The organism is Pseudomonas mandelii, from assembly GCF_900106065.1.
Lineage (GTDB): Bacteria > Pseudomonadota > Gammaproteobacteria > Pseudomonadales > Pseudomonadaceae > Aquipseudomonas > Aquipseudomonas mandelii.
In genome coordinates this window covers 4,212,646-4,325,839 of record NZ_LT629796.1, presented here as the reverse complement: position 1 = coordinate 4,325,839, position 113,194 = coordinate 4,212,646, and the positions used below count along the sequence as shown (strand labels likewise).

Annotated in this window: 113 protein-coding genes, 1 pseudogene and 1 riboswitch (2 of these 115 running past the window's edge); of the genes and pseudogenes, 28 read left to right on the top strand and 86 right to left on the bottom strand. The window is 59.7% G+C overall.

Annotation, left to right across the window (positions count from 1 at the left end):
• From cobT to cobO, 8 genes are all read right to left on the bottom strand, one after another.
• Positions 1-417, bottom strand: partial view of a nicotinate-nucleotide--dimethylbenzimidazole phosphoribosyltransferase gene (cobT, locus tag BLU63_RS20060; protein ID WP_077749792.1) — the 5' portion only. 639 nt of this gene lie to the left of the window's left edge; 417 of the gene's 1,056 nt are visible here — the first part of the coding sequence; its start codon is at positions 415-417; its stop codon lies off the left edge, out of view.
• The gene (cobU, locus tag BLU63_RS20055) at positions 414-935 is read right to left on the bottom strand and encodes a bifunctional adenosylcobinamide kinase/adenosylcobinamide-phosphate guanylyltransferase (protein ID WP_083376021.1); all 522 of its coding nucleotides are present in this window, start codon (positions 933-935) and stop codon (positions 414-416) included. Before cobU ends, cobT begins: the two co-directional genes overlap by 4 nt.
• A gap of 118 nt (positions 936-1,053) precedes the next feature.
• Positions 1,054-2,505, bottom strand: coding sequence for a cobyric acid synthase (locus tag BLU63_RS20050; RefSeq protein ID WP_083376020.1), 1,452 nt, complete (start codon positions 2,503-2,505; stop codon positions 1,054-1,056).
• Positions 2,502-3,494, bottom strand: coding sequence for a threonine-phosphate decarboxylase CobD (cobD, locus tag BLU63_RS20045; protein ID WP_083376019.1), 993 nt, complete (start codon positions 3,492-3,494; stop codon positions 2,502-2,504). Before cobD ends, BLU63_RS20050 begins: the two co-directional genes overlap by 4 nt.
• On the bottom strand, positions 3,487-4,395 hold the full coding sequence (gene cbiB / locus BLU63_RS20040) for an adenosylcobinamide-phosphate synthase CbiB (protein ID WP_010456786.1): 909 nt from the start codon (positions 4,393-4,395) through the stop codon (positions 3,487-3,489). Before cbiB ends, cobD begins: the two co-directional genes overlap by 8 nt.
• Positions 4,392-5,042: a 5,6-dimethylbenzimidazole synthase gene (gene bluB / locus BLU63_RS20035; RefSeq protein WP_083376018.1), complete on the bottom strand. Its 651-nt coding sequence runs from the start codon at positions 5,040-5,042 to the stop codon at positions 4,392-4,394. The genes cbiB and bluB overlap by 4 nt, the downstream gene beginning before the upstream one ends.
• A complete protein-coding gene (locus BLU63_RS20030) occupies positions 5,039-6,436 on the bottom strand; it encodes a cobyrinate a,c-diamide synthase (RefSeq protein WP_077749788.1) in 1,398 nt (465 codons plus the stop codon). The genes bluB and BLU63_RS20030 overlap by 4 nt, the downstream gene beginning before the upstream one ends.
• Before the next feature lie 10 nt (positions 6,437-6,446).
• Entirely contained in the window at positions 6,447-7,058 is a 612-nt protein-coding gene (gene cobO, locus BLU63_RS20025; RefSeq protein ID WP_077749787.1) for a cob(I)yrinic acid a,c-diamide adenosyltransferase, read from the bottom strand.
• Between the two features lie 80 nt (positions 7,059-7,138).
• A riboswitch (cobalamin riboswitch) is annotated at positions 7,139-7,371 on the bottom strand.
• A gap of 155 nt (positions 7,372-7,526) precedes the next feature.
• Here cobO and BLU63_RS20020 point away from each other — a divergent pair.
• Positions 7,527-8,111 carry a hypothetical protein gene (locus tag BLU63_RS20020; RefSeq protein WP_077749786.1) on the top strand — a complete coding sequence of 195 codons (585 nt, stop codon included), beginning with the start codon at positions 7,527-7,529 and terminating at the stop codon, positions 8,109-8,111.
• 67 nt (positions 8,112-8,178) lie between these two features.
• Positions 8,179-9,492 carry a PQQ-dependent sugar dehydrogenase gene (locus BLU63_RS20015; protein ID WP_083376017.1) on the top strand — a complete coding sequence of 438 codons (1,314 nt, stop codon included), beginning with the start codon at positions 8,179-8,181 and terminating at the stop codon, positions 9,490-9,492.
• A gap of 102 nt (positions 9,493-9,594) precedes the next feature.
• Here BLU63_RS20015 and BLU63_RS20010 read toward each other — a convergent pair whose 3' ends face one another.
• The 6 genes from BLU63_RS20010 to BLU63_RS19985 all read right to left on the bottom strand — a co-directional run bounded on the left by BLU63_RS20010 (position 9,595) and on the right by BLU63_RS19985 (position 14,973).
• Complete coding sequence (locus tag BLU63_RS20010; protein WP_077749784.1) at positions 9,595-10,248, bottom strand: O-methyltransferase; 654 nt, start codon at positions 10,246-10,248, stop codon at positions 9,595-9,597.
• A 22-nt stretch (positions 10,249-10,270) separates the two neighbouring features.
• On the bottom strand, positions 10,271-10,807 hold the full coding sequence (locus tag BLU63_RS20005; RefSeq protein ID WP_010456801.1) for a C40 family peptidase: 537 nt from the start codon (positions 10,805-10,807) through the stop codon (positions 10,271-10,273).
• 219 nt (positions 10,808-11,026) lie between these two features.
• The gene (locus BLU63_RS20000; protein ID WP_010456802.1) at positions 11,027-11,653 is read right to left on the bottom strand and encodes a C40 family peptidase; all 627 of its coding nucleotides are present in this window, start codon (positions 11,651-11,653) and stop codon (positions 11,027-11,029) included.
• A 214-nt stretch (positions 11,654-11,867) separates the two neighbouring features.
• Positions 11,868-12,572, bottom strand: a complete 705-nt coding sequence (hda, locus tag BLU63_RS19995) for a DnaA regulatory inactivator Hda (RefSeq protein WP_010456804.1) — start codon at positions 12,570-12,572, stop codon at positions 11,868-11,870.
• Between the two features lie 230 nt (positions 12,573-12,802).
• Positions 12,803-13,876, bottom strand: a complete 1,074-nt coding sequence (locus tag BLU63_RS19990) for an AI-2E family transporter (protein ID WP_010456806.1) — start codon at positions 13,874-13,876, stop codon at positions 12,803-12,805.
• Between the two features lie 38 nt (positions 13,877-13,914).
• Positions 13,915-14,973, bottom strand: coding sequence for a DUF2066 domain-containing protein (locus tag BLU63_RS19985; RefSeq protein ID WP_083376016.1), 1,059 nt, complete (start codon positions 14,971-14,973; stop codon positions 13,915-13,917).
• A gap of 384 nt (positions 14,974-15,357) precedes the next feature.
• Here BLU63_RS19985 and purM point away from each other — a divergent pair, with 384 nt between their 5' ends.
• From purM to BLU63_RS19970, 3 genes are read left to right on the top strand one after another with little or no spacing between them, the layout of a single operon-like run.
• Complete coding sequence (gene purM / locus BLU63_RS19980) at positions 15,358-16,416, top strand: phosphoribosylformylglycinamidine cyclo-ligase (RefSeq protein ID WP_010456810.1); 1,059 nt, start codon at positions 15,358-15,360, stop codon at positions 16,414-16,416.
• The gene (gene purN, locus BLU63_RS19975; protein WP_010456811.1) at positions 16,416-17,066 is read left to right on the top strand and encodes a phosphoribosylglycinamide formyltransferase; all 651 of its coding nucleotides are present in this window, start codon (positions 16,416-16,418) and stop codon (positions 17,064-17,066) included. The genes purM and purN overlap by 1 nt, the downstream gene beginning before the upstream one ends.
• Positions 17,067-17,074: 8 nt before the next feature.
• The gene (locus BLU63_RS19970; RefSeq protein ID WP_077749780.1) at positions 17,075-17,788 is read left to right on the top strand and encodes a DUF3108 domain-containing protein; all 714 of its coding nucleotides are present in this window, start codon (positions 17,075-17,077) and stop codon (positions 17,786-17,788) included.
• A 64-nt stretch (positions 17,789-17,852) separates the two neighbouring features.
• On the opposite strand, the gene BLU63_RS19965 is transcribed toward BLU63_RS19970, so the two are convergent.
• From BLU63_RS19965 to BLU63_RS19955, 3 genes are all read right to left on the bottom strand, one after another.
• Positions 17,853-19,031, bottom strand: a complete 1,179-nt coding sequence (locus BLU63_RS19965) for a trans-sulfuration enzyme family protein (protein ID WP_083376015.1) — start codon at positions 19,029-19,031, stop codon at positions 17,853-17,855.
• Positions 19,028-20,404, bottom strand: coding sequence for a pyridoxal-phosphate dependent enzyme (locus tag BLU63_RS19960; protein ID WP_077749778.1), 1,377 nt, complete (start codon positions 20,402-20,404; stop codon positions 19,028-19,030). Before BLU63_RS19960 ends, BLU63_RS19965 begins: the two co-directional genes overlap by 4 nt.
• Positions 20,405-20,553: 149 nt before the next feature.
• Positions 20,554-21,564 (bottom strand): amidohydrolase family protein, encoded by a 1,011-nt coding sequence (locus tag BLU63_RS19955; protein WP_083376014.1) that lies wholly within the window; start codon positions 21,562-21,564, stop codon positions 20,554-20,556.
• Positions 21,565-21,706: 142 nt separating this feature from the next.
• Between BLU63_RS19955 and BLU63_RS19950 the strand changes: the two genes are divergently transcribed.
• Together BLU63_RS19950 and BLU63_RS19945 are read left to right on the top strand one after the other, a co-directional pair.
• Positions 21,707-22,123, top strand: coding sequence for an OsmC family protein (locus tag BLU63_RS19950; protein WP_083376013.1), 417 nt, complete (start codon positions 21,707-21,709; stop codon positions 22,121-22,123).
• A 61-nt stretch (positions 22,124-22,184) separates the two neighbouring features.
• A complete protein-coding gene (locus tag BLU63_RS19945; RefSeq protein ID WP_083376012.1) occupies positions 22,185-23,045 on the top strand; it encodes a pirin family protein in 861 nt (286 codons plus the stop codon).
• Between the two features lie 135 nt (positions 23,046-23,180).
• On the opposite strand, the gene BLU63_RS19940 is transcribed toward BLU63_RS19945, so the two are convergent.
• The 4 genes from BLU63_RS19940 to BLU63_RS19925 form a co-directional block, all read right to left on the bottom strand.
• Entirely contained in the window at positions 23,181-23,909 is a 729-nt protein-coding gene (locus BLU63_RS19940) for a dienelactone hydrolase family protein (RefSeq protein WP_010456825.1), read from the bottom strand.
• A 67-nt stretch (positions 23,910-23,976) separates the two neighbouring features.
• Positions 23,977-25,881 (bottom strand): molecular chaperone HtpG, encoded by a 1,905-nt coding sequence (gene htpG / locus BLU63_RS19935; protein WP_083377278.1) that lies wholly within the window; start codon positions 25,879-25,881, stop codon positions 23,977-23,979.
• Between the two features lie 81 nt (positions 25,882-25,962).
• Positions 25,963-26,415: a PaaI family thioesterase gene (locus BLU63_RS19930; protein WP_010456830.1), complete on the bottom strand. Its 453-nt coding sequence runs from the start codon at positions 26,413-26,415 to the stop codon at positions 25,963-25,965.
• Positions 26,412-26,888, bottom strand: coding sequence for a PaaI family thioesterase (locus BLU63_RS19925; protein ID WP_077749774.1), 477 nt, complete (start codon positions 26,886-26,888; stop codon positions 26,412-26,414). The genes BLU63_RS19930 and BLU63_RS19925 overlap by 4 nt, the downstream gene beginning before the upstream one ends.
• 157 nt (positions 26,889-27,045) lie before the next feature.
• Here BLU63_RS19925 and BLU63_RS19920 point away from each other — a divergent pair, with 157 nt between their 5' ends.
• Complete coding sequence (locus BLU63_RS19920; RefSeq protein ID WP_083376011.1) at positions 27,046-27,303, top strand: hypothetical protein; 258 nt, start codon at positions 27,046-27,048, stop codon at positions 27,301-27,303.
• 68 nt (positions 27,304-27,371) lie between these two features.
• On the opposite strand, the gene BLU63_RS19915 is transcribed toward BLU63_RS19920, so the two are convergent.
• Positions 27,372-27,773 carry an MAPEG family protein gene (locus BLU63_RS19915; protein WP_083376010.1) on the bottom strand — a complete coding sequence of 134 codons (402 nt, stop codon included), beginning with the start codon at positions 27,771-27,773 and terminating at the stop codon, positions 27,372-27,374.
• Positions 27,773-28,510: a DUF599 domain-containing protein gene (locus BLU63_RS19910; protein WP_010456838.1), complete on the bottom strand. Its 738-nt coding sequence runs from the start codon at positions 28,508-28,510 to the stop codon at positions 27,773-27,775. Before BLU63_RS19910 ends, BLU63_RS19915 begins: the two co-directional genes overlap by 1 nt.
• 228 nt (positions 28,511-28,738) lie before the next feature.
• Between BLU63_RS19910 and BLU63_RS19905 the strand changes: the two genes are divergently transcribed.
• Complete coding sequence (locus tag BLU63_RS19905; RefSeq protein WP_083376009.1) at positions 28,739-30,046, top strand: NHL repeat-containing protein; 1,308 nt, start codon at positions 28,739-28,741, stop codon at positions 30,044-30,046.
• A gap of 87 nt (positions 30,047-30,133) precedes the next feature.
• On the opposite strand, the gene brnQ is transcribed toward BLU63_RS19905, so the two are convergent.
• From brnQ to sdhC, 10 genes are all read right to left on the bottom strand, one after another.
• Positions 30,134-31,447: a branched-chain amino acid transport system II carrier protein gene (brnQ, locus tag BLU63_RS19900; protein ID WP_010456842.1), complete on the bottom strand. Its 1,314-nt coding sequence runs from the start codon at positions 31,445-31,447 to the stop codon at positions 30,134-30,136.
• A 464-nt stretch (positions 31,448-31,911) separates the two neighbouring features.
• Entirely contained in the window at positions 31,912-32,793 is an 882-nt protein-coding gene (gene sucD / locus BLU63_RS19895; protein WP_008148605.1) for a succinate--CoA ligase subunit alpha, read from the bottom strand.
• On the bottom strand, positions 32,793-33,959 hold the full coding sequence (gene sucC, locus BLU63_RS19890; RefSeq protein ID WP_008148602.1) for an ADP-forming succinate--CoA ligase subunit beta: 1,167 nt from the start codon (positions 33,957-33,959) through the stop codon (positions 32,793-32,795). The genes sucD and sucC overlap by 1 nt, the downstream gene beginning before the upstream one ends.
• 196 nt (positions 33,960-34,155) lie before the next feature.
• Positions 34,156-35,592, bottom strand: a complete 1,437-nt coding sequence (gene lpdA, locus BLU63_RS19885) for a dihydrolipoyl dehydrogenase (RefSeq protein ID WP_077749772.1) — start codon at positions 35,590-35,592, stop codon at positions 34,156-34,158.
• Between the two features lie 107 nt (positions 35,593-35,699).
• On the bottom strand, positions 35,700-36,920 hold the full coding sequence (gene odhB / locus BLU63_RS19880) for a 2-oxoglutarate dehydrogenase complex dihydrolipoyllysine-residue succinyltransferase (RefSeq protein WP_010456848.1): 1,221 nt from the start codon (positions 36,918-36,920) through the stop codon (positions 35,700-35,702).
• Positions 36,921-36,962: 42 nt separating this feature from the next.
• A complete protein-coding gene (locus BLU63_RS19875) occupies positions 36,963-39,794 on the bottom strand; it encodes a 2-oxoglutarate dehydrogenase E1 component (RefSeq protein ID WP_077749771.1) in 2,832 nt (943 codons plus the stop codon).
• A gap of 259 nt (positions 39,795-40,053) precedes the next feature.
• Positions 40,054-40,758 carry a succinate dehydrogenase iron-sulfur subunit gene (locus BLU63_RS19870; protein WP_010456852.1) on the bottom strand — a complete coding sequence of 235 codons (705 nt, stop codon included), beginning with the start codon at positions 40,756-40,758 and terminating at the stop codon, positions 40,054-40,056.
• An 11-nt stretch (positions 40,759-40,769) separates the two neighbouring features.
• The gene (sdhA, locus tag BLU63_RS19865) at positions 40,770-42,545 is read right to left on the bottom strand and encodes a succinate dehydrogenase flavoprotein subunit (protein WP_008032662.1); all 1,776 of its coding nucleotides are present in this window, start codon (positions 42,543-42,545) and stop codon (positions 40,770-40,772) included.
• Between the two features lie 3 nt (positions 42,546-42,548).
• On the bottom strand, positions 42,549-42,917 hold the full coding sequence (gene sdhD / locus BLU63_RS19860; protein WP_007945134.1) for a succinate dehydrogenase, hydrophobic membrane anchor protein: 369 nt from the start codon (positions 42,915-42,917) through the stop codon (positions 42,549-42,551).
• Entirely contained in the window at positions 42,911-43,285 is a 375-nt protein-coding gene (sdhC, locus tag BLU63_RS19855) for a succinate dehydrogenase, cytochrome b556 subunit (protein WP_010456855.1), read from the bottom strand. Before sdhC ends, sdhD begins: the two co-directional genes overlap by 7 nt.
• Before the next feature lie 363 nt (positions 43,286-43,648).
• On the opposite strand from sdhC, the gene gltA reads away from it, so the two are divergent.
• Entirely contained in the window at positions 43,649-44,938 is a 1,290-nt protein-coding gene (gene gltA / locus BLU63_RS19850; RefSeq protein ID WP_010456856.1) for a citrate synthase, read from the top strand.
• A gap of 260 nt (positions 44,939-45,198) precedes the next feature.
• On the opposite strand, the gene BLU63_RS19845 is transcribed toward gltA, so the two are convergent.
• The 4 genes from BLU63_RS19845 to BLU63_RS19825 form a co-directional block, all read right to left on the bottom strand.
• Entirely contained in the window at positions 45,199-45,498 is a 300-nt protein-coding gene (locus BLU63_RS19845) for a hypothetical protein (protein ID WP_156877435.1), read from the bottom strand.
• Between the two features lie 721 nt (positions 45,499-46,219).
• The gene (locus tag BLU63_RS19835; protein WP_010456858.1) at positions 46,220-47,878 is read right to left on the bottom strand and encodes a cation acetate symporter; all 1,659 of its coding nucleotides are present in this window, start codon (positions 47,876-47,878) and stop codon (positions 46,220-46,222) included.
• Entirely contained in the window at positions 47,875-48,186 is a 312-nt protein-coding gene (locus BLU63_RS19830; protein ID WP_010456859.1) for a DUF485 domain-containing protein, read from the bottom strand. The genes BLU63_RS19835 and BLU63_RS19830 overlap by 4 nt, the downstream gene beginning before the upstream one ends.
• A 271-nt stretch (positions 48,187-48,457) precedes the next feature.
• Positions 48,458-49,309: a glycine betaine ABC transporter substrate-binding protein gene (locus BLU63_RS19825; RefSeq protein ID WP_083376007.1), complete on the bottom strand. Its 852-nt coding sequence runs from the start codon at positions 49,307-49,309 to the stop codon at positions 48,458-48,460.
• Between the two features lie 299 nt (positions 49,310-49,608).
• Between BLU63_RS19825 and BLU63_RS19815 the strand changes: the two genes are divergently transcribed.
• Positions 49,609-51,204, top strand: a complete 1,596-nt coding sequence (locus BLU63_RS19815) for a glycoside hydrolase family 17 protein (protein ID WP_083376006.1) — start codon at positions 49,609-49,611, stop codon at positions 51,202-51,204.
• 120 nt (positions 51,205-51,324) lie between these two features.
• Here BLU63_RS19815 and BLU63_RS19810 read toward each other — a convergent pair whose 3' ends face one another.
• Entirely contained in the window at positions 51,325-51,693 is a 369-nt protein-coding gene (locus BLU63_RS19810) for a hypothetical protein (protein ID WP_083376005.1), read from the bottom strand.
• A gap of 224 nt (positions 51,694-51,917) precedes the next feature.
• On the opposite strand from BLU63_RS19810, the gene BLU63_RS19805 reads away from it, so the two are divergent.
• Together BLU63_RS19805 and BLU63_RS19800 are read left to right on the top strand one after the other, a co-directional pair.
• The gene (locus BLU63_RS19805) at positions 51,918-53,216 is read left to right on the top strand and encodes a serine/threonine protein kinase (RefSeq protein WP_077748649.1); all 1,299 of its coding nucleotides are present in this window, start codon (positions 51,918-51,920) and stop codon (positions 53,214-53,216) included.
• Positions 53,209-53,997, top strand: a complete 789-nt coding sequence (locus tag BLU63_RS19800) for an MlaA family lipoprotein (RefSeq protein ID WP_010456868.1) — start codon at positions 53,209-53,211, stop codon at positions 53,995-53,997. The genes BLU63_RS19805 and BLU63_RS19800 overlap by 8 nt, the downstream gene beginning before the upstream one ends.
• 189 nt (positions 53,998-54,186) lie before the next feature.
• Here the strand turns inward: BLU63_RS19800 and BLU63_RS19795 are convergent, their stop codons facing one another.
• A complete protein-coding gene (locus BLU63_RS19795) occupies positions 54,187-55,101 on the bottom strand; it encodes a DUF808 domain-containing protein (RefSeq protein ID WP_010456870.1) in 915 nt (304 codons plus the stop codon).
• Positions 55,102-55,235: 134 nt separating this feature from the next.
• Between BLU63_RS19795 and BLU63_RS19790 the strand changes: the two genes are divergently transcribed.
• Positions 55,236-55,844, top strand: a complete 609-nt coding sequence (locus BLU63_RS19790) for a TetR/AcrR family transcriptional regulator (RefSeq protein WP_083376004.1) — start codon at positions 55,236-55,238, stop codon at positions 55,842-55,844.
• Positions 55,845-55,945: 101 nt separating this feature from the next.
• Here BLU63_RS19790 and BLU63_RS19785 read toward each other — a convergent pair whose 3' ends face one another.
• Both BLU63_RS19785 and BLU63_RS19780 read right to left on the bottom strand, forming a co-directional pair.
• A complete protein-coding gene (locus tag BLU63_RS19785; protein ID WP_010456874.1) occupies positions 55,946-56,404 on the bottom strand; it encodes an REP-associated tyrosine transposase in 459 nt (152 codons plus the stop codon).
• Between the two features lie 209 nt (positions 56,405-56,613).
• Complete coding sequence (locus tag BLU63_RS19780; protein ID WP_083376003.1) at positions 56,614-57,054, bottom strand: GlcG/HbpS family heme-binding protein; 441 nt, start codon at positions 57,052-57,054, stop codon at positions 56,614-56,616.
• Positions 57,055-57,321: 267 nt separating this feature from the next.
• On the opposite strand from BLU63_RS19780, the gene gcl reads away from it, so the two are divergent.
• From gcl to BLU63_RS19740, 8 genes are all read left to right on the top strand, one after another.
• Positions 57,322-59,097 carry a glyoxylate carboligase gene (gene gcl / locus BLU63_RS19775; protein WP_010456878.1) on the top strand — a complete coding sequence of 592 codons (1,776 nt, stop codon included), beginning with the start codon at positions 57,322-57,324 and terminating at the stop codon, positions 59,095-59,097.
• A gap of 174 nt (positions 59,098-59,271) precedes the next feature.
• The gene (hyi, locus tag BLU63_RS19770; protein WP_010456880.1) at positions 59,272-60,054 is read left to right on the top strand and encodes a hydroxypyruvate isomerase; all 783 of its coding nucleotides are present in this window, start codon (positions 59,272-59,274) and stop codon (positions 60,052-60,054) included.
• Positions 60,055-60,221: 167 nt separating this feature from the next.
• On the top strand, positions 60,222-61,112 hold the full coding sequence (locus tag BLU63_RS19765; RefSeq protein WP_010456882.1) for a 2-hydroxy-3-oxopropionate reductase: 891 nt from the start codon (positions 60,222-60,224) through the stop codon (positions 61,110-61,112).
• Positions 61,113-61,265: 153 nt separating this feature from the next.
• A complete protein-coding gene (locus tag BLU63_RS19760) occupies positions 61,266-62,546 on the top strand; it encodes a glycerate kinase type-2 family protein (RefSeq protein ID WP_083376002.1) in 1,281 nt (426 codons plus the stop codon).
• Positions 62,536-63,951 carry a pyruvate kinase gene (gene pyk, locus BLU63_RS19755; protein ID WP_010456886.1) on the top strand — a complete coding sequence of 472 codons (1,416 nt, stop codon included), beginning with the start codon at positions 62,536-62,538 and terminating at the stop codon, positions 63,949-63,951. The genes BLU63_RS19760 and pyk overlap by 11 nt, the downstream gene beginning before the upstream one ends.
• A gap of 139 nt (positions 63,952-64,090) precedes the next feature.
• Positions 64,091-65,005 carry an urea transporter gene (locus tag BLU63_RS19750; RefSeq protein WP_042933036.1) on the top strand — a complete coding sequence of 305 codons (915 nt, stop codon included), beginning with the start codon at positions 64,091-64,093 and terminating at the stop codon, positions 65,003-65,005.
• A 21-nt stretch (positions 65,006-65,026) separates the two neighbouring features.
• Positions 65,027-65,851, top strand: a complete 825-nt coding sequence (locus tag BLU63_RS19745; protein WP_010456890.1) for an ion transporter — start codon at positions 65,027-65,029, stop codon at positions 65,849-65,851.
• 93 nt (positions 65,852-65,944) lie between these two features.
• Positions 65,945-66,943: a sulfate ABC transporter substrate-binding protein gene (locus BLU63_RS19740; RefSeq protein ID WP_083376001.1), complete on the top strand. Its 999-nt coding sequence runs from the start codon at positions 65,945-65,947 to the stop codon at positions 66,941-66,943.
• 191 nt (positions 66,944-67,134) lie between these two features.
• Here the strand turns inward: BLU63_RS19740 and BLU63_RS19735 are convergent, their stop codons facing one another.
• Positions 67,135-67,764 (bottom strand): DUF5666 domain-containing protein, encoded by a 630-nt coding sequence (locus BLU63_RS19735; protein WP_174604230.1) that lies wholly within the window; start codon positions 67,762-67,764, stop codon positions 67,135-67,137.
• Positions 67,765-67,998: 234 nt separating this feature from the next.
• Between BLU63_RS19735 and BLU63_RS19730 the strand changes: the two genes are divergently transcribed.
• A complete protein-coding gene (locus BLU63_RS19730) occupies positions 67,999-69,204 on the top strand; it encodes an MFS transporter (protein WP_083376000.1) in 1,206 nt (401 codons plus the stop codon).
• A 97-nt stretch (positions 69,205-69,301) separates the two neighbouring features.
• Here BLU63_RS19730 and BLU63_RS19725 read toward each other — a convergent pair.
• Positions 69,302-69,472, bottom strand: a pseudogene (locus BLU63_RS19725) (type II toxin-antitoxin system HicB family antitoxin); the annotation flags it as partial.
• Between the two features lie 185 nt (positions 69,473-69,657).
• Between BLU63_RS19725 and BLU63_RS19720 the strand changes: the two are divergent.
• Both BLU63_RS19720 and BLU63_RS19715 read left to right on the top strand, forming a co-directional pair.
• Entirely contained in the window at positions 69,658-70,377 is a 720-nt protein-coding gene (locus BLU63_RS19720; protein WP_010456900.1) for an SDR family oxidoreductase, read from the top strand.
• 52 nt (positions 70,378-70,429) lie between these two features.
• Positions 70,430-71,317: a LysR family transcriptional regulator gene (locus BLU63_RS19715; protein ID WP_083375999.1), complete on the top strand. Its 888-nt coding sequence runs from the start codon at positions 70,430-70,432 to the stop codon at positions 71,315-71,317.
• A gap of 63 nt (positions 71,318-71,380) precedes the next feature.
• Here the strand turns inward: BLU63_RS19715 and BLU63_RS19710 are convergent, their stop codons facing one another.
• From BLU63_RS19710 to ccmA, 10 genes are all read right to left on the bottom strand, one after another.
• Complete coding sequence (locus tag BLU63_RS19710) at positions 71,381-71,785, bottom strand: hypothetical protein (protein WP_083375998.1); 405 nt, start codon at positions 71,783-71,785, stop codon at positions 71,381-71,383.
• A gap of 14 nt (positions 71,786-71,799) precedes the next feature.
• Positions 71,800-73,002 (bottom strand): c-type cytochrome biogenesis protein CcmI, encoded by a 1,203-nt coding sequence (gene ccmI / locus BLU63_RS19705; protein ID WP_010456906.1) that lies wholly within the window; start codon positions 73,000-73,002, stop codon positions 71,800-71,802.
• Positions 72,995-73,468, bottom strand: coding sequence for a cytochrome c-type biogenesis protein (locus tag BLU63_RS19700; protein ID WP_083375997.1), 474 nt, complete (start codon positions 73,466-73,468; stop codon positions 72,995-72,997). Before BLU63_RS19700 ends, ccmI begins: the two co-directional genes overlap by 8 nt.
• Positions 73,465-74,001: a DsbE family thiol:disulfide interchange protein gene (locus BLU63_RS19695; RefSeq protein WP_083375996.1), complete on the bottom strand. Its 537-nt coding sequence runs from the start codon at positions 73,999-74,001 to the stop codon at positions 73,465-73,467. Before BLU63_RS19695 ends, BLU63_RS19700 begins: the two co-directional genes overlap by 4 nt.
• Entirely contained in the window at positions 73,998-75,986 is a 1,989-nt protein-coding gene (locus BLU63_RS19690; protein ID WP_010456911.1) for a heme lyase CcmF/NrfE family subunit, read from the bottom strand. The genes BLU63_RS19695 and BLU63_RS19690 overlap by 4 nt, the downstream gene beginning before the upstream one ends.
• 3 nt (positions 75,987-75,989) lie before the next feature.
• On the bottom strand, positions 75,990-76,445 hold the full coding sequence (gene ccmE / locus BLU63_RS19685) for a cytochrome c maturation protein CcmE (RefSeq protein ID WP_010456913.1): 456 nt from the start codon (positions 76,443-76,445) through the stop codon (positions 75,990-75,992).
• Positions 76,442-76,618, bottom strand: coding sequence for a heme exporter protein CcmD (ccmD, locus tag BLU63_RS19680; RefSeq protein ID WP_010456915.1), 177 nt, complete (start codon positions 76,616-76,618; stop codon positions 76,442-76,444). The genes ccmE and ccmD overlap by 4 nt, the downstream gene beginning before the upstream one ends.
• A complete protein-coding gene (locus BLU63_RS19675; RefSeq protein WP_010456917.1) occupies positions 76,615-77,370 on the bottom strand; it encodes a heme ABC transporter permease in 756 nt (251 codons plus the stop codon). The genes ccmD and BLU63_RS19675 overlap by 4 nt, the downstream gene beginning before the upstream one ends.
• Before the next feature lie 76 nt (positions 77,371-77,446).
• Positions 77,447-78,115, bottom strand: coding sequence for a heme exporter protein CcmB (ccmB, locus tag BLU63_RS19670; RefSeq protein WP_010456919.1), 669 nt, complete (start codon positions 78,113-78,115; stop codon positions 77,447-77,449).
• A complete protein-coding gene (ccmA, locus tag BLU63_RS19665; protein WP_010456921.1) occupies positions 78,112-78,747 on the bottom strand; it encodes a cytochrome c biogenesis heme-transporting ATPase CcmA in 636 nt (211 codons plus the stop codon). The genes ccmB and ccmA overlap by 4 nt, the downstream gene beginning before the upstream one ends.
• A gap of 197 nt (positions 78,748-78,944) precedes the next feature.
• Between ccmA and fliK the strand changes: the two genes are divergently transcribed.
• Together fliK and BLU63_RS19655 are read left to right on the top strand one after the other, a co-directional pair.
• Positions 78,945-80,519, top strand: a complete 1,575-nt coding sequence (fliK, locus tag BLU63_RS19660; protein ID WP_083375995.1) for a flagellar hook-length control protein FliK — start codon at positions 78,945-78,947, stop codon at positions 80,517-80,519.
• The gene (locus tag BLU63_RS19655) at positions 80,516-80,845 is read left to right on the top strand and encodes an EscU/YscU/HrcU family type III secretion system export apparatus switch protein (RefSeq protein WP_010456924.1); all 330 of its coding nucleotides are present in this window, start codon (positions 80,516-80,518) and stop codon (positions 80,843-80,845) included. The genes fliK and BLU63_RS19655 overlap by 4 nt, the downstream gene beginning before the upstream one ends.
• Before the next feature lie 116 nt (positions 80,846-80,961).
• Here BLU63_RS19655 and BLU63_RS19650 read toward each other — a convergent pair whose 3' ends face one another.
• The 14 genes from BLU63_RS19650 to flhA all read right to left on the bottom strand — a co-directional run bounded on the left by BLU63_RS19650 (position 80,962) and on the right by flhA (position 95,302).
• The gene (locus BLU63_RS19650; RefSeq protein ID WP_010456926.1) at positions 80,962-81,354 is read right to left on the bottom strand and encodes a DUF2802 domain-containing protein; all 393 of its coding nucleotides are present in this window, start codon (positions 81,352-81,354) and stop codon (positions 80,962-80,964) included.
• Positions 81,355-81,840, bottom strand: a complete 486-nt coding sequence (locus tag BLU63_RS19645) for a chemotaxis protein CheW (protein ID WP_010456928.1) — start codon at positions 81,838-81,840, stop codon at positions 81,355-81,357. It abuts the gene before it with no gap.
• 89 nt (positions 81,841-81,929) lie between these two features.
• Positions 81,930-82,826: a CheW domain-containing protein gene (locus tag BLU63_RS19640; protein WP_083375994.1), complete on the bottom strand. Its 897-nt coding sequence runs from the start codon at positions 82,824-82,826 to the stop codon at positions 81,930-81,932.
• A 1-nt stretch (position 82,827) separates the two neighbouring features.
• The gene (locus BLU63_RS19635; RefSeq protein WP_010456932.1) at positions 82,828-83,616 is read right to left on the bottom strand and encodes a ParA family protein; all 789 of its coding nucleotides are present in this window, start codon (positions 83,614-83,616) and stop codon (positions 82,828-82,830) included.
• Positions 83,617-83,659: 43 nt separating this feature from the next.
• On the bottom strand, positions 83,660-84,550 hold the full coding sequence (motD, locus tag BLU63_RS19630) for a flagellar motor protein MotD (protein WP_010456934.1): 891 nt from the start codon (positions 84,548-84,550) through the stop codon (positions 83,660-83,662).
• A 15-nt stretch (positions 84,551-84,565) separates the two neighbouring features.
• Positions 84,566-85,306: a flagellar motor protein gene (locus BLU63_RS19625; RefSeq protein ID WP_010456935.1), complete on the bottom strand. Its 741-nt coding sequence runs from the start codon at positions 85,304-85,306 to the stop codon at positions 84,566-84,568.
• Complete coding sequence (locus BLU63_RS19620) at positions 85,306-86,457, bottom strand: protein-glutamate methylesterase/protein-glutamine glutaminase (protein WP_083375993.1); 1,152 nt, start codon at positions 86,455-86,457, stop codon at positions 85,306-85,308. The genes BLU63_RS19625 and BLU63_RS19620 overlap by 1 nt, the downstream gene beginning before the upstream one ends.
• Positions 86,458-86,507: 50 nt before the next feature.
• Entirely contained in the window at positions 86,508-88,739 is a 2,232-nt protein-coding gene (locus BLU63_RS19615; RefSeq protein ID WP_083375992.1) for a chemotaxis protein CheA, read from the bottom strand.
• Between the two features lie 53 nt (positions 88,740-88,792).
• Positions 88,793-89,581, bottom strand: a complete 789-nt coding sequence (locus BLU63_RS19610; protein WP_010456938.1) for a protein phosphatase CheZ — start codon at positions 89,579-89,581, stop codon at positions 88,793-88,795.
• 22 nt (positions 89,582-89,603) lie between these two features.
• The gene (locus tag BLU63_RS19605) at positions 89,604-89,975 is read right to left on the bottom strand and encodes a chemotaxis response regulator CheY (RefSeq protein WP_003183998.1); all 372 of its coding nucleotides are present in this window, start codon (positions 89,973-89,975) and stop codon (positions 89,604-89,606) included.
• Between the two features lie 167 nt (positions 89,976-90,142).
• Positions 90,143-90,883 (bottom strand): RNA polymerase sigma factor FliA, encoded by a 741-nt coding sequence (fliA, locus tag BLU63_RS19600; RefSeq protein ID WP_007894214.1) that lies wholly within the window; start codon positions 90,881-90,883, stop codon positions 90,143-90,145.
• Positions 90,880-91,710, bottom strand: a complete 831-nt coding sequence (gene fleN, locus BLU63_RS19595) for a flagellar synthesis regulator FleN (protein ID WP_003222917.1) — start codon at positions 91,708-91,710, stop codon at positions 90,880-90,882. Before fleN ends, fliA begins: the two co-directional genes overlap by 4 nt.
• Before the next feature lie 116 nt (positions 91,711-91,826).
• Positions 91,827-93,161 carry a flagellar biosynthesis protein FlhF gene (gene flhF / locus BLU63_RS19590; protein ID WP_083375991.1) on the bottom strand — a complete coding sequence of 445 codons (1,335 nt, stop codon included), beginning with the start codon at positions 93,159-93,161 and terminating at the stop codon, positions 91,827-91,829.
• An 11-nt stretch (positions 93,162-93,172) separates the two neighbouring features.
• The gene (gene flhA, locus BLU63_RS19585; RefSeq protein WP_083375990.1) at positions 93,173-95,302 is read right to left on the bottom strand and encodes a flagellar biosynthesis protein FlhA; all 2,130 of its coding nucleotides are present in this window, start codon (positions 95,300-95,302) and stop codon (positions 93,173-93,175) included.
• A 231-nt stretch (positions 95,303-95,533) separates the two neighbouring features.
• Between flhA and BLU63_RS19580 the strand changes: the two genes are divergently transcribed.
• The gene (locus BLU63_RS19580) at positions 95,534-96,880 is read left to right on the top strand and encodes a YncE family protein (RefSeq protein WP_083375989.1); all 1,347 of its coding nucleotides are present in this window, start codon (positions 95,534-95,536) and stop codon (positions 96,878-96,880) included.
• Between the two features lie 139 nt (positions 96,881-97,019).
• On the opposite strand, the gene BLU63_RS19575 is transcribed toward BLU63_RS19580, so the two are convergent.
• The 19 genes from BLU63_RS19575 to fliE all read right to left on the bottom strand — a co-directional run.
• Positions 97,020-97,682 (bottom strand): hypothetical protein, encoded by a 663-nt coding sequence (locus tag BLU63_RS19575; protein ID WP_042933033.1) that lies wholly within the window; start codon positions 97,680-97,682, stop codon positions 97,020-97,022.
• Positions 97,683-97,857: 175 nt separating this feature from the next.
• Complete coding sequence (gene flhB, locus BLU63_RS19570) at positions 97,858-98,997, bottom strand: flagellar biosynthesis protein FlhB (protein WP_083375988.1); 1,140 nt, start codon at positions 98,995-98,997, stop codon at positions 97,858-97,860.
• 3 nt (positions 98,998-99,000) lie between these two features.
• Complete coding sequence (fliR, locus tag BLU63_RS19565) at positions 99,001-99,786, bottom strand: flagellar biosynthetic protein FliR (protein WP_083375987.1); 786 nt, start codon at positions 99,784-99,786, stop codon at positions 99,001-99,003.
• Between the two features lie 3 nt (positions 99,787-99,789).
• Complete coding sequence (gene fliQ, locus BLU63_RS19560) at positions 99,790-100,059, bottom strand: flagellar biosynthesis protein FliQ (RefSeq protein WP_010456946.1); 270 nt, start codon at positions 100,057-100,059, stop codon at positions 99,790-99,792.
• Positions 100,056-100,814: a flagellar type III secretion system pore protein FliP gene (fliP, locus tag BLU63_RS19555; protein WP_010456947.1), complete on the bottom strand. Its 759-nt coding sequence runs from the start codon at positions 100,812-100,814 to the stop codon at positions 100,056-100,058. Before fliP ends, fliQ begins: the two co-directional genes overlap by 4 nt.
• Entirely contained in the window at positions 100,814-101,254 is a 441-nt protein-coding gene (fliO, locus tag BLU63_RS19550; protein WP_010456948.1) for a flagellar biosynthetic protein FliO, read from the bottom strand. The genes fliP and fliO overlap by 1 nt, the downstream gene beginning before the upstream one ends.
• Positions 101,255-101,713: a flagellar motor switch protein FliN gene (fliN, locus tag BLU63_RS19545; protein WP_042933032.1), complete on the bottom strand. Its 459-nt coding sequence runs from the start codon at positions 101,711-101,713 to the stop codon at positions 101,255-101,257. It abuts the gene before it with no gap.
• A 65-nt stretch (positions 101,714-101,778) separates the two neighbouring features.
• Positions 101,779-102,747 carry a flagellar motor switch protein FliM gene (gene fliM, locus BLU63_RS19540; protein ID WP_010456950.1) on the bottom strand — a complete coding sequence of 323 codons (969 nt, stop codon included), beginning with the start codon at positions 102,745-102,747 and terminating at the stop codon, positions 101,779-101,781.
• Positions 102,748-102,756: 9 nt separating this feature from the next.
• Positions 102,757-103,254, bottom strand: coding sequence for a flagellar basal body-associated protein FliL (gene fliL / locus BLU63_RS19535; protein WP_077748629.1), 498 nt, complete (start codon positions 103,252-103,254; stop codon positions 102,757-102,759).
• A gap of 209 nt (positions 103,255-103,463) precedes the next feature.
• Entirely contained in the window at positions 103,464-104,834 is a 1,371-nt protein-coding gene (locus BLU63_RS19530) for a flagellar hook-length control protein FliK (RefSeq protein WP_083375986.1), read from the bottom strand.
• A 105-nt stretch (positions 104,835-104,939) separates the two neighbouring features.
• The gene (locus tag BLU63_RS19525; RefSeq protein ID WP_010456953.1) at positions 104,940-105,287 is read right to left on the bottom strand and encodes an Hpt domain-containing protein; all 348 of its coding nucleotides are present in this window, start codon (positions 105,285-105,287) and stop codon (positions 104,940-104,942) included.
• Between the two features lie 30 nt (positions 105,288-105,317).
• Positions 105,318-107,024 carry an ATP-binding SpoIIE family protein phosphatase gene (locus BLU63_RS19520; RefSeq protein ID WP_083375985.1) on the bottom strand — a complete coding sequence of 569 codons (1,707 nt, stop codon included), beginning with the start codon at positions 107,022-107,024 and terminating at the stop codon, positions 105,318-105,320.
• Positions 107,025-107,029: 5 nt separating this feature from the next.
• Positions 107,030-107,335: an STAS domain-containing protein gene (locus BLU63_RS19515; RefSeq protein WP_010456955.1), complete on the bottom strand. Its 306-nt coding sequence runs from the start codon at positions 107,333-107,335 to the stop codon at positions 107,030-107,032.
• Positions 107,336-107,546: 211 nt separating this feature from the next.
• On the bottom strand, positions 107,547-107,996 hold the full coding sequence (gene fliJ, locus BLU63_RS19510; RefSeq protein WP_010456956.1) for a flagellar export protein FliJ: 450 nt from the start codon (positions 107,994-107,996) through the stop codon (positions 107,547-107,549).
• A gap of 6 nt (positions 107,997-108,002) precedes the next feature.
• Positions 108,003-109,361 carry a flagellar protein export ATPase FliI gene (gene fliI, locus BLU63_RS19505; RefSeq protein ID WP_077748627.1) on the bottom strand — a complete coding sequence of 453 codons (1,359 nt, stop codon included), beginning with the start codon at positions 109,359-109,361 and terminating at the stop codon, positions 108,003-108,005.
• Positions 109,351-110,151 carry a flagellar assembly protein FliH gene (fliH, locus tag BLU63_RS19500; RefSeq protein WP_010456958.1) on the bottom strand — a complete coding sequence of 267 codons (801 nt, stop codon included), beginning with the start codon at positions 110,149-110,151 and terminating at the stop codon, positions 109,351-109,353. Before fliH ends, fliI begins: the two co-directional genes overlap by 11 nt.
• Before the next feature lie 7 nt (positions 110,152-110,158).
• Positions 110,159-111,178, bottom strand: coding sequence for a flagellar motor switch protein FliG (gene fliG, locus BLU63_RS19495; RefSeq protein ID WP_007894195.1), 1,020 nt, complete (start codon positions 111,176-111,178; stop codon positions 110,159-110,161).
• Complete coding sequence (gene fliF / locus BLU63_RS19490) at positions 111,171-112,958, bottom strand: flagellar basal-body MS-ring/collar protein FliF (protein ID WP_010456960.1); 1,788 nt, start codon at positions 112,956-112,958, stop codon at positions 111,171-111,173. The genes fliG and fliF overlap by 8 nt, the downstream gene beginning before the upstream one ends.
• 14 nt (positions 112,959-112,972) lie before the next feature.
• Positions 112,973-113,194 carry the 3' portion of a flagellar hook-basal body complex protein FliE gene (gene fliE / locus BLU63_RS19485; RefSeq protein ID WP_010456962.1) on the bottom strand. Its footprint extends 108 nt past the window's final position, so 222 of the gene's 330 nt are visible here — the last part of the coding sequence; its start codon lies beyond the right edge, outside the window — the gene reads right to left on this strand; its stop codon occupies positions 112,973-112,975.

The window sequence follows — 113,194 nt, the reverse complement described above, 5'->3', positions numbered from 1 at the left end:
TTCGACGAAATTGGCGGTGCCCGCGCCGATGTTGAGGTGACGCACGCCTGGCAGATTCAACGACGGCGTTACCGTGCCGAGGTCGACCACTTCGAGGGAAGCCCCGAGCTGGCGCGCCAACACGCTGATCGCTGCACCGCCGCTGACGAAGTTGTGCAGCATCTGCCCGGTGACTTCCTGAGGGAACGCCGACACGCCTTCTGCAACCACACCATGATCGCCGGCAAAAATGGCAATCCACAGCTGATCGAGACTCGGTTTGACCTGCCCTTGCAGCCCCGCCATTTGCACGGCCACCGATTCCAGTCGGCCAAGGGAGCCAGCGGGTTTGGTCAGTTGCTGTTGACGTGCCTGCGCCTGCTCGACGGCTTGCGCGTCGATCGGCTTGCACGGGTTCAGCCACCAGGATTGAGTCATAACGCGGTTCCTTTCAAAGTCAGGGGCAGGCCGGCGACGGTCAGGACGACTCGTTGGCAGCGCTCGGCCAGGGCTTGATGCAGCCAACCGGCTTCATCGACATAGCGGCGAGTCAATTCGCCCAGCGGCACGACACCCATTCCGGTCTCGTTGCTGACAAAAATGATTTCACCCGGCAAGGAGGCCAGGCAGTCCAACAGGGCTTCGCGTTCGACGTTGAGACGTTTGGCGTCGTCGAGCATCAGCAGATTGGTCATCCACAGGGTCAGGCAATCCACCAGCAGGCAACGCTCGGCGCGGGCGCTTTCGCGCAATACGCGGGCGAGTTCGATTGGCTCTTCGATCAACGCCCATTCGGCTGGACGACGGGCCCGATGATGGGCGACCCGTTCGTTCATTTCACCGTCCAGCGGTTGGCTGGTGGCGATGTAAGTCACTTGGAGGTGACTGTCTAACGCAAGTTTTTCAGCCAGTCGGCTTTTGCCGGAGCGGGCGCCGCCGAGGATCAGTTGCAGCATGGTTCATTCCTTAAATATGCGGTGTAGCTGCTGGCCTATTCGCGGACAAGCCTCGCTCCTACAGGGCTGAGCCGCTCTTGACCTTGTAGGAGCGAGGCTTACCCGCGAAAGCGTCCTCTCAAAAACCGCAGAGCTCACGCAACAACGCGGTATCCAAATGCTTCTCCACCAGATCCGCCAACCGCTCGATATCCCGCTCGCGCAACCCGTGGTAATCCACGTCCTGCACCTCCTGCAAACCCGCCCAGCGCAGCAGCGCACTGCACGCCGCCGGGGATTCAAACAGGCCATGCAGGTAGGTGCCGAAAATCTGCCCGTCAACACTTTGCGCGCCATCGCAGCGACCATCGTCCAGCTGCACCGCAGCGTTTTCCAGCGCTGGCCCGGTGGTCACCCCGGCATGGATTTCATAGCCACTGACCTGCGCATCCTCCAGCGCCAGACGACCGCGCACATTGCGCAATTGCTTCTCTTCTTCGAGCTGTGTTTCGAACGCCAGCAAGCCCAGGCCAGCACTGGAACCCGGCGCGCCTTCGAGGCCCAGCGGATCGTGCACCTGCTCACCGAGCATCTGCAGACCGCCGCAAATCCCCAGCACTTTTCCGCCATAACGCAGATGACGACTGATGGCCGTGTCCCAGCCATTGGCCCGCAGGTACGCAAGATCACTGCGCACACTTTTCGAGCCGGGAAGAATGATCAGATCAGCCGGCGGGATTGCCTGGCCGGGGCCGATGAATTGCAGGTCGACTTGCGGATGCAGGCGCAGCGGATCGAAATCGGTGTGGTTGCTGATGCGCGGCAGCACCGGCACCAGCACTTTGAGCACGCGTTCAGCCTTGTCGGCCTGGCGCTGATCGATGCCGTCCTCGGCTTCCAGGTGCAAATCCATCACATACGGCAGCACGCCGATCACCGGTTTGCCGGTGCGCGCTTCCAGCCAATCGAGGCCGGGTTGCAGCAAGGCGAGGTCACCGCGAAAACGGTTGATGATGAAGCCTTTGACCCGCGCCTGCTCGGTCGGCGACAGCAGTTCCAGCGTGCCCACCAGATGCGCGAACACCCCGCCGCGATTGATGTCGGCGATCAACACCACCGGACAATCCACCGCTTCGGCAAAGCCCATGTTGGCAATGTCGCCGGCACGCAGATTGATCTCGGCCGGCGAGCCCGCGCCTTCGACCATGACCACCGGATACGCCGCGCTCAATCGTTCATGGGAAGCCAGCACGGCTTGCATGGCGATGGCTTTGTAGTCGTGATAGGCGACCGCATTCATGGTGGTGACCGCGCGACCATGGATGATGACCTGGGCGCCGGTGTCGCTGTTGGGCTTGAGCAGCACCGGATTCATGTCAGTGTGCGGTTCCAGGTTGGCCGCCTGGGCCTGCACCGCCTGGGCGCGGCCGATCTCGCCGCCGTCGGCGGTCACGGCACTGTTGAGGGCCATGTTCTGCGGTTTGAACGGCACGACGCGCACGCCCTGACGCGTGACCCAGCGACACAACGCCGTCACCAGCGTGCTTTTACCGGCGTCGGAGGTGGTGCCCTGCACCATCAATGTTGTCATTGGGCTTCCTTTACGAAGGCTTGAAGCGCTTGCTCAAGACGCAGCCAATCGGCTTCATCCGCCGGCAAGCCGAAACGCACGCTGCTGTTGTGGGCGAACAGCCGCAGCAAGATGCCGCGCCTGGCCATGAACTCGTGAAGCGCTTCGGCATGCTCGATCATCAGCCATTGAAACAAGGCGCAGCCACCCTGCGGCTGCAAACCATACTGCCCAAGCAAAAGTGCCAGGCGTTTGCCGGCCTCTTCGCTGCGCGCGCGCTGCCTTGCATGGCCTTCGGTGTCCAGCAAACAGGCTTGGCCCAACACGCGTGTCGGCCCGCTGACCGCCCACGGGCCCACCTGCTCTGCGAGCAACTTGAGCAACTTGCGCTCAGCCAGCACAAAGCCCAACCGCACACCGGCCAAGCCAAAAAACTTGCCGAAGGAACGTAGCACGATCAGGCCGACCTGATGGGCAAACGGCGCGAGGCTCAACGCCGGCGTGTTGTCCATGAACGCTTCGTCCACCACCAGCCAGCCGCCGCGCGAGGCCAGTCGGGCATGCCAGTCGAGCAAGCGACTCGGGCTCAGGCTCAAGCCTGTCGGGTTGTTCGGGTTGACCACCACCAGCACGTCGAGGCTGTCGATATAGAAGTCGACTTCCTGCTCCAGCACCTCGCGCACGATGTAACCATTGCTGCGCCATGCGTGCGCGTGTTCGGCGTAACACGGCGACAGCACGCCGACCTTACCGGCCCGACGCAAACGCGGCAGTAACTGGATGGCCATTTGCGAACCGGCCACCGGCAGCACCTGTCCGGTGCCGTAATAATCGCAAGCGGCCTGCTCCAGACCATCATCGGTTTCCGGCAAGCGCGCCCAGGCGCGCAACGGAATGTCCGGGATCGGGAATGGCCACGGCGCGAGACCGCTGGACAGGTCCAGCCAGTCAGCTTCGGCAATGCCATATTCGAGCGCGGCCTTGCGCAAGCGACCACCGTGCTCAAGCATAGAATTCAGCTCCCACGCAGAGAATCAGCAGCCATAACCATACCCCGCGCTGAACCAATTGCCAGCCACGGTCGATGGAATCGGCATCCGCCGGCACGCCTTCGCCCAGTTGCGGGCGCTGATGCAATTCACCGTGATAGATCGCCGCCCCGCCCAACTCGACGCCGAGCGCACCGGCACCGGCCGCCATGACGGGCCCGGCGTTGGGGCTGTCCCAGGTCGGGCCCTGGGTGCGCCAGCATTTCAAGGCCAGCCGGGTTTTGCCCAGCAGCGCGTAGGTCAACGCCACCAGGCGTGCAGGCAGGTAGTTGAGGACATCGTCGATCTTCGCCGCCGCCCAACCGAAACGTTCGAAGCGTTCGTTGCGGTAACCCCACATGGCATCGAGGGTGTTACTCAAGCGATAGAGCACCACACCGGGCGCACCGGCCACGGCAAACCAGAACAGCGCGGCAAATACCGCATCGCTGCCGTTCTCCAGGACAGATTCAGTGGCGGCACGGGCCACTTCGGTTTGATCCAGTTCACTGGTCTGACGGCTGACCAAATAACCCACGCGCTTGCGGGCTTCGTCCAGATCATCGCTGCGCAAAGCCTTGGCCACCGGCTCGACGTGCTCACCGAGGCTACGCATGCCGAGGGCGCAATAGAGCGCGAGAATCTCGACAATCCAGCCCACATACGGTGCCCAGGAAAAAGCCGTGGCAAGCAAGGTCAGCGGCACGACCGCGATCACCCACGCGGTGACGCCATGGCTGCGCCAGCCACGCCCCTCACCGTTGAAACGTTGCTCGATGCGGTCGGCAAAACGGCCGAACGCCACCAGCGGATGCCAGCGTTTGGGTTCACCCAGCAGCGCGTCCAGCGCAACCGCGGCGACACTCAATAACGCCACACTCATTGACTCACTCCCCAATAATTTTCATACAGCAACTCACTGAGCGGACGCGCCTGCGCCCACCCTTCGAGTACCAGCATCGGCGCCGCATAGAATTCCTTGACCGGGCCGAGGCAAAGAACCGCCAACGGCTTGGCCCCGGGTGGCAAACCCAGCAGGTTCGCCAGCGCTTGCGGTTCGAACAGCGACACCCAGCCCATGCCCAGACCTTCGGCGCGAGAGGCCAGCCAGAGGTTCTGGATCGCGCAGGACAGCGAGGCCATGTCCATTTCCGGCAAGGTGCGACGACCGAAGATGTGGCGCTCTCGATCATCCATGAGCGCGGCGACCAACACCTCGGCGCAGTCGTTGATGCCTTCGACCTTGAGCTTCATGAATTCGTCAGTGCGCTCGCCGAGGGCTTCGGCGGTGCGGATGCGTTCTTCTTCCACCAGTCGCTGGATGTTGCCTCGCAGGGCCCGGTCGCTGATGCGGATGAAGCGCCAGGGCTGCATCAGGCCGACGCTCGGGGCCTGGTGGGCGGCTTCGAGCAGACGCCGCAACAACTCGGGCTCGACGGTGCCGCCGCTGAAGTGGCGCATGTCGCGACGTTCGGCGATGGCTCGGTAGACCGCTTCGCGTTCGGCTTCGGAGAATGCGTTGTCGGTCATGGCCTCTTCGCGAGCAGGCTCGCTCCTACAGGGGTTAGGTGATCCATTGTAGGAGCGACGGTGCGACGATTCGGCCTGCTCGCGAAGACGGCATCAAGGTCCGGCGCAAAAAGCGCGGCGACTGCGGTGGGATTGGACGGAAAATAAAAATGCACATAAGAGGCGGTCATCCGCCCCTCACGGTAAACCGCCTCCGCCCCACGCCCGCCGTTCGGACTGAGTCCACGGGCAATCGGCTCAAGTTCGGTGCTGGTCAACGAATGGTGATAGGTGTGCCCACGCAGTGAACCTTCCGGCAACTCAACCGCTTGCAACGCCAGCGCGGCCAGACGCTTTTGCATCACCGCATCACCTTTGAGCAAGCCCACCAGTTCGGCGCGAGTTCCCTCGACATCAGTCAACGAATCGAGCAGGTACAACATCCCGCCGCACTCGGCCAGCAACGGTTTGCCGGCAGCATGATGGGCGCGGATCGCGTCGAGCATCGAGGTGTTCTGTGACAGCGCCACATGGTGCAGTTCCGGATAACCGCCCGGCAGATAAAGGCTGTCAGCTTCCGGCAAATCAGCATCGCGGATCGGCGAGAAGAACAGCAGCTCGGCGCCCATGGCCCGCAGCAAGTCCAGGCTCGCGCCGTAGGTGAAGGCAAACGCTTCATCACGGGCCACGGCAATTCGGATGCCTTTAAGCAAAGGCTCGGCGGCGATCACGTCGGGCCCGGCGAACTCCACGGCAGGCGGCAGCGCCACATCGCAACTGCTGGCCAGCGATTCGGCCGCCGCATCGAGGCGCAGGTCGAGATCGTTCAACTCGCTGGCCTGGACCAGACCGAGGTGCCGACTGGGCAATTCGATCGCGGTTTCCCGCGACAAGGCGCCGTACCAGCGCAAGCCTTCCGTCAGGCTGCCTTCGAGCAATTGCGCATGACGCAGCGTGCCCACGCGGTTGGCCAGTACACCGGCAAACGGCAAGTCCGGCTGATACTTCGCCAGCCCCAACGCCAACGCACCAAAGGTCTGCGCCATGGCCGTGCCGTCGATCACGCCGAGCACCGGCACACCGAAGTGCCGCGCCAGGTCGGCGCTGGACGGCGTGCCGTCGAACAGGCCCATGACGCCTTCTATCAGGATCAGGTCGGCTTCCCCGGCCGCTTCCCATAACAGACGACGACTTTCCTGCTCGCCGACCATCCACATGTCCAGTTGATACACCGGCGCACCGCTGGCGCGTTCGAGAATCATCGGGTCGAGAAAGTCCGGGCCACATTTGAACACGCGGACCTTGCGCCCCTGATTGCGGTGCAAACGGGCCAGCGCGGCGGTGACGGTGGTCTTGCCCTGACCGGAGGCCGGCGCGGCAATCAATACCGCCGGGCAATGACGATGACTATTCATAAAGTGCGGCTCACAACTCGACGCCTTTTTGCGCTTTGATGCCGGCCTGGAACGCGTGCTTGATCACGCCCATGTCGGTGACTGTGTCGGCCAGTTCGATCATCTCTGGCTTGGCGCCGCGACCGGTGACCACCACGTGCTGCATCGGCGGACGCGCCTGCAAATCACTGAGAACCTGATCGAGGTCGAGGTAGCCGTGCTTGAGGGCGATGTTCAACTCATCCAGCACCACCAGACCGATCGACGGGTCACGCAGCAGTTCCTGGGACACCGCCCATGCGGCCTCGGCGGCGGCGATGTCACGCTGGCGGTCCTGGGTTTCCCAAGTGAAGCCCTCGCCCATCACATGAAAACGCACCTGCTCCGGGAAACGGCGGAAGAACAGCTCTTCGCCGGTGCTGTTACGGCCCTTGATGAACTGCACCACGCCGCACTGCATGCCGTGGCCCATGGACCGGGCGAGCATGCCGAAGGCCGAGCTGCTCTTGCCTTTGCCGTTGCCGGTCAGCACCAGCAGCAGGCCGCACTCGTTCGGGGAGTTGGCGATGCGTTCGTCGATCACCGCTTTTTTGCGCTGCATGCGCGCAAGGTGGCGTTCGTCACGATCAGGGGAATCAGTCATGGGGAGCTCTCCGTTGAGGCTGGATAACGGCGGGCAGGCACAAGAATAGACGGCAACAAGCCTGGCATCGCCCACCGTGATGCCGTTGGATGAATCAGGCCGGTCTCCGGGCTCATGAGCGGCTTGCGCCGGACTGCGCGCCTTCCCATATCGACAGTCGACACAGTGGCTCAAGACGCAGTCTTTACTCATTTACCGTTGCGGGGGCAGCGCCGGGATCATGACTCTTCGTCGCTTGAAGAGAGTCACTCACCGGCTTCCCTGTTTCACTCTGTCGGCTTCGCCACAGAGCACCTGAAACAAGCCGCGAAGGTTAGAGGGTTGGGGGGGGAGCGTCAATTGAAGACAGGGCACGGATTCTCGATAGACTGCCGTCCATCAATAACCTGACGTCAATCTTGCGCCATACTGCCAGCAGTGATATCAAAGCGCCATAAACCCAACAACACAATTACAAGGGTGAGTGACATGCAAGGCATGATCATCAGTAATCCGAAGCTGGAATTCCTGCGACCGGTGCTGGAACGCTGGTTTGACTGTATCGACCGCTTTAACGCCGTGCGCGGCGATAACGACACGCCTTATTGGTACGACGAGAAAGCCAACCTTGGCCTGCTCTGCGCCGCAGCCTGGATGGCGGAAATGGTCACGCTGCAACAAACGCCGACCCGTAAACAGAACGAAGAAGGCGAACGCAACAGCCGCGCCGACCTGTTTATCGCCACCGCCGAAGAACGCGCCTACCTTCAGGCCACTCAACGCTGGCCGAAGGTCAACAGCCTGAACCTGAGCCAGGCGCTGCAGGACATCACCAGCGACGCCAAACGCATCAGCTACGCCAGCGACCTGAAACTCGGCTGCCTGTTCGTTGCGCCACAAAAGGCCCAACAGAGCGCGACCCCGGAAGAACTCCAGGACATGGTCGACGACCTGCAAAAGGAACACAGCTGCGCCGTGGCCTGGTATTTCCCGTACGCCTATCGCAAGTTGCGCAACGAAGCCGGTCACTATCACCCCGGCATCGCCGTGCTGCTCAAGGAAGCCCGCGGCTGACCGGTTGAACCATCGCGCGTCTAAGCTTCTCTATGACTAAGTCAATGCATTCATAGGGAAGTCCAGCATGCGCAAGCCCCAGCTCGTTCTCGTCATCGCGCTCGCCGGAGGGCTCGCCGCCTGTGGTGAAACCTCCAGCCTGCAAGTCTCCGACGGCACCGGCCCGTCACCCAAGCTGCCCGAGCCGAACAAGACCCTGATCCCGACGGTGAATATCGCCCCGGCGATCGGCTGGCCAGAGGGTGCAAAACCCACCGCTGCGGCAGGCACTCAGGTAGCGGCATTTGCCGAAGGGCTCGATCACCCGCGCTGGCTCTACGTGCTGCCCAACGGCGATGTATTGGTGGCGGAAACCAATGCCCCTCCCAAACCCGATGACGGCAAAGGCATTCGCGGCTGGGTGATGGGCAAAGTCATGGGCCGTGCCGGTGCCGGCGTCCCTAGCCCCAACCGCATCACGCTGCTGCGGGACAAGGACCACGACGGCATCGCCGAAACCCGCACGGTGTTCCTGGAAAACCTCAATTCGCCCTTCGGCATGACCCTGGTCGGCAATGACCTGTATGTCGCCGATACCGACCGCTTGCTGCGCTTTCATTATGAAAATGGCGACACCGCAATCAAGTCGCAGCCGATCAAGGTGGTCGATCTGCCGGGCGGCACGTTGAATCACCACTGGACCAAAAACGTCATCGCCAGCAAGGATGGGAGCAAGCTGTACGTCACCGTCGGCTCCAACAGCAACGTCGGCGAAAACGGCCTGGATCAGGAGGAAGGTCGTGCGGCGATCTGGGAAGTGGATCGCGCCACCGGCAATCACCGGATCTTCGCCTCGGGGATTCGTAATCCGAACGGCCTGGCCTGGGAACCTCAGACCGGCGCCCTGTGGACGGCGGTCAATGAGCGCGACGAAATCGGCAGCGACCTGGTGCCGGACTACATCACGTCAGTGAAAGACGGCGGGTTCTACGGCTGGCCCTTCAGCTACTACGGCCAGCACGTCGATATCCGCGTCGAGCCGCAAAACCCAGATCTGGTGGCCAAGGCCATTGCTCCGGATTATGCGGTCGGCCCACATACCGCATCGCTGGGCCTGTCGTTTGCCGAGGGCAACACACTTCCCGCGCAATTCAAGGAAGGCGCCTTCATCGGCCAGCACGGCTCCTGGAATCGCAAGCCGCACAGTGGCTATAAAGTGATTTTCGTCCCGTTCGCGGGTGGCAAGCCGACCGGCCAACCGGTTGATGTACTGACAGGCTTCCTCAACGAAGCTGAAAAAGCCATGGGTCGGCCCGTAGGCGTGGTGATTGATCAGCAGGGCGGTTTGCTGGTGGCCGATGATGTGGGGAACAAGGTGTGGCGCGTTTCGGCCGCTAAATAGCCGCCCTGCAGGGGCGAGGCTTGCCCGCGAAGGCTGTAGGACAGGCAACATCAATGTTGGATGTGCCGACGCCTTCGCGGGCAAGCCTCGCTCCTACAAGGGTCAGCGTTTTCGACAGAGCGTGAGCCCATCACCCAACGGCAACAACGACAGATCCACACGCACGTCATTCTTCAAGGCGCGATTGAGCGCCTGGATGGCTCGGGTGTCTGCACTCTCGGGATTCTCCTCAAGCACCCGCCCACTCCACAGCGTGTTATCGAACACCGCCAGCCCGCCGACGCGCAGCAGACGCAGTGCATGCTCCAGATAGTTCGGATAGTTGGACTTGTCGGCATCAATGAAGATCAGGTCGAACGCCTCCGGCTGATCCAGCATGGCGAGCGTTTCCAGTGCAGGGGCCAGCCGCAGGTCAATTCGCTCGGCCAGCCCCGCTTCCTGCCAATAACGGCGTGCGATAGCGTTGTAGTCGCCGGGAATGTCGCAGCAAATCAGCGAACCGCCCTGCGGCAATGCAGCGGCCATGCACAGGGCGCTGTAACCGGTAAACGTACCGACTTCCAGCAAGCGCTTGGCACCAATGAGTTTGACCAATAACGCGAGGAACTGCCCCTGCTCCGGCGCTACCTGCCAGCGCGCCATTGGCATCGCCTGGGTCTCGTCGCGCAAGCGCTTGAGCAGCGGCGTTTCCCTCAGGGAAACGTCGAGCAGGTATTGATACAGGGCATCGTCGAGATTGAGAGTGCGAGCGGTCATGACAACCTCTTCGGACAGGACGCTACGGATTACGCGCCAGGTGTTCAGGCTGCAGAACGCGCTTGGCGCTCAGATAAGCCTTCTGCCAGTAAGCCTTGGACAGGCTGTCGAGCTTCACCGTGCCGCCAGTGGCCGGCGCATGAACGAAGCGACCTTCACCGACGTAGATACCGGCATGACTGACCTGGGATCCGCCATTGGTGGCGAAGAAGATCAAGTCACCGGTTTGCAGGCCTTCCTTGCCGACGTTGGCCGCCTGCATGCTGATCATTTCGCGGGTGGTACGCGGCAGGGAAATACCGGTGACGTCATGGTAGACGTAACCGATCAGGCCGCTGCAATCGAAACCCGAATCCGGCGTGTTGCCCCCCCAACGATACGGCGTGCCCACCAGGCCCAGCGCGCGGAACAGCACGTCTTCTGCCTCGGGGGAAAAGGGTTGTGGGTTACCGAAAACAATGGGTGCACGAACCACCGGCGCAGGCGGCGGTGTGCGACTGGCGCAGGCGCTGAGCAGCGCTGCGAAGAACATGATTGCGAGGCGGGCCGACATCGTCATAAGCAGAACATCCTGATCTGGCTGCGGCTTTTTCTGCCGGGAAGGCAGAAAAGAAAACCGCCTGCGCAGGACGCAGGCGGTTTGCCATCAATAATAGATCTGGATTCTAGCGGCTATGGGCCAAACTTCAAGTAAGACTTTAAGTTCGCCTTACAAAGTGTCCGCCTACTTCGTTGCGAAGAGGTAGTTGTCGCCACCCACGTGGCGACAGGTTAAGCCTTATTTGCGTGCAGTGACCACGGTCGGAGCCATCGCGAGGGCGCGTTTGGCTTCGATGAAGGTCTTGCTCCAGTAGCTGTCGCCCAGGCTATCGACCCGGACACCACCGCTTTTGCGGCTGCTGGAGTGGATGAACTGGTTGTCACCCAGGTAGATCCCGGCGTGACTGACACGACCACGACGACCATTGGTGGCGAAGAACAGCAGATCCCCCGGCTTCAGCGCGCTGCGAGCTACCAGCGGAGCGTCGACGTTGATCATTTCGCGAGTGGAGCGCGGCAGGTTCATGCCGGCTTCTTCACGAAACAGATAACCGATGAAACCGCTGCAATCGAAGCCAGCCTCGGAGGTGCCGCCGAAACGGTAACGGGTACCGATCAGGGACATGCCACGCTCGAGGATGCTGTCAGCCAGAACCGGAAGCTGGTACGACTTGCCATCGGCGAAGTTTGCCAGTTCTTTATCGGTGGCTAGTTCTTCCTGGAAAAGAACGGAAGAAGACTGCGCAGTAACTGAATTCTTGACCTGCTGTTGTTGCTCTTGCTGAGTCACTGGGGAGTGGGCAGCGCAACCGAACAACAGGGTGACGAGTGCGAGAGGCACGAGGGGTGCGAAGCGCTTTAGCATGGGCACGACCGTGGCTGATAGTTGTAAAGAAGCCGAGACTATGCCCGCTATCATCCTCATTTGCAAATTCAATCGAACTTTATGTGACTTCCCGGTTTCGCGATTACATCTAAGCGCTTAAGCCCCATTTAGACACTCGCGCAGCCTGCACCCTGCAGGAAAGCGGATTTTCTGGCGCCTGAAATATGCCAAAAACCCCCGCCAAGCTTAGGTTTTACCAGCCTAGGGTTTCTTTCAGGAACGGAATCGTCAGCTTGCGCTGAGCTTGAAGGGAGGCCTGATCGAGACGCTCAAGCAGCTCGAAAAGCGCGCTCATGCTGCGGGTACCACGAGTCAAAATAAAATGCCCGACTTCATCGGTCAGGTGCAGGCCGCGACGGGATGCACGCAGTTGCAAGGCGCGCAATTTGTCTTCATCAGAGAGCGGACGCATCTGGAAGATCAGTGCCAGGGTCAGGCGCGATTTCAGGTCAGCCAGTTTCACCGGCAGTTCGCGCGGCGAGGTTGATGCAGCAATCAACAGACGCCGACCGCTGTCGCGCAGACGATTGAACAGATGGAACAACGCCTCTTCCCAATCCGCCCGGCCGGCCACGGCCTGCAAATCATCCAGGCAGACCAGTTCGTATTGTTCGAGGTTGTCGAGGATCGAGATGCCGCGGTCCAGCAGCTCGGCCAGCGGCAGATACACCGCCGGCTCCCCCAGTTGTTCGAAGCGCAGGCAGGCGGCCTGCAACAAGTGCGTGCGCCCTACCCCGTCCTTGCCCCAGAGATAAATCAGGCTTTCTGTCCAGCCGGCGTCGGCTTCGCATAGCCGCTCGACATAGCCGAGTGCAGCGGCATTGGCGCCTGGGTAGTAATTGATAAAGGTAGCGTCATCACGCAGACGCACACCTAGGGGCAGCTGAATCGGTTTCATGCTGACTGAACAGTTCCAAAGGAACCGTTAGTGGCCTCTGTGTAAAGTTTGCGAAGTTTATACCCGTGAGGCGGGTCGCACAATGCGACAGACCACAAGCAAAATCAAAGGTTTGCGTTAACGCCCTGGTTTCATGACAGTTTCTTTGGCGGCGCATGTGACAGCCGCGCGAGGGATACGGGCCGACCCGGCATGGAACCAGGCCGCCCGCCACAGGACTTCAACGACTCTTACAGCTCCGGTTCGTCGACACCACTGTAGATATCAGAATCCTTATACAAATCATGCACATGACGCACCAGCACCATGATCACCGCCGCCACCGGCAACGCCAGTAACACGCCGGTAAAGCCGAACAGTTCGCCCCCCGCCAGAATCGCGAAGATCACCGCCACCGGGTGCAGACCGATACGATCGCCCACCAGCAACGGCGTCAGCACCATGCCTTCCAGTGCCTGCCCGACCATGAACACCGCAACGATGCCGATCATGGGATACAGATCGCCACCGAACTGGAACAGGCCGGCGATCAACGCCGCGCCGATCCCGATGACAAACCCCATGTACGGCACAATGGCCGCCAGGCCTGCGATCAGACCGATCAACAACCCCAGCTCCAGCCCCACCAGCATCAAGCCCGCAGCGTAGATCACGCCCAGCGCCAGCATCACCAGCAACTGCCCGCGCACAAATGCCCCCAGCACTTCATGGCATTCGCCCGCCAGGGTCACCACGCGTTCTTCACGATCACGGGGAAGCAGGCTGCGGATCTTGGCCATCATCAGGTCCCAGTCCCGCAGCAGGTAGAAACTCACGACAGGGATCAGCACCAGATTCGCCAGCCAGCCGATCAACGCCAGCCCGGACGCCGTCGCCTGACTCAGCACCACCCCGACGATGTCGGTGGTCTGGCCCATGTGTTCGCTGATCGCGGCCTTGAGCTTGTCGAACTTCCAGAAGTTATCCGACAGTCCGAATTTTGATTGCGCCCACGGCAGTGCAGTGTGCTGCAGCCAGTCAAGCATCTGCGGCGCCAGTTCATACAAGCGAAATAACTGCTTGGCGAGCATCGGCACCAGCACCAGCAGCAATGTGGTGAAGATCAAGGTGATCAGCGCAAACACCGCCACCACGCCCCAGGTGCGTGACAGACCGGCCTTTTCCAGCCGATCCACCAGCGGATCGAACAGATAGGCCAGCAGCAACGCGACCAGAAAGGGCGTCAGGATCGGATGCAACAACCAGACAAACACGCAGAGCAGAACCACCCCACCCAACCAGAACCAACGCCGCGTATCCGCCATGTACCACTCCATATGCATCTATATAAAGAAAGAAAACCTTACCAACGGAATCTCAGCTGTGGCACCGGTGCCGGGGTTGGTGCAACGACCGGCGCCGCACCCTCGGCTGGCTGCGCAGGCGCTGCCGGTGCAGGCGCCTCACCGGCTGGAACTTCCTGCAACTTCGCGAGGGACAGCTGCGAACGTAACTGCTCGGCGCTGCCATTGACCCGATAGAGAATGCGCTCGCCATCAACCGTTTGCAGGCGCGCCCTAAAGGGCTCCAGCAAGCGTCCAAGGGCGGCGTAGCGTTCCAGGTTCATGCCCTGCACTTCCAGCAATTGTTCGCCCGAAGCGCCCGGCTTGACGACAAACCGCGGTGCCAGTCGCTCACTGACCGCCAGCATCACCGCATCGGCCACAGCAGCCTGATCCACCCCTTGTACGCTGCCCGCCTCTTTCTTGTCGCCCAGCCACATGTTCCATTTGGCCTGCCACTGGCCACCCTCTTCCCGGGCATGCACCGCGAGCAAGGCATCGGCGCTGTAACGGTCCGAGGCAGCGCGCAACGGCGTTGCATCTGCCCCTTCAAGGTTGGGTGCCGTAGCCACCAGTTGCTCACTCAGGTCCGCCAACGGCAACCGCAACGGCAGACCACGATGCTGGGCTGCGCGACGCAACGGCGCGGCGCTGGACTGGCCATCGCCCACCAGGCTCGATCCCTCGGCGGAGTCGTTCAACCACCAACTCAGGATCGACGGCCGATTCGTCCCCCACAAAGACAACCCGGCGCGGCGCAAGGCTTGTTCGGTGCTGGCCGGGTCGAAATCGACTTTCAGCACTTCCGGCGGACCGGCGTCGAAACCGTATTGACTGATGATCTGTTGCGGATCTTTGCGTAGCGCCGCCAACCCCGGACTTTGCGCAGCCTTGGGATCACCGGTCAGGCGCAGCACCAGGGTGTCCAGCGCGCGCTGGGTCGCCTGGTCGCGTTCCTCAGACGATTGACTGCTGACAGGCTCGCGCACTTGATACAGGCCTTTGACGGTTTCGGCATGACTCGCCAGGCTGACCAGTGAAAAACAGCCTGCAAATAAAAATCTGGAAAAAAAACGCATGGGAGATTCCTGACGACGAGAGCGGCTGGAACAGACCGCATGAAGATGATCGAGCAAGGCTGTGACCACATCCCTGCGCAAAACATTCACCACGATCTGACTAAGTTTTTCGCACTGTCATAACGATAGACGGTTAATCGCGATACCTTATACAGCCATCGAGGCGGCGACCAACACGGGCAATAGAGGTTTTTTTCAGCCGATATGCCCCTGCCGTCGGCGTGAGGATGGCCGCTGCCCTTCAAGCCTGATAAAATCGCGCGCCTTCGCAGACCGGCAACAGCCGGGCACCCTGAAATTCGTGCAAGGCGCTCGCCTTCGTTTATTTCAGCGGTCCCACTGGACTCGGTCGTTACCCCTGAATCCCCCCTAAAGGCCTGGATCATGAGCAAGCAACCCTCCCTGAGCTACAAGGACGCCGGTGTAGACATCGACGCCGGTGAAGCATTGGTCGAACGCATCAAGAGCGTCGCCAAGCGCACTGCGCGCCCGGAAGTCATGGGCGGCCTGGGCGGTTTCGGCGCCCTCTGCGAAATCCCGGCCGGCTACAAGCAGCCCGTACTGGTTTCCGGCACCGACGGCGTGGGCACCAAGCTGCGCCTGGCGTTGAACCTGAACAAGCACGACAGCATCGGCATCGACCTGGTGGCCATGTGCGTGAACGACCTGGTGGTCTGCGGCGCCGAGCCGCTGTTCTTCCTCGACTACTACGCCACCGGCAAGCTGAACGTCGAAACCGCGACCCAGGTCGTGACCGGCATCGGCGCTGGCTGTGAACTGTCCGGCTGCTCCCTGGTCGGCGGCGAAACCGCTGAAATGCCTGGCATGTACGAAGGCGAAGACTACGACCTGGCCGGCTTCTGCGTCGGCGTCGTGGAAAAATCCGAAATCATCGACGGTTCGAAAGTCGCTGCCGGCGATGCCCTGCTCGCCCTGCCGTCTTCCGGCCCGCACTCCAACGGCTACTCGCTGATCCGCAAGATCATCGAAGTCTCCGGTGCCGATATCGAAAATATCCAGCTCGACGGCAAACCGCTGACCGACCTGCTGATGGCCCCGACCCGCATCTACGTGAAACCGTTGCTCAAGCTGATCAAGGACACCGGCGCGGTCAAAGCCATGGCCCACATCACCGGTGGCGGCCTGCTGGACAACATCCCGCGCGTACTGCCAAAAGGCGCCCAAGCCGTGGTTGACGTCGCAAGCTGGACCCGCCCTGCCGTGTTCGACTGGCTGCAAGAGAAAGGCAACGTCGACGAAAACGAAATGCACCGCGTGCTGAACTGCGGCGTGGGCATGGTCATCTGCGTGGCTCAAGAGCACGTTGAAACTGCCCTGAACGTCCTGCGTGAAGCCGGCGAGCAGCCATGGGTTATCGGTCAGATCGCCACCGCTGCCGAAGGCGCAGCCCAGGTTGAACTGAAGAACCTCAAGGCTCATTGATGTCCCAGACCTGTGATGTGGTGGTGCTGTTGTCCGGCACCGGCAGTAACTTGCAGGCCTTGATCGACAGCACGCGGACCGGCGACAGCCCGGTCCGCATCGCCGCGGTGATTTCCAACCGCGCCGACGCTTACGGCCTGCAACGCGCCAGGGACGCGGGTATCGACACCCGCTCCCTGGATCACAAGGCTTTCGAAGGCCGCGAAGCCTTCGATGCCGCGCTGATCGAACTGATCGACGCCTTCAACCCCAAACTCGTGGTACTGGCCGGTTTCATGCGCATTCTCAGCGCTGACTTCGTGCGCCACTACGCGGGTCGCCTGCTCAACATCCATCCCTCGCTGCTACCCAAATACAAAGGGTTACACACTCATCAGCGCGCGCTGGAAGCCGGCGACACGGAACATGGCTGCTCCGTGCACTTCGTCACCGAGGAACTCGATGGCGGACCACTGGTCGTACAGGCAGTAATACCGGTAGAGTTGCACGATTCGCCGCAGAGTCTGGCGCAGCGAGTCCATGTTCAGGAACACCTGATCTACCCGATGGCTGTACGCTGGTTTGCCGAAGGCCGTTTATCGCTCGGTGAGCAAGGTGCTTTACTGGATGGAAAGTTACTCGCGGCCAGCGGCCACTTGATTCGACACTAGGAGATTTTATGCGTCGCGCCCTGCTCTTCGCTTGCGCTCTGTTTGCCCTGCCTTTCGCGCAGGCTGCAGACCTTCAACCTTTCTCCGCCAGCTACACCGCCGACTGGAAGCAGCTGCCCATGAGTGGCACGGCTGAACGCAGCCTGACCCAGGGTGCCAACGGTGTCTGGAAGCTCAGCTTCAAGGCCTCGATGATGATCGCCAGCCTGACAGAAGAAAGCACCCTGACCCTGGACAAGGACACGTTGCTGCCCCAGTCCTACCACTTCGAACGCGGTGGTCTGGGTAAAGCCAAGAAAGCCGACCTGGACTTCGACTGGACCAACAAAATGGTCACTGGCACCGATCGCGGTGATGCGGTCAAGATCCCGCTGAACCGTGGCATGGTCGACAAATCCACCTATCAGCTGGCCCTGCAACACGATGTGGCCGCCGGCAAAAAAAGCATGAGCTATCAGGTCGTCGATGATGGCGAAGTCGATACGTATGACTTCCGCGTGCTGGGTTCGGAGAAAGTCGACACCAAGGCCGGCCAGATCGATGCGATCAAGGTCGAGCGCGTGCGCGACCCGACGCAAAGCAAGCGCATCACCGTCCTGTGGTTCGCCAAGGATTGGGATTACCTGCTGGTTCGCCTGCAACAGGTCGAAACCGATGGCAAGGAGTACAACATCATGCTCCTTGACGGTACGGTCAACGGCAAGGCTGTCAAAGGCAGCTGATCCGGGCCTGAACAAAAATCCGGAATCCCTCAGGGATTCCGGATTTTTTTATGCCTGCTGAACGTCAAATCCGCGCCAGCGCCTGAGCCAGGTCAGCGCGCAGATCCTCGACATCCTCGACCCCCACGGACAAACGCACCAACGCATCGCCGATCCCGAGTTGTGCACGGGTGTCTGCGGGGATGGTGGCATGCGTCATGATTGCCGGATGCTCGATCAGGCTTTCCACCCCGCCCAGGCTCTCGGCCAGGGCAAATATCTGCACATTTTCAAGGAAGCGTCTGGCACCGGCCAGGTCGCTGTTCAGGTCGAGGGAAATCATCCCGCCAAATCCACGCATCTGCTGCCGCGCCAATTCGTGCTGCGGATGCGACGGCAAGCCCGGATAGTAAACGCGTGCCACTTGCGGCTGACGCTCCAGCCATTGCGCAAGCTCCAGCGCGTTACTGCAATGACGCTCCATGCGCAACGCCAGGGTCTTCACGCCGCGCAGGGTGAGGAACGCGTCAAACGGCCCGGCGATGGCACCTACCGCGTTCTGCAAAAAGCCCAGGCGCTCGGCCAGTTCGGCGTTCTGCCCGACCACCGCAATGCCGCCGATCACGTCGGAGTGGCCGTTCAGGTACTTGGTCGTCGAGTGCACCACGATATCGAAACCCAACTCCAGCGGGCGCTGGATCCACGGGCTGGCGAAGGTGTTGTCGGCGACACAGAGGATGCCGCGCTCGCGGCAGATAAGCGCAATGGCGGCGAGATCAGAAAGGCGCAGCAAAGGATTGCTCGGCGTCTCGACACAGACCATCCGCGTGTCGTCCTGCAACGCCGCTTCGAAGGCGGACAGGTCGGTCAGGTCGACGTAGCTGAAGCGATGCCCGGCGCTGCGCTGACGGACTTTGTCGAACAGACGGAACGTCCCGCCGTACAGGTCGTTGCCGGAGACGATGTGCGCGTTGGCATCGAGCAATTCGAGCACCGTGGAAATCGCCGCCAGCCCGGAGGCAAAGGCGAAGGCCCGGGTGCCGCCCTCAAGGTTCGCCACGCAACGCTCCAGCGCAAAGCGCGTCGGATTGTGAGAGCGGCCATAGTCGAGGCCCTTATGCACGCCGGGGCTTTGCTGCAAGTAAGTGGAGTTGGCGTAGATCGGCGGCATCAGCGCCCCGGTGGAAGGATCCGGCGTCTGTCCGGCATGGATCACACGGGTGCCGAAGGCGCGGGGCGCGCCGGATTCATCGTGCTGACTCATGTAAGCGATCTCCGTAAGTGATTAAGCAGGTCGACTCGCGTAATCAGGCCATGGAAGCCCGAGGCATCGGCGATGATCGCCACCAGACCACGATCGAGTTCCGCCTGCAGTTCGGCCAGACTGGCGTTTGCCGGCAGGGTTTGTAACTTGTCAGTCATGGCGCTGGCTACGGGCATGCGCAAATGCGAAGCGTCTTCGTGCACGCCCAGCAGAATATCGGATTCGTCGATCACGCCGACCAGCCGCTTGCCGTCCGCCAGCACCGGCAATTGCGATACATCCGCCAGGCGCATGCGCTGGAAGGCGGTGAGCAGCGTGTCGTCGGGGCCGACGCTGATGACGCGGCCATCCTCGAAACGCCGCGCGATCAGGTCGCGCAGATCGCCGTAGCGCTTGTATTGCAGCAGGCCCTGATCGTTCATCCATTGGTCGTTGTAGACCTTCGACAGGTAACGGGTGCCGGTGTCGCAGACGAAGCTGACCACCCGTTTCGGCTCGGTCTGCTCGCGACAGTAACGCAACGCCGCCGCCAGCAAAGTGCCAGTCGAGGAACCGCCGAGAATGCCTTCGGCGCGCAGCAGTTGACGGGCGTGATCGAAGCTTTCCTCGTCGCTGATCGAATAGGCGTGGCGCACGCTGGAAAGGTCGGCAATCGATGGAATAAAGTCTTCGCCGATGCCTTCCACCGCCCATGAACCGGCCTTGCCGAGGGTGCCGCTGCGGCTGTACTCGGCCATCACCGAACCGACCGGATCGGCCAGCACCATTTCCAGGTTCGGTTGCACGCGTTGAAAGAAGCGCGTCAGCCCGGTCAGGGTGCCGGCCGAACCGACGCCGACGACAATGGCATCCAGATCATGCTGGGTCTGTGCCCAGATCTCCGGCGCGGTGCTGCATTCGTGGGCCAGCGGATTGGCCGGGTTGTTGAACTGGTCGGCGAAGAACGCATCGGGTATCTCCTGCGCCAGCCGCGCCGCCACGTCCTGATAGTAATCGGGATGACCCTTGCCGACGTCGGAACGGGTGATGTGCACCTCGGCGCCCATGGCCTTGAGGTGCAACACCTTCTCGGTGGACATTTTGTCCGGCACCACCAGCACCACTCGATAGCCTTTGGCACGGCCGACCAGGGCCAGGCCGAGGCCGGTATTGCCGGCGGTGGCTTCGACGATGGTGCCGCCGGGTTGCAGACGGCCATCGCGTTCGGCGGCGTCGATCATCGCCAGACCGATGCGGTCCTTGATCGAACCGCCGGGGTTCTGTGATTCGAGTTTGAGAAACAGCGTACACGGGCCGGTATCGAAACGGCTGACGCGCACCAGCGGCGTATTGCCGATCAGTTCAAGCACGGCAGGGCGGGAGTCGTTTGGCATGTCGTTACCTCGCTGCGAGAATCCGCACTGGATGGACAGCAACCGGCATCGGGTCTTCGTGCGCCAGTCACCAGTAATGCCTCGCAAGGAACATAGGCAGGGAATGCGCTATCCGCAACCGTGCGCAGCCAACCGGTAGCGTCGCAGCCTTAACGGTTGCGCGGCAGAATCGACAGAAAATTGTCCCGCGCGACTTTTCTCGCCACCTGCTCAGGCAAGGCGTCGAGAAACGGGTCGAAGCTGCGCATTTCCTTACCCAGCTTGTTGAAACGTCCCACCACATCAGAGCCGAGCATGAAGCGATCCGGGAAGCGCTCCACCAGCCCCAGCCAGGCTTCAGAAGGCTTGCCCTGCTCATCCAGCAGGTAAGGCGTCAGCATGCTCCAGGACAGGTCGATGTACAGATTGGGGTAGGCCTCGAGCATTCGGCTCAGGGTCGGCAACAGAAAATCCAGTCGGGTTTGATGCCGATGGACCTCGGCGCTGGTGCCTGCGTGCGCCCAAATGAATCGTGTATGCGGATGATTACGCAACGGCTCCTCGACTTCCGACAGGTACAGCGGATTTTTCTCACGCTTGGAGGTGATGTTGGAGTGCAGCATCACCGGCAAGTCGTTCTCCGCCGCGAGGTGATAGATCCGCGTCATCGCTTCGTTGTTGGCCCGTGGCGTGTCGCCAGCGGTCAGCGCTGTCAGGTCATCGTGCCGGGTAAACACTTCGCCGATCCCCTGCCACAGCCCCGGATTGAGATCGAGCATTCGCTGGATGTGCGCTGCGGAGTTTTTGTCGTTGGGGTTGAAACCGGACAGGAACGGGTGAAAGCGTTGACGCTGCTCGGGGGTCAATTTGCTTACCGCTGCCGCGACGATCACATCCGTCGCGCTGTACCAATAGGCATCGGCGTCATCACCGGCGTAATAGCGCGGGCGCTTCGGTTCGTCTTCGTGCCATTTCTTCGCCACCGGGATCCCGGAAATCATCACATGATCAATGGCATTGTCGTCCATGGCCTTGAGCAATGTCGGCATGCCGGCGGTTTCCTGAAAAAAGTCCACGTAATGCAGGTGCGCATCGCTGTAGGCGTATTCGCGTGCATTGACGTAAGCACTGGATAGCACCAGCAAACAGGCAAGGCTCAAACGGAACAGGGGCACGGGCATTCTCCGGGGGCAGGAAAGACGTAGACCTTTGCACACTCAAGACGGTTCAGCCGGTAAGAAAGTGGAACGCGCATCGTCAGGAATGCTCTATAACTTCGAGGTCTGTTTTGATCGAATGACTTTTTAGCCTGGGAGGCTCCCAATGACCGTTACCGTCAATACCGTTTCCGCCGAAGGTTTTCGCCACAGCGTCCAGATCGATGACCACCAGCTTTTTGCCGATGTGCCGACCACGTCTGGCGGCGAAGGCTCGGCCCCTGAGCCACACGACTACTTCGACGCGGCCCTGGGTGCCTGCAAGGCCCTGACACTGAAGCTGTACGCAAAGAAGAAAGACATTCCGCTGACCGGCGTCACGGTTGAAGTCAAACGTGACAACAGCGAAGAGCAGAAAGGCAAATATGCCCTGCACGTCAAACTGACCCTCAAGGGCGTGCTCACCGACGCCCAGCGCGACGAGTTGCACCGCGTGGCCGACCGCTGCCCGGTACACAAGCTGATGACCAGCACCGAGGTGAGCATCGAAACCCATCTCTCCGAAGGTGCCTTCAGCCAATAGCGGCAAGGGCTGCGCAAGCGGGTTATGCTCCACGCGTCACCCGCTCAGCCTGGAATGCACCATGAACACGCCACTCGTGATCCGCCCTCGCGCCGAAGATGTCGAGGGCCAACCGATTCTGCGCCCGCTGCCGTCAGCCAAATGCCGCAGCGTCGGGCCTTTCGTCTTTTTCGACCACATGCTCGAAACCCGTTATGCGGCGGGAACAGGCATGAACATCCGTCAGCACCCGCACATTGGCCTGTCCACCCTCACGTATTTGTTCGAAGGAAAAATCCAGCACAAGGACAGCCTCGGCTCCGATCAGGTGGTCGATGCTGGCGATGTCAGCTGGATGACGGCGGGCAGTGCAATTGCTCACGTTGAACGCACGCCTGAAACCTTGAAGGAAAGCGGCTTCACGATGCACGGTTTGCAGGTTTGGCTCGCCTCCCCCAAGACGCAGGAACAGGGGCCCGGTCACTACAGCCATCATCCGGCAGCGACGTTGCCGGTCAGCGATAACCTTGGCGTGAAGATCCGCATGATTGCCGGGTCAGGCTTTTGCCTGGAATCGCCGGTGCCGGTGCTTTCTCCTACGCTGTATGCGGAATTGAACCTGCAAACGGCGACCACCTTGCTAATCCCGACCGAGCATGAAGAGCGGGCACTGTACGTGCTCAGCGGCGACGCACAGCTTGATGGCGAGCTGCTGGAGCCCCATGCGCTGGTGGTGCTGCCTGCCGGAGAGGAAATGACGTTGTTCGCCGAGAGCGACTGTCATGCCGTGCTGTTTGGTGGGGCACCGCTGGACGGGCCGCGGCGAATCAACTGGAATTTTGTGGCGAGCGATCCGGCGGCGATCGATGAAGCGCGACGACGCTGGGCGGCTGGGGATTGGCCGACGGTGCCGGGGGAAAGCGAGCGGATCGAGCTGCCTTAGCATCGTCGGTAGCAGTAACACCGCCATCGCGAGCAGGCTCACTCCTACAAGGGAGAATGCATTCCAATTGTAGGAGTGAGCCTGCTCGCGATGAGGTTGGCCCTGACACCGAAAGTGTCAGGGCGGAATCAGCTATCAGTCTTTAAAAACTTCATCCAGCAGATTGTGCATCGAAGTAAACGCCCGAGCCGCCGTCTTCGCGTCATACATCATCTTGCCCGGCACATTCGCATGCGGGTCAGTAAACGAATGCACCGCGCCGCCGTAACTCAGCAGTTGCCAATCCACCCCCGCCGCATTCATTTCCTCTTCAAACGCCGGCAATTGCTCTTTCGGCACCAGCGGGTCGGATGCACCGTGCAACACCAGCACCGAGCCCTTGATGGTTTTAGCATCGTTGACGTTCGGCGTATCCAGCGTGCCATGGAACGAAACCGCCGCTTTTACCGGCGCGCCCGTGCGGGCCAGTTCCAGTGCGCAGCAACCGCCGAAGCAGAAACCGAAGGTCGCCAGTTTCGAGGTATCAACCGCCGCCTCGCCCTGCCCTTGCAACTGTTCGAACGCCGCTTGCATGCGCTTGCGCAGCAAGGCGCGGTCGTTCTTGAGCGGCATCATCGCTGCACCCGCCTCGTCGCCATTCTGTGGACGCACCGACTGGCCGTACAGGTCGGCGATCAACACCACATAACCCTTGGCCGCCACCGATTTGGCGATCTCCTCGGCACCGGCGCTGACACCCATCCAGTTCGGCGCCATCAACAGACCGGGGCGCGGGCCTTTGTGGTCGGCATCGAACGCCAGACGGCTTTCATACGACTGGCCATCAAGCTGATAAGCGACGGAACGAACAGTGATTTGGCTCATGACTAACTCCCAGTAAAAGACACCAGAATGAAAAAACCCGCCGAAGCGGGTTTTTTTTACAACTCGGTTAAACCGACAGTTCAACCAGCAGCTTGTTGAGGCGGCGCACATACGCGGCCGGGTCTTTCAAGCTGTCGCCGGCTGCCAGTGCCGCCTGATCGAAGAGAATGTGCGACAGGTCGCCGAAGCGTTCATCGCTCTGCTCGTTGTCGAGTTTCTCGATCAGCGGGTGAGCCGGGTTGAATTCGAAGATCGGCTTCGAATCCGGAACCTTCTGACCGCTGGCTTCGAGGATCTGACGCATCTGCATGCCCAGGTCCTGCTCGCCGATGGCCAGGATCGCCGGGGAATCGGTCAGACGGTGGGAAACCCGTACTTCGGCGACGGATTCGCCCAGTGCAGTTTTCAGACGCTCAACCAGGCCCTCTTTGGACTTGGCGACTTCTTCCGCGGCTTTCTTGTCCTCTTCCGAATCCAGGTTGCCCAGGTCCAGGTCACCGCGCGCCACGTCGACAAAGCTCTTGCCGTCGAAGTCGCTGAGGTAGCTCATCAGCCACTCATCAATGCGGTCGGTCAGCAGCAGCACTTCGATGCCTTTCTTGCGGAAGACTTCCAGGTGCGGGCTGTTCTTGACTTGCGCGTAGGTTTCGCCGGTCAGGTAATAGATCTTGTCCTGACCTTCCTTGGCGCGAGCCAAGTACTCGGCCAGACCCACCACTTGCTCACCTTCATCACCGCTTGTCGATGCAAAACGCAGCAGCCCAGCGATTTTCTCTTTGTTGGCGAAGTCTTCTGCCGGGCCTTCTTTCATGACCTGACCGAAGTTCTTCCAGAAGCCTTTGTATTGCTCAGGCTCGTTCTTCGCCAGTTTTTCCAGCATGTCGAGAACGCGCTTGGTCAGCGCCGACTTCATGGAATCGATAATCGGGTCTTTCTGCAGGATTTCCCGCGACACGTTCAGCGACAAGTCGTTGGAATCGACCACACCTTTGATGAAGCGCAGGTACAGCGGCAGGAACGACTCGGCCTGATCCATGACAAATACGCGCTGTACATAGAGCTTCAGGCCTTTCGGCGCTTCACGCTGGTACAGGTCGAACGGAGCACGGGTCGGCACATACAGCAGCGAGCTGTATTCGAGCTTGCCTTCGACCTTGTTATGGCTCCAGCTCAGCGGATTTTCGAAGTCATGAGCGATGTGCTTGTAGAACTCCTGGTATTCCTCGTCCTTGATCTCGGTGCGAGGACGAGTCCACAGGGCGCTGGCGCGGTTGACGGTTTCCCATTCAACTGCAGGCTTCTCTTCACCTTCGACAGCTGCCACTTCTTTCGGCAACTCGATCGGCAGAGCGATGTGGTCGGAGTACTTCTTGATGATGTTGCGCAGACGCCAGCCATCGGCGAATTCGTCTTCACCGGATTTAAGGTGCAGGACGATACGGGTGCCGCGCTCGGCTTTCTCAACGGTGGCAACTTCAAAATCGCCTTCACCTTTGGACGACCAATGCACGCCTTCGCTGGCAGCAGAACCGGCACGACGGCTGAACACGTCAACTTTGTCAGCGACGATGAAGGCCGAGTAGAAACCGACACCAAACTGACCGATCAGGTGCGAGTCTTTCTTCTGATCGCCAGACAGGTGTTTCATGAAATCAGCAGTGCCGGATTTGGCGATGGTCCCCAGGTGGGTAATCGCGTCTTCACGGCTCATGCCGATGCCGTTGTCTTCGAGGGTGACGGTCTTGGCGTCCTTGTCGAAGCTCACACGGATTTTCAGTTCGGCGCCACCTTCCAGCAGTTCAGGCTTGGACAGGGCTTCGAAACGTAATTTGTCGACAGCGTCAGAGGCGTTCGAGATCAATTCGCGAAGGAAAATTTCCTTGTTGGAATACAGCGAATGGATCATGAGGTGCAGCAGTTGCTTCACCTCGGTCTGGAAGCCCAGGGTTTCCTTTTGAGTTTCCACACTCATGGTCATCAAACTCCAATCAGATGGCAGTGGCCGCGACCTGAAGGGTCGGCGGCGGGTTGTCATCAGAGTTTGGGGCTGAGTTCAGGATTTCAAGGGCTCTTCAATTTTGAAATGACCGCGGGCGGTGGCAATCGGCTCGGCTTCGGTGGTTTGCCAGGCTGTAATCGCCACGTTTGCCACGCGTCGGCCCTGGCGGCAAACCTGACATTTGGCCCAGGTATCGCGAAACTGCCCGGCTCGCAGGTAGTCGAGGGAGAAATCGATGATCTTCGGTACACCGGGCGAGCCGGTGAAAATCAGCAGGTGCAGCGCTGCGGACAGCTCCATGAACCCGGCGATCACCCCGCCATGTATGGCCGGCAGTAAAGGGTTACCAATGTTGTCCTTGTTGGCCGGCAAGCGAAACAGCAGCTCATCCCCGACACGGGAACACTCGATGCCGATCAGTTTGGCGTAAGGCAGCAGGTGCAGCAGCGAGGCATAGTCCCCCTGCGCGTGGGCTTGCTGGAGTTGCTCCTTGAAAGAGTCAGTCATTTCGCACCTCCGGCGATTGCACCGCCAAAACCCTTGGCGCCTTTGACGGCTTTGCCCATGCGCATGAACGTGCCGACGACGTGGGCGATGGGCTGCTCGGGATCGTCCTGGTAGGCAAAGCCTCGGGCGAAGATCACGTCGGTTGTCACCCGGTAGCATTGGGCGAAACCGTAGACGTCCTTATGAGGCTCGGCGGCGTGCATGTAGTCGATGCGCAAATCGAGGGTCGGGCAGACTTCAAATTCGGGCAGGACGCAGAGGGTCGACATGCCACACGCGGTGTCCATCAGCGAGGTCAAAGCCCCGCCATGGATCACACCGGTCTGCGGGTTGCCGACGATTTGCGGGCTGTACGGCAGGATGACCGTCAGCCCTTCGTTGCTGGCGCTGTGAACCCGCAAACCCAACACCTGACAATGCCTGAGTGCCGAAAGAAATCGCGTCGCGCGCTCAAAAACGGGGTTTTCGGCCATGTGATAAACACTCTTCTTAATAGTCGGAAATCGTATTCGGCGTATTCGTAAAAGTTCCCGCAGGAATATTCTTATATATCTGAACGATTTGAGGAACTTAACCCTGAGGGCTGTGCTCGAAAGGCCAGTAGATATTTTCCATAAGGAGATACACCCCATGCGTAAGACTTTAGCTATTGCCTTGATGTTGACCGCTTCCCTCGGTCTCGCTGCTTGCGATAAAAAATCCGAGGACAAAGCTCAAGATGCTAACCAACATGCTGAGCAAGCCCAGCAAGACATGAACAAAGCTCAGGATAAAGTGAACGACGCTGCGAAAGAAAACGCCGAAGCTGCCAAAGCTCAGGCCGAATCGAACAAAGCCGCTGCTCAAGAGTCGGCTCCAGCCGCTCCTGCTGAAGCACCTAAAAACTAAAACAGTTTTTAGCGTGATAAAAGAAAACCCGCCAAGTGCGGGTTTTCTTTTGCCTGTCATTCGAACCTTTAGAGCAAAAGAGTTCTAAAAGTCGGACTAATCATCAACAGCAACGAACACACTAGTCCGACGATCCATACCAGGCTGCGCTGCCAGGCAAGATCCGCCCAATAGCACAGTAAATAAATGATTCGGGAAATCACAAAGATGATGGCCAGCGAATCGATCAGCCACCCCGCCGTCTGCGTGGTGTGCGCCATCAACACCCCCACCGCAAACAATATGAACGCCTCGAAGCAGTTTTGATGCGCCGCCACTGCACGGGCGCCGAAACCTGTGAGTTGCGCCTGTTGCTGACGCGGCAGGTGATTGTTGTAACCGCCCTGCTCTTTCATGGCCTTGGTCACGGGCATGCGGGCCACGTAGATCAGCAAGGCGCTGATAAACACGCACCAGAACGGAATACTCATCAAGCGGCCTCTTTATTGGCTTCGGGCAATGGCGCCTCTGTAGGGGTATAGACCATCACGTCGAGAACGTCGGAATGAAACTCCCGGCGATACAACACCAGCACCACGCCAGCACTCATCAACATGAACAGCCATGGGCTGACGAACCAAGCCAGCATGGTCATGCCAAAGTAGTAAGAACGCAGGCCAAAGTTGAACTGGTTGGCCGCCATGGAAATTACCCGGGCGGCTCGGGCGGCGAAGGCTTTGCGCTCTTGTTCGGACACGTGACGTTCGCCAATCATCGGCGCCGACCCGATCAAAATGGCGGCGAAGTTGTACTGGCGCATGCACCAGCTGAAGGTGAAGAACGCATAGACAAACACCAGCGCCAGGCACAGTAACTTGATCTCGGACATCCCCTGCGACGCCTGTTGCACCATCGGAATATCCGCCAGCAACGACACGGCCCGTTCCGACGCACCGAGTACGGTGAGAATGCCAGCCAGGATAATCAGCGTGCTGGAGGCAAAGAACGAGGCGTTACGCTCCAGGTTGCCGACCACGCTGGCGTCGGCGATGCGGTTGTCGCGCAAGAGCATGCGGCGCATCCAGTCTTCACGGTACAGGTGCAGCACACTGGCCAGGCATGCGGTGTCGCGGCCCTTCCATGAGGCATAGCGGGTGTAACCGCCCCAGCAGATGACAAACCACAGCGCGGCAACGATGTGGATGATATTGGCGTGGATGAACGACATGCAGGTCCTTAAACGTGGGCTGAAGCTGAGTTTTCAATACGAATTGGCTGTGCAAGGCAACCACTACCTCTCGCGTTCAACGTTACATAAGCGCTTGTTCAATGCAAAGTCGAAAAAGGGCGCACTTCATTAAATTCTATCGATTGAACATCATCAATAGCTGTCATATTTGACAGCTATTCAGTCTTATTTTTACCGGTTAGCCTCCAAGGTATCGCTTGTAGCCTCTTGAACTTTATCAATCGGCACCTGGAGAATTCCTATGCTCAGCCCAAAAAAAAATCAGCCGCGGCTCCTGATGAACAATGGCTTGATCCGTCTTTTGGGCAGGCTGGCGTAGCCTATCAATTTTCTGCAGGAAGTGACCCACTGCAAATTGTTTCCAGAAGACCCGACGAGAAGTTACTTCTGGCAGGCGGCGTCTACTGGGAAGGTCATCAAGACTTCCAGCTTGTACAACTGCTGGAAGATGGCAGCCGGGATCCTGATTTTGCGGATGACGGAATACTCAAGGGCGGGTTTAAGGTTGGATCTCGGGCCTCTCTACACGGCGCCCAACTTTACAAAGATGGGAAGATCCTGGTCATTGGTACACACCGCGACGATATTGAGTATCTTGCTTTCGCGCGCTTTCTCGAAAACGGCAAACCTGATTACACGTTTGGCGATGGAGGTCTGGTACTGAATCCCTACCCAACCCACTTGAGTAACCTGGCCGTTTCAACCAGACCCCATCGTTCAATGACTCAACCAACCTCCAACACTGCAATCGGTCCAAATGGCGAGATCATAATGGCGGGTTGGATGAGCATCTTTCGATACGACCCAGACGGCAAACTTGATCTGTCATTTAACGGAAGCGGCAGCATCAATGTCGATTTCGTCATCCATGCAGTCGGCGCGTCCGCTGATGGCGCCATTACTGTCGTCGGATCCAGCTCCGTAGGCTTTAGCCCTCAGAACGAAGGTATCGTCGCCCGCTTCAAAGCTGATGGAACTCCAGACAATTCCTTTGGGACGAGCGGCATCACGAGAATCCGCATCGACGAAGCCGATACAGTATTTTCAGGCCTGTTACTGCGCGAAGATGGCAGTACGTTCGTGACTGGCTCGTTGGACCGAACCCCGAACGATGTTTGGGGCAACGGCCGCCGGGGAGTGCTTGCAGCGTTTAATGGAAATGGTTGGCCGAATCTTGTTTTCAACGGTGGCAAAGCGGTGGTGTCCGAGTTGCCATCAAGCGCAGCCAACGCATGGTCTGACATTGGCGGAGACCCTGCACATGGAATTGTCGTCGTTGGCCTGTCAGGCGCGAGAAGCAGGGAGAGTACGCTGATCGCCCGTTATGAGGCTACGGGAAAACTCGACATCACGTTCGGCGACGAAGGCTTTCTGAATACCCGCTTTGGAAAAGATTACGAGTTCTGGAAGTCGGTGGTTGTGCAACCCGATCAAAAAATCATTGCTTCGGGTGATTGCCGGTATTTTTTTGACAGGGCGACTGTAGCGCGGTTTCTAGCCACCAGAGAGAAGTAAATGGTGATAAAAAAATGCCCCGTATCGATTGATACGGGGCATTTCTATAGCGACTCAAGACCCGCTTGTGGCGGGCCATGAAGCAACTTAAGCCAGCACTTCTTCGCGCTTGCCCAGCAGACGATCGCAAACCACCGCAACCACCAAGGTCATCACCGACGGCACCAGCCACGCCAGACCTTGCTCGCTCAGCGGCAGGTGGGACAGCTGAGCTGGCATCCAGTCCGCCAGACCCGCCCCCTTGAGCGCATCGATCATGCCGAAGATGAACGACACCAACATCACAGGGCCAACGATACGGCCCTGTTCATGCCAGAAGTCTTTGCAGAAGCTCAGCGCGACCAGGGCGATGCAGGGCGGGTAAATCGCCGTCAGTACCGGGATCGAGAACGCAATCAGCTTGGTGAGGCCCAGGTTGGACACAAACAGGGAGAACACGGCGAGGATGATGACCAATGTCTTGTAGGACAGTGGCAGCACACGGCTGAAGTATTCGGCGCATGCACACGTCAGACCGACCGCGGTGACCAGACAGGCCAGGGAGATCAGCACCGCCAGGAAACCGCTGCCCAGCGAACCAAAGGTGTGCTGAACATAGGCGTGCAACACCGCGGCACCGTTAGCTGCACCGGCCGCCACTTCATGACTGCCGGAACCGAGACGAAACAGGCTGACATACACCAGCGCCAGGCCCACGCCGGCAATCAGCCCGGCAATGATCGCGTAGCGGGTGATCAGCGCTGGTGACTCGACGCCACGGGAGCGGATCGCGTTGACGATGACGATGCCGAACACCAGCGCGCCAAGGGTATCCATGGTCAGGTAACCGTTGATGAACCCTTGGGAGAACGGCGCCGCGACATACTCAGGCGTCGCCACGCCGATGTCACCGGCAGGCAGCGCGAATGCGGCGATGCCGAGTGCGGCCAGGGCGATGATCTTCAGGGGGGCGAGGAAACGTCCTACGGTATCCAGCAAACGGCCCGGATAGAGCGAAATGAAGAACACCAGCAGGAAGTACACCGAGCTGTAGAGGAACAGCGCCAGCGGGCTCTCGCCGGTCAGCGGCGCCAGACCCACTTCGAACGATACGGTCGCGGTACGCGGCGTGGCGAACAGCGGGCCGACCGCGAGGTAGCACGCAGCGGCCAGCAGGCCGCCGGCGATTTTGCCGATCGGGCTGCTCAAGGCATCCATCGCACCACCGACCTTGGCCAACGCAACCACGGTGATCACCGGCAAACCGACTGCCGTGATCAAGAAGCCTAGCGCCGCCATCCAGACATTGGGCCCGGACTGCAAACCGACGATAGGCGGGAAGATGATGTTGCCAGCCCCGACAAACAGGGCAAACGTCATAAAACCAAGTGCCAGGATGTCCTGACCTTTCAAGACTTTCATTAAGGAAATACCACACTACTGAATCGGAATTTAGAGAGGGATTTCCCTGAGGGGTGAGGGAAATGCTGTCGGTCCGTATAGGACTGACCCGTTTAGCGCGACGCTTCCTTGTGGGACGCAAACGCAAAAATGGCGGCTAGCCTAACGAATTTGCCCGACAAACGCACTGTTAAGGGGCGATCTATCCGATACGCGACATTTCCGTGTCGCGTTTACATATCTAATTTACCTAAGAAGAGCCCCGTGGCGAGGGAACTTGCTCCCGCTCGGCTGCGCAGCAGTGGTAAATCCATTGCATGTGGCGTACCAGACAACCTTCGACGGCCTGTTTTGGGGCCGCTTCGCAGCCCAGCGGGAGCAAGCTCCCTCGCCACAAAAAGCACTGCAAGTATCTCAACACCAGAAACGACAAAGGCCACCCGAAGGTGGCCTTTGTTTGGTGAAGCGTCAGCTAAGCGCGAGGCTTATTTGATCGCCCAACCGGTCAGCTCGGACAATGCCTTGCCGATGTCTGCCAGCGAACGCACGGTTTTAACGCCTGCGTCTTCCAGGGCAGCAAACTTCTCGTCTGCAGTGCCTTTGCCGCCAGAGATGATTGCGCCAGCATGGCCCATGCGCTTGCCCGCAGGGGCAGTCACACCAGCGATGTAGGAAACAACCGGCTTGGTCACGTGTGCCTTGATGTAGGCAGCCGCTTCTTCTTCAGCCGAACCGCCGATCTCACCGATCATGACGATCGCTTCGGTCTTCGGGTCTTCCTGGAACAGCTTCAGGATGTCGATGAAGTTCGAACCCGGGATCGGGTCACCACCGATGCCGACGCAAGTCGACTGACCGAAACCGGCGTCAGTAGTTTGCTTCACAGCTTCGTAGGTCAGGGTGCCGGAACGGGAAACGATACCGACCTTGCCTGGCAAGTGAATGTGACCTGGCATGATGCCGATCTTGCATTCGCCTGGGGTGATCACGCCTGGGCAGTTAGGACCGATCAGGACTACGCCCAGCTCGTCGCACTTAACTTTAGCGTCCAGCATGTCCAGGGTAGGAATGCCTTCGGTGATGCAGACGATCAGCTTGATGCCGCCGAAAGCAGCTTCCAGGATCGAATCCTTGCAGAAAGGAGCCGGAACGTAGATCACGCTGGCGGTAGCGCCAGTGGCAGCTACAGCGTCTTTCACGGTGTTGAACACTGGCAGGCCCAGGTGCTCGGTGCCGCCTTTGCCTGGAGTTACGCCACCAACCATCTTGGTGCCGTATTCGATGGCTTGCTGGGTGTGGAAACTACCTTGCGAACCGGTAATACCCTGGCAGATAACTTTGGTGTCTTTATTGATCAGGACGCTCATTATTTGCCCTCCGCAGCTTTAACGACTTGTTGAGCAGCGTCGGTCAGGCTGGTAGCAGCGATGATGTTCAAACCGCTTTCTGCCAGTACTTTAGCGCCCAGCTCAGCGTTGTTGCCTTCAAGGCGAACAACAACCGGGATTTTCACGCCGACTTCTTTCACAGCGCCGATGATGCCTTCGGCAATCATGTCGCAACGAACGATGCCGCCGAAGATGTTGACCAATACTGCAGCGACGTTAGTGTCGGACAGGATGATCTTGAACGCTTCGGTAACGCGTTCTTTGGTAGCACCGCCGCCCACGTCGAGGAAGTTGGCTGGTTTGCCGCCATGCAGGTTGACGATGTCCATGGTACCCATGGCCAGGCCAGCACCGTTGACCATGCAACCGATGTTGCCTTCCAGCGCTACGTAGTTCAGTTCGAACTTGGCAGCGTGCGCTTCGCGCGGATCGTCTTGCGACGGATCGTGGAAAGTCTTCAGCTTAGGCTGACGGTACATGGCGTTGGCGTCGATGTTGATCTTGGCGTCGAGGCAATGCAGATCGCCGTCAGCCTTGATCACCAGCGGGTTCACTTCCAGCAGAGCCAGGTCGTGATCCTTGAACAGCTTGGCCAGACCTACGAAGATCTTGGCGAACTGAGCAACTTGCTTGCCTTCCAGACCCAGCTGGAATGCCAGCTCGCGACCCTGGAATGGCTGGGCGCCAACCAGTGGATCGATCGTGGCTTTCAGAATTTTTTCTGGAGTGTCGTGAGCGATTTTCTCGATGTCCACGCCACCTTCGGTGGAAGCCATGAACACGATGCGACGGCTCGAACGGTCAACGACAGCGCCCAGGTACAGCTCTTTAGCGATATCAGTGCACGATTCAACCAGGATCTTGGTGACTGGCTGGCCATTGGCGTCAGTCTGGTAAGTCACCAGGCGCTTGCCCAGCCACTGCTGTGCGAATGCCTTGGCGTCTTCTTTGCTGCGAACCAGCTTTACGCCGCCCGCTTTACCGCGACCACCAGCGTGGACCTGGGCTTTGACAACCCACTCGGTGCCGCCGATTTTGTCGCAAGCTTCTGCTGCTGCTTCCGGGGTGTCTACTGCGAAACCCTGGGATACTGGCAGGCCGTACTCAGCGAACAGCTGCTTACCCTGATACTCGTGAAGATTCATGCTTATTACCGTCTTCGTTAGGTACTGCGCATTCGGTGCTGCACTTGTTCAAGTGCCGCACCACCTGTGACTGCTGCTTGCGTAGCCTTTCCGGACAACCGGTGCAGCTACGCAAGACTGCGTCCAGCGGATATTCCGCGGTGAGTCTTGCATGCAAGGCTCACGACGGGCCATACCGCCGTGGTTTCTTATTGTCTTAACGCTTCTTGCGGTTGGCGATGTGGATGGCGCCGCCATTCACAGCCAGAGCAGCTTCGTGCAAGGCTTCAGACAGGGTCGGATGGGAGAAAACCATCATGCCCAGGTCTTCAGCGCTGGTGCCGAACTCCATGCCGATCGCGCCCTGCTGAACCAGTTCTGCAGCGCTCGGGCCAATCACGTGGACGCCCAATACGCGGTCAGTCTTGGCATCAGCAATGACTTTCACGAAACCGCCGGTGTCGTTGGCTGCCATGGCACGGCCACTGGCTGCGAACGGGAAGGTGCCAACGTTAACTTCAACGCCTTCAGCCTTCAATACCTGCTCGGTCTTGCCGACCCACGCGATTTCCGGGTGAGTATAAATAACAGACGGGATCAGGTCATAGTTGATTTGGGCTTTGTGGCCCTTGATGCGCTCAACCACCATGATGCCTTCTTCGGACGCCTTGTGCGCCAGCATCATGCCGCGAACCACGTCACCGATCGCGTAAACGCCCGGTACGCTGGTGGCGCACTGGTCGTCAACGAATACGAAACCGCGCTCGTCGATGTTCACACCGCTGTCGGCAGCCAACAGTTCGGTGGTCACTGGACGGCGACCAACGGCAACGATCAGCTTGTCGAAGGTGATGTTCTGTTCGCCGTTGGCATCGGTGTAGTTCACCACGACTTCGTCGCCGTTCACTTTGGAACCGGTAACGCGAGCGCCCAGCTTGATGTCCAGACCTTGTTTGGTCAGGGTCTTGAAGGCTTCTTTGGAAACGGCTTCGTCAGCGGCTGGCAGGAACTTTTCCAGCGCTTCCAGGACAACCACTTGCGAACCCAGACGCGACCAGACCGAACCCAGTTCCAGACCGATGACGCCAGCGCCGATCACGCCCAGACGCTTGGGAACGGATTGGAATTCCAGCGCGCCGGTCGAATCGACGATGACGTTCTGGTCAACCGGAGCCGGTGGAATGTCGATCGGACGCGAGCCCGAAGCCAGAATCACGTTCTCGGCTTCGATGATTTCAACGGTGCCGTCTGGCTTGGTCAGCTCGACTTTCTTGCCAGCCAGCAGCTTGCCGTGGCCTTGCAGGGAAGTGACGCCGTTCGCCTTGAACAGGGTGGCAACGCCAGAGGTCAGGCCTTTGACGATGTTGGCTTTACGGCCAACCATTGCCGCCACGTCCATGGTCACGCCAGCGTGATTGATGCCGTGGATCGCGAAGCCTTCTTTGGCTTCCTTGTACTTCCAGGAGCTGTCCAGCAGCGCCTTGGATGGAATGCAGCCGACGTTCAGGCAAGTACCGCCGAGGGCCAGTTTGCCTTCCTTGTCGGTGTATTTCTCGATGCAGGCAGTGGAGAGGCCCAGTTGCGCTGCTTTAATGGCAGCCACGTAGCCGCCAGGGCCCGCGCCAATCACTACCACGTCGAATTTCTGAGTCATAAAAAAGGTTCCCTTTTAGCAGCAAGCTTCAAGCCGCGAGCTGCAAGTTGAAGCCCATTCGCATGTTTTGCGCTTGAGGCTTGCAGCTTGCAGCTCGCAGCTGCTTTTTAGATATCCAGCAGCAAACGAGCCGGGTCTTCCAGCAGGTTCTTGATGGTAACCAGGAAGGTCACAGCTTCTTTGCCATCGATCAGACGGTGATCGTAGGACAGAGCGAGGTACATCATCGGACGGATCACGACCTGACCGTTGATCGCCATAGGACGCTGCAGAATGTTGTGCATGCCCAGGATGGCCGCTTGCGGCGGGTTGACAATCGGAGTCGACATCATCGAACCGAAGGTACCACCGTTGGTGATGGTGAACGTACCGCCGGTCATTTCGTCCATCGACAGTTTGCCGTCGCGAGCCTTCTTGCCGAAGGTGGCGATGCCGCCTTCGATTTCAGCCAGGCTCATCAGTTCGGCGTTACGCAGAACCGGTACAACCAGGCCGCGGTCGCTGGAAACAGCCACGCCGACGTCGGCATAACCGTGGTAAACGATGTCGGCACCGTCGATCGACGCGTTGACAGCCGGGAAGCGTTTCAGCGCTTCAGTGGCAGCCTTGACGAAGAACGACATGAAGCCCAGGCGCACGCCGTTGTGGGACTTCTCGAACAGGTCCTTGTACTTCGAACGCAGGGCCATGACTTCAGTCATGTCGACTTCGTTGAAGGTGGTCAGCATCGCCATGTTCGACTGGGCTTCTACCAGGCGCTTGGCCACGGTAGCGCGAACGCGGGTCATCGGAACGCGCTTCTCGATGCGGTCGCCAGCGGCGAACACAGGAGCAGCGGCAGCCGGAGCAGCAGCCTTGGCAGGCGCGGCAGCCGGAGCGGCTTTCTTGGCAGCAACGGCTGCAACCACGTCTTCCTTGGTCACACGACCGCCTTTGCCAGTGCCGGCAACGGAAGCGATGTTGATGCCGTTTTCTTCAGCCAGCTTGCGAGCAGCCGGTGCAGCAACAGGATCGTCTTCGCCTTCGGCGGCTGGCGCAGCAGCTTGTGCAGCAGCCGGAGCCGCGGCAGCAGCTGGAGCGGCAGCAGCGCCGCCCGCTTCGATGGAGCCCAGCACTTCGTCGGACAGAACGGTGTCGCCTTCGTTCTTGACGATAGCGCCCAGCACGCCGTCAGCGGTAGCCAACACTTCCAGCACAACCTTGTCGGTTTCGATGTCGACGATCAGGTCGTCACGCTTTACAGCGTCGCCCGGTTTTTTGTGCCAGGTGGCAACGGTGCCATCGGCAACCGATTCCGGGAAAGTGGGGGCTTTGATTTCGATAGCCATTATCTGTGGGTCCTTAAATTCGGTTTCAGGTGCGCGAAGGCGTTAAACAGTAAAGGCGTCTTGCAGCAGTTTTTCCTGCTGCTCAGCGTGCATCGATGCATAACCACAAGCAGGTGCAGCAGAAGCATCACGGCCGGCGTACTCGAGAACGAGTGCCTTGTTGTGATTGCCCACGATGCGGCGCATGTGGTGCTGGCTGCAGTACCAGGCACCCTGGTTCATCGGCTCTTCCTGACACCAAACGATATGTTTGAGGTTGGTGTACGGAGCCAGGACTTCATTCAAGTCGTCCTCAGGGAACGGGTACAGCTGCTCGATACGCACGATGGCGATGTCATCACGACCTTCGGCACGGCGTTTTTCCAGCAGGTCGTAGTAGACCTTGCCGCTACACAGAACAATGCGCTCGACCTTTTTCGGGTCTTGGGCATCGATTTCCGGGATCACGGTCTGGAACGAACCTTCGGCCAGATCTTCCAGGGTCGATATGGCCAGTTTGTGACGCAGCAGCGACTTCGGAGTCAGAACGATCAATGGCTTGCGCAGCGGGCGAATCACCTGACGACGCAGCAAGTGGTAGATCTGGGCCGGCGTGGTCGGTACGGCTACCTGAATGTTGTGCTCGGCGCACAGTTGCAGGTAACGCTCCAGACGCGCCGACGAGTGCTCCGGCCCCTGACCTTCATAACCGTGCGGCAGCAGCATGGTCAGACCGCAAAGACGGCCCCACTTGTGCTCGCCGCTGGTGATGAACTGGTCGATAACCACCTGGGCACCGTTGGCGAAGTCGCCGAACTGGGCTTCCCAGATCACCAGCGCCTCAGGCGTGGTGGTCGAGTAACCGTATTCGAACGCCAGCACGGCTTCTTCGGACAGGAACGAATCGTAGAGGTCGAAACGTGGCTGGCCCTTGTAGAGGTTTTGCAGCGGGACGTAGGTCCCCGCGTCTTTCTGGTTGTGCAAGACAGCGTGACGGTGCGAGAACGTACCGCGACCGATGTCCTGACCCGTCATGCGAATCGGGTGACCTTCGAACGCCAGGGTCGCGTACGCCATGGTTTCGGCGTAACCCCAGTTGATCGGCAGGCCGCCGGCTTGCATCTTCTGACGGTCTTCGTAGATTTTCGAGACCTGGCGCTGAACCACGAAGCCTTCCGGGATTTCCAGCAGCTTGGCGGACAGTTCCTGCAAGGTTTTCAGATCGAAACGCGTGTCGTGACGCGCGGTCCAGGCGTGGCCCAGATACGGACGCCAGTCCACGAACAACTCTTTGTTCGGCTCTTTGACCAGGCTTTTTACAACATGCAGGCCGTTGTCCAGCGCGTTGCGGTATTCGTCGACTTTCGCCTGAACACGCTCTGCGTCGAGTACACCGCCCTGGGTCAGACGATCGGCGTACAGCTCACGGGTGGTGCGCTGCTTGGTGATCTGCTGATACATGATCGGCTGGGTGCCACTTGGCTCGTCGGCCTCGTTGTGGCCACGACGACGGTAGCAGACCAGGTCGATTACCACGTCACGCTTGAACTGCATGCGGTAGTCGATGGCCAACTGGGTCACGAACAATACGGCTTCCGGATCATCACCATTCACATGGAGGATCGGCGCCTGGATCATTTTCGCAACGTCGGTCGCGTACTCGGTGGAACGCGAGTCCAGCGGGTTGCTGATGGTGAAACCGACCTGGTTGTTGATCACGATGTGCACGGTGCCGCCGGTCTTGAAACCGCGGGTTTGCGACATCTGGAAGGTTTCCATCACCACGCCCTGACCGGCGAATGCCGCGTCACCGTGGATGGAGATCGGCAGAACCTTCTCGCCGGTAGGGTCGTTACGACGATCCTGACGGGCGCGAACCGAACCCTCGACCACTGGAGATACGATTTCCAGGTGGGACGGGTTGAAGGCCATCGCCAGGTGAACTTCACCGCCGGTGGTCATGACGTTGGACGAGAAGCCCTGGTGATACTTAACGTCACCGGAACCCAGCTCGACCTTCTTCTTGCCTTCGAACTCGTCGAACAGCTCGCGCGGGTTCTTGCCGAAGGTGTTGACCAGCACGTTCAGACGGCCACGGTGGGCCATGCCGATAACGATTTCCTTGGTGCCGTAGGAACCGGAACGCTGGATCAATTCGTCGAGCATCGGAATCAGGCTCTCGCCGCCTTCCAGGCCGAAACGCTTGGTACCCGGGTATTTGGTGCCCAGGTATTTTTCCAGGCCTTCGCCGGCGGTGACGCGCTCGAGCAGGTGGCTCTTGATGTCGGCGGAGTACGTCGGACGACCACGCACGCTTTCCAGACGCTGCTGGAACCACTGGCGCTGCTCGGAATCGGTGATATGCGTAAATTCAGCGCCGATGGTGCGGCAATATGTCTGCTGCAACGCTTCGTGAATTTCGCGTAGGCTCGCCTCCTCTTTGCCGATGAACAGGTCGCCGGCACGGAAGGTCGTATCAAGATCGGCATTGGTCAAGCCGTAATGATTGATCGACAGGTCTGCAGGTGCAGGACGCTGCCACAGCCCCAGCGGGTCAAGCTGGGCTGCCTGGTGGCCACGCATACGGTAGGCCTGGATCAATCGCAGCACTTCAACTTGCTTCTTCTCGTGCTCACTGCTCACGCTGCCGGCGGAAACCGGTTGGGCGCGGCGCTGGTTCTTTGCCAGCAAGACGAAATGATCGCGAATTGTGGAGTGCGAAACATCGGTGGCAGAGCTGCCGTCAATAGGCAGCTTCTGAAAGTAGGTGCGCCACTCTTCTGGCACAGCGTTAGGGTCGTGCAGGTAGAGCTCATAAAGCTCTTCCACATAGGCAGCGTTTCCACCTGAAAGGTAGGCGCTGTTCCACATGCGCTGCATCACGCTTTCTTGCATGCTTGGTCACCCTCGGTTAGGGGAACACCACCGGCGTCGACACCGAGCAAACTTGCAGAAGTCCGAATGCAGCGACCAAAACAAGCCACTTAGGATCACGCTGATAGTCCGGGTACCAGCCCGGATGCCCCTGCTTGTCTCATTTCTTCAAAATAAGAGCCGCAGCCTTGTAAGCTGCTGCCCAGGTTAAAACTACGGCGCCGGTTGAAGCCTGCGCCGTAGCATCTACGGGTACAGCGGTCTTGCAGTTACAGCTGAATCACACGCCGCTTTGCAGCAGCATGTTACGCACGTGACCGATGGCCTTAGTCGGGTTCAGGCCTTTCGGACAGACGTTGACGCAGTTCATGATCCCGCGGCAGCGGAATACGCTGAACGGGTCATCCAGCGAAGCCAGACGCTCGGCAGTCTTGGTGTCGCGGCTGTCTGCCAGGAAGCGGTACGCTTGCAGCAGTGCAGCCGGGCCCAGGAACTTGTCCGGGTTCCACCAGAAGGACGGGCAAGAGGTCGAGCAGCAAGCGCACAGGATGCACTCGTACAGACCGTCGAGCTTTTCACGCTCTTCCGGGGTCTGCAGACGTTCGATGGCCGGAGCCGGCGTGTCGTTCTGCAGGTATGGCTTAACCTTCTCGTATTGCTTGTAGAAGATGCTCATATCGACGACCAGGTCACGGATAACCGGCAAACCTGGCAGCGGACGAACAATCAGCTTGTTACCTTTTACGACAGAAGACAGCGGCGTGACGCAGGCCAGGCCGTTTTTGCCGTTGATGTTCATGCCGTCGGAACCGCAAACACCTTCACGGCAAGAGCGACGATAGGAGAAACCTTCGTCCTGCTCTTTGATCAGGGCCAGCACGTCCAGCACCATCAGGTCTTTACCACCGGTGTCGACCTGGAATTCCTGCATGAACGGCGCAGCGTCCTGATCAGGGTTGTAGCGATAAACACTGACTTGCAACATGGCGGCCACCCTTAATAAGTCCGAATCTTAGGTTCAAAAGTCGGAACAGTTTTCGGCGAGAAGTTCACGGCACGCTTGGTCACGCGCTTGTCACCCGGGAAGTACAGGGTGTGGCACAGCCAGTTTTCGTCGTCGCGATCTTCGTAGTCTTCACGGGCGTGAGCGCCGCGGGACTCTTTGCGGATCTCTGCAGCGATGGCGGTGGCTTCGGCCACTTCCAGCAGGTTTTGCAGTTCCAGGGCTTCGATTCGAGCGGTGTTGAACGCCTGGCTCTTGTCGTTGATCTTGACGTTGGCGATACGGCCACGCAGGTCAGCCAGCTGGGCAATACCCTTCTGCATGTATTCACCGGTACGGAATACACCGAAGTAGTTCTGCATGCAGCTTTGCAGTTCTTTACGCAGAGTGGCGACGTCTTCGCCTTCTGTACGCGAGTTCAGGCCATCGAGACGAGCCAGGGCTGCGTCGATGTCGGACTGGCGAGGACGGGCGTAATCAACGCCTTCCTTCAGGGTCTGCTCCAGGAACAGACCGGCCGCACGGCCGAATACCACCAGGTCGAGCAGCGAGTTGCCACCCAGACGGTTGGCACCGTGAACCGATACGCAGGCCACTTCGCCCACTGCGAACAGACCAGGAATGATCTGGTCGACGCCGTCGGCGTCCTGGGTGATTGCCTGGCCATGAATGTTGGTGGCAACGCCGCCCATCATATAGTGGCAGGTTGGAACGACCGGAATCGGCGCCACGGCTGGATCGACGTGGGCGAAAGTCTTGGACAGTTCCATGATACCTGGCAGACGACTGTGCAGAACTTCTTCACCGAGGTGATCGAGTTTCAGCATTACGTGGTCGCCATCCGGACCGCAACCGTTGCCGGCGATGATTTCTTTAACCATCGAACGGGCAACAACGTCACGACCTGCAAGGTCTTTGGCGTTCGGAGCATAACGCTCCATGAAACGCTCGCCGTGCTTGTTGATCAGGTAACCGCCTTCACCGCGGCAACCTTCAGTCACCAACACACCGGCGCCGGCGATGCCGGTCGGGTGGAACTGCCACATTTCAATGTCTTGTACCGGCACGCCAGCACGCAGAGCCATGCCGACGCCGTCACCGGTGTTGATCAGGGCATTGGTGGTGGACGAGTAGATACGGCCTGCACCGCCAGTCGCCAATACGGTGGCGTTAGCGCGTACGTAGGAAGTTTCGCCGGTTTCGATGCAGATGACGATCATGCCGACAAAGGCACCGTCTTCGTTCTTCACCAGATCCACACCGTAGTATTCGTTGAGGAATACGGTGCCAGCCTTGAGGTTGGCCTGGTACAGGGTGTGCAGCAGTGCGTGACCGGTACGGTCGGCAGCGGCGCATGTACGTGCAGCCTGGCCACCTTTACCGAAGTCTTTCGACTGACCGCCGAACGGACGCTGATAAATGCGGCCCTGTTCGGTACGGGAGAACGGCAAACCCATGTGCTCGAGTTCGAAAACGGCTTCCGGGCCTACGGAACACATGTATTCGATAGCGTCCTGGTCACCGATGTAGTCGGAACCCTTGACGGTATCGTACATGTGCCAGCGCCAGTCATCGTTCGGATCTGCCGAGGCGATGGCGCAGGTGATGCCACCCTGGGCGGATACAGTGTGCGAACGAGTCGGGAAAACCTTGGTAACTACGGCAGTCTTGTGACCACCTTGTGCCAGTTGCAGCGCAGCGCGCATACCAGCACCGCCGCCGCCAATGATGATGGCGTCGAACGAAAGCGTATTAACTGTAGTAGACATGAATCAGATACCCCAGAGAATCTGCACACCCCAGACGAAGTAAGCGAACATCGCAACGCCGCATACCGCCTGAAAAAGGAAACGTATTGCAGTTGCGGACTTGCCGAACGCCATTGGCGTCAGGTAGTCGGTCGCGATGGTCCACATGCCGACCCAGGCGTGAGCGCCGAGTGCAACGAGGGCCAGGAGACTGAAAATACGCATCCAGTTGCTTGCGAACAGTTCATGCCATTGGGCGTAGCCGATGCCAGGGTTGGCGACGACGTATCCGATCAGGAAAATGAAATAAGCCGCGAGAACGACCGCAGACACACGTTGTGCCATCCAGTCATAGAGGCCCGAACGGGACAGGTTCGTGACGTTAGTTACCATATCCAAACTCCTGCCAGAACGATTACCACCACGGAAACGGCGATAACGATTTTCGAGCCCAGTTTGCCGCCTTCAAGCGACTCGCCGATGCCCATGTCCATGATCAAATGGCGCACACCGGCAACCAGGTGATACAGCAAGGCGGACAGGATGCCCCAAATCACTAGCTTGGCTAGCGGACTGGTCAGACACGCTTTCACCTGACCGAAGCCTTCTTCCGAGTCGAGCGACTTGTCCAATGCATAAAGCATGATGGCCAGGCTGACAAAGAGGATGATTCCGGAGATTCGGTGAAGAATGGACGTGTAAGCAGTGACTGGGAGTTTGATGGTCCTTAGGTCTAGGTTTACAGGTCGTTGGCTATTCACGGCTTTTTTTCACACTGAAGAGCCCCTAACAATCAGGGCAAAGTTGTTGGGGAGTGCACTGGTCAGGTACCCACCACCCAGGGAGTGCGACCCCCAGTAAAGCAGGCCCAAAAGCCCCTGGCGGTCGGAGGCCGAGTATAGACAGTTAGGCTACTAATGACAACGCGTTCACCTTCCCCTAATAGCTCATTGCACAAGTTGGATAAAAGGCGTAAATGGCAGTCAATTTCGAGGAAAAAGTCCGGTTAAAGCCTTCTGGAGCAAGACTTTAGGCAAATTGACATTCGAATTTATCTCACTATAGTGGTGCGGGCCCTGCGTGGGGGGTCTGTCTGATGATTTCAAGCATAAATAGGAGGCCACATGGCTGACAAAAAAGCGCAGTTGATCATCGAGGGCGCAGCCCCCGTCGAGCTGCCCATTTTAACCGGCACCGTTGGTCCCGATGTTATCGACGTTCGGGGCCTGACGGCCACGGGCCGTTTCACCTTTGACCCTGGTTTCATGTCGACAGCTTCCTGCGAGTCGAAGATCACCTATATCGACGGCGACAACGGCATTCTGCTGCACCGCGGTTACCCGATCGAACAGCTCGCTGAAAAATCGGACTACCTGGAAACCTGCTATCTGCTGCTCAACGGCGAATTGCCGACCGCAGAACAGAAGGCCCAGTTCGTCAGCACCGTGAAGAACCACACCATGGTTCACGAGCAGCTGAAGACCTTCTTCAACGGCTTCCGTCGCGACGCTCACCCAATGGCCGTCATGTGCGGCGTAGTCGGCGCCCTCTCGGCCTTCTACCACGACTCCCTCGACATCAATAACCCGCAGCATCGCGAAATTTCCGCGATCCGCCTGGTTGCCAAGATGCCGACCCTGGCAGCGATGGTTTACAAGTACTCCATGGGCCAACCCATGATGTACCCGCGCAACGACCTGACGTACGCGGAAAACTTCCTGCACATGATGTTCAACACCCCGTGCGAGATCAAACCGATCAGCCCGGTACTCGCCAAGGCCATGGACCGGATCTTCATCCTCCATGCCGACCACGAGCAGAACGCATCGACTTCCACTGTACGCCTGGCCGGTTCTTCGGGTGCCAACCCGTTCGCCTGTATCGCCGCCGGCATCGCTGCACTGTGGGGCCCTGCCCACGGCGGCGCGAACGAAGCTGTTCTGACCATGCTCGATGAAATTGGCGATGTGTCGAACATCGACAAGTACATTGCCAAGGCCAAGGACAAGAACGATCCGTTCAAACTGATGGGCTTCGGTCACCGGGTTTACAAAAACCGCGACCCACGCGCTACCGTCATGAAGCAGACTTGCGACGAAGTGCTGAAGGAACTGGGTATCAAGCACGACAAGCAACTCGAACTGGCCATGCGCCTGGAAGAGATCGCGCTGACCGACCCGTACTTCATCGAACGCTCGCTGTACCCGAACGTCGACTTCTACTCGGGGATCATCCTCAAGGCGATCGGCATTCCAACCAGCATGTTCACCGTGATCTTCGCCCTGGCGCGGACTGTCGGCTGGATCTCCCACTGGAAAGAAATGCTCTCCAGCCCGTACAAGATTGGCCGTCCTCGCCAGCTGTACACCGGCTACGAGTCGCGTGACATCACCAAGCTGGAAGACCGCAAATAAGACCTGTCTTGCGATAACGTCTTAAGCTGTACCGGGAACGGCCTCTATTTATATAGAGGCCGTTTTTGTTTGTGCGGTCTCAGCGGCCTTGGGGCCGACTGGGTTTTTGGTTGTGTACATATCCGTTTCTGCGGTAACGGCTACTTATGGTTTCGCTCATACCGCGAGTCCCTTTTTCAAACGCCAAAAGGGAACCAAAAGGCTTCGCCCCGGCGTACGGCGCCTCGCTGAGGCTCCGCGATCCCTCGCTACGGCGTCCATCAGGGGGCATCGCCTAAGGTCTGCCGAAGGGGCGAGAGAACAAGATCAACGTCAAAAGCCAAAGCCAAAGCCAAAGCCAAAGCCAAAGCCAAAGCCAAAGCCAAAGCCAAAGCCAAAGCCAAAGCCAAAGCCAAAGCCAAAGCCAAAGCCAAAGCCAAAGCCAAAGCCAAAGCCAAAGCCAAAGCCAAAGCCAAAAGGATCACTGCTTTTGGATAGCTTGCGTACATCCGCAAGAACAGGTCGGCTGTCAGGCTGCCTTCGCGGGCAAGCCTCGCTCCTACAAGGGGTTCGGTGTACACGCTTCGCTCTTCACCACTCATCAGGCCGAGCGTTAGCTCGCCTGCAGCTTGGCCGTCATCGCTGGCAGGCCAGCTCCCACAGGGTTTGGTGTACATCCGCAAAAAAATGGTCGGCTGTCAGGCCGCCATCGCGAGCAGGCTCACTCCTACAGTGGAATGTGTGTACCTGCAAGAGATTGGTCGGCTGTCAGGCCGCCTTCGCGGGCAAGCCTCGCTCCTACAAGAGTTCGGCGTACAGCTTTTGATTTTCACCACTCATCAGGCCGAGCGTTAGCTCGCCTGCTTTTGATCTTGATCCACCCGCCCCTTTCGGGAGGCTGAGTGGAGGTGTTCATCCGGGGAGTGGCGCGCAGCGCCGTTCGACGCAGTCGAACACGCTGCATGTAGGTCGTCGCGAAGCAGACCGGAGGGCAGTGTCCCCGGATGGATACCGGAGCGAAGGTACGCCGAGCCTTAGCGAGGGGCCGGACGCTTGGGGCGAGACTTTTTGGTTCCTTTTGTGGCGTTTGACAAAAGGGACTCGCCGTAAGGGCGAAACCGCCAGCCGCCGTTACCGCAGAAATGGATATATACACCTGAGAGAGACAGGTCGGCTGTCAGGCCGCCTTCGCGGGCAAGCCTCGCTCCTACACCAAATACCATCGCCAACAAAAAAAATGCCCCGATCTCTCGACCAGGGCATTTTTCGTTTAACGCAACTTACACAGACAAACCCGAAGCCTTAGTGAGAAACCGCCCCACTCGCCCCCAAACCGGTCTGCGAACGAACAAACTGCGGGAAGAACAGCGCACGCTCATTAACGCCAGCCGCCGACTTGTCAGTGATCGAGAAGAACCAGATCCCGATAAACGCAATGGCCATCGAGAACAGCGCCGGGTACTCATACGGGAAGATAGCCTTCTCGTGATGCAGGATCTGCACCCAGATGGTTGGACCCAGCACCATCAAACCAACCGCACTCACCAGACCCAACCAGCCGCCGATCATTGCACCGCGAGTGGTCAGCTTCTTCCAGTACATGGAAAGCAACAGCACCGGGAAGTTACAGCTCGCTGCGATGGAGAACGCCAGACCCACCATGAACGCGATGTTCTGGCTTTCGAACAGAATGCCCAAGCCGATCGCCAGCACTGCCAAAGCGATGGTGGTGATTTTCGAGACACGGATCTCGTCCTTCTCGTTGGCCTTGCCTTTCTTGATCACGCTGGCATACAGGTCGTGAGACACCGCCGAAGCACCGGCCAGGGTCAAACCGGCAACCACCGCCAGAATGGTCGCAAACGCTACCGCCGAGATAAAGCCCAGGAAAATACTGCCACCCACCGCGTTGGCCAGGTGCACCGCCGCCATGTTGTTGCCGCCCAACAGCGCGCCAGCAGCATCTTTAAAGGCCGGGTTGGTGCTGACCAGCAGGATCGCGCCGAAGCCGATGATGAAAGTCAGGATGTAGAAGTAGCCAATGAAGCCGGTTGCATACAGCACGCTCTTGCGAGCTTCTTTTGCGTCACTCACGGTGAAGAAGCGCATCAGGATGTGCGGCAGGCCAGCGGTACCGAACATCAATGCCAGGCCAAGGGAGAACGCCGAGACCGGGTCTTTCACCAGACCGCCGGGGCTCATGATCGCTTCGCCTTTGGCGTGAACCTTGATCGCCTCGGAGAACAGTGTGCTGAAGTCAAAGTTGACGTGCTTCATCACCATCAGCGCCATGAACGAGGCACCGGACAGCAACAGCACAGCCTTGATGATCTGCACCCAAGTGGTCGCCAGCATGCCGCCGAACAGCACGTACATGCACATCAGGACGCCGACCAGGATCACTGCTACGTGGTAATCCAGTCCGAACAGCAACTGGATCAGCTTGCCGGCCCCGACCATTTGCGCGATCAGGTAGAACGCAACCACCACCAGCGAACCGCAAGCGGACAGCGAGCGAATCTGGGTTTGCCCAAGGCGGTAGGACGCCACATCGGCAAAGGTGTACTTACCCAGGTTACGCAGGCGCTCGGCGATCAGAAACAGAATGATCGGCCAACCCACCAGGAAGCCGATCGAGTAGATCAGGCCATCGTAGCCGGAAGTGAACACCAGGGCGGAAATACCCAGGAAGGACGCCGCGGACATGTAGTCACCGGCAATCGCCAGACCATTCTGGAAACCGGTGATCTTGCCGCCGGCCGCATAGTAGTCGGCCGCCGAGTTATTTTTCTTGGAAGCCCAGTAGGTGATATACAAAGTCGCGCCGACGAACGCCACGAACATCAGGATCGCGGCGACGTTCAGCGGTTGTTTCTGAACCGCGCCGGTCAGGGCTTCAGCCGCCCAGGCACCCGGTGCGAATGCTGCAACGCTCAATAGAGCCAATAGACGCCGGATCATTGCTGAGCCTCCTTGAGAATCAGATTATTCAGGTCGTCGAATTCGCCATTGGCGCGTCGTACATAGATTGCTGTCAGGATAAAGGCCGAGAGAATCAGCCCGACACCAATCGGTATGCCCCAGGTAATCGAAGAATCGGGGCTGATTTTCGCTCCCAGAATATGCGGCCCGTAAGCAATCAAAAGGATGAATCCGGAGTAAAGCCCAAGCATGATCGCCGAAAGAATCCAGGCGAACCTTTCTCGCTTACTAACCAGCTCCTTGAAGCGCGGGCTGTTTTGAATCGAGAGGTAAATGCTGTCGTTCATTGTTTTTATCCTCGCAGCACAGATTAAAGTTGGAACGTTATCCACTCTATGCGGCTGCGGGGCAGGTTCCAGACGACCTTAGTATTAGAACGACATGACAGAATCGCCATTTTCTGGTGTGACGCAACTTTTGTAGGAGCCAGGCTTGCCGGCGAAGGCGTCCTCACGATCGCTTTCGCCGGCAAGCCTGGCTCCTACAAAAAAAACAAAAGGCCCGTTGGCAATATGCCAAGGGGCCTTGAGAGGTGCTGACTAGAGCCGTCAGCTCAAATCACTTGATCCAGTCTGCAACGCGCTCAGGGTGTTTGGCCACCCAATCTTTCGCCGCGGCGTCAGGCTTGGCGCCGTCTTGAATCGCCAACATGACTTCGCCGATTTCGTCTTTCGAGGCCCACTGGAAGTTCTTCAGGAACTTGGCAACTTCCGGCGCCTTGGTGGCCAGTTCTTTGCTGCCGATGTTGTTCACGGTTTCAGCCGCGCCATAAACGCCTTTCGGGTCGTCCAGGAAGCGCAGTTTCCACTTGGCGAACATCCAGTGCGGTACCCAACCGGTCACAGCGATGGATTCGTTTTTCTTCTCGGCACGGGTCAGCTCGGCAATCATGCCGGCGCCGGAACTGGCCTTGAGTTGATACCCGGTCAGATCGTAATCCTTGATCGCCTGCTCGGTTTTAAGCATCACGCCCGAACCGGCGTCGATGCCGACGATGCGTTTTTTGAAGGTGTCGTCAGTTTTCAGGTCATCGATGGTTTTAGCCTTGACGTACTCCGGCACGATCAAGCCGATTTTTGCATCCTTGAAGTTCGGACCGTAATCGACGACTTGATCCTTGTTCTTGGTCCAGTATTCGCCGTGAGTCACCGGCAGCCAGGCGGACAACATGGCGTCGAGTTTGCCGGTGGCCACACCCTGCCACATGATCCCGGTGGCGACGGCTTGCAGTTTCACGTCATAACCCAGCTTTTGCTTGATCACTTCGGCGGCCACATGCGTGGTCGCGACGCTGTCGGACCAACCGTCAACGTAACCGATGCTCAGGGTTTTGCTCTCGGCATTGGCCATTGTGGAACCAATCGTGAGCACCAGAGCGGCACCTGCGCCTAAAAGTCGTCGCATCTTCATCGTTACTTCCCCGAAAGTGCTGCGCTCGACGGGTGCCGAGTCGCGTCAACGTATTGTTATGGTGCACAGCGCCCCCATCACGCCCACCGCAAACTCGTTCGAACATCAGCGTGATTTTCCATGAGAGCACTGATGCCTCGATAATCAACCTGACGACAACCGGAACCTGTGCTGTCAGCGACCTCAAGGCATCGAGAAACGACATCAGAACGCCATTAATCACGACCGCCTGGAGTGCGCCGACCAATCCGCCCGAACTTTGCATGTCAAAATCATGCAAGCCCCCTAGCGCGGGGCAAATGAAGGTAACATGCGCGGCTTTGCTCCCAGACGGCCTGACCATGCCCGCGACCTCCCGCTTTCCTTTTCTGGCTTATCTCTTCGCTTGCCTGCTGGGGCTGTTTGCCCTTGGCGGCTTTTGGTACGGCCTTGGCAAACCGGTGATTCTGCCGGACGTGGCCAGCGCGACGCACAAGCTGCAATGCGCCTCCTACACCCCGTTCGACAAGGACCAGTCGCCGTTCGACGTGCCGTTCAAGTTGCGCCCCGAGCGCATGGACGCCGACCTCGCGCTGCTGGCCAAAAGCTTCGAGTGCATCCGCACCTATTCCATGACCGGCCTCGAGGCGTTGCCCGACCTGGCGCGCAAGCATGGTTTGAAACTGATGATTGGCGCCTGGGTCAACAGCAACCCGGTGGACACAGAGAAAGAAGTCGACCTGCTGATCGCCTCGGCCAACGCCAACGCGGACGTGGTGACCTCGGTGATCGTCGGCAACGAAACCCTGCTGCGCAAGGAAGTCACGGGTGCGCAGTTGGCAAAACTGATCAATAAAGTCAAAAGCCAGGTCAAGCAACCGGTGACTTACGCCGATGTCTGGGAGTTTTGGCTCAAGCACCCGGAAATCGCCCCGGCAGTGGATTTCCTGACCATCCATTTGCTGCCGTACTGGGAAGATGATCCCTCGAACATCGACGCCGCGCTGCAGCATGTGGCCGAAGTGCGTCAGGTGTTCGGCAACAAATTCGCGCCCAAGGACGTGGTGATTGGCGAAACCGGCTGGCCGAGCGAAGGCCGTCAGCGCGAAACCGCCCTGCCGAGCCGGGTTAACGAAGCCAAGTTCATTCGCGGTTTTGTCATCATGGCCGAGCAGCAAGGCTGGCATTACAACCTGATCGAAGCTTTCGACCAGCCCTGGAAGCGCGCCAGCGAAGGTGCGGTCGGTGGTTACTGGGGGCTGTTCGATGCCGATCGCCAGGACAAGGGCGTGCTGGCCGGTCCCGTGTCGAACGTGCCGTACTGGTCGCAGTGGCTGGCCGTTGGCGGTTTGATTTTTCTTGGCACGCTGATCCTTGGCGGGCGTGTACGCACCACCCGCGCTGCACTGGTGCTGCCGCTGCTCGGCGCACTGGCGGCGTGCTCGATTGGCGCCTGGGGTGATCTGGCGCGGGTCACGACGCGCTTTGCCAGTGAATGGTTGTGGGTGGCGTTGCTGACGGGGTTGAATCTGTTGGTGCTGGCGCATGCCGCATTGACGCTGAGCGCTCGTACCGGTTGGCGTGAGCGGGCGTTCAATGCACTGGAGCGTCGAGCAGGCTGGCTGGTCGCCGGAGCAGGTTTTGCGGCGGCGGTGATGATGCTTGAGCTGGTGATCGACCCGCGTTATCGCAGCTTTCCAAGTGTCGCCTTCATACTGCCGGCGCTGGTTTACCTGTGCCGCCCAGTGAGCGCGGCGCGCCGTGAAATCGCCCTGCTGACCTTCATCATTGGCGCCGGCATTGCACCGCAGCTGTTCCGTGAAGGGTTGCAGAACCAGCAAGCCTGGGGTTGGGCGCTGGTGAGTGTTTTGATGGTGGCGATGTTGTGGCGCTGTTTGCGGGTTCGCAAGGCGTAATCTTCAGCGCAGCTGGTGGCCTCTTCGCGCGCAAGCCACGCTCCCACAGGTTCGGCGAATACAGATGTTGTGTACGACGAAGATCCTGCAGGAGCGAGGCTTGCCCGCGAAGACGGACTATCAGGCGCTACGGGAGGCCCGGACCAGCCGCAACCCGGCAATCACCACCGCAAAAACGGCCAAGGTCGTGTTGTACAACGCCAGCGCCGGAAACCCGAACAGCAGCGCCAGCACCGCCAGCCACCACCCTGCCCGGCCCGGCACCACAAACCCGATGATCGCAGCGGCCAGTGCAGCAAAGCCCAACACCTTGAAGTGAATCATCAAGCCCAGGTTCGAACGAATCTGGCATTCCCAGCGGCTCGCCTCGTCCACGCAGATGCCAACCCACTGCGCATCCTCCATAAAGCCATAACGCGCGCCATAACTGGCGGCCAGCCATAATGGCAGCAGAACGAGTAGCAGAATCACGGGCAGACGGCGGGACATGAAGCACTCCAATAAACGAAAACGGCGGCCAGCTTAATCCTCCGGCAGCGCTAAGCAAACGCGCGTAACAGATAATTAGTCACGAAATAGCTGCAAAGTGTATCGTCCACCTACTATTGATCCGAAATTCGCCCAGATTGGTGCCGCAGCATGGCACTTTGGCGCAAACCCCGTGGTCATAGCCTGCGAACTTCATTCGGCACCTTCCTCTAAGGGATCTAGTCATGCTCCGTTCCTTGCGCTTCGCCGCCCTGTTTGGCGGCCTTATTTTGAGTGCGTCCGCACTGGCGGTCGATATCGACGCCGCCAGTTATGGCTACCCCTTGACCAACCCGTTCGAGGCGACCATTGCCACGACTCCGCCGGACCTGCGCCCGGAGTTACCGCTGGACGACGACATCGATCAGCAGACTCGCAGCGTGACTCTGCGCCCGGAGCGTGCATTCGAACTGCCAGACAATTTCTGGCCGGTCAAAAAGCTGACCTATCGTATTGCCACTCAGGACAAGGCTGCGCCGCTGATCTTCCTGATCGCCGGCACCGGTGCGCGTTATGACAGCAGCCTCAATGAATACCTGAAAAAGCTCTACTACAAGGCCGGTTATCACGTGGTGCAACTGTCGTCGCCCACCAGTTTCGACTTTATGAGCGCGGCCTCACGCTTTGCCACACCGGGTATCACCAAGGAAGACGCCGAAGACATGTACCGGGTGATGCAGGCTGTCCGGGCGCAAAACCCGCACGTTGCCGTCACCGATTACTACCTGACCGGTTACAGCCTGGGCGCGCTGGACGCAGCCTTCGTCGCGCACCTGGACGAAACCCGTCGCAGCTTCAACTTCAAGAAAGTCTTGCTGCTCAACCCGCCGGTCAACCTCTACACCTCGATCACCAACCTGGACAAGCTGGTCCAGACCGAGGTCAAGGGCATCAACAACAGCACCACGTTTTATGAACTGGTGCTGAACAAACTGACTCGCTACTTCCAGCAAAAAGGCTACATCGACCTCAACGATGCCCTGCTCTACGACTTCCAGCAGTCCAAGCAGCACCTGACCAACGAGCAGATGGCCATGCTGATCGGCACTTCGTTCCGCTTTTCGGCGGCCGACATTGCCTTCACCTCGGACCTGATCAATCGTCGCGGCCTGATCACCCCGCCGAAATACCCGATCACCGAAGGCACCAGCCTCACGCCGTTCCTCAAGCGTGCGCTGCAATGCGACTTCGACTGCTACATCACCGAGCAAGTGATCCCGATGTGGCGCGCCCGCACCGACGGCGGCAGCCTGCTGCAACTGATCGACCAAGTCAGCCTGTATGCCCTCAAGGATTACCTGCACGACAGCCCGAAAATCGCCGTCATGCACAACGCCGACGACGTGATCCTCGGCCCTGGCGACCTCGGTTTCCTGCGCAAGACTTTCGGCGACCGCTTGACCGTTTATCCACTGGGCGGCCATTGCGGCAACCTAAATTACCGCGTCAACAGCGACGCTATGCTGGAGTTCTTCCGTGGCTAAATACCTCCTGCTTATCGCTGCGTTACTCTGTGCAGGCGTCGCCAATGCCGACAACAGCAAAGCCAACGCACCTGTCGTGGTCGACAGTGACGGTTTCAAGGAACCGCTGAGCAAACTCAAGTTCAACCCGGGGCTGGATCAGCGCGAGTTCGAACGTTCCACGCTCAATGCGCTGAACGTCTACGACCCGCTGGAAGAGTGGAACCGCCGGGTTTATCACTTCAACTACCGCTTCGACCAATGGGTGTTCCTGCCGGTAGTCGACGGTTATCGCTACATCACCCCGAGTTTCCTGCGCACCGGAGTGAGCAACTTCTTCAATAACATCGGCGATGTGCCGAACCTGATGAACAGCCTGCTGCAGTTCAAGGGCAAGCGTTCGATGGAAACCACCGCACGCCTGTTGCTCAACACCACCATCGGCATCGCCGGCCTGTGGGACCCGGCCACGGCCATGGGCCTGCCGCGCCAGAGCGAAGACTTCGGCCAGACCCTGGGCTTCTACGGTGTACCGGGCGGCGCTTATTTCGTGTTGCCGATCCTCGGCCCGTCGAACATCCGCGACACCGGCGGCCTGGTGGTGGACTTCAGCGCCGAATCGGCGATCAACTTCCTGAACGTCTCGGAAGTCAGCTCCAACCATCCTGAGGTCTGGGCCCTGCGCGGCGTCGACAAGCGCTACCAGAACAGCTTCCGCTACGGCCAGCTGAACTCGCCGTTCGAGTATGAGAAGGTGCGCTACGTGTACACCGAGTCACGCAAGTTGCAGATCGCCGAGTAATTTCATCGGCAACAAAAAAGGCCATTCGATTCGCGTCGAATGGCCTTTTTTATGAGGTCTCTCAAACACCAAAAAACCAATGTGGGAGCGAGCCTGCTCGCGATGGGGCCAGCACAGTCAATATCTATGCTGACTGAAACACCGCTATCGCGAGCAGGCTCGCTCCCACACTTGGAAAGTGCCCAGCTTCTAGCCTTTCAGTGTTTTCCAGATTTTGCTGGCGACCATCACACCCGCCAGCACCACAGCTCCGGCCACAATCCCCGCCACCGCATTCAGCAACGTCGGCACGATAAACCCGGCACCGCCCGCCCCTGCACTGACGCTCTCAATCCAGTGATGAACCACCGGCACGCCATGGGTCAGAATCCCGCCGCCCACCAGGAACATTGCTGCAGTGCCGATCACCGACAGGCCTTTCATCATGTACGGCGCTGCGCGCAGAATCCCGCCGCCGATGCTTTTGGCCATCTGCCCGGGCTTCTGGGTCAGCCACAGGCCGAGATCATCAAGCTTGACGATACCCGCCACCAGGCCATAGACACCGATAGTCATGACGATGGCAATACCCGACAGCACGATAACCTGCTGAGTCAACGACGCATCTGCCACGGTGCCGAGGGTGATGGCGATGATTTCCGCCGACAGGATGAAGTCGGTGCGGATAGCGCCCTTGATCTTGTCTTTCTCGAACGCCACCAGATCAACAGCAGGATCGGCCACCGCTTCGACCAGCTCGGCATGTTCGGCCTGATCTTCAGCCTTGCTGTGCAGGAATTTGTGGGCGAGTTTCTCGAAACCTTCGAAACACAGGTAGGCGCCACCGACCATCAACAGTGGGGTGACCAGCCACGGGATGAACACGCTGATCGCCAGCGCCGACGGCACCAGGATCAGTTTGTTGAGAAACGAGCCCTTGGCCACGGCCCAAACGACCGGTATTTCCCGTTCGGCACGCACGCCGCTGACCTGCTGGGCATTGAGCGCCAGATCGTCGCCGAGCACGCCGGCGGTCTTCTTGGCGGCCATTTTGGTCATCAACGCCACATCGTCGAGAACGGCGGCGATGTCGTCGATCAGCATCAGCAAACTGCTTCCTGCCATAAATCAGGTTTCCTTCTTGAATGAATGCCGCGCAGCATAGCGCGACCGAGCGCCACACGGGGCATTCTTGAGTGCCGCGCGAGGCCGGTGATACCATGCGCAACCGCCAGAACAGGCAAGGAACCCCCTGGTTTATGAGCACTATCCGCGAGCGCAACAAAGAACTGATCCTGCGTGCCGCCAGTGAAGAATTTGCCGACAAGGGCTTCGCAGCGACCAAAACCAGTGATATCGCAGCCAAGGCGGGATTGCCCAAGCCCAACGTCTATTACTACTTCAAATCCAAGGAAAACCTCTACCGCGAGGTCCTGGAAAGCATCATCGAGCCGATTCTGCAGGCGTCGACGCCGTTCAACGCCGACGGTGTGCCCAGCGAAGTGCTGAGTGGCTACATTCGCTCGAAAATCCGCATCTCCCGCGACTTGCCTTTCGCCTCCAAGGTATTCGCCAGCGAAATCATGCACGGCGCCCCGCACCTGAGTGCCGACCTGGTCGAACAGCTCAACGGCCAGGCCAAGCACAACATCGACTGCATCCAGACCTGGATCGACCGCGGCCAGATCGCCCCAATCGACCCTAACCACCTGATGTTCAGCATCTGGGCCGCGACGCAGACCTATGCTGACTTTGACTGGCAGATCACGGCCATTACTGGCAAGGCCAAGCTGGATGAAGAGGACTATGAAGCGGCGGCGCAGACGATAATTCGGCTGGTGCTGAAGGGGTGTGAGCCGGATCAGTGAGACTGCGCTGCGGCTTATCGTCAGCAGGCTCACTCCTGCATTTGGAATGCATTCCCCTGTAGGAGTGAGCCTGCTCGCGATCGAGGCGATACGGTCCCAACTCAAACCCAAATCGCATCCCACAACGGATAATCGCCCAGTTTCTCCACCAGTCCAGCCCGCAACGGGTTGGCCACGACATACCTCGCCAACTTCACCAAATCCTCCTCCCGCCGAAGTGCCCGATCATGGAATCCTCTCTGCCAGAGGCTAATATTTCGACCGGTACGCTGCTTCACCGCTTTGGTACTCATCGACTTGGTCTTTTGCATCAACTCGCTCAAAGAGCCCTGCTGTAATTCAATCAACCAATGAAAATGATCGGGCATGACTACCCACGCCAGTGAGTTCGCCAAGCCTAGATTCTGCGCATTTCGAAATTGATCGACGACCAGCCTGCCCAAGGCAAAATCCTTGAAAACCGGGATCCTGTGAAGTGTATTGCTGGTTAACAAATAAATCCGGCTGGCTTCGGCATAGCGCCCGACTCGCAATCGGTGTGCAGCAGGTAAATCCGGCATTCCTTGCCTCCCATGATCAGGTCAGGAAAAGGCTAGTCCTGTGGATTAAGGAAGACGGGACAAACTTTTGGCTGGATGTGTCAGGTAGATAGCTATCGCGAGCAGGCTCACTCCTACAGGGGGTTTGTGGTGTTCAGACATTTTGTGTCCAACCCCGATCCTTGTAGGAGTGAGCCTGCTCGCGATAGCGATTAATCAGTCACCCCAAATCAAGCAGTAACCCCCGCATCCGCCCTCAACCCCACCGCCTCGATCGCACTGATCGCGCACTGCTCGTCAACGTCCGACAGATCCCCGCTGACCCCCACCGCCCCCAGCACATTCCCGTCCTGATCCCGAATCAACACGCCGCCCGGTGCCGGCACGACGCTGCCCTGCCCCAGGCTGTTCAGCGCGGCAAAGAACGCCGGTCGTTGTTGGGCGTCCAGCGCCAGCAGGCGTGAGCCTTTGCCGAGGGCGATGGCGCCCCAGGCTTTGCCGATGGCGACTTGCGGGCGCAGCAGGCTGGCGCCGTCTTCGCGCTGCAAGGTAATCAAGTGCCCGCCGGCATCCAGCACCGCGATGGTCAGTGGAGCCGCGGAGATAGTACGCCCAGCGGTGATGGCCTGATCGATCAGGTTGACTGCAACTTTCAAGGTTAAAGCGCTCATGGTGCCGTCCTCATTTTGTTATAGGGAAAGCCAGTGGACTGCGCGCTTGCGTCGCAGTCCGATGCAACAAATAGAACACAATGAGTTATTTTTTTGTATACAATAATTATCGAAAAGCGCCACATGCGACGAAAAGCCACAGCAGAACGGGCTTCCGACGAATGAAACAGTCGCTTGAGAAAATGGATTGACCTGCGCCGTCCGCCGTGAATACACTCTGCGCAAAGCCACTTGTATACAATTACAAAACGTAAGAGGCACAAAACCATGAGCAAAATGAGAGCAATCGAAGCCGCCGTTCTGGTGATGCGCCGTGAAGGGGTTGATACCGCTTTTGGCATCCCGGGCGCCGCGATCAACCCGCTGTACTCCGCCTTGCAGAAGGTTGGTGGCATCGATCACGTCCTCGCGCGCCACGTTGAAGGTGCCTCGCACATGGCCGAGGGCTACACCCGCACCAAGGCCGGCAACATCGGCGTGTGCATCGGCACCTCCGGCCCGGCCGGCACCGACATGGTCACCGGGCTCTATAGCGCCTCGGCCGACTCGATCCCGATTCTTTGCATTACCGGCCAGGCCCCCCGCGCCCGTATGCACAAGGAAGACTTCCAGGCTGTCGACATCACCGCGATCGTCAAACCAGTGACCAAGTGGGCAACCACCGTCATGGAACCGGGCCAGGTGCCGTATGCGTTCCAGAAAGCCTTCTATGAAATGCGCTCCGGCCGTCCAGGCCCGGTGCTGATCGACTTGCCGTTCGACGTGCAGATGGCTGAAATCGAATTCGACATCGATGCCTACCAACCACTGCCGCTGGCCAAGCCAACCGCTAACCGTGTGCAAATCGAGAAGGCCCTGGCCATGCTCGATCAGGCCGAGCGTCCATTGCTGGTGGCCGGTGGCGGCATCATCAATGCCGATGCCAGCGAGTTGCTGGTGGAATTCGCCGAGCTGACCGGTATCCCGGTGATCCCGACCCTGATGGGCTGGGGCACCATCCCGGACGATCACCCGCTGATGGTCGGCATGGTCGGTTTGCAGACATCGCACCGTTACGGCAACGCCACCCTGCTCAAGTCCGACGTGGTGTTGGGCGTCGGTAACCGTTGGGCCAACCGCCACACCGGTTCGATCGATGTGTACACCGAAGGCCGCAAGTTCATTCACGTCGACATCGAGCCGACGCAAATCGGCCGCGTGTTCAACCCGGACCTGGGCATCGTCTCCGACGCCGCGGCCGCGTTGACCGTGTTCATCGAAGTCGCTCGCGAATGGCAAGCCGCCGGCAAACTGAAAAACCGCAGCGCCTGGCTGCAAGACTGCCAGCAGCGCAAAGCCAGCCTGCAGCGCAAGACTCACTTCGACAACGTGCCGGTCAAGCCGCAACGGGTTTACGAAGAGATGAACCAGGTGTTCGGCAAAGACACCTGTTACGTCAGCACCATCGGTCTGTCGCAGATTGCCGGCGCGCAGTTCCTGCACGTCTACAAGCCTCGTCACTGGATCAACTGCGGCCAGGCCGGCCCGTTGGGCTGGACCATTCCGGCAGCACTGGGCGTGGTCAAAGCCGATCCGACCCGCAAGGTCGTGGCGCTGTCGGGCGACTATGATTTCCAGTTCATGATCGAGGAATTGGCGGTGGGCGCGCAGTTCAAGCTGCCGTACATCCACGTTGTGGTCAACAATTCGTACCTGGGGTTGATTCGTCAGGCCCAGCGCGGTTTCGACATGGACTACTGCGTACAGCTGTCCTTCGATAACCTGAACGCCCCGGAACTCAATGGTTACGGTGTCGACCACGTCGCGGTGGCCGAGGGCCTCGGTTGCAAGGCGCTGCGGGTGTTCGAACCGGGTCAGATCCAGCCTGCCCTGCGCAAGGCTCAAGAGCTGATCGAAGAGTTCAAGGTGCCGGTGATCGTCGAGATTATTCTGGAGCGCGTGACCAACATTTCCATGGGCACCGAGATCAACGCCGTCAATGAATTCGAAGACCTGGCGCTGGTCGGCAACGATGCGCCAACGGCGATTTCGCTGCTCGATTAACTGCTGATCGTTCCCACTGTGGGAGCGCGCCTGTGTGGCGAGGGAGCTTGCTCCCGCTGGGTCGCGAAGCGGCCCCAAAAGCTTTGCGACTGCTTCGCAGCCGAGCGGGAGCAAGCTCCCTCGCCACACAGGCTCGCACCCACAGGGGACTGCACAAATTTACGGGAGACCACCATGCCGCGTTTCGCAGCCAACCTGTCCATGCTGTTCACTGAGCAGGATTTTCTTGCCCGTTTCGAAGCGGCCGCCAAGGCCGGCTTCAGTGGTGTCGAGTACCTGTTCCCCTACGACTTCAGCTCTGCCGAGATCAAGGCCAAGCTCGACGCCAACGGCCTGACCCAAGTGCTGTTCAACCTGCCGGCCGGTGACTGGGCAAAGGGCGAACGCGGTATCGCGTGCCTGCCAGACCGGGTTGAAGAGTTCCGCGCCGGAGTCGATCTGGCGATCGCTTACGCAAAAGTGTTGGGCAACACCCAGGTCAACTGCCTGGCGGGTATTCGTCCACAAGGTGTCGACGATGCCACCGTGGAAAAAACCTTCGTCGCCAACCTCAAGTACGCCGCCGACAAGCTGCAAGCGGCGGGCATCAAACTGGTGATGGAAGCGATCAACACCCGCGACATCCCGGGTTTCTACCTGAACAACACGGCGCAAGCCCTGTCGATTCGCGAACAGGTCGGCAGCGCCAATCTGTTCCTGCAATACGACATCTATCACATGCAAATCATGGAGGGCGACCTGGCCCGCACCATGGCTGCGCATCTGGGCGAGATCAACCACATCCAGTTGGCCGATAACCCGGGGCGCAACGAACCGGGCACCGGTGAAATCAACTACCGCTTCCTGTTCGAACACTTGGACCGCATCGGTTATCAGGGTTGGGTTGGTTGTGAATACAAACCGCTGACCACCACTGAAGCGGGCCTGGGCTGGCTGAAAACCCACAACGCGATCTGATACCGCGTCATCGTTCTTCGCGGGCAAGCCTCGTTCCTACAGGATCAGGTTGATACGCAACAGGGCGACAGACACGTACCCGTAGGAGCGAGGCTCGCCCGCGAAGGCGCCCTCGCCGACACCCAAGAATTTTGCGAACAGAGCAATAAAAACAAGAGGAATTTCTCATGGCTAAAATCGGATTTATCGGCACCGGCATCATGGGCCACCCAATGGCGTTGAACCTGCAGAAAGCCGGTCACAGCCTGTTCCTGTCGGCGCACCACGATGCCGCCCCGGCCGACCTGATTGCCGGTGGCGCCGTCGCCCTGGCGAACCCGAAAGAAGTCGCCCAGGAAGCTGAAGTCATCATCATCATGGTGCCGGATACCCCGCAGGTCGACGACGTGCTGTTCCGCGCCGATGGCGTTGCGGCCGGCGTGGGCAAAGGCAAAATCGTTATCGACATGAGCTCGATCTCGCCGACGGCTACCAAGGCCTTCGCGGCCAAGGTCAACGAAAAAGGCGCTCAATACCTTGATGCGCCAGTGTCCGGCGGTGAAGTCGGCGCCAAGGCCGCGACCCTGAGCATCATGGTCGGCGGTGATGCCGATGCCTTCGAACGCGCGCTGCCGCTGTTCCAGGCCATGGGCAAGAACATCACCCTGGTCGGTGGTAACGGCGACGGTCAGACCGCGAAAGTGGCGAACCAGATCATCGTCGCGCTGAACATTCAGGCCGTGGCCGAAGCACTGCTGTTCGCCGCGAAAAACGGTGCCGATCCCGCCAAGGTCCGTGAAGCGCTGATGGGTGGTTTCGCCTCCTCGAAGATCCTCGAAGTGCACGGCGAGCGCATGATCAAAGGCACCTTCGACCCGGGCTTCCGCATCAGCCTGCACCAGAAGGACCTGAACCTGGCCCTGCAAGGTGCCAAAGAGCTGAACATCAACCTGCCGAACACCGCCAACGCCCAGCAAGTGTTCAGCACCTGCGCAGCCATCGGCGGTAGCAACTGGGACCACTCGGCGCTGATCAAGGGCCTGGAACACATGGCGAACTTCTCGATTCGCGATAAGTAAGCCCTGCCCAAAACCCTGTGGGAGCGAGCCTGCTCGCGAAAGCGGTTTCACATTCAACATCTATGTTGGCTGACACACCGCATTCGCTAGCAGGTTAGCTCCCACAGGGATCTGAGTTGCACCTTCAAATAACAAGAATTCCGGGAGCCCGCCATGTCGGTCGATCCGCAACAATTCCTGCGCGAGCTGTTCGCCACAGCCATCGACGCCGCCCATCCGCAGCAAGTCCTCGAAGCCCATTTGCCCACAGATCGCAGCGGTCGGGTGATTGTCATTGGCGCCGGCAAAGCCGCGGCCGCCATGGCGCAGGTGGTCGAGCGTTGCTGGCAGGGTGAAGTCAGCGGTCTGGTGGTCACCCGTTACGGCCACGGCGCCCCGTGCGAAAAAATCGAAGTCGTCGAAGCGGCTCACCCGGTGCCGGACGCAGCCGGTCAAGCCGTCGCCAAGCGCGTGTTTGAACTGGTCAGTAACCTGAGCGAAGACGACCGCGTGATCTTCCTGCTCTCGGGCGGCGGTTCTGCCCTGCTGGCCTTGCCGGCCGCCGGCATCACCCTCGCCGACAAGCAGTCGATCAACAAAGCCCTGCTCAAGTCTGGCGCGACCATCGGCGAGATGAATTGCGTGCGCAAGCACCTCTCGGCGATCAAGGGCGGCCGCCTCGGCAAGGCCTGCTGGCCGGCCACTGTTTATACCTACGCGATTTCCGATGTGCCGGGCGACCTCGCCACCGTCATCGCGTCCGGCCCCACCGTGGCCGACCCGAGCACGTCGGCCGAAGCCCTGGCGATCCTCAAACGCTACGGCATCGACGTCCCTGCCTCGGTCCGAACCTGGCTGCAGAGCCCGGAATCGGAGACGGTCAAGCCCGGCGATCCGAGCCTGGCGCGCAGTCACTTCCAGTTGATCGCCCGCCCCCAGCAATCGCTTGAAGCGGCGGCCGTGAAAGCGCACCAGGCCGGTTTCAGCCCGCTGATCCTCGGCGACCTGGAAGGCGAATCCCGCGAAGTGGCCAAGGTTCATGCCGGCATCGCCCGCCAAGTGGTCTTGCATGGCCAACCATTGGCGGCGCCCTGCGTGATTTTGTCGGGCGGCGAAACCACCGTCACCGTGCGCGGCAATGGCCGTGGCGGACGCAACGCCGAATTCCTGCTGAGCCTGACCGACAGCCTCAAAGGCCTGCCCGGTGTCTACGCCCTTGCCGGTGACACCGACGGCATCGACGGTTCCGAAGACAACGCCGGCGCGATCATGACCCCGGACAGCTACGCCCGCGCCGCCGCCCTCGGCCTGAGCGCCAGCGACGAGTTGGACAACAACAATGGCTACGGCTATTTCGAGGCGCTGGACGCATTGATCGTCACCGAACCGACCCGCACCAACGTCAACGACTTCCGCGCCATCCTGATCCTCGAGAGCCCTAACAATGACGCCTGATAAAAAGGTCAAAATCCTCGCCACCCTGGGCCCAGCCACCGACGGGATCGATGACATCCGTGAGCTGGTGCAGGCCGGGGTCAACATCTTTCGCCTGAACTTCAGCCACGGCGATCACGCTGACCACGCGCAGCGATACCAGTGGATTCGTGAAGTCGAGCGCCAGCTCAATTACCCCTTGGGCATTCTGATGGACCTGCAAGGCCCGAAGCTGCGGGTCGGCAAATTCGCCGAGGGCAAGGTGCAACTGCATCGCGGCCAGGCCCTGCGCCTGGACCTCGACCCGACGCCGGGCGATCAGCGCCGGGTCAACCTGCCGCATCCGGAAATCATCGCCGCACTCGAGCCCGGCATGGACCTGCTGCTGGACGACGGCAAGCTGCGTCTGCGCGTGGTCACCAAGTACGCCGACGCCATTGACACCACGGTGCTCAACGGCGGCGAACTCTCGGACCGCAAAGGCGTGAACGTGCCCCAAGCGGTGCTGGAACTGAGCCCGCTGACCGCCAAGGATCGCCGCGACTTGAGCTTCGGTCTGGAGCTGGGTGTGGACTGGGTTGCGCTGTCGTTCGTGCAGCGTCCTGAAGACATCCGCGAAGCCCGCGAACTGATCGGCGACAAGGCGTTCTTGATGGCCAAGATCGAGAAGCCATCGGCGGTGACTCAGCTGCGGGAAATCGCCGAGTTGAGCGATGCGATCATGGTCGCTCGCGGTGACCTGGGCGTGGAAGTGCCGGCGGAAAGCGTGCCGCAGATCCAGAAAAACATCATCAGCCTCTGCCGCGAACTCGGCAAACCGGTGGTAGTGGCGACGCAGATGCTCGAATCGATGCGCTTCTCCCCGGCCCCGACCCGCGCCGAAGTCACGGATGTGGCCAACGCCGTGGCTGAAGGGGCCGATGCGGTGATGCTGTCGGCGGAAACCGCCTCGGGCGAGTACCCGCTGGAAGCCGTGCAAATGATGAGCAAGATCATTCGCCAAGTGGAAAACGGCCCGGATTATCAGGCGCAACTGGACGTGAGCCGGCCGAAGGCCGAGGCGACGGTTTCCGATGCGATCAGCTGTGCGATTCGTCGCATCAGTAACGTGCTGCCGGTGGCGGTGCTGGTGAACTACAGCGAGTCCGGGACGTCGAGCCTGCGTGCGGCGCGGGAACGGCCGACGGTGCCGATCCTGAACCTGACGCCGAACCTGCAAACGGCGCGCCGCTTGACGGTGGCGTGGGGCGTGCACTCGGTGGTCAATGACAGGCTGCGGCAAGTGGATGAAGTGTGTTCGACGGCGCTGGAGATCGCGCAGGCCCAAGGCATGGCGCAACGCGGGGATACCTTGTTGATCACGGCCGGTGTGCCGTTTGGGCAACCGGGGTCGACTAACTCGTTGCGTATCGAGACCTTGATTTAGCGTCCTTACCGGCCTTTTCGCGGGCAAGCCTCGCTCCTACAGGATTTGCGTGATCCCGATATTTGGCACGATGCAAACCCTGTAGGAGCGAGGCTTGCCCGCGAAGAACGATTACTCGCTCCTCCTGACTCACAAAAAAATGCCTGCCAACCACTTCAACACCCACTGCCCCGATTGGGCGACTGCCCTGCTCAATGGCTTCAGCCAGATCTTCCTCCAGCGCCATCCGCTGTTTGGTCTGCTGTGCCTGTTGGCGATTCTTTTCACCGCACCTACCCTGCTCGGCGGTGCGCTGCTGGGCGGCGTCGCCGGGTTGCTCACCGCGCAACGACGCGGTTACGCCAAGGCCGATCGTCAGGCCGGGCTGTTCAGTTACAACGGTGTCTTGCTCGGTCTTTTGCTGAGCCTGTATTTCCCTTGGTCAGCACTGTTGCCGCCGCTGATCATTGCTGCGGGCGGACTGAGTGCGATGCTGACGCAGCAATGGCTCAAACGCGTCCGGGTCAGCCATTACCTGCCTGCCTATACGGCGCCCTTCGTTGGGTTGGGCTGGGTGCTTCTGTGCTTCGCCACTCCCTCGACAAAAGCGCATCTGATCGAAATCAACACGCTGAACATGCTCGCCGCACCGCTCAAAGGCTTCGGCCAGGTGATGTTCCTCGGTCATCCGCTGGCCGGGGCCATGATTGCCGTGGGTTTGCTGATCGCTGATCGTCGCGCCTTTTGCTGGGCGTTGTTGGCGTCTGTCGCGGGCATGGGCTGGAGCCTGCTGCATCACGACGCTTACAGCGCATTGATCGGCCTCGGTGGCTATAACGCCGTCCTCACCGCCCTCGCCTTGAGCTCGCTGCGCCAGCAGCCGTGGTTGCCGCTGGCCGGCATCGCATCAGCGTTGTTGCTGACGCCGGTGTTTTCCGCCATCGGCCTGCCGACGCTGACCGCGCCGTTCATCCTCGCCTGCTGGCTGGTCCGCACGGTTGTTCAACTGCTCGGCATCACCGCTGTCACCCGTGCGCCTTGCGCTATTGAGGAGAATCAACCTAGGCTTCGCTGATCATTGGTTCAGGCGGTATCCATGGACAGCAGCAAAAACTGGCGTGAAGAGCTTTACGTCATGGTTTTCCAAAGCGACACCAAGGCGGGGCGGCGCTTCGACGGCATCCTGCTGTTGATTATCCTCGCCAGCATCGTGATCGTGATGCTCGACAGCATCGACACGGTCCACAAGAACTACGCCGACGTGCTGGCGTACATCGAGTGGGGCTTCACCGTCATCTTCGCCATCGAATATGGCTTGCGCCTGTATTGCTCACCCAAGCCGTTGCGCTACGCGTTCAGCTTTTATGGGCTGGTGGATCTGCTGGCGATCGTGCCCGGCATCCTGGCGCTGTATTACGCCGATGCGCAGTACCTGCTGATCATCCGGATCATCCGGATGCTGCGGATTTTCCGCGTGCTCAAGCTCAGCCCCTACCTCAAGCAAGCCAACTATTTGATGTCGGCGCTGCGCGGCAGCAAACAGAAGATCGTGGTGTTTCTGGTCAGCGTCTGCACGCTGGTGACGGTATTCGGCACGTTGATGTACGTGATCGAAGGCCCGGAACACGGCTTCACCAGCATTCCCAAAGGCATCTACTGGGCGATCGTCACGCTGACCACGGTGGGCTTCGGCGACATCGTGCCCAAGACGCCACTGGGCCAGGTGATTTCGTCGCTGGTAATGATCACCGGTTACTCGATCATCGCCGTGCCGACCGGTATTTTCACCGCCGAACTGGCCAATGCCATGCGTGGTGAACAGCTGCAACACGACTGCCCGGTGTGCAAGAAAACCAGTCACGAACACGGTGCGGCATTCTGCTCACGGTGCGGCAACGCTCTGTTTAAGAAACGGGAATAAGCAAAGAGCTTTTTAATCTTTAAGGGTCTATGCGAGCCCGGCTATAGTCGCTGGCAAATTGCCTCACTTTTAAATCAGAACAAGGACTGCGCAGTGAAAAAACTCTTTGGCGCCTCACTTCTGGCCGCTGGCCTGGCATTGACCAGCGTGGCTCAGGCCGCACCGACCCTGCTCAACGTTTCCTACGACGTGATGCGCGATTTCTACAAGGACTACAACACTGCGTTCCAGAAACACTGGCAAGCCGAGCACAACGAGAACATCACCCTGCAGATGTCCTTCGGCGGCTCCAGCAAACAGGCGCGTTCGGTGATCGATGGCCTGCCGGCTGACGTCATCACCATGAACATGGCCACCGACATCAACGCCCTGGCGGACAACGGCAAACTGATCCCGGACAACTGGGTCACCCGCCTGCCGAACAACAGCGCACCGTTCACCTCGGCCACCGTGTTCATCGTCCGCAAAGGCAACCCGAAAGCCCTGAAAGACTGGCCTGACCTGCTCAAGGACGGCGTGCAAGTGATCGTACCGAACCCGAAGACCTCGGGTAACGGTCGCTACACCTACCTGTCTGCCTGGGGGTATGTGCTGAAAAACGGCGGTGACGAGAACAAGGCCAAGGATTTCGTCGGCAAGCTGTTCAAGCAAGCGCCGGTGCTCGATACCGGTGGCCGTGCCGCGACGACCACGTTCATGACCAACCAGCTCGGTGACGTGCTGGTGACCTTCGAAAACGAAGCGGAAATGATTGCCCGTGAGTTTGGTCGTGACCAGTTTGAAGTGATCTACCCAAGCGTCTCCGCTGAAGCCGAGCCGCCGGTGTCGGTGGTCGACAAAACCGTCGACAAAAAAGGCACCCGCGCCGCGGCCGAGGAATACCTGAAGTACCTGTGGTCCCCGGAAGGTCAGGAAATTGCAGCGACCAACTACCTGCGTCCGCGTGACCCGGCGGTGCTGGCCAAGTACACCGATCGCTTCCCGAAAGTGGACTTCCTGTCGGTGGAGAAGACCTTTGGTGACTGGCGCACCGTACAGAAGACCCACTTCAATGATGGCGGGGTCTTTGATCAGATCTACAGCGGCCAGTAATTCCTGAGCCCAACGAGAAAGGCGACCTGAGAAGGTCGCCTTTCTCGTGGTCGAACACAAAACCCAAGTTCACTGAAGATCCTCTGTAGGAGTGAGCCTGCTCGCGATAGCGAAGTGTTATTCAACATTGATATCAACTGACATTCCGCTATCGCGAGCAGGCTCACTCCTACAGGGTTTTTGCTCTGCCTTCACATCGGTGGGGTAACGCCATCCTTGCCCGCCGAGATCGATTGCGCAGTCAGTGTCCCGTCTGCACTTTGGGTGACGAATGTCACGATCTTCACCCCCACCTTCAGCAAACTCCTGTCCCCCGGCATCAAATTCACGATCGGCACATCCTCCGGCACCAGGATCTTCTGCTGCCCGCCCTTGTAGTTGACGGTCAACATCCGGCCATTGCTGACCACCAGATCGCCCACGCTGCCATTGGTCATGCTACTGCCCTTGACCAGATCGAACGGCCGATGCCCGTCGCCGCTGCCCGCCAGTTCCGGTGGAAAGACGTGGACTTCCAGCGCCTTCAAGGTGCCATCGTCTTGCGGAATGGCCGCCGATCCAACGTAGCTGCCGGGTTTGATGTCTTCGATATTGGCCAGGGTAACGGCGCGGACTTTGGTGTCGTTGGTCAGGTTGATAACCACGTTTTCGCCAGTGTTGACGTGGACTTTCAAGACGTCGGGGCTGACCCCAGTGATCTCGCCGCGCACGCCAATGCGCAGGCCCGGCGCGTCGGCGGCCTGGGCCAGACCTGCCGTGACCAGGCCGACCAAGGTAACCACTGAAACACCGCGTACAAGGTGACGAAACATCGCATTCATGGAAGTGCCTTCCGGTTATGAATCGTGAAGGAGAACATAAGCACGCTATCGAACAGGATGTAAGTGAATGTATCATCGGAGCTCGATATTTTGACGCAAGGTTTATCGATGGACAGCACTCCTGTCCGTCACTCATTCCGCAAAGGAATGATTGCTATCACTCCAATCCCTCTTCTGCCGAATCCGATACCTCTTTAGCCTGCGCGCATTCCCTTCTGTTCAGCGAGACACGTTATGAACCCAGCGACCCAGGTGCCCCACGGCACCGCGACAATGACCAAAGGCATGGTGCTGCTGTTCGCCTTCTGCTGCGGCGCGATTGTGGCCAACATCTACTACGCCCAGCCGATCATCGGCCTGATCGCGCCGGACATCGGCCTGACCAGCACCATGGCCAGCCTGATTGTTTCGCTGACCCAGATTGGTTACGCGCTGGGTCTGTTCTTTCTGGTGCCGCTGGGCGATCTGCTGGAAAACCGTCGACTGATGATCATCACCACCGTGGTGGCGATTGCCAGCCTGTTGGGCGCGGCGTTTACCGATCAGCCGAACGTGTTTTTGCTGATCTCGTTGCTGGTGGGTTTCAGTTCGGTGTCGGTGCAGATCCTGATTCCGCTGGCGGCGCACCTCGCGCCGGAAGAGTCACGCGGTCGGGTCGTCGGCGGGATCATGGGCGGTTTGCTGCTGGGGATTCTGTTGGCGCGGCCGGTGTCCAGCGTCGTGGCGGACCACTTCGGCTGGCGCGCGATGTTTGTGATCGCGGCGGCGTTGATGGCGGCGATCAGCATCGTGCTGGCGTTGACCATTCCCAAGCGTCAGCCGGATCACAGCGCCTCTTATGGCCAGTTGCTCGGTTCGCTATGGACGCTGCGGCGCCAGCAACCGGTGTTGCGTCAGCGCGCGTTCTACCAGGGTTGCATGTTCGCCACGTTCAGCCTGTTCTGGACCGCCGTGCCGCTGGAGCTGGCGCGCAATCACGGCCTGTCGCAAACCCAGATCGCGATCTTCGCCCTGGTCGGTGCCATCGGTGCGATCGCCGCGCCGATTGCCGGTCGACTGGCCGATGCCGGCCACACCCGCATCGCCTCCTTACTGGCCCTGCTGTTCGCCAGCCTGAGCTTCCTGCCAGCGTTCATCCATCCGGTCTACAGCGTCATCGGTCTCGCGGTCACGGGCGTGGTCCTCGACTTCTGCGTGCAAATGAACATGGTCCTCGGCCAACGCGCGGTCTACGCCCTCGACGCCAAAAGCCGCAGCCGCTTGAATGCGTTGTACATGACCAGCATCTTCATCGGCGGCGCGTTCGGTTCATCGGTGGCCAGCGCAGTGTATGAGCATGGCGGCTGGCTGTGGATCGTGATCGTGGGCAGCGCGTTCCCGCTGTTGGCGTTGTTGCGGTTTTTGAGTGTTTCGCCGAAGGCTGCGTTGGCGGCTGCATAAGGTCAAAAAGCATCGCGGGCAAGCCACGCGCCCACAGGAATCTGGCTTGCTCGTGACTGATGTGCGACTGATGTTCCGCACTTCAAATCTTGTTCACCGATGTCGGCACCGGAAGATCCAGCCCCTGTGCTTCCATTTGTTGCAGAAGTATCTGCGCGATTTCGACAGCTGCGTCGTATGCCTCCTCGAACGTATCCCCGGCAGTCACAGCACCCGGGATATCCGGTATTTGAATACCCACTCGATCCTCATTCCCCCAAGCACGAATCCTATAACTTCACCTGAGCGCATTTCGCCCCTGCGGTCAGGATGGATCTCACCTGATTCGTTACCGCCAAGGCCAACCCGGATTACACTCAGCGTCCAAAGCCTGAAGCGATGCTGGATGCGATTCGCGGCTGACCCGTTCAACGGCCGCCCGCCCCGGCGGCCTGTGCTTTCAAGGAGTGTGCAATGACTCGACGTACCTTTCTCATTACCGGTGCCAGCAAAGGCATCGGTCGGGCAGTGGCCGAACATCTGGACCGTGCGGGGCATCGGGTGGTCGGGATTGCCCGGACCCCGGACCTGTCGTTCCCCGGCATTCTGTTTCCGCTGGATTTGAGCGACAGGGCGCTGACCCAGGAAGTGCTGGCGGATCTGTCCAGGACGTATGAATTTGATGGGCTGGTCAACAACGTCGGCCTGGTTCGCCCGCAAGTGTTGGGCGAAATCGACCTCGACACCTTTGATGACGTGATGCGGGTCAACCTGCATTCGGCGTTGCAGGCCACTCAGGCGTTGCTGCCAAATATGCGCGCCAAGGGCTGGGGTCGAGTGGTCAATATTTCCAGTCTGACTGTACTCGGCATCACCCAGCGCACGGCCTACGCGGCGGCCAAGGCAGCGTTGATCAGCTTCACCCGCTCCTGGGCGCTGGAACTGGCGCAAACCGGCGTGACCGTAAATGCCGTGGCGCCGGGGCCGACCGAGACCGAGCTGTTTCGCGCCAACAACCCGCCGGGCAGCGAAGGTGAAGCTCGGTATCTGGCGGGTGTGCCGATGGGACGACTGGGGCAGCCACAAGAGATCGCGGCGGCCATTGCGTTTTTGTTGTCCGAGCAAAGCGGGTTTATCACCGGGCAGACTTTGTTTGTCGACGGCGGCTCCTCCATAGGCAAAGCCGCGTTCTGACTCGCCCCCACTGGGGTCTCGACAGTGTTTAGAATCGCAAAAAGGACTTGAGATGGACCGCCTCGGCGCAATGGAAACCTTCGTCTACGTGGTGGAAACCGGCTCGTTTTCCGCCGCCGCCCGGCGCCTGAATATCGGCCAGCCCGCCGTGTCGAAAACCATTGCGCAACTGGAGTCGCGTCTTGCGGTTCGACTGCTGTTGCGCTCGACCCGCGGCCTGACGCCCACCGAAGCCGGGCTGGCCTTTTTCGAACGCGCCAAGCGCGCCATCGAAGAAGCCAATGAGGCCGACAACGCAGCACGCGGCGCCGCCAGCGGTCTGACCGGCAACCTGCGGATCTGTGCTGCCGTGACCTTCGGCCGACTGCACATCGTTCCGCACCTCGGGCCGTTTCTCGATCAGAACCCGGACCTGAACATCGACCTGATGCTCGATGACCGCAACGTCAATCTGGTCGAGGAAGGCATCGACATCGCTCTGCGCATGGGCACCCTGAGCGACTCCGGCCTCACCGCTCGTAAAATTGCCGAATGCCGGCGCGTCGTGCTGGGCACCCCCGCCTATTTCGAAAAACACGGTGAGCCCACTTGCCCGACCGACCTGAGCAACCACCAGGCAATCGCCTACACCTTGGGTGGCGGTGGCAACTGGCAGTTCTGCAACGGAACAGATGAGCAGTCAGTCATCATCAGCGGGCGAATCCGCGTCAACGCCGCCGAAGGCCTGCGTGCAGCCGTGCTCGCCCATCAAGGGCTGACCCTGGCGTCGGAATGGATGTTTGCGCCGGAACTGGCCAACGGTGCGGTCAGGGAAGTGATGAAGGAGTGGGCCCTGCCGAATCAGGACCTGTGGGCGGTATTTCCCACCGGCAGAATGGCCAGCGCGAAGGCTCGGGCGTTTGTGGAGTTTGTGCAGGGGTTGATGGCCAAGGAGACCTGAATCACTGGGGATCCTTGCAAACCCCAGACAGCAAAACGGCGATCCGAAGATCGCCGTTTCTGTTTATTCCCCGAATTGCCGCCCCAACCCACCCGGCACACCATGGATATTGGTCTCTTCCCATGGCCCGTCCGGGCTGATCGACCGGCTCCAGCCGTTGTTCCAGCGGTAGTAGGTGCGCTGGCGGTAGAAGGTGTTGGGCTGGTCATCAAGCACGTACACGCCAAGCTTGGCATCCCAATGGCTGTTGCCACCCGGTGGGGGCGCGAAGCTGGCGGAGGTGCGTGGCAAAGGTTTGGCGGGCTTGGCCGGAATGCTCGGCTTGCTCGGTGTCGGTGTGGGGGACGGCGTCGGACGCGGCTGCGACGGCGGGATCGGTGGCAGCCGTTCAGGCGGCTGCGGTTGGACCACACAAGCGCTTAACCCCAAAACCATACTGAGCAGGGTGATACGAGCGATGGGGGTCATAGTGGCGTTTCCTGTCATTTATCCGGGCTGTCGATGGTCAGTTTTTGCGCTGCGGTGGTGCTGCTGGCCAGGGGCTGGCTGCGACCGATCCATTCGCCGGCAGTCGGTTGGCCGGCGCGGGAGACGCGCGCAACCAGTTGGACTTCAGGGAAGTTCGACAGTTTCAACTGCGGCATCATTGCGTCGGCATCGCCCAGTTCGACGGTGGCCGGCAGATCGGCCACGGTCAGGCGTTTGGCGGCCAACGGGGCCGGTGGACCTGAGGTGGCGCGGGCGAAGATGAACACGCTGTCGCCGGGCTGGACCTTGGCTTTGAGCTCAGGTGCCAGATCGACGGTGACCTTAAGCTTCGCTGCCGCTTTGGCCACTGGAGCCTGGGCGACTTTGCCGCCGCTGGCTTCGAGTTTCTCGGTGGCTCGCGTGATCCCGCCTTGCAGCGCGGCACGGGAACTGTCCTCCGGCGGCAGTTGCGCCAACAGGCGATTCCAGTAGTCGATGGCGTCCTGATACCGCTGGCTTTCAAACGCCGCGATGCCCAGCAGACCAAGGCTGGTGACTTCTTTCGGATCGGCTTTCAGTGCTTCGTCAGTCAACGCCTGAATCTTGTCCGACCACTTTTTGCCATCGGCGAAGTACTGGGCCTGGGCCCATTGGCCGAGCAGTTCCGGCTGACGACCGGCCAGGTTCACCGTGCGCTCGAAGATCTTCGCCGCGTCTCCCGGACGGTCCTGAGCCATGTAGGTGCGACCGAGGAAGTACAAGCCTTCAGCCGAATCCGGTTGCGCCGCGACCGCGCGCTCCAGACGCTGGGTCATCTCTTCCATCGACTGCGGCGCCTGGGCGAATTCGCGAGTCAGTTCAACCTTGTCGCTGGCACCGTAATGCAGGTACAAGCCAAGCCCCAGGACCGGCACCAGAATCGCCGCCAGCAAGGGCAACGGTTTGCCCAGGCGTGCCACGCGCGGTGCCTCGACGCCTTCGGTGTCGGCGAGCAACTCACGGGCAGCTTCGGCGCGACCGGTTTCCAGTTGCGCCGCGTTGAGCACGCCCTCCTCCTGCTCGGTTTGCAACTCAGCCACGCGCTCCTGATACAGCGCAACGTTCAGGGCAGTACGATCCTCTTCAAGCTGTGCACGACGGCCACGCAAAACGGGGATCAGCAGAAAACTCAGGGCAACCAGAAGCAGCAGACCTGCAGCGAGCCAGAAATCAATCATTCTTGGTTTTATCCAACAGGTGGTCGAGGCGCTCACGCTCCTCGGCAGAGAGCTCATCCTTGGTGTCAGCGCGCTGCACGCGACGACGGCGGACGATCACGGCGATGATCACAAAACCGCCCAGCAACAGGCCGGCGGGGCCGAACCAGAGCAGAGCGGTCTTGGCGTTCAGAGCGGGTTTGTAGCGGACGAAATCACCGTAGCGATCAACCATGAAGTCGATGATCTGCTGATTGTCCTTGCCCTCGCCCAACATGCGGAAAATCTCTTTGCGCAAGTCGGCGGCGATCGGTGCGTTGGAATCGGCGATGTCCTGGTTCTGGCACTTGGGGCAACGCAGCTCTTTGGTCAGCTCGCGAAAACGCTCGCGATCGCCTTCTTTGGCGAACTCGTAGGTGTCAATGGCGGCGTGGGCAACACCGGCCATGCTCAAACCCAATACAAGGGTGGCTATCCAGCGCTTCATGGCTTGGCCTCATCGACCAGCGCCTGATACCGGGCCGCCAGTTTTTCGCGCCAGACCTGTTCGTCGATCACCCCGACGAACTTGTCGCGGATGATGCCTTTGGCGTCGATGAAAAAGGTTTCCGGGGCGCCGTAGACACCGAGGTTCAAGCCCAGCGAGCCGTCCGCGTCACTGATCCCCAACTGGTACGGGTTGTGGAACTCCACCAGCCACTTCTTAGCGTCGGCGTTGACGTCCTTGTAGTTGATGCCATAAATCGTTACGCCCTGCTGGGCCAGCTTGTTCAATACCGGATGCTCGACCTTGCAGGCGATGCACCAGGTGGCCCAGACGTTGACCAGCGCCGGTTTACCGAGAATGTCGGCCTTGGTCAGGGTCTTGTCGCCTTCCACGGTTGGCAGGGAAAACGCCGGGAACGGCTTGCCGATCATCGCCGAAGGCAACTCGGCCGGGTCCAGGTACAACCCGCGATACAGGAAAACAGCCACCACCAGAAAAATCGCCAGTGGCAACAGCATTAACCAACGTCTCATGCAGTGGCTCCCGACATACCGAGTGCTTCCCGCACGCGGCTTTTTACCTTGACCCGATAACGGCGATCCAGCGCCGCCAGCAACCCACCGAAACCTGTCAGCAGCCCGCCGAACCAGATCCAGCGCACGAACGGCTTGACGTGCACGCGCACGGCCCAGGCGCCATCGCCCAGCGGTTCGCCAAGGGCGACGTAAATGTCACGGGTGAAACCGGCGTCGATCCCGGCTTCGGTCATTACCGAGTTCTGCACGGTGTACAGGCGTTTTTCCGGGTGCAACACGCTGACTTCCTTGCCGCCCTTGATCACCCGGACGGTGCCCTTGTCGGAGGTGAAGTTCGGGCCTTCGTAGTGCTTGGCGCCTTCGAACACGAAGTGATAACCGGCCAGGTCCATGGACTCGCCCGGCGCCAGGCGCAAATCGCGTTCGGCACTGTTCTGGCTCGACAGCACGACGCCAAGAGCGCACACGGCGATGCCCAAGTGCGCGATCTGCATGCCCCAGTAGCTGCGGGTCAGGGTCGGCAGGCCTTTGATCAGGCCTTTGTGGCGGGTCTTGTCGAGGATGTCGCGCACACCGGCCAACAGCACCCAGGCCGCGAGCATGAACGTGGCGAGCACCGCCCAGTTGAAATCGCCATAAGCGACGCCGGCCACCACAGCTAACGCGGCACTGCCAAGCAACACCGGGGTCAGCATGCTTATCAGCCATTTGACCGGGGTGTCTTTCCAGCGCACCAGCATGCCGACGGCCATCACCATCATCAGCAACGCCATCAACGGAATGAACAGCGCGTTGAAGTATGGCGGGCCGACGGACAGCTTGGCGCCGGTCATCGCATCGAGAATCAGCGGATACAAGGTGCCCAGCAGAATCATCGACGCCGCCACCACCAGCACCAGGTTGTTGCCCAGCAGCAGGGTTTCCCGGGACCACAGGTTGAAGCCGACGTGGCTTTTCACCACCGGAGCGCGCAGGGCGAACAGCGTCAGCGAACCGCCGACCACGAACAGCAGGAAAATCAGGATGAACACACCGCGCTCCGGGTCGGAGGCAAAGGCGTGAACCGAGGTCAGCACGCCGGAACGTACCAGGAACGTACCGAGCAAGCTCAACGAGAACGCGGCAATGGCCAGCAATACGGTCCAGCTTTTGAACACGCCCCGTTTTTCCGTGACCGCCAACGAGTGAATCAGCGCCGTACCGACCAGCCAAGGCATGAACGAGGCGTTTTCCACCGGGTCCCAGAACCACCAGCCGCCCCAGCCGAGTTCGTAGTAGGCCCACCACGAACCCAGTGTGATGCCGATCCCGAGGAAAGCCCAGGCAACGATGGTCCATGGACGCGACCAGCGCGCCCACGCCGCATCAAGACGACCGCCCATCAGCGCCGCGATGGCGAAGGCGAAGGCCACGGAGAAACCGACGTAACCCATGTACAGCATCGGTGGGTGAACGATCAGGCCGATGTCTTGCAGCAACGGATTGAGGTCGGCGCCATCGCTGGGCACTTGCGGCAGGATGCGCTTGAACGGGTTGGACGTGAGGATCAGGAACAGCAGGAAACCGGTGCTGATCATGCCCATCACCGCCAGCACCCGGGCCAGCATCACTTGCGGCAACTGCCGGGAGAATACCGACACCGCAAAGGTCCAGCCGCCGAGGATCAAGGCCCAGAGCAGCAGCGAACCTTCGTGAGCGCCCCACACCGCGCTGAACTTGTAGTACCACGGCAAGGCGCTGTTGGAGTTGCTGGCCACGTAAGCGACGGAAAAGTCATCAGCCATGAACGCGTAGGTCAGGCAACCGAAGGCGAACAGCAAAAAGGCGAACTGGCCCCAGGCCGCTGGTTGCGCGAGGCTCATCCACAAACGGTCACCGCGCCAGGCGCCGAGCAACGGCACGATGGCCTGTACCAGCGCGAAACACAGCGCCAGGATCATGGCCAGGTGGCCGAGTTCAGGGATAAACAGTGCGGATGTCATCGATCAACCCTCCTTCACGGGCGTTGGAGCAGATTGACCGCTGTCTTTCAAAGCCTTGGTCACTTCCGGCGGCATGTACTTTTCATCGTGCTTGGCCAGCACTTCGTCGGCCACCACCACGCCGTCGGCGTTCAGTTTGCCCAGCGCCACGATACCCTGCCCTTCACGGAACAGGTCCGGGAGGATGCCGCGGTAGCTAATGGTCACGGACTTGTTGAAGTCGGTGACGATGAATTTCACGTCCAGCGAATCGCCGGAACGTTGCAGCGAGCCTTTCTCGACCATACCACCGGCACGGATGCGCGTGTCTTGCGGGGCTTCGCCGTTGGCGATCTGTGTCGGGGTGTAAAACAGATTGATGTTCTGCTGCAGGGCGCTCAGGGCCAGGCCGACGGCAGCGCCGACACCCACCAGGATCGCGAGAATGATGATAAGACGCTTTTTGCGCAGCGGATTCACTTGCCGTTCTCCCGGCGCAAACGACGCGCCTCTTGTTGCAGATAGCGCTTGCGAGCCAGGATCGGCGCCGCCACGTTGAGGATCAGCACCGCCAGGCAGATGCCATAGGCTGACCAGACATACAGGGCGTGATGGCCCATGGCGAGGAAGTCGCCGAATGAAGCAAAACTCATCGAACGGCCTCCAGACTGTTCTGCACTTCAGCTTTCACCCAACTGGCCCGGGCTTCGCGCTTGAGCACTTCAAGGCGCATGCGCAGCAACAGCACCGCGCCGAAGAAACAGTAGAACCCCAGCACCGTCAGCAACAATGGCAGCCACATCTCGGCGGGCATCGCCGGTTTTTCGGTGAGGGTGAAGGTCGCACCCTGGTGCAGGGTGTTCCACCACTCCACCGAGTATTTGATGATCGGGATGTTGATTACGCCGACAATCGCCAGCACCGCGCAGGCCTTGGCCGCGCTGTCACGATTGCTGATCGCGTTGCCCAGCGCAATGAGACCGAAGTACAGGAACAGCAGAATAAGCATGGACGTAAGTCGCGCATCCCAGACCCACCACGAGCCCCACGTCGGCTTGCCCCAGATCGCGCCGGTGACCAGCGCCACGGCGGTCATCCAGGCACCGATGGGCGCCGCGCATTGCAGGGCGACGTCGGCCAGTTTCATTTTCCAGACCAGCCCGACGATGCCGCACACCGCCAGCATGACGTAGACGGACTGCGCCAGCATGGCGGCCGGAACGTGGATATAAATGATGCGAAAGCTGTTGCCTTGCTGGTAGTCAGGCGGCGCGAAGGCCAGGCCCCAAACGACACCGACGCCGATCAGCAGCACTGCGGCAATGCTCAGCCACGGCAGCAATTTGCCACTGATGCCGTAAAACCATTTGGGCGAGCCGAGCTTATGAAACCAGGTCCAGTTCATTACTGTTTCCATCACGGTTGCTCTTCGCTATGAAGAGCCAAAGGGTCTTTACTGATCAAAAAATGACCAGACCTCATTATTCGCCGACGCTGATCTTCAGGCCAGCAGCTATTGCAAACGGTGTCAGGGTTATCGCCAGGGCGGTCAGGCTACCAAGCCACAAGAGATAACCGGTCGCCGGCATGCCCTGCAGGGCCGCCTGCAAGGCGCCACTGCCGAGAATCAACACCGGGATGTACAGCGGCAGAATCAGCAGCGCCAGCAACAGGCCGCCTCGCTTCAATCCCACCGTCAGGGCTGCGCCCACCGCACCGAGCAGGCTCAGCACCGGTGTACCCAGCAATAAAGAAAGCAGCAACACCGGCAGACAGGCGGTTGGCAAACCGAGCATCAATGCCAGCAGTGGAGCGAGCAAAACCAGTGCCAGGCCAGAGAAGGCCCAGTGTGCCAGTACCTTGGCCAAAACCAGAAGAGGCAGGGGGTGCGACGAAAGGACCCACTGTTCCAGCGATCCGTCCTCGAAATCACTGCGGAAGAGCCCGTCCAGCGAGAGCAGGACCGATAAAAGTGCCGCGACCCACACCAGTCCCGGAGACAAGGTTTGCAACAATTGAGACTCGGGACCGACCGCCAACGGGAACAGCGAAACGACGATCGCGAAAAAAACCAGCGGATTGGCCAGTTCAGCCGGACGGCGGAACAGCAGACGGGACTCACGGGCGACCAGCAGGCCGAAAACACTCATACGGCCCACTTCCCCAGATCGATATCGCGATAGCTGGCCGGCATCCGGCTCAGCGTGTGGTGAGTGGTCAGCACCACCATGCCGCCGCGCTCACAGTGGGCGGCCAGGTGTTCTTCGAGTTGCGCCACGCCTTGTTTATCGAGCGCGGTGAACGGCTCGTCGAGGATCCACAGCGGCGGACTGTCGAGGTACAGGCGCGCCAATGCCACACGGCGTTTCTGCCCGGCGGACAACGTATGGCAGGGAACATCCTCGAAACCGCGCAATCCGACATCGGCCAGCGCTTGCCAGATCGCCTCGTGGGGAGCCGGTTGATGCAGGGCGCAGAGCCAGATCAGGTTCTCCTCCGGCGTCAGCAAGTCCTTGATCCCGGCGGCATGGCCGATCCACAGCAGGTTGCGCGCCAGTTCAAGGCGCTGATCGTTCAGCGGCTTACCGTTGAGCAGCACTTGACCGGCGGTCGGCTGCATCAGGCCGGATAACAGCCGCAGCAGGCTGGTCTTGCCGCTGCCGTTGGGGCCACTGATTTGCACCATTTCGCCACTGGCCAGTCTCAATTCGAGATTTTCGAAGAGCAGCCGAAGGTCTCGCTCACAAGCAAGGGCAACGGTTTGCAGGACAGGACTGGTCAAGAGATCACGGGCCTTTTGCGGTTCAAGTCGGCGGCGGAGCGGCCGCTAAAGAGATGCAGCATAGATGCATTGGCGGCCTGTTCTAGAGAGCTGCGTCAAACAAATGCAATGTTTTCGCCACTCCCCGAAGGACGGGCGGCATTATACATGCCATACCCTACTCTAAAGAGTGCATTTTCCTCAGGTTGTGACCGCGTATGACAGGCGAAATGAACATCCTCCCGGTACCGCAGACCACGCCCGCGACTTCGCGGCCGCTGGTAGTGAGCGGCGATCTGCTCAAGCTGCTGTCGCCGTTGGAGGGCCTGATCACCCCCGGCCAGACCGCCAAGGCTGAAGTGCTGTCGCTCAAGCAGGCGGATCAGACCTTTCAACTGTTGCTTAAAGTCACCCTCGACAGCGGCCGCCAGACCACGGTCCAGGCCACCAGCACCCAGCCGCTGCCCCAAGGCACCAGTCTGGCGATCACCCAACCGTCAGCGGGCAATCTGGCGATCACGGTGCAACAGGCCATTGCTTCCAGCGTCGCCACCCTCACCCGCATCGACACCGCGCAATTGCCGGTCGGGACGTTGTTGCAGGGCAAAGTGCTGACCTCGCAAGTGCTGCCGCAGGTGCCGGGCCAGCCGACGGTGTTTCGTTCGATGGTGAGCCTGCTCAACACCGCGTTGAGCGGCAGCACGCTGAGCATCGACAGTCCGACGCCGCTGCGCATCGGCACGCTGTTGAGTGCCTTGGTGCAGGACACGCAAACGCTGAAATTCGTGCCGTTGAGCAACCGTCAGGAGCAACTGGCGATCACCCAGCAATTGGTCAGTCAGCAGAGCCGCCAAGGCTCGCTGGATGGTTTGATCAAGCTGCTGCAAAACCTGCCTCCGTCGGATCAGACTTCCAGCGACCTGCGGGCCGCGGTGGAAAAACTGCTGGCCGGTTTACCGGACGTTCAGCAACTGAGTACGTCAAAAGGCCTCGCTCAGGCGCTGGCCAATAGCGGGCTATTCCTCGAAGCGAAATTGCTGACCGGGCAAAATCCGACACTGGCGCCCGACATGAAAGGCGATCTGCTCAAGCTGATTGCGCAATTGACGCCAGGGCTGCCGGCCAACACCAATCTCAATGCGATCATTGCCGCCAACACGCTGGTCCAGTCCATGCCGAGTTTCGTGCGCAGCGCCCTGGGCATGCTCGGCCAGGTCAGCGCCAAGCCGTTGCCGACCAGTTTCCCGCTGCCCGAACGGCTGCTGCAAAGCCAGGACGGTGAAAACGATCTGGAGCATTTGCTGCGTCTGGCTGCGGCGGCGGTCTCGCGCCTGCAAAGCCATCAGTTGTCGAGTCTTGAGCAGACTGGCGTCACTGATGATGGCCGCCTGCTCAGCACCTGGCAGCTGGAAATCCCGATGCGCAATTTGCAGGACATCGTGCCGCTGCAGGTCAAGTTTCAGCGTGAAGAAGCGCCGGAGAAAGAACAACCCCACGAACGTCGAGACGAACGCGAACCGAAGCAGCAACTGTGGCGCGTGGACCTGGCGTTCGACATGGAACCGTTGGGCCCATTGCAGATTCAAGCGCAGCTGATCAAGGGCAGCCTGTCCAGCCAGCTCTGGGCTGAACGGCCGTACACCGCCAGCCTGATCGAAAGCAATCTGGCTGCACTGCGCCAGCGCTTGCTGGACTCCGGGCTGAACGTCGGCGATCTGGATTGCCACCTCGGTACACCGCCACAAGGCCCACAAACCCGCCTCGAACAACGCTGGGTCGACGAAACCGCATGAGAAACCCCAACACCCCACGCCAGGCCATCGCCCTCAAATACGACGGCACCCACGCCCCTACCCTCACGGCCAAAGGCGACGAAGCACTGGCAGAAGCCATTCTGAAGCTTGCCCGTGATTATGAAGTGCCCATCTATGAAAACGCCGAACTGGTGAAGCTGCTGGCGCGGATGGAACTGGGGGAAAGTATTCCGGAAGAGTTGTACCGCACGATTGCCGAGATTATTGCGTTCGCGTGGAATTTGAAGGGCAAGTTTCCGGCGGGGCATGATCCGGAGGCGACCATGGTTGAGAAGGACATCACTGATCGCGGTGACGACTACTGATCGTTCCCACGCTCTAAGTGGGAATGCAGCCCGTGACGCTCTGCGTCACATTCAACAGCGGAATGCGGAGCGTCCCCAGAGATCGTTCCCACGCGGGGAACGATCTCTGGCAGGCGTCAGTTCTTGTGAAGCTTGCGCATCAACTCCGCCTCAGCCTGGGTCAACCCGCAGGACTGAGTCAGTTCATCAACGGTAGCCCCCATGCCGACCAGGCGCGCCGCCTGGGCAAACGACAGGCTCGACGGATCGCGCTGTTCCAGCTGCGCCAGTTTGTCCGGCAAGGGACTGACGACGGCGCGCAGTTCGTGCAGGTCTTCACCCATGCGCACGTTGCCGCTTTGATAGTCGTCGACGCGTTTGGCCAGGTCCTTGATGCGCTGGTCGCGCAGCGCATCACCCTGGGCCTGTTGCGCGGCAATTTGCCGTTGAGCGCGAATGTACGCCAGGAACATTGCCAGCGTGCCTGCCCAGAAAAGGAACAGGACAATGACCGCTACCTCAAGAATCAATCAGATGTTCTCCAGGTCCGACCATTCTTCTTCGCTCATCATCTTGTCCAGTTCGACCAGGATCAGCAGTTCATTGTTCTTGTTGCACACGCCTTGAATGAACTTGGCGGACTCTTCGTTACCGACGTTTGGCGCGGTTTCGATTTCCGACTGACGCAGGTAAACCACTTCGGCCACGCTATCGACCATGATCCCGACCACTTGCTTGTCGGCTTCGATGATGACGATACGGGTGTTGTCGCTGATCTCGGCATTCATCAGGCCGAAGCGCTGACGGGTGTCGATCACGGTGACCACGTTGCCGCGCAGGTTGATAATGCCCAGCACGTAGCTCGGGGCACCCGGGACCGGGGCGATTTCGGTGTAACGCAGGACTTCCTGAACGCGCATCACGTTGATGCCGTAGGTTTCATTGTCCAGTTTGAAGGTTACCCATTGCAGGATCGGATCTTCGGAACCTTTTGCATTCGTCGCTTGACTACTCATACCCTGACCCCTCGAAAAACCGCTTCTGGCGGTGTGTGTTCTGTGTGGCGGCATTCAACAATGCCGTCGCATACTTGTTATGTCGGCAGCTATGTCGGTTTGTGTAGCGGCTTGCTGCCGCCCATGTGCTTTGCCCCACCGCTGGCGATCAACTCGGCCAGGGCGGAAACGTCCAGCAGCGCACACATGTGCTCAATCACCGTGCCGGCGAGCCATGGCCGCTGACCTCGATGACTTCTCCATTTGATTTCGTTCGGGTCCAGGCGCAACGAGCGGCTGACCTGATGCACCGCCAGCCCCCACTCGTAGCCCTGAACCGAAATAACGTATTGCAGGCCCTGGCGGAAATCATCGCGGTAGCGGTCGGGCATGACCCACCGCGCGGTGTCCAGGACTTTCAGGTTGCCGGCCTGACTCGGCAGGATCCCGAGGAACCATTCCGGCTGGCCGAACAGTGGCGTCAGCTCGTGACCGGCCAGCGAATAAATCGAGCCCAGGCACACCAGTGGCACCGCCAGGGTCAACCCGGCGACATCGAACAGCAGGCATTCGAACGGCTCGGCGGCCCACGCCGGGCGACCGTCGGTTTCCACCGGTGGCGGCGTGTTGCTCGGCGGCAGATGGACTTCGACCAGCGGCGGCACCAGGGTTTGCAGCAACGGTGCGAGGGTCGAGACCGGCGCCAGGATCGGTGCCGGCGCATCTTCGATCACCACCGGGGCTTTTGCGACCGCAGTGACCACTGGCGCGACAACAGGTGCAGCTGCCACAACGGACTTCTGCGCATCACGCGCCTGCTCTTCAAGCACGGCTGCCTGGAACTCGTCCAGCGCAGCCTCAACCTCTACCGCTTCAACAACCTCGATGACTTCAGCCACCGCTTCCACTTCCAGCGGCAACTCTTCAGTCGCTTCCATCAGCAGGCTGTCCAGATAAGACTGGAGCGCCTGTTGCGGACGCGAGGTGATTTTCACCGGCCGATTCATCTCAGGCCACCTGCGGGACAAGTTGTGCCGCCAGCAAATGCTTGAGCAAGGCGCGATAAGCGAGAACCCCACGGCTCTTGCCGTCGAATTGCGAAGGCGTCAGCCCGGCCCGGCTCGCATCCCGCAGGCGCGTGTCGATCGGGATGTAGCCTTGCCAGATTTCTTCCGGGTATTTGTCGCGCAGCACGCGAAGGGTCCCGAGGGACGCCTGGGTGCGGCGGTCGAACAAGGTTGGAATGATGGAGAACGGCAAGGCCACTTTGCGTGAGCGGTTGATCATCGCCAGTGTATTGACCATGCGCTCCAGACCTTTGACGGCCAGGTGCTCGGTCTGCACCGGAATCACTAATTGCTGGCTCGCCGCCAAGGCATTGACCATCAGTACGCCGAGCAACGGCGGGCTGTCGATCACGGCGTAATCGAAGTCCTGCCACAGTTGCGCCAGGCTCTTGGCAATCACCAGGCCCAAACCACTCTGGCCCGGCGACTGACGTTCAAGCGTGGCCAGAGCGGTGCTCGACGGCAACAACGAAATGCGTTCGTCGCTGGTCGGCAACAGCAACTGCCCGGGCAAGCCTTGCGGCACGCTGCCCTTGTGCAGGAACAGGTCGTAGCTGCTGTGCTCCAGGCTGTCGGGATCGTAGCCGAAGTAGCTGGTCATCGAGCCGTGCGGATCGAGATCGACCACGACCACGCGCTTGCCCGCCTCGGCCAGCAAGCCGGCTAAAGCGATAGAGGAAGTGGTTTTACCAACACCACCCTTTTGATTGGCAACGGCCCAGACTCTCATTCGGATTGTTCCTCCCGGTCGATATGCTCGACCGAGAAATAGCTCAACGTGTTAATGCAGGTGACGGAGAATTGACGGCGCTCTCTCGTACCGGCGACTTGACCGGGGTCGGTGCAGTTTGTGTGCCAGCACGCTTCAACGCGGCATCCGGTTGCGCATGGGCGGTCCCGGTGCCGGTGAGGCTGCGACGTACATCAAGATTTCGCGACACGACCAGCACCACGCGACGGTTACGCGCCCTGCCCTCAGCGGTGGCGTTGTTGGCCACCGGCTGGAACTCGCCGTAACCCACCGACGCCAGGCGGCCAGGGTTTACGCCCTGCATCGCCAGCATGCGCACGATGCTCGCCGAACGGGCCGAAGACAGCTCCCAGTTGGTCGGGTATTGCGCGGTGCGGATCGGCTGATCGTCGGTGAAGCCTTCGACGTGGATCGGGTTGTCGAACGGCTTGAGGATTGCGGCCACCTTGTCGATGATATTGAACGCCATGTCACTGGGCATCGCATCGCCACTGCCGAACAACAGGCTGGAATTGAGTTCGATCTCGACCCACAACTCGTTGCCGCGCACGGTCATCTGATTGGACTTGATCAAGTCGCCGAATGCCGCGCTGATGTCATCGGCGATGCTTTTCAATGGATCACTGGCACCGGCCACGCCGGCATCGACCTGCTCGCTGTCCTTGACCAGAGGCTTGGCCGGGGTCACGGTCTTCGGCCGCTCTTCACCGATCGGGATCGGCTTGAGGGCGCGATCGCTGTCGGTAAACACCCCGATCAGCGCCTCGGAAATGACTTTGTACTTGCCCTCGTTGATCGACGAGATCGAGTACATGACCACGAAGAATGCGAACAGCAACGTGATGAAGTCGGCGTAGGAAACGAGCCAGCGTTCGTGATTGACGTGTTCTTCAGGTTGCCGACGACGAGCCATAGTCCGTTACTCCCATCAATCCATGAAGCCCTGAAGCTTCAACTCAATAGAGCGAGGGTTTTCACCTTCGGCGATCGACAGGATTCCTTCCAGCAACATTTCGCGATAACGCGACTGGCGCAAGGCAACGGACTTGAGCTTGGCGGCAATCGGCAGCAACACCAGGTTGGCACTGGCCACACCGTAGATGGTCGCGACGAAGGCGACGGCGATGCCGCTGCCCAGTTGCGTCGGATCGGCCAGATTGCCCATGACATGGATCAGGCCCATTACCGCACCGATGATGCCAATGGTCGGCGCGTAGCCGCCCATGCTTTCAAAGACTTTGGCCGCTTCGATGTCGCGGGCTTCCTGGGTGTAGAAATCCACTTCCAGAATGCTGCGAATCGCTTCCGGCTCGGCGCCGTCGACCAGCAGTTGCAGACCTTTGCGCGAGTAGCTGTCAGGTTCGGCATCGGCCACCCCTTCCAGACCGAGCAGGCCTTCCTTGCGCGCGGTCAGGCTCCAGTTGACGACGCGGTCGACGCCACCGGCCAGGTCAACGCGAGGCGGAAACAGAATCCAGCCAATGATTTGCATGGCACGCTTGAAGGCGCTCATCGGTGATTGCAACAATGCCGCGCCGATAGTCCCACCGAGTACGATCAGCGCCGCCGGGCCGTTGGCCAATGCGCCGAGATGACCGCCTTCAAGGTAGTTGCCGCCAATGATGGCGACAAACGCCAAGATGATCCCGATAAGGCTTAAAACATCCATCAGATACACGCCTCGACCAAGTGCCTGCCAATATCGTCCAGACCGTAGATCGCGTCGGCGAGGTCGGCTTTGACGATGGCCATCGGCATGCCGTAGATCACGCAGCTGGCTTCATCCTGAGCCCAGATCGCGCTGCCGCCCTGCTTGAGCAGGCGCGCGCCTTCACGACCGTCGGCGCCCATGCCGGTCAGTACGACCGCCAGAACTTTGTCGCCGTAGGACTTGGCTGCCGAACCGAAGGTGATGTCCACGCACGGTTTGTAGTTCAGACGCTCGTCGCCCGGCAGGATTTTCACCGCGCCACGGCCGTCGATCATCATTTGCTTGCCACCCGGCGCCAGCAGCGCCAGGCCCGGACGCAGAATGTCGCCATCCTCCGCTTCCTTGACGCTGATGCGGCAGAGCTTGTCCAGACGTTCGGCGAAGGCCTTGGTGAAGGCGGCCGGCATGTGCTGGATCAACACGATCGGGGCCGGGAAGTTGGCCGGCAACTGGGTCAACACCCGTTGCAGGGCAACCGGACCGCCCGTGGACGTACCGATAGCCACCAGTTTGTAGGCTTTGCGTTTTGGTGCGGGCGACGACTGTCCGGACGATGCCGGGGCCGATGCCGGGGCGTAGCTACGCGCCGGCATCGGTGCCGGAGCCGGACGCGCAGGCGTGCTGCTGCCGTAACTGCTGACGCTCGAAGGCGCAGGCGTCGGGGCTGGCGCGGCGACCGGGGCCGGTGCGCTGTAGGTGCTGGCACGACGGTTACTGCGCGAGATGCTGAGAATTTTCTCGCACAGCAGTTGCTTGACCTTCTCCGGGTTACGGGAGATGTCTTCGAAATTCTTCGGCAGGAAATCCACCGCGCCGGCGTCCAGCGCATCGAGGGTTACCCGAGCGCCTTCGTGGGTCAGCGAGGAGAACATCAACACCGGGGTCGGGCAACGCTGCATGATGTGCCGCACTGCCGTGATGCCATCCATCATCGGCATCTCGTAGTCCATGGTGATCACGTCTGGCTTGAGGGCCAGCGCCTGATCAATCGCCTCTTTTCCGTTGGTCGCAGTACCGACGACCTGGATATTCGGATCCGCTGAAAGAATTTCCGAGACGCGGCGGCGGAAAAACCCCGAATCGTCCACCACCAGGACTTTGACTGCCATAAACACTCCGTTAGGACGGAGCGAGGCTTAGTCGCCCCGCTCCACCAGAATCAAATACGCCGTGCGGCGTAACGCTTGAGCATGCTCGGAACATCGAGAATCAGCGCGATGCGACCGTCACCGGTAATGGTGGCGCCCGACATGCCCGGGGTTCCCTGGAGCATTTTGCCCAATGGCTTGATGACCACTTCTTCCTGGCCCACCAGCTGGTCGACGACGAAGCCGATCCGCTGAGTACCCACCGAAAGGATCACCACGTGGCCTTCGCGCTGCTCTTCGTGAGCGGCGGAGCTGACCAGCCAGCGCTTGAGGTAGAACAATGGCAGAGCCTTGTCCCGCACGATCACCACTTCCTGGCCGTCCACCACGTTGGTGCGCGACAGGTCGAGGTGGAAGATTTCGTTGACGTTCACCAGCGGGAACGCGAACGCCTGGTTGCCGAGCATGACCATCAGCGTCGGCATGATCGCCAGGGTCAACGGGACCTTGATGACGATCTTCGAGCCTTTGCCCTTGGTCGAATAAATATTGATGGTGCCGTTGAGCTGGGCGATTTTGGTTTTCACCACGTCCATGCCCACGCCGCGTCCGGAGACATCGGAAATTTCGGTCTTGGTCGAAAAACCCGGCGCAAAGATCAGGTTGAAGCAGTCGGACTCGCTGAGGCGATCCGCGGCATCCTTGTCCATCAACCCTTTCTTCACGGCAATGCCGCGCAGAACATCGGCGTCCATGCCCTTGCCGTCATCGGAGATGGACAGCAGGATGTGGTCGCCTTCCTGTTCTGCCGACAGGATCACCTTGCCGCTGCGAGGTTTGCCCATCGCTTCGCGCTCGGCCGGCTCTTCAATGCCGTGGTCGACCGAGTTGCGCACCAAGTGGACCAGCGGATCGGCCAGGGCCTCGACGAGGTTCTTGTCGAGGTCGGTTTCTTCGCCGACCAGCTCCAGGTTGATCTCTTTCTTGAGCTGGCGAGCCAGGTCGCGAACCAGGCGCGGGAAGCGCCCGAAGACTTTCTTGATCGGTTGCATCCGGGTCTTCATGACCGCGGTCTGCAGGTCGGCCGTGACCACGTCGAGGTTCGACACAGCCTTGGACATGGCTTCGTCGCCGCTGTTGAGGCCCAGACGGACCAAGCGGTTACGCACCAATACCAGTTCGCCGACCATGTTCATGATTTCGTCGAGACGCGCGGTATCAACCCGCACGGTGGTCTCGGCTTCACTGGCCGGTTTTTCCGGTGGCGGCGCGGACGGTGCGCGGGCTGGAGCCGGTGCAGCGGCAGCCGCCGGTTTCGGCGCTTCGCCTTTCGGCTCGGGCGTCTTGGCAACCGGTTTCGGTGCAGCAGCCTTGGCGGCTGGAGCAGCCACCGCAGCACCTGTGCCGACTTCAGTGAATTTGCCTTTGCCATGCAATTCGTCGAGCAGCGACTCGAACTCGTGATCGGAGATCAGATCACCACCGGCCGCTTTCGCGGTTGGCGCAGCCGAGGCGGGTACGGCGGCAATGGCCGACTCCAGCGCGTCCACCGCAAAGTTGCCCTTGCCGTGCAACTGGTCGAGCAGTGCTTCGAATTCGTCGTCGGTAATATCAGAGCTGTCGCCGGCCGCTTTCGGAGCAGCCGGTGCAGTGGACGGTGCCACCGCGTCGACGGCGAACTGGCCTTTGCCATGCAGTTGATCGAGCAACGACTCGAACTCGGCATCGGTGATTTCGTCGCCGGCCGCCGAATCGGTAGCCGCCACTGGAGCAACCGCCGGCGCTTCGGCTTGAGCCTTGACGGCGTTCAGCGAGTCCAGCAATTGCTCGAATTCGTTATCAGTGATGTCGCCCGATTCTTCAGCAGCAGGTGCTTCGACCACTTCAGCAACCGGTGCGGATTCATCAGCCGTTTGCGGCTCGGCCAGACGGGCCAGTGCCGCGAGCAATTCAGGCGTGGCAGCCGTAATCGGGCTGCGTTCGCGGACCTCGGTGAACATGCTGTTCACCGCATCCAGCGCTTCGAGAACCACGTCCATCAGTTCCGAGTCGACGCGACGCTCACCCTTGCGCAGGATGTCGAACACGTTCTCGGCGATGTGACAGCACTCCACCAGCTCGTTGAGCTGGAGGAAGCCGGCGCCCCCTTTTACAGTGTGAAAACCGCGAAAAATTGCATTGAGCAAGTCCGCATCATCCGGTCGGCTTTCAAGCTCGACCAGCTGTTCGGACAGTTGCTCTAGAATCTCGCCGGCCTCAACCAGGAAATCCTGAAGGATCTCTTCATCGGCGCCGAAGCTCATTAAGGGGGTGCTCCTGAGGTCTAAAAACCTAAAAAACCTAAAATGCTAAAACTCTAAAATCCTAGGCTGGATAACAAATCGTCCACATCGTCCTGACCGGACACAACGTCTTCTCTTTTATCGGCATGAATCTGCGGACCTTCACCCTGAGAGAGATGTTTTTGCGGATCTTTTTCAGCGAGCATCGCTTCACGGTCATGTTCGATACCCGCAAAGCGGTCTACCTGACTGGCCATGAGCACAAGCTTGAGCAGGTTGCTTTCAACTTCGGTGACCAATTGGGTCACGCGTTTGATCACCTGACCGGTGAGGTCCTGGTAATCCTGGGCCAGCAATATGTCGTTGAGGTTGCTCGACACCGTGCGATTGTCTTCGCTGCTGCGTGTCAGGAAACCGTCGACTCGCCGGGCCAGTTCGCGAAACTCTTCAGCCCCGACTTCGCGACGCATGAAGCGCCCCCAGTCGGTGCTCAATGCCTGAGCTTCAGTGCTCAGGCCATTGACCAGCGGCGTGGCGTTTTCCACCAGGTCCATGGTGCGGTTGGCCGCAGCCTCGGTCAGCTTGACCACATACCCCAGGCGCTCGGTGGCGTCCGTGATCTGCGACACTTCCTCGGCTTGCGGCATGTTCGGGTCAATCTGGAAATTGACGATCGCGCTATGCAGCTCGCGAGTGAGCTTGCCCACTTCCTGGTACAGGCCGCGGTCACGGGTCTGATTGAGCTCATGGATCAGTTGCACAGCGTCGCCGAACCTGCCCTTTTCAAGGCTTTCGACCAGTTCGACCGCGTGTTTTTTCAGGGTCGATTCAAAATCGCCCAGTGAAGATTCGTTATGCTCCATAGCTCCCCCGTGGCGCAGTGGATCAACCGATGCGTTCGAAAATCTTCTCGATTTTTTCTTTCAACGCCTGGGCCGTAAAGGGTTTGACCACATAGCCGTTAACACCGGCCTGGGCTGCTTCGATAATCTGCTCGCGCTTGGCTTCGGCGGTCACCATCAGCACCGGCAGGTGCTTGAGCTTTTCATCGGCGCGCACGTGACGCAGCAGATCGATACCGGTCATGCCAGGCATGTTCCAGTCCGTTACCAGAAAGTCGATGCTCCCGCTGTTGAGAACCGGAATGGCAGTAGTGCCATCGTCGGCCTCGACCGTGTTGGTGAACCCAAGGTCACGCAACAGGTTTTTTATGATCCGCCGCATCGTTGAGAAGTCATCAACGATGAGGATTTTCATGTTCTTGTCCAATTCGACCTCCAAGCAGTCTTAAACGCGCCCAGCACCTGGACGCGCCATTTCAATCAATCCGGCAATGCACTCGATGACTGTCTGGAGCACAACAGATCGCGACCGGTGCAGTTCAACACCCCACCGGCCTCGTTCGCAGTGCCCCCACACTGCCTTCAGCGCGCTCGCCACTCCCCCAAACGCCCCCGCAAACGGGCCGCGCACTGGCTATGTAACTGGCTGACCCGCGATTCGCTGACCCCCAGGACCTCACCGATTTCCTTGAGGTTCAGCTCTTCGTCGTAGTACAGCGCCAACACCAGTCGCTCACGCTCCGGCAAATTGGCAATCGCGTCCGCCAGCGCGGCCTGGAAGCGTTCATCTTCCAGATCGCGTGACGGCTCCAGATGTGCACTCGCGCCATCCTCGTGCAGCCCTTCGTGTTCGCCGTCCTGCAACAGATCGTCGAAACTGAATAACCGGCTGCCCAGGGTGTCGTTCAAAATCCCGTAATAATCGTCGAGACTCAATTGGAGTTCGGCCGCAACTTCATGATCTTTAGCGTCACGACCGGTTTTAGCTTCAATCGAGCGAATTGCGTCACTGACCATGCGGGTATTGCGGTGAACCGAGCGTGGCGCCCAGTCACCCTTGCGCACTTCATCGAGCATCGCGCCGCGGATTCGAATGCCCGCGTACGTCTCGAAACTCGCGCCTTTGCTGGCGTCATATTTGGTCGATACTTCCAGCAGGCCGATCATCCCGGCCTGGATCAGGTCTTCAACCTGAACACTGGCCGGCAGACGCGCCAGCAAGTGGTAAGCAATGCGTTTGACCAGTGGCGCGTAACGCTCGATCAGCTCGTACTGCGCGTCACGTGCCGACTTCTTGTAGAGGTTGTAGCCACTGGCTGTCATAGGACGGGTCCTGCGGTCTGTTGCACGAGGCGCTCGACGAAAAACTCCAGGTGCCCACGCGGGTTGGCAGGCAGCGGCCAGGTGTCGACCTTCTGCGCGATGGCCTTGAACGCCAGGGCGCACTTGGAACGCGGGAAGGCTTCGTAGACGGCACGCTGTTTCTGCACGGCCTTGCGCACGCTTTCGTCGTAAGGCACCGCGCCGACGTATTGTAAGGCGACGTCAAGGAAGCGGTCCGTGACCTTGGTCAACTTGGCGAACAGGTTGCGACCTTCCTGCGGGCTCTGGGCCATGTTGGCCAGGACGCGGAAGCGGTTCATGCCGTAATCGCGGTTCAGCAGTTTGATCAGCGCGTAGGCGTCGGTGATCGAGGTCGGCTCGTCGCACACCACCAGCAAGACCTCTTGCGCTGCGCGAACGAAACTGACTACCGAGTCACCAATACCTGCAGCGGTGTCGATCACCAAGACATCGAGGTTGTCGCCGATATCGCTGAAGGCCTGGATCAGGCCGGCGTGTTGAGCCGGGCTCAGATGAACCATGCTCTGTGTGCCGGACGCGGCCGGGACAATGCGAATACCGCCGGGGCCCTGCAACAGAACGTCGCGCAGCTCACAGCGGCCTTCGATCACGTCGGCCAGGGTACGTTTGGGTGTCAGCCCCAAGAGGACGTCGACGTTCGCCAGCCCCAGATCGGCGTCCAGCAGCATGACGCGCCGGCCGAGCTCAGCTAGAGCCAGGGACAAGTTCACTGACACGTTAGTCTTCCCGACGCCACCTTTGCCGCCGGTCACCGCGATCACCTGTACGGGATGCATGCTGCCCATGTTATTTCTTTACCTTGTCTTGCATAGACGGAGGCCACATTACTGGCTGCGCGCTCAATAACTGAACAATGCATGGCAGACCATCGATGTAGGTACAAAAACGGTTCATTAGCACCTCAGCCAACCTGCTTGGTCGGGCTGTGGTAAATATCAGCGAACATGTCAGCCATGGCTTCTTCGCTGGGTTCTTCTTGCATTTGCACGCTGACGGCACGACTGACCAACTGATGACGACGCGGCAGATGCAAATCATCCGGAATACGCGGGCCATCGGTCAGGTAAGCCACCGGCAATTCATGACTGATCGCCAGGCTCAACACCTCGCCCAGACTTGCCGTTTCATCCAGTTTAGTCAGGATGCAGCCAGCGAGCCCGCAGCGCTTGTAACTATGATAAGCGGCCGTTAGAACCTGTTTCTGGCTGGTGGTTGCCAGAACCAGATAATTTTTTGACTTGATGCCCCGTCCGGCCAGGCTTTCGAGCTGCATGCGCAGGGCTGGATCGCTGGCCTGGAGGCCGGCGGTATCGATCAACACCACGCGCTTGCGCAGCAAGGGGTCCAGCGCCTGCACCAGAGATTGGCCCGGATCGACGTGGGTTACCGACACGTTGAGAATCCGGCCCAGGGTCTTCAATTGTTCCTGAGCACCGATACGGTAGCTGTCCATGCTCACCAGCGCGATGTTTTGCGCGCCGTATTTGAGCACGTAGCGGGCCGCGAGCTTGGCCAGGGTGGTGGTCTTGCCCATGCCGGCAGGGCCGACCATGGCAATCACGCCGCCCTCTTCCAGTGGTTCGACTTCCGGTGTGGCAATCATCCGTGCCAGGTGCGCCAGTAACATGCGCCAGGCCTGACGGGGTTCGTCGATGTCGGTAATCATCGCCAGCAAGTCGCGGGACAACGGGCCGGACAGGCCGATGCGTTGCAAGCGACGCCAAAGATTGGCCTGGGCTGGACGGCTGCCTTGCAGCTGATTCCAGGCCAGGGAGCCGAGTTGTACTTCCATCAATTCGCGCAGGCTGTTGAGTTCGAAACGCATCGAATCGAACGCCCGCGGATCGACGCCGCCAGCGGCAGGTGCCGGGGTTGGTGCCGAGCGACGAGGTTCGGCATACGTCGGCTCGATCAGCGGCTCGGCGGCGGTCAACGGCAGGCCGGCGAACAACTGGCGATTGGTGGTCTTGTCGCCTTCGGTTTCGCCTTCGCCACGCAGGCTCAATTCGGCCTGGGCGGTGACGATCCGCGACTGGGTCTTGCGCAGCTCATCCTCGAGTTCCATGTTCGGAACACGCGGGGCCAGCGCCGACAATTTGTAATCCAGGGCAGCCGTCAGCTCGACACCACCGGCGATCCGGCGATTGCCAATAATGGCGGCATCAGCGCCCAGCTCATCACGAACCAGTTTCATGGCCTGACGCATATCGGCGGCGAAAAAACGCTTAACTTGCATAAACCACTACCTCAGCCGTTGGGCCCTACTGTCGCAACGATGGTCACTTGCTTGTTGTCAGGAATTTCCTGGTAAGCCAACACATGCAAACCCGGCACTGCCAGTCGGCCGAATCGCGACAGCATCGCGCGAACCGGACCGGCTACCAGCAGAATCACCGGTTGACCTTGCATTTCCTGACGCTGCGCCGCATCGATCAACGAACGTTGCAGTTTCTCAGCCATGCTTGGCTCCAGCAGAACACCCTCTTCCGAGCCTTGTCCTGCCTTCTGAAGACTATTGAGCAATATCTGTTCCAACCTTGGCTCCAGCGTGATAACTGGTAGCTCGGAGTCAGTCCCTACAATGCTTTGGACGATTGCGCGGGATACGCCGACGCGCACCGCGGCCACCAAAGCGGCAGTATCTTGACTCTTGGCAGCATTGTTGGCGATGGCCTCGGCGATGCTGCGAATGTCCCGCACCGGCACCTGTTCGGCCAACAACGCTTGAAGCACCTTGAGCAACTGCGACAGCGAGACCACACCCGGCACCAGCTCTTCGGCCAGCTTCGGCGAGCTTTTGGCCAGCAATTGCATGAGTTGCTGGACTTCTTCGTGACCGATCAGTTCGCTGGAGTGCTTGTACAGAATCTGGTTCAAGTGCGTCGCCACGACCGTACTGGCGTCCACCACGGTGTAACCCAGCGATTGCGCCTGGGCACGCTGGCTGATTTCGATCCAGACCGCTTCCAGGCCAAAAGCCGGATCTTTGGCGGTTATGCCGTTGAGCGTGCCGTAGACCTGCCCCGGGTTGATCGCCAGTTCGCGATCCGGGTAAATCTCGGCTTCTGCCAGGATCACGCCCATCAGGGTCAGGCGGTAAGCACTCGGGGCCAGGTCGAGGTTGTCACGAATGTGCACAGTCGGCATCAGGAAGCCCAGGTCCTGGGACAGCTTCTTGCGCACGCCCTTGATCCGCGCCAACAACTGACCACCCTGATTGCGATCCACCAGCGGAATCAGGCGATAGCCGACTTCCAGCCCGATCATGTCGATTGGTGTCACGTCGTCCCAACCCAGTTCCTTGGTTTCCATCGCGCGAGCTGGCGATGGCAGCAGCTCCTGTTGACGCTTGACCTCTTGCAGGGCCTGAACCTTGACCACGTTCTGCTTCTTCCAGAACAGGTACGCGCCGCCAGCAGCCAGGGCCGCCATGCTGAGAAAGGAGAAGTGCGGCATGCCGGGCACCAGGCCCATCACTGCCATCAAACCCGCCGCCACGGCCAACGCTTTCGGCGAGGCGAACATCTGGCGATTGATCTGTTTGCCCATGTCTTCCGAACCGGAAGCACGGGTCACCATGATTGCCGCCGCTGTCGACAACAGCAGTGATGGCAATTGCGCCACCAAACCGTCACCGATGGTCAACAAGGCGTAAACCCGGCCGGCATCACCAAAGGTCATGCCGTGCTGGAAGATACCGACCGCCATGCCGCCGATCAGGTTGATGAACAGAATCAGCAGGCCGGCGATGGCGTCACCGCGCACGAATTTGCTGGCACCGTCCATCGAACCGTAGAACTCGGCTTCCTGGGCGACTTCCATCCGGCGCAGTTTGGCCTGGTTCTGGTCGATCAGGCCGGCGTTCAAGTCGGCGTCGATTGCCATTTGTTTGCCGGGCATCGCATCGAGGGTGAAACGTGCGCTCACCTCGGAAATCCGCCCGGCGCCCTTGGTCACCACGACGAAGTTGATGATCATCAAGATCGCGAAAACTACGATACCAACCACGTAGTTACCGCCGATCACCACCTCGCCGAAGGCCTGGATCACCTTACCGGCGGAAGCGTGACCGTCCTGTCCGTGGAGCATCACCACTCGGGTGGAGGCCACGTTCAGCGCCAGTCGCAACAACGTTGCCACCAGCAGAATGGTTGGGAACACTGCGAAATCCAGCGGCCGCAAGGCGTAGACGCAAACCAGCAAGACGACAATCGACAACGCGATGTTGAACGTGAAAAACACGTCCAGCAGGAACGGCGGGATCGGCAACATCATCATTGCCAACATGACCAGCAGCAACAACGGCACACCCAGGTTGCCCCGACTTAAGTCGGCAACGTTTGTGCGTGCAGTGTTGAGTAACTGAGAGCGATCCACCGGTTTTCCCCGTTCCTTTAAAGCAAACTTTTGACGCCTGAAGCAGGCGCAGAGCGGCTACTGCAAGAAGCCTTCCAACTTTTGCCGGAGCGGGGAATACGTAGTGGATTGCAGGCGCAACCTTTGTGACCACTGATCCAAAAAGCATTCGTACCTGTTAGTTCTGACAGTAGCCGTGTGCCGCGCATTGACCTTCAATGAAAGACCAATCGCAGCGACAGGAATTGCCCCATGAACAACACACGCACGTCACTGACTGCACCGTCGGTGAAAGTTAATCTCGACACTCTCGACTGGAAAGACACCGGAATCAGGCTTGCCTCCCGCGAAGACTTCTTTCCCTACAATGGGGTGAACGTAACCATTGCCGACCCGTGTTTAGCCTCAGACAACGAACTGGAGCTACTGCTCGACGACAAAGTCATTGCTCGACACATCATCACAACTGCGGATGCCGGATCGCCTTTGATGATCCATGTGAAACCCGAGGACCTCACCGAAGGCCGACATGAACTGAGCTATCGAGTAAAAATCAACAACCAGCCATTTCAAACATGCGAGCAACGCGCAGAGATTCACGTTGCACTCAGGTCTCTGACAGACCTGCGCCTGGAAAAGGTGACCTCCCGTCACCACGGCCCATTTGCGCAGATCCAGATAAGCTACCCGCACGCTGCCCCCCTGGCGACGCGGGCGAACGACAATATACAGATGGTCCAGGGCATCCACGGCCTCACCCTCAACCGGGATGCTTCACGGCTGTATTTCGTTCAATCCCCGGATGGCAGCGTCAGTTATGTCCGCGCAATGGATACCCGTACTCAGACAATCGTTCATAGCTACTCACCTGAAACGGGAGGCGAAACGTTAGGTGGCCTAAGCCCGAACGGTGACCATGCTTACGTCAACAGTCGTTACTCGAATTACATTTGGGAGATCGACACTAAAACTCACGACATCAAGAAAGGCGCCGACCTCGAATCCGGCTCACCTTATATGGTGGTGAGTTCAAGCGGCGAACGTCTCTATGCCTGTAACACACTGGGAATCAATGGGTACTTGAAAGCAGTCGATACAAGCACTCAGTCCATTGTCCTGTCGCTGCCGATCAATCCGTGGCCTTTTGGCCTCGCTATCAATTCCAGCGGTTCGCGTGTGTACCTTGCCCACGGGGGCGACGCGGAGTCGGACTCCGATCCAACCGCTATTGACGTCATTGACACTGAAAAATTAAAAACTGTCGCAAGAATACCGATCACTGGATCTGCCTACTCGATGGCCCTGAACCAGGACAGTACTCGCCTTTATGTGGCCGATATCAGTGCTAGCGAAATTGCGGTAATTGATACGGCTACCAACAAAATCATCAATGTTGCCTGGAGCGAAAAATCGCCGAGACATGTGTCGGTGAGCGCCGACGGTAAGCACCTCTATGTCGTTACGTTTACCTCCGCGTTCATCTGGGTTCTGGATGCTGTAAGCCTGGAGGTTATCCAGAAAATCGATACAGGAAAGAACAACCTGAGAGAGGTGCTTGCGCGGCCTGACAACGGCATCTTTGTGCTTTATTTCTATTAGAATCCCAGGATAAAAGCCTACTCACCTGCAGTTTTCCAACTGCAGGTCTCCCTTCGCAACTTTTGCGCAGGGAGGTTCGAAACAGAAGGGCTCACGTCAGCGGTCGTCAGGCACAAAAACATCACACACCAGCGCTCAATCATCCCGCCGTCAGAATCTGCGCCTCACGGATGGCACCGAAATCAAGCGTTCTGCCAACCATGTACCGTGTACCTTTATTCATCTGCAATCCCTCCGCCTCCACCAACTCCTCCAAGGCATAGCCAAGTATGACGACTGTCCCCGGCGCAAGGGAATCACCCGCCATGTTGTGCCCCAACAACAGGTCTAATGCCCATTGAAATTTAATGACCGGCAAATCACTCACCAGAATCGGGCGTTTTTTCGAATGGCGATAATCTACTGTGGCGACCACTTGCAGTTGCCCATCGACAAATGAGAATTCAGGTTTGTGAGGGCGTCGCTGCAAGACCCCGGCGGACCACTGATCGTTGTAGTTTTCTGGATCCGTAAAAAGGCGGCACAACTCCTCTGTGCTACCGATTTTTCCGGCCGAATCTTCTAAATAGTTGAAGCTGTCATGGCTGGCGAACCCTTCCAACGAGGGCCTGATGGCATTTTTTGGAAAGTTTAAATATCCAGGTATATGAGCATTGGCCATCTGCACAAAGCACGCGAAATCCAGCGACATTCTGAATGTGACCGAATAACCGATAGCGCTTTCTGTCGGCTTATCCTTCAGAACACCCGAAACAAACTTCAACTCCATACCCTGCAGTTTTCGATAGAGACGCTCGGTCATGATTATTCCCTCTAGAACAGACGCAAACACCAATCCTTGGCGCTCCAGTCGAATGATCAGAACACCACTGCAAGGACGTTGATCGGGAGAATTCCCACGGGTATGACAGCGCAAGCGGGTGCTGACCGTCTACTGTCAGAACTAACAGGGTTGCAGGGTTTTCAGATGAACGGGATCAGGAATCACGCCGCAGATCCGGTGGGATCGGCAAGTTGTCCTTCAGCGGATCCGGGCGCTTGCCCTTGCCCGCGCGGTACTGGCGGATCTGGTAGACGTAGGCCAGCACCTGAGCGACCGCCAGGTACAACCCACCGGGGATTTCCTGCTCCAGTTCCGTGGAGTAGTAGATCGAACGCGCCAGGGCCGGCGATTCGAGCAGCAGCACATTATTGGCCACGGCGATTTCACGAATTTTCAAGGCCAGAAAGTCACTGCCCTTGGCCAGCAGCACCGGCGCGCTGCCCTTGTCGGGATCGTACTTGAGGGCGACGGCGTAGTGAGTCGGGTTGGTAATCACCACGTCGGCCTCAGGGATGGCCGCCATCATCCGCCGCTGCGACATCTCGCGCTGCAACTGGCGAATGCGCTGTTTGACCTCCGGCCGCCCTTCCTGATCCTTGTGTTCGTCACGCACTTCCTGCTTGGTCATCAGCAGTTTCTTGTGGCTTTCCCACAGCTGCACCGGCACGTCGACGGCAGCGATGATGATCAGCCCGCAAGCCATCCACAAAGTGCTCCAGCCGACCACTTGCAGGCTGTGAATGATCGCCATGTCCAACGGCTCATGAGCAATGCGCATCAGATCGTCGATGTCGGCAGACAACACCGCCAGCGCCACGAACAGCACGATGAAAAACTTCGCCAGGGCCTTGAGCAGTTCGACCAGCGCCTTGGCCGAGAACATTCGCTTGAGCCCCGCACCGGGGTTCATGCGACTGAATTTCGGTGCCAGGGAGCCTGCCGCGAACAGCCAGCCACCGAGGGAAATCGGGCCAATCAACGCGGCCAGCAACAAGGTGATCATCACCGGCTGAATTGCCAGCAGGGCGATCTGCCCCGAGTGCAGCAGGAAGGCGCCCATGTTGCGCTGATCCAGAATCACTTCCCGCGACAGCGTGAAGTTCATGCGCATCAGCTCCATCATGTCCTGCGCCAGGGCTCCACCGAAAATCAGCAGCCCGCCAGCGCCGGCGAGCATGACAGCCAGGGTGTTGAGCTCCTTGGAGCGCGCAATCTCGCCCTTTTCCCGGGAGTCCTTTTTACGTTTCTCCGTGGGGTCTTCTGTTTTGTCCTGACCGCTTTCGCTCTCAGCCATGACTCAGCGCGCCCGTGCCAGTTCGCGTAACAACTGCAAGGCCTCGGAGGCCAGCGGTTGATACTGATTGATGATGTCCGCCAACCCGACCCAGACGATGAACAGCCCGAGCACCAGGGTCAGCGGGAAACCGATGGAAAAAATGTTCAGTTGCGGCGCGGCCCGGGTCATCACGCCGAACGCAATGTTGACCACCAGCAACGCGGTGATCGCCGGCAGTACCAGCAACAGTGCAGCACCCAGAACCCAGCCCAGCTTACCGGCCAGCTCCCAGAAATGATTGACCATCAAGCCACTGCCCACCGGCATCGTGGTGAAGCTTTCGGTCAGGACTTCGAAGACCACCAGATGGCCATTCATGGACAGGAACAACAGCGTCACCAGCATGGTGAAGAACTGCCCGATCACCGCCACCGAGACGCCGTTGGTGGGGTCGATCATCGACGCGAAGCCCATGCCCATCTGAATGGAGACGATCTGCCCCGCCACCACGAACGCCTGGAAGAACAGCTGCAAGGAGAAACCCAGCAACGCACCGATGAGGACCTGCTCGGCGATTAGCAGCAGCGCACTCAAATCCAGCGCATTGATCGGCGGCATCGGCGGAAGGCCCGGCGCAATCACCACTGTGATCGCCAGGGCGAAATACAGGCGCACGCGAGTGGGCACCAGGGTTGTGCCGAACACCGGCATGACCATCAGCAAGGCCCCGATGCGAAACAGCGGCAACATGAACGTCGCCACCCAGGTACTGATCTGGGTATCGGTCAGCTGCAGCAGCGACGGCATGGTTTAGCCGATGACCTGAGGAATATTGCCGTACAGCTGCAGGATGTATTCCATGAACGTCTGCACCAGCCACGGGCCGGCGACGATCAGCGTGACCAGCATGACCAGCAAGCGCGGCAGGAAGCTCAGGGTTTGTTCGTTGATCTGCGTGGCGGCCTGGAACATTGCCACCAGCAGGCCCACCAGCAGACTCGGAATCACCAGCACAGCCACCATCATGGTGGTCAGCCACAGCGCTTCGCGAAAAATGTCTACCGCCACTTCCGGCGTCATGGCGACACACCGCCGAAGCTGCTTGCCAGGGTGCCGATGATCAACGCCCAGCCATCCACCAGCACGAACAGCATGATCTTGAACGGCAGGGAAATGATCAGCGGCGAGAGCATCATCATCCCCATGGCCATCAGCACACTGGCCACGACCAGGTCGATGATCAGGAACGGAATGAAGATCATGAAGCCGATCTGGAACGCGGTTTTAAGCTCGGAGGTGACGAAGGCCGGCACCAGAATGGTCAGCGGTGCCTGATCCGGCGAAGCGATGTCAGTGCGCTTGGACAGGCGCATGAACAGCTCGAGATCGCTGCTGCGCGTCTGCGCCAGCATGAAGTCCTTGATCGGCACCTGGGCCTTGGCCACGGCATCCTGAGCGGTGAGTTTCTCCGCCAGGTACGGTTGCAAGGCGTCCTGATTCACCCGGTCAAACACCGGTGCCATGATAAACAGGGTCAGGAACAGCGCCATGCCGGTGAGGATCTGGTTCGACGGCGTCTGCTGCAGGCCCAGGGCCTGACGCAGGATCGAGAACACAATGATGATCCGGGTGAAACTGGTCATCAGCATGACGAACGCCGGGATGAAACTCAGCGCGGTCATGATCAGCAAAATTTGCAGGCTGACCGAGTATTCCTGAGCGCCATTGGCGTTGGTACCCAGGGTGATCGCCGGGATCGACAACGGATCGGCGGCGAACGCCAGCGGCGCGACCAGCATCAGGGCCAGCGTCAAGACGATGCGTAACGCACCCATTACTTCTTATCCTTCTGATCCTTGCCGAGTATCTTCAACAGATGCTGGGCAAACTCCGGGGTCGCTTTCTCGGTGGTGGTCGGCACTTCAATCGGCTCTTTAAGCACATGCAGTGCAGTGATCGTGCCGGGGCTCAGGCCAAGCAAGATCTGCTCATTGCCGACTTGCACCAGCATCAAACGGTCGCGGGGGCCCAAGGCACGGGAACCGACAATCTCGATCACCTGCCCCTTACCGGCCGGCCCGGCCTGCTGGACCCGGCGCAGCAGCCAGGCGAGGAAGAAGATCAACCCCAGCACCAACAGCAAGCCGAAGACCAACTGCGTCAGTTGCCCGGCCACACCGCTACTGACTGCCGGCGCGGCCGCCGCCGTCGCAACCGGCTCGGCGGCCAGAACGCTGAACGGCAACGCCAATAAAAACCCCAGAACCCTCTTCACTTAGCGCAGCTTCTTGATACGTTCGCTTGGGCTGATCACGTCGGTCAGGCGGATGCCAAACTTCTCGTTGACCACAACCACTTCGCCGTGGGCGATCAGGGTGCCGTTGACCAGTACGTCCAGCGGCTCACCGGCCAGTCGGTCCAGCTCGATCACCGAACCCTGGTTGAGTTGCAGCAGGTTGCGGATGTTGATGTCGGTGCTGCCCACTTCCATGGAAATCGACACCGGAATGTCGAGGATCACGTCGAGGTTCGGACCGTCCAGGGTGACCGGATCGTGGTTCTTCGGCACGCTGCCGAACTCTTCCATCGGCAGACGGTTAGACGACGAGCTGCCGACGTCGGCGGCCAGCAAGGCGTCGATATCGGCCTGGCCGGCATCACCGGTTTCTTCCAGGGCAGCAGCCCATTCGTCAGCCAGTGCCTGGTCGTCCTGGGCGTTCATATCGTCGTTCATCATTTGTCCTCGGCGGGCAACTGCTCAATCAAGAGCAGCCAATTAATAGGGGGTTGGAGCGCCAATCAGCGACGCTCGATCGGCTCGATCACCTGCAACGCGAGGTTGCCTTTATGCGAGCCCATCTTGACCTTGAAGGCCGGCACGCCGTTGGCGCGCATGATCATCTCTTCCGGCATCTCGACCGGGATCACGTCACCCGGCTGCATGTGCAGGATGTCGCGCAAACGCAACTGGCGACGGGCAACCGTGGCACCGATCGGCACGTCGACGTCCAGCACGTCCTGGCGCAGGGCGTTGACCCAGCGCTCGTCCTGATCGTCCAGATCCGACTGGAAGCCGGCGTCAAGCATTTCGCGCACCGGCTCGATCATCGAGTACGGCATGGTCACGTGCAGGTCGCCGCCACCCCCATCGAGTTCGATGTGGAAAGTGGACACCACCACCGCTTCGCTCGGACCGACGATATTGGCCATGGCCGGGTTCACTTCCGAGTTGATGTACTCGAAGTTCACTTCCATGATCGCCTGCCAGGCTTCCTTCAAATCGACGAAGGCCTGCTCCAGCACCATGCGCACCACACGCAGCTCGGTGGGGGTGAATTCACGCCCTTCGATCTTCGCGTGACGGCCGTCACCGCCGAAGAAGTTGTCCACCAGCTTGAACACCAGTTTGGCGTCAAGGATGAACAGCGCGGTGCCGCGCAACGGCTTGATCTTGACCAGGTTGAGGCTGGTCGGCACGTACAGCGAGTGCACGTATTCGCCGAACTTCATCACCTGCACACCGCCGACGGCAACGTCCGCCGAGCGGCGCAGCATGTTGAACATGCTGATGCGGGTGTAGCGGGCGAATCGCTCGTTGATCATTTCCAGGGTCGGCATGCGTCCACGGACGATGCGATCCTGGCTGGTCAGGTCGTAGCTTTTGACGCTGCCGGGTTCGGCAGCGTTATCGGTCTGTACCAGACCATCGTCGACGCCATGCAACAGCGCATCGATCTCATCCTGGGACAGCAGGTCCTGCACGGCCATGTCGTGTTCCTACTGCAGTACGAAATTAGTAAAAAGCAGCTGTTCGATAACCACTTTGCCGAGTTCTTTCTGCGCCACTTCCTGGACGCTGGCCGTGGCCTTCTGACGCAACATCTCCTGGCCAACCGGGGTCGCCAGCGTGGCGAAGTCCTGGCCGGAGAACAGCATGACCAGGTTGTTGCGGATCACCGGCATATGCACTTTGAGCGCTTCCAGATCAACCTGATTACGGCCTTGCAGGGTGATGCTCACCTGCATGTAGCGCTGGCGACCGTTCACGTTGTAGTTGGCCACGAAAGCCGGGGCCATGGGCTCGAAAATCGCTGGCTGCTTGCCGACCACAGCGGTTTCGGCGGCGACAGGCTTGCTCTGGGCACTGTGCATGAAGAACCAGGTCGCCCCCACGGACATGCCGACCGCCAGCAACAGGGCCACCACGATCGCAATGATCAGCTTGACCTTGCCTTTGGTTGCGGGTTCTTTTACTACTGCGTCGCTCTTCGCCATGCCAATAATCCGTCACTATTCGGGTTTTCACAGTCGCACGGCAAGGCAAGAGCAAGTGTTATGCCAGAAGTGTCGAGGAGGTATGGGAGACAGCGAAACGCAATCAATTGTAGGAGCGAGGCTGCCCGCGAAACAGGCGCCGCGGTTTATCAGCCATACCGCGTCATCATTCTTCGCGGGCAAGCCTCGCTCCTACAGGAGAGGTGTGATCAGGCGTAGTAGTCGACGGCGCTGGAGCCGATCACGCTGGTAGCGGTTGCCGCCACTTCGGCGACGGCGGTTGCGACCTCGTCATCCATGGAGTCAAGACGACCTCCATTGGCGCTGGTCCGACCGCCCTGCCCCTGCTGAGCCTGATCCTGGCCTTGCCAGCCACGAGACTGGTCGGACACATTGACGTCGACCTGGCCCATGCCCTGTTGCACGAACATGTCACGCAGGCGTTGCATCTGACTGTCCAGCGCTTCACGAACGCTTGGATGGGCGCTCATGAAGGTAACCTGGGTCTGCTGGTCGGGAACCATGTTCACCCGGATATCGAGACGCCCCAGTTCAGCCGGTTGCAACTGGATGTCGGCCGCCTTGAGGTTGGCGCTGGAAAGGTACATGACGCGGTTGACCACTTCCTCGGTCCAGCCGCTCTGATGCATGGCGATCGGTTGGTTGACCGGCAAGGCATTGGCGGTTTTTGGGGTGGCCGCCTGGGTCAGTGCCGCCAGACGGTTGGCGAAGTCATCGACACGGGTATCGCTGCTGGCGGACGTCAAATCCTTGAGGCCGCTATCAATCAGACCGCTGAAGGCTTTCTCGCCACCCTGACTGGTGCTGTCCTTGTCGGCTTGCACGTCGAGCATGCTGGCCATGCCGGCGGCAAAGTTCTGCGCCGCCGTCAGCTCACCGTCAGCCTGGGTCTGGGCAGCCGTGGCTTTGGACTGGGCCTGGCTGCTGGCGGATACGTGGCCGCTCTGCTCCATGGCCATGCGTACGGCGGGCAATGCGTCGAGCGGATCAGCTTCGGGATCAAAATCGCCGTCAGTGGCCGTCTCCACTGGCACAGACGCGGCAACAACGGCGGCGGCAACCGGCGCTTCAGCCTGCGGCTGTGCGGTCGTGACAACTGGTGCAGCTGTTTGCGCGGCCGGTACGGTTACCGACGGCTGTACTGCCTGCATCAACGCAGGATCAAGGGCCGGGTCGAGGCTCGGATCGACAGGCGCCGTATCGGCCACCGGCGTTTCAGCCGTCTCGGGCTGGTTGTCGCTGGCAGCTGTGTCATCGGTCGGCGCCGGTTTATCGGCGGGCAAGGAATTGCCGCTATCGGCAACCGCCCGTTCCGGGGCGGCAGGCTTGTCAGTGCTGACATCCGGTTTGCCGTGGGTTTTCGAGGCATTTTCGGTAGCCGGTTTAGCCGCTTTATCGGCGACCACAGAAGGCTTGTTCCGGGCTTGATCGGCGTAAACATCAGCGAAGCTGGACGCCTTGCCCCCTGGCTCAGCGGTCAGCGCCGGGGTATTGGCGGAGGCGACTTGAGTCTTGGCCGTCGCGGCGGCCTGAAGAAGCGAATGGGGGGTAACGGGCATAAAACGGTCTCCGCTGCACTGGGATCGTAGGTACAGTTGAGTGAGTTGATTGCAAAGGTCGAGCCAGTTCGGCTCGACAAAGGTTAAAAGCGCCGGACGGTTGCGTCAGTCCGCTAGAGAGCGCTGTCGCTCCGCCTCATACAGCGGTCGGACAATGGCGAATTCGCCGTCGATTTCCCCGACCAGCTTTTCAATACCGGCGAGGCTTTTTTGCTTGGCGCGTTGCTCAAGCTCATTGCACAGCTCAGCGAGACGAACGGCCCCCATATTGCTGCTGCTGCCCTTGAAACTATGGGCGGTGCTCATGAGTTGCGCGGCATCTTCAGCCTCTCGCAACACGCACAAGCGCTTTTCGGAATCGGCAATGAAGGTATCCAGCAACATCGGATAATCACCCTCCATGACCTCTTGCAGCGCGCTCAGCACGGCACGGTCCAGATGTGTGTCAGCCACTTGCTCACTCCTTGATCAAGAATGGGTGAATTATGCCAGAGCCTCCCAGAAAAACTCTACGCGAGCACTACGACCATCGTCGGACCAGCTCGCACTACGGCTCAATTGGCGGATCAGACTGACGCCGCGCCCCGACAGACGGCCACCGTCGACGGGACGCTCCATTACCCGCGCCACATCGAAACCTTTGCCACTGTCTTCGACCCGCACAATCAGGCTGCCGCCCTTGCCCGTCGGCACGATCTGCAAATGCACCCGCACAAAGCCGTCCTGCAACGCCTCCAGCCGCTCATTGCGCGTTTGATAATAGCGCGCAAAACCCGAAGCATCGCGCTTGAGGCTTGAATCCAGCCCCAGCACGCCGTGCTCAAGGGCGTTGGAATACAGTTCTGCCAACACGCTGTGGAGCGCCCCACTCTGAGCCCGCAGACCATGGACCTCAAGCAACAACTGCAACAGGTACGGCAGCGGATTGAAACGTTTGAGTGTCGCGGCGCGAAACTCGAAACTCACCGACCAGTCCAGCGGACACGACTGGCCGCTGTCGGAATACACCGGCGCCGGAGGGTTCAATTGCTCGGCCTCCAGCAGACTGATCTCGACCATGCTCACATCATCGCGGGCCTCGCCACGAAAATCTCGCAGTGCCTGCTCGATGTCCTCGAACAGCGCGTCTGGCTGACGATTGGCCGCAAACACCTGATGCAAGCGCTCTACACCGAACAACTGATCGTTGGCATCGCAGGTATCGATGACCCCGTCGGAGAGTAGAAACACCCGATCACCAACGGCCATCGGAAACACTTCGGTGCGGTCATTGAAGGTTTGCGGGCTCAATATGCCCAACGGCAAATGCCGCGCCGTCAACGGCGTGCGCTCACCGCTGACGATGTTGTGCAGATAACCGTCCGGCATCCCGCCGTTCCAGACTTCCACCGAGCGCCGCTGAAAGCTCAGGCACAGCAAGGTGGCGCAGCAGAACATGTCCACCGGCAGAATGCGCTTGAGCTTGGCGTTCATCTCACGCAGGGTTTCAGCCAGGCCATACCCTTTGGCTGTCATGCCATAGAAGACTTCAGCCAAGGGCATGGCGCCCACCGCGGCCGGCAGCCCGTGACCGGTGAAATCACCCAGTAGCACATGCATGTCGCCGGCCGGGGTGAATGCCGCCAGCAGCAGATCGCCGTTGAACAGCGCGTAAGGTGATTGCAAGTAGCGGATGTTTGGCGCACTCAGGCAGCCCGAATGCGCCACCTTGTCGAATACGGCCTTGGCCACCCGCTGCTCGTTGAGCAAGTAGTCATGATGTTTGGCGATCAGGTCACGCTGCTGTAGCACCGTGGCCTGCAACCGGCGCAAGCGATCCATGGCCTTGATCTTGGCGGCAAGGATCACCTGGTTGTAGGGCTTTGCCAGAAAGTCGTCACCACCGGCCTCCAGACACCGGGCCAGGGCCTCGCTTTCGGTCAGCGAGGTCAGGAAGATGATCGGCACCAGGGTTTCCCCGGCCAGCGCCTTGATCTGTCGTGCCGCCTCGAAACCGTCCATGACCGGCATCATGGCGTCCATCAGAACCAGGTGCGGCCGCTGCTGGCGAAACGCTTCGACGGCTTCGGCGCCGTTGGCGGCCGTCAATACCTGGTGGCCCTGACGACGGACAATGCTCGACAGGAGCATGCGATCGGCCGCGCTGTCTTCGGCGATGAGGATGGTCAGCGGTTCAAGCGACGGCTGCATGGCGGTCAAGTGATGTCGAACAGCTTGTCGAAATTGGAGATGGCGAGGATCTTGCGCACATCTGAATTGCTGTTAACGACGCGAATATCGGAACTGTCGCCACCGGCGTGATCACGGAGCAGAAGCAGCATCCCCAGCGCCGAGCTATCGAGATACGTGGCTTTCCTTAAGTCCACCACAACAGATTCCGGTTTTTTTTCGAGTTTCTCGTAAGACTCGCGAAACTCCTGATGCCGACCAAAATCGAATCGTCCCTCGATCGAAATCGTCAGCTTTTTCCCATCCGGAGATACATCTGTAACAACTGACATTTATCGGCTTCCTTGTCATGGGTAAACGTACGTGTACAAGGTTTAGCACTTGGCGGAGATGGGAGCAAGGCGGGAAGTTGTCACGCCTGTCAGACCGCCTTCGCGGGCAAGCCTCGCTCCTACGGGTTATGCGTCTACATTACTCGCAAACGACACATAACCTGTAGGAGCGAGGCTTGCCCGCGAAGAACGGTCACGCGATCCCGCTGATTCAATACGGATCATGCCGCGGCAACCGCTGGGACAATTCGTCCAGCAGCTTCTGCTCGCGCTTGTCTTCGAGCTTGCGCGCCTCGTCCATGTAGCGTTGTACAAGTTTGCGCAAACCTTCGACCCGGGCAAACGCCTGCTGCCAGGACTCGCGCGCCTTGTTCAGGTTGTTCTGGTGCCAGTTCAGGCTTTGGCGCTGCTGATCGATGGCGGTGCCCAGTTGCGCAAGAAACCCCTGATAGCCAAGCAACCACTGGCCGGAAACGCCAGTGCTACCGCGCACAATCCATTGTTCCTGGTATTCGAGGCGGAAGTTTTCGAGGTCGGCGAGCTTGCTTTCCGCCACACGAACCTGGCCCTGGAAGTGCCCGAGGCGCATGACCGCGGTTTTTTCGGCCTTTTCGGCCATTTCCACCACGGGTGCCAGGCGTGCCGCGCGGCTCAGGGCCATGGCCGGTTAGCCGCCCGCTGCCGGAGCGAAGATCGAGGCGAGGTGGTTTTCGCTGGCGCCCATGCCGATGTTGTCGTTCAAGCCCTGACGCAGATAAGTGGTCATGGCGGGCTGCAAGGAAATCGCGACGTCGGTTTCACGATCACCGCCCGGCACGTAGGCACCGACGCTGATCAAGTCGCGGCTCTGCTGATAGCGCGACCAGTACTGTTTGAACATCTGCGCCCGCGCCATGTGCTCGGGGCTGACCACCGACGGCATGACCCGGCTGATGGAGGCTTCGATATCGATGGCCGGGTAATGACCTTCTTCGGCCAGGCGCCGGGACAGCACGATGTGCCCGTCGAGCACGCCTCGCGCCGAGTCGGCAATCGGGTCCTGCTGGTCATCGCCTTCGGACAACACGGTGTAGAACGCGGTGATCGAACCGCCGCCCTTCTCGGCGTTACCGGCCCGCTCCACCAGTTTCGGCAACTTGGCGAACACCGACGGCGGATAGCCTTTGGTTGCGGGCGGCTCGCCAATGGCCAGGGCGATTTCCCGCTGGGCCTGGGCGAAACGGGTCAGCGAGTCCATGAGCAACAGGACGTTCTTGCCCTTGTCGCGGAAATACTCGGCGATGCGCGTGCAGTACATGGCGGCGCGCAGACGCATCAGCGGTGCATCGTCCGCTGGCGAGGCGACGACCACCGAACGCTTGAGCCCTTCTTCACCGAGGATGTGCTCGATGAATTCTTTAACCTCACGACCCCGCTCACCGATCAGCCCGACCACGATAATGTCGGCCTCGGTAAAGCGGGTCATCATGCCCAGCAGCACGGATTTACCGACGCCGGTACCGGCGAACAGACCGAGACGCTGACCGCGACCGACCGTCAACAAACCGTTGATGGTGCGAATGCCCACATCGAGCGGTTCACTGATCGGTTCACGCTTGAGCGGGTTAATGGTCGGGCCGTCCATCGGCACCCAGTCTTCGGCCTTCATGCCGCCCTTGCCGTCCAGCGCACGGCCGGCACCGTCCAGCACCCGCCCGAGCATGCTCATGCCCATCGGCAAGCGGCCAGTGTCTGCCATAGGCACCACACGGGCACCGGGCGCAATGCCGGCGACGCTGCCGACCGGCATCAGGAACACCTTGCTGCCGGAGAAACCCATGACTTCGGCTTCGACCTGCACCGGTTGATAACTGTCGTCGTTGATGACCATGCAGCGGCTGCCCATTGCCGCGCGCAAACCTTCGGCTTCGAGGGTCAGGCCCACCATGCGCAGCAGACGGCCTTCGAGGATCGGCGCCCCCGCCAGCGTAGTGACCTCGGCGTAACTGCCCAGGCGCTTGGCGAAGCTGGTGCGATCAAGGCGCATCAGGTTCGTCCAGCGTCGGCTCGACCGCAGGTTTTTCGTCGACCGGCAGTTCCAGGCTCAGATCCGGAGCGGCCGGGTGCAAGGCCTGGTCATGCAACTGATCGAACAGCTTGGCCATGACTTGGGCGACGCGGGTTTCAACGGTGGCGTCAATGCGACTGTGTTCGGTCTCGACCCGGCAACCGCCGGGCAGCAGGGATTCGTCTTCGACGATACGCCAGGTTTCTTCATGGCGCTCGCGCAGGGCTTTGACCTGTTCGAAGTCCTGCGGATTGATGTGCAGCCGCACGTTACCCACGCCCAGCGGCAAGAGCTTGAGGGCTTCGCGCATGACGTGTTCGATTTGCGTCGAGTCGATGGCCAGTTCGCGCTGAATCACCTGTTTGGTGATGTGCTGCACGAGGTCGACCAGGGATTTCTCGATCTGGGTGTCCTGCTCGGCAATGGGCTCGAACAGGTTGGCCATCAGCTGTTCCAGGCCGGCAACCTTCGGCGCCAGGACGGCTTCAGCTTCCTGACGGACCTTGAGTGTGGTGCTGTGGAAGCCTTCTTTCTCGCCGATGGCGAAGCCTTCGTTGTAAGCCTCCTGACGGATGCTTTCGAGTTCTTCGAGGGTCAGTGGCTGGACTTCATCCAGCGGCACCTCTTCCATTTCCGGCGGTTCGGGCTCGGGTTCCGGCTCGGGCTCCGGCACAAACGGATCGAAACTGGGCAACGCCCAGACATCGAAACCGGCGACGGCCTTGCCTCGGATCAGGTCGGTCTGGGACTCATCATGTTTGGACGACATAGTGACCTTAGATCATCTCTTCGCCGCCCTTCCCGCCGAGAACGATTTCTCCGGCTTCGGCCATACGGCGGGCAATGGTGAGGATTTCTTTCTGCGCGGTTTCCACGTCGCTGACGCGCACCGGGCCCTTGGCCTCGAGGTCGTCGCGCAACAGTTCGGCCGCTCGTTTGGACATGTTCTTGAAGATCTTTTCCTTGACGCCTTCGTCCGAACCCTTGAGGGCCAGCACCAGCACGTCGGAGGACACTTCACGCAGCAACGCCTGAATCCCGCGGTCGTCGACATCGGACAGGTTGTTGAACACGAACATGAGGTCTTCGATCTGACCGGACAGGTCTTCGTCGACTTCGCGGATCGAGTCCATCAGCTGGCCTTCGATCGAGCTGTCGAGGAAGTTCATGATGTCGGCCGCACGCTTGATGCCACCCAGGGTGGTGCGCGAGGCATTCGAGTTGCCGGAGAACTGCTTCTCGAGAATCTGGTTGAGTTCTTTCAGGGCCGCTGGCTGCACGGTGTTCAGCGAGGAGACCCGCAGAATGATGTCCAGACGCACCTTGTGGTCGAAGTTGCCAAGCACTTCACCAGCCTGATCCGGGTCGAGGTAGGCCACGACGATCGCCTGGATCTGCGGGTGCTCGTAACGGATCACATCGGCGACGGCGCGCGGTTCCATCCACTTCAGGCTGTCGAGGCCGCTGGTGTTGCCGCCCAGCAGGATGCGGTCGATCAGGCCGTTGGCCTTGTCTTCGCCCAGTGCCTGGGTGAGCATTTTGCGCACGTAGTCGTCGGAGCCGACGCCCAGGCTGGTCTGGTCGCCGACGATGTCGACGAACTCGCTCATGACCTGTTCGACCTGCTCGCGATGGACGTTGCCCATCTGCGCCATGGCCACGCCGACGCGCTGGACCTCTTTGGGCCCCATGTGGCGCAACACTTGGGCAGCATCGGTCGAACCCAGGGACAGCAGCAGAATCGCGGCTTTGTCGACCTTGGTCAGTTTGGCGGCAACGGCTCGGTTATCACTCATCTGCGTTAATCCACTCTTTCACGACCTGGGCCACGCGACCCGGATCTTCTGCCACCAGACTCTTGATTGCATTCAACTGTGCGTCATAGCCTTCGCTCGGGCTCGGCAGCAGGATGCTTTGCGGACCACCGAGGCTGACGCGGTCGTTGCCCAGTTCGCCGTCCAGGCCGCCCATGCCACCGAGTTCCACGTCGCTGCCAATGCCGGCCAGTTGCTTGCCTTTGCCGCCACCGGTGATGTTGTTGAGCACCGGACGCAGCACACCGAACACCAGCACCAGGATGAACAAGACACCCAGCACTTGCTTGACGATGTCCCAGAACCAAGGCTGGGAGTAGAACGGAATATCGGCAATCACTTCACCGCGCTCGGCGGAGAATGGCATGTTGATCACGCTAACGCTGTCACCACGGCTCGCGTCGAAACCGACGGCGTCCTGCACCAGGCGAGTGAAGCGCGCCAATTCATCGGCACTCCACGGCGCACGGGTGGTCTCGCCATTGGCGGCGTTGATCTTGACCTGATCATCCACCACCACCGACACCGACAGGCGATTCAAACGGCCCTGCTGTTGTTTGGTGTGGCTGATCGAACGGTCGAGTTCGAAGTTCTTGGTGGATTGTTGACGCTTGTCCGCCGGATACGGTGCCAGCATCGGCTGGCCGGTGGCCGGGTCCATGATTTGCTGACCGTTGGCATCGATCAACGGCTGGCCTGGCTGAACCATGCCGGCTGCCGCGGTGCTGCCACCGGTGGTCTGCGGCGCGGAAGCTGGCGATGGCGGCTGGTTGCTCAGGGCACCCGGCACACCTTGCGGGCCATTGCTGGCAGTGCGTTGTTCGTTGACCGACTGCTCGCTGCGCAACGCCGGTTGATCCGGGTTGAACTGCTCGGAGGTCGACTCGACAGCGCTGAAGTCCACGTCGGCCGAGACTTCGGCTTTGTAGCGGTCGTTGCCCAGCACCGGTTGCAGGATATTGTGCACGCGCTGGGTCAGCATGCTTTCCATGCGACGGCTGTAGTCAAATTGCTTACCGGCCATGGTCAGTTCGGAATTTTCCGCCTGATCCGACAGCAGGTTGCCCTTCTGGTCGACCACGGTGATCTGGGATTTGCTGAGTTCGGGAACGCTGGTCGCGACCAGATTGATGATCGCCACCACCTGACCCGGCTCCAGCGAGCGGCCGGAATACAGTTCAACCAGCACCGAGGCGCTTGGCTTGCGTTCGTCACGCACGAACACCGAGCTTTTCGGAATCGCCAGGTGCACGCGAGCGCCCTTGACGTTGTTCAGGCTGGAAATGGTCCGCGCCAGTTCGCCTTCGAGGCCGCGACGATAACGGGTCGCTTCCATGAACTGGCTGGTCCCCAGGCCCTGGTCCTTGTCGAGGATTTCAAAACCGATGTTGCCATCGCTGGGAGTGACACCAGCGCCCGCGAGCTTGAGCCGTGCACGGGACAGGTCATCGGCCTTGACCAGCAAGGCACCGGAGTTGGGTTCAACGGTGTAGGGAATATCGGCGGCGGCCAGGGTATCCATGACCTGCTTGGCGTCCATACCGGCGAGGCTGCCGTACAGAGGCCGGTAGTCCGGCTGCTGCGACCACAGCACCACGGCAAAACCAATCGCCACGCTCGCAGCCAGGCCGACCAACAGGCCCACCTGACGCAACATGGTCATCTCGGAGAGGTTTTCCAGGAAGGACAACCCGAACAGCGGCGGTTTGCCGTCTACTGGGGTGGCCTTGGCCGGAACGTTATCGGCGACTGCTTCTGCCATGACTCAATTCGTCCTTAAACCGGCATCTGCATGATGTCTTGGTATGCCTGAACCAGCTTGTTTCGCACTTGGGTCAACGCTTGAAAAGACACGCTGGCCTTCTGCGAGGAAATCATGACATCCGTCAGGTCGACGCCACTTTTGCCGATCTCGAAGGCACTGGCCAACTGACTGGACGCTTGCTGGGTGTCGTTCACTTTATTGACAGCCTGACCGAGCATGTCGGAAAAGCTGCT

Coding starts and splice junctions, on each gene's coding strand:
- BLU63_RS19985 (WP_083376016.1), bottom strand. CDS start 14,973: ATGCGTTTTTTTTCCAGATTTTTATTTGCAGGCTGTTTTTCACTGGTC.
- BLU63_RS19940 (WP_010456825.1), bottom strand. CDS start 23,909: ATGAGCCAAATCACTGTTCGTTCCGTCGCTTATCAGCTTGATGGCCAG.
- BLU63_RS19610 (WP_010456938.1), bottom strand. CDS start 89,581: ATGGAGCATAACGAATCTTCACTGGGCGATTTTGAATCGACCCTGAAA.
- BLU63_RS19875 (WP_077749771.1), bottom strand. CDS start 39,794: ATGCAAGAAAGCGTGATGCAGCGCATGTGGAACAGCGCCTACCTTTCA.
- BLU63_RS19815 (WP_083376006.1), top strand. CDS start 49,609: ATGAAGGTAACATGCGCGGCTTTGCTCCCAGACGGCCTGACCATGCCC.
- BLU63_RS19515 (WP_010456955.1), bottom strand. CDS start 107,335: ATGTCAGTTGTTACAGATGTATCTCCGGATGGGAAAAAGCTGACGATT.
- purM (WP_010456810.1), top strand. CDS start 15,358: ATGAGCAAGCAACCCTCCCTGAGCTACAAGGACGCCGGTGTAGACATC.
- gcl (WP_010456878.1), top strand. CDS start 57,322: ATGAGCAAAATGAGAGCAATCGAAGCCGCCGTTCTGGTGATGCGCCGT.
- BLU63_RS19745 (WP_010456890.1), top strand. CDS start 65,027: ATGGACAGCAGCAAAAACTGGCGTGAAGAGCTTTACGTCATGGTTTTC.
- fliK (WP_083375995.1), top strand. CDS start 78,945: ATGACAGGCGAAATGAACATCCTCCCGGTACCGCAGACCACGCCCGCG.
- fleN (WP_003222917.1), bottom strand. CDS start 91,710: ATGGGCAGCATGCATCCCGTACAGGTGATCGCGGTGACCGGCGGCAAA.
- htpG (WP_083377278.1), bottom strand. CDS start 25,881: ATGAGTGTGGAAACTCAAAAGGAAACCCTGGGCTTCCAGACCGAGGTG.
- BLU63_RS19825 (WP_083376007.1), bottom strand. CDS start 49,309: ATGAAGATGCGACGACTTTTAGGCGCAGGTGCCGCTCTGGTGCTCACG.
- fliN (WP_042933032.1), bottom strand. CDS start 101,713: ATGAACGACGATATGAACGCCCAGGACGACCAGGCACTGGCTGACGAA.
- BLU63_RS19765 (WP_010456882.1), top strand. CDS start 60,222: ATGGCTAAAATCGGATTTATCGGCACCGGCATCATGGGCCACCCAATG.
- BLU63_RS19750 (WP_042933036.1), top strand. CDS start 64,091: ATGCCTGCCAACCACTTCAACACCCACTGCCCCGATTGGGCGACTGCC.
- fliL (WP_077748629.1), bottom strand. CDS start 103,254: ATGGCGAAGAGCGACGCAGTAGTAAAAGAACCCGCAACCAAAGGCAAG.
- BLU63_RS19785 (WP_010456874.1), bottom strand. CDS start 56,404: ATGCCGGATTTACCTGCTGCACACCGATTGCGAGTCGGGCGCTATGCC.
- BLU63_RS19930 (WP_010456830.1), bottom strand. CDS start 26,415: ATGACTGACTCTTTCAAGGAGCAACTCCAGCAAGCCCACGCGCAGGGG.
- BLU63_RS19635 (WP_010456932.1), bottom strand. CDS start 83,616: ATGAGAGTCTGGGCCGTTGCCAATCAAAAGGGTGGTGTTGGTAAAACC.
- BLU63_RS19730 (WP_083376000.1), top strand. CDS start 67,999: ATGAACCCAGCGACCCAGGTGCCCCACGGCACCGCGACAATGACCAAA.
- cbiB (WP_010456786.1), bottom strand. CDS start 4,395: ATGAGTGTGGCGTTATTGAGTGTCGCCGCGGTTGCGCTGGACGCGCTG.
- hda (WP_010456804.1), bottom strand. CDS start 12,572: ATGAAACCGATTCAGCTGCCCCTAGGTGTGCGTCTGCGTGATGACGCT.
- motD (WP_010456934.1), bottom strand. CDS start 84,550: ATGGCTCGTCGTCGGCAACCTGAAGAACACGTCAATCACGAACGCTGG.
- sdhD (WP_007945134.1), bottom strand. CDS start 42,917: ATGGTAACTAACGTCACGAACCTGTCCCGTTCGGGCCTCTATGACTGG.
- BLU63_RS19920 (WP_083376011.1), top strand. CDS start 27,046: ATGCGTAAGACTTTAGCTATTGCCTTGATGTTGACCGCTTCCCTCGGT.
- fliP (WP_010456947.1), bottom strand. CDS start 100,814: ATGGGTGCGTTACGCATCGTCTTGACGCTGGCCCTGATGCTGGTCGCG.
- BLU63_RS19605 (WP_003183998.1), bottom strand. CDS start 89,975: ATGAAAATCCTCATCGTTGATGACTTCTCAACGATGCGGCGGATCATA.
- BLU63_RS19520 (WP_083375985.1), bottom strand. CDS start 107,024: ATGCAGCCGTCGCTTGAACCGCTGACCATCCTCATCGCCGAAGACAGC.
- BLU63_RS19710 (WP_083375998.1), bottom strand. CDS start 71,785: ATGACCCCCATCGCTCGTATCACCCTGCTCAGTATGGTTTTGGGGTTA.
- BLU63_RS19955 (WP_083376014.1), bottom strand. CDS start 21,564: ATGCCCGTGCCCCTGTTCCGTTTGAGCCTTGCCTGTTTGCTGGTGCTA.
- BLU63_RS20010 (WP_077749784.1), bottom strand. CDS start 10,248: ATGACCGCTCGCACTCTCAATCTCGACGATGCCCTGTATCAATACCTG.
- BLU63_RS20020 (WP_077749786.1), top strand. CDS start 7,527: ATGCAAGGCATGATCATCAGTAATCCGAAGCTGGAATTCCTGCGACCG.
- BLU63_RS19735 (WP_174604230.1), bottom strand. CDS start 67,764: ATGAATGCGATGTTTCGTCACCTTGTACGCGGTGTTTCAGTGGTTACC.
- BLU63_RS19760 (WP_083376002.1), top strand. CDS start 61,266: ATGTCGGTCGATCCGCAACAATTCCTGCGCGAGCTGTTCGCCACAGCC.
- BLU63_RS19620 (WP_083375993.1), bottom strand. CDS start 86,457: ATGGCAGTCAAAGTCCTGGTGGTGGACGATTCGGGGTTTTTCCGCCGC.
- cobU (WP_083376021.1), bottom strand. CDS start 935: ATGCTGCAACTGATCCTCGGCGGCGCCCGCTCCGGCAAAAGCCGACTG.
- fliJ (WP_010456956.1), bottom strand. CDS start 107,996: ATGGCCCTGAGCCGCGCGGCACGCCTGGCACCCGTGGTGGAAATGGCC.
- sdhA (WP_008032662.1), bottom strand. CDS start 42,545: ATGTCTACTACAGTTAATACGCTTTCGTTCGACGCCATCATCATTGGC.
- BLU63_RS19970 (WP_077749780.1), top strand. CDS start 17,075: ATGCGTCGCGCCCTGCTCTTCGCTTGCGCTCTGTTTGCCCTGCCTTTC.
- BLU63_RS19790 (WP_083376004.1), top strand. CDS start 55,236: ATGAGCACTATCCGCGAGCGCAACAAAGAACTGATCCTGCGTGCCGCC.
- BLU63_RS19720 (WP_010456900.1), top strand. CDS start 69,658: ATGACTCGACGTACCTTTCTCATTACCGGTGCCAGCAAAGGCATCGGT.
- BLU63_RS19675 (WP_010456917.1), bottom strand. CDS start 77,370: ATGAACTGGACCTGGTTTCATAAGCTCGGCTCGCCCAAATGGTTTTAC.
- fliR (WP_083375987.1), bottom strand. CDS start 99,786: ATGCCGTCGCTGCTGCAGCTGACCGATACCCAGATCAGTACCTGGGTG.
- gltA (WP_010456856.1), top strand. CDS start 43,649: ATGGCTGACAAAAAAGCGCAGTTGATCATCGAGGGCGCAGCCCCCGTC.
- BLU63_RS19655 (WP_010456924.1), top strand. CDS start 80,516: ATGAGAAACCCCAACACCCCACGCCAGGCCATCGCCCTCAAATACGAC.
- ccmD (WP_010456915.1), bottom strand. CDS start 76,618: ATGAGTTTTGCTTCATTCGGCGACTTCCTCGCCATGGGCCATCACGCC.
- BLU63_RS19580 (WP_083375989.1), top strand. CDS start 95,534: ATGAACAACACACGCACGTCACTGACTGCACCGTCGGTGAAAGTTAAT.
- BLU63_RS19945 (WP_083376012.1), top strand. CDS start 22,185: ATGAACACGCCACTCGTGATCCGCCCTCGCGCCGAAGATGTCGAGGGC.
- BLU63_RS19950 (WP_083376013.1), top strand. CDS start 21,707: ATGACCGTTACCGTCAATACCGTTTCCGCCGAAGGTTTTCGCCACAGC.
- BLU63_RS19870 (WP_010456852.1), bottom strand. CDS start 40,758: ATGTTGCAAGTCAGTGTTTATCGCTACAACCCTGATCAGGACGCTGCG.
- fliM (WP_010456950.1), bottom strand. CDS start 102,747: ATGGCCGTGCAGGACCTGCTGTCCCAGGATGAGATCGATGCGCTGTTG.
- BLU63_RS19695 (WP_083375996.1), bottom strand. CDS start 74,001: ATGAGACGTTGGTTAATGCTGTTGCCACTGGCGATTTTTCTGGTGGTG.
- fliG (WP_007894195.1), bottom strand. CDS start 111,178: ATGAGTGATAACCGAGCCGTTGCCGCCAAACTGACCAAGGTCGACAAA.
- ccmB (WP_010456919.1), bottom strand. CDS start 78,115: ATGAGTGTTTTCGGCCTGCTGGTCGCCCGTGAGTCCCGTCTGCTGTTC.
- sucC (WP_008148602.1), bottom strand. CDS start 33,959: ATGAATCTTCACGAGTATCAGGGTAAGCAGCTGTTCGCTGAGTACGGC.
- BLU63_RS19960 (WP_077749778.1), bottom strand. CDS start 20,404: ATGCCAAACGACTCCCGCCCTGCCGTGCTTGAACTGATCGGCAATACG.
- BLU63_RS19625 (WP_010456935.1), bottom strand. CDS start 85,306: ATGGATGTTTTAAGCCTTATCGGGATCATCTTGGCGTTTGTCGCCATC.
- BLU63_RS19795 (WP_010456870.1), bottom strand. CDS start 55,101: ATGGCAGGAAGCAGTTTGCTGATGCTGATCGACGACATCGCCGCCGTT.
- fliI (WP_077748627.1), bottom strand. CDS start 109,361: ATGCGCCTTGATCGCACCAGCTTCGCCAAGCGCCTGGGCAGTTACGCC.
- cobD (WP_083376019.1), bottom strand. CDS start 3,494: ATGCTTGAGCACGGTGGTCGCTTGCGCAAGGCCGCGCTCGAATATGGC.
- BLU63_RS20015 (WP_083376017.1), top strand. CDS start 8,179: ATGCGCAAGCCCCAGCTCGTTCTCGTCATCGCGCTCGCCGGAGGGCTC.
- flhB (WP_083375988.1), bottom strand. CDS start 98,997: ATGGCTGAGAGCGAAAGCGGTCAGGACAAAACAGAAGACCCCACGGAG.
- odhB (WP_010456848.1), bottom strand. CDS start 36,920: ATGGCTATCGAAATCAAAGCCCCCACTTTCCCGGAATCGGTTGCCGAT.
- BLU63_RS19700 (WP_083375997.1), bottom strand. CDS start 73,468: ATGAAGCGCTGGATAGCCACCCTTGTATTGGGTTTGAGCATGGCCGGT.
- BLU63_RS19830 (WP_010456859.1), bottom strand. CDS start 48,186: ATGAACGACAGCATTTACCTCTCGATTCAAAACAGCCCGCGCTTCAAG.
- BLU63_RS19615 (WP_083375992.1), bottom strand. CDS start 88,739: ATGAGCTTCGGCGCCGATGAAGAGATCCTTCAGGATTTCCTGGTTGAG.
- BLU63_RS19530 (WP_083375986.1), bottom strand. CDS start 104,834: ATGCCCGTTACCCCCCATTCGCTTCTTCAGGCCGCCGCGACGGCCAAG.
- BLU63_RS19925 (WP_077749774.1), bottom strand. CDS start 26,888: ATGGCCGAAAACCCCGTTTTTGAGCGCGCGACGCGATTTCTTTCGGCA.
- BLU63_RS19835 (WP_010456858.1), bottom strand. CDS start 47,878: ATGATCCGGCGTCTATTGGCTCTATTGAGCGTTGCAGCATTCGCACCG.
- BLU63_RS19990 (WP_010456806.1), bottom strand. CDS start 13,876: ATGGCGGATACGCGGCGTTGGTTCTGGTTGGGTGGGGTGGTTCTGCTC.
- purN (WP_010456811.1), top strand. CDS start 16,416: ATGTCCCAGACCTGTGATGTGGTGGTGCTGTTGTCCGGCACCGGCAGT.
- bluB (WP_083376018.1), bottom strand. CDS start 5,042: ATGACCGACAACGCATTCTCCGAAGCCGAACGCGAAGCGGTCTACCGA.
- lpdA (WP_077749772.1), bottom strand. CDS start 35,592: ATGACTCAGAAATTCGACGTGGTAGTGATTGGCGCGGGCCCTGGCGGC.
- BLU63_RS19965 (WP_083376015.1), bottom strand. CDS start 19,031: ATGAGTCAGCACGATGAATCCGGCGCGCCCCGCGCCTTCGGCACCCGT.
- sucD (WP_008148605.1), bottom strand. CDS start 32,793: ATGAGCGTCCTGATCAATAAAGACACCAAAGTTATCTGCCAGGGTATT.
- flhF (WP_083375991.1), bottom strand. CDS start 93,161: ATGCAAGTTAAGCGTTTTTTCGCCGCCGATATGCGTCAGGCCATGAAA.
- ccmI (WP_010456906.1), bottom strand. CDS start 73,002: ATGATTGATTTCTGGCTCGCTGCAGGTCTGCTGCTTCTGGTTGCCCTG.
- BLU63_RS19715 (WP_083375999.1), top strand. CDS start 70,430: ATGGACCGCCTCGGCGCAATGGAAACCTTCGTCTACGTGGTGGAAACC.
- BLU63_RS19915 (WP_083376010.1), bottom strand. CDS start 27,773: ATGAGTATTCCGTTCTGGTGCGTGTTTATCAGCGCCTTGCTGATCTAC.
- BLU63_RS20005 (WP_010456801.1), bottom strand. CDS start 10,807: ATGACGATGTCGGCCCGCCTCGCAATCATGTTCTTCGCAGCGCTGCTC.
- pyk (WP_010456886.1), top strand. CDS start 62,536: ATGACGCCTGATAAAAAGGTCAAAATCCTCGCCACCCTGGGCCCAGCC.
- BLU63_RS20050 (WP_083376020.1), bottom strand. CDS start 2,505: ATGACAACATTGATGGTGCAGGGCACCACCTCCGACGCCGGTAAAAGC.
- BLU63_RS20030 (WP_077749788.1), bottom strand. CDS start 6,436: ATGAATAGTCATCGTCATTGCCCGGCGGTATTGATTGCCGCGCCGGCC.
- fliQ (WP_010456946.1), bottom strand. CDS start 100,059: ATGACGCCGGAAGTGGCGGTAGACATTTTTCGCGAAGCGCTGTGGCTG.
- BLU63_RS19910 (WP_010456838.1), bottom strand. CDS start 28,510: ATGTCGTTCATCCACGCCAATATCATCCACATCGTTGCCGCGCTGTGG.
- BLU63_RS19780 (WP_083376003.1), bottom strand. CDS start 57,054: ATGAGCGCTTTAACCTTGAAAGTTGCAGTCAACCTGATCGATCAGGCC.
- BLU63_RS19640 (WP_083375994.1), bottom strand. CDS start 82,826: ATGAATCGGCCGGTGAAAATCACCTCGCGTCCGCAACAGGCGCTCCAG.
- BLU63_RS19575 (WP_042933033.1), bottom strand. CDS start 97,682: ATGACCGAGCGTCTCTATCGAAAACTGCAGGGTATGGAGTTGAAGTTT.
- hyi (WP_010456880.1), top strand. CDS start 59,272: ATGCCGCGTTTCGCAGCCAACCTGTCCATGCTGTTCACTGAGCAGGAT.
- brnQ (WP_010456842.1), bottom strand. CDS start 31,447: ATGAAAGTCTTGAAAGGTCAGGACATCCTGGCACTTGGTTTTATGACG.
- fliA (WP_007894214.1), bottom strand. CDS start 90,883: ATGACAGCCAGTGGCTACAACCTCTACAAGAAGTCGGCACGTGACGCG.
- BLU63_RS19645 (WP_010456928.1), bottom strand. CDS start 81,840: ATGAGTAGTCAAGCGACGAATGCAAAAGGTTCCGAAGATCCGATCCTG.
- BLU63_RS19810 (WP_083376005.1), bottom strand. CDS start 51,693: ATGTCCCGCCGTCTGCCCGTGATTCTGCTACTCGTTCTGCTGCCATTA.
- fliH (WP_010456958.1), bottom strand. CDS start 110,151: ATGTCGTCCAAACATGATGAGTCCCAGACCGACCTGATCCGAGGCAAG.
- BLU63_RS20000 (WP_010456802.1), bottom strand. CDS start 11,653: ATGCTAAAGCGCTTCGCACCCCTCGTGCCTCTCGCACTCGTCACCCTG.
- cobO (WP_077749787.1), bottom strand. CDS start 7,058: ATGACTGATTCCCCTGATCGTGACGAACGCCACCTTGCGCGCATGCAG.
- fliF (WP_010456960.1), bottom strand. CDS start 112,958: ATGGCAGAAGCAGTCGCCGATAACGTTCCGGCCAAGGCCACCCCAGTA.
- BLU63_RS19805 (WP_077748649.1), top strand. CDS start 51,918: ATGCTCCGTTCCTTGCGCTTCGCCGCCCTGTTTGGCGGCCTTATTTTG.
- BLU63_RS19690 (WP_010456911.1), bottom strand. CDS start 75,986: ATGACATCCGCACTGTTTATCCCTGAACTCGGCCACCTGGCCATGATC.